Source organism: Bordetella pseudohinzii, assembly GCF_000657795.2.
Classification (GTDB): Bacteria; Pseudomonadota; Gammaproteobacteria; order Burkholderiales; family Burkholderiaceae_B; genus Bordetella; species Bordetella pseudohinzii.
In genome coordinates, this window is the sequence record NZ_JHEP02000002.1 from 113,215 (window position 1) to 228,557 (window position 115,343).

Below are 115,343 nucleotides of genomic sequence, written 5' to 3' on the forward strand. Positions count from 1 at the left end.
ACTTCATCCAATTGCCGGTGACGTCGCTGGAGCGCGAGTGGTATGAACTCGTGGCCGGCACCTATATGGACGAATTCGCCGAATGGCACACCAAGGATCTGGTGGTGCGCGAAAGCCTGTCGCGCATGGTGCCCTCGGCCGGCGTGGGCACCTGCTTTTCCCGCAAGGCCCTGGAAGAGCTGGCCGCCGAAACCCACAACCAGCCCTTCAATACGGACACGCTGACAGAGGACTACGACATCGGCGCCCGCCTGGCGCAACGCGGCATGAAACAGATCTTCGGCAAGTTTCCGGTGCAATACGTCACGCGGCGCAGGCCCTGGTTCGGCCTGGGCCATGAGCGCGTGGGTTCGGTCCGGATGCCCATGGCGGTGCGGGAGTATTTTCCGGACACGTTCAGGACGGCGTATCGCCAGAAAGCGCGCTGGACGCTGGGCATCGGCCTTCAGGGCTGGCAGCAGGTCGGCTGGACAGGCAGTCTGGCCAACCGCTATCTGCTGTTCCGCGACCGCAAAGGCCTGTTCACCTCCTTTATCGCCATCATCGCCTACGTCCTGCTGGCGCAGTTCCTGATCTTCATCGGGCTGAACAAGCTGGGTTGGTGGACGACGCTGTATCCCTCGCTATTCCGCCCGGGCAGCTGGTATACGGCGCTGCTGTGGGCCAATGGCTTTCTGCTGGCCGCGCGGCTGGGCCAGCGGGCGCTATTCGTGGGCCGGTACTATGGCTGGGAACATGCCCTGCTCTCGGCGCCGCGCATGGTCATCGGCAACTTCATCAATGCCATGGCGGCCGCCCGCGCCTGGAAGCTCTTCCTGGGCCACCTGCTCTTCGGCAAGCGCCTGGTCTGGGACAAGACCATGCATGACTTCCCCTCGACCGAACAGCTGACGCAGCAACGCCAGCGCCTGGGCGATCTCCTGCTGTCCTGGCGCGCCATCGACCAGCACACCCTGGCCCGGGCGCTGGAAAAACAGAAGAAGGAAAAAAAGCCCTTGGGACAGATCCTCACCGAGGAAGGCTGGCTGGACCGCCCCACGCTGGAAGAAGCCATTTCCTTTCAGCAGTCCGCATCGGGCGAAGCCGAGGGCAAATCATGATCCCGCGCGCGCTGATCCTGGCCCTCGCCCTGTGCGGCGGCCTGGCGCTGGCGCAGGAAGCGCCGTTGACGGGAGCCGCCTGGCAGTATGCCGACCAGGCCTATAAAAGCTATGACGCCGGCAACTACGCCGATGCGCTCACGCAGGTCAACCATGCGCTGAACGCCCGGCCCGACGTGGCGCGCCTGCAATTGCTCAAGGTCTATACGCTGCAAAAACTGGGCCGCGACCAGGAGGCGCTGGCGGCCGCGCAAGCCGCGGTCGAGCAGGGGCTGGACGACCCCGGCCTGAAGGCGGCCATCGCCAACCTGAAACCCTCCCCTCCGAAACCCGCCAGCGCGCCCGTGGCCCGCCCCGCGCCCCGCCGCGCCAGTGCCTATGAACGCGGCTATCCCATCGCCACCAAGGCCTATGCCGACTACAAGCGCGGCGACATGCCCGCGGCCGAGAAAGGCGCTGAACGCGCCTTTCGCACCGATCCCCGGCAGGGCAATTGGGCCCTGCTATGGCTGGATGCGCTCGTGGCCCAGAACAAGCTGGCCCAGGCCGAAAGCGCCGCAGGCACGGCTCTCGCGCTGGGCGCGCCCAACCAGGCCGAACTGAAGGCCCGGCGCGACGCCCTGCGGCGCCAGCTCGCGCCGCCGCCTGCGCCGCCCGCCCCGGCCGTCGACGACAGCGCGGCGGCCTTGGCCTACGCGGCCTATGCGCGCCAGGATTACCCGGAAGCCATCCGCCAGGCCAGACTGGCCCTGGATGCCGATCCGGACAATCCCGAGCGCCAGCGCCTCTACACCACCGCCCTGGCCTCGGGCGACCGCCAACAGGCCGCCGAGGCCGAGATTCGGCTGAACGATGCCCTGGCCAAGACCCCTGGCGAGGCCACGCTGCTGCTGCAACGCGCCTATCTGCGCCAGCGCCTGGGCGAGCCCGAACTGGCGCTGGCCGATTTCCGCGCCGCGCAGGCCACCGGCCAGGCGCCGCCCAGCGTCACCCTGGACCAGGCCTATGCGCTATCGGCGCTGGGCCGCAATCCCGAGGCGGTGGAACAACTCAAGCAGGGCATCGACATGGCCGATGCCGGACAGCTGCCACTGGACCCGCAACAGCGCTACAACACGCGCAGCGCCATCGCCAATTTGTCGCGCGAATGGGGCGCCTCGCTGTCGGCGGGCTATCGCGGCGCGCGCCCGGCCAATAGCAGCCTGGGCGGCGCGGCCATCAGCACCCCGGGCGATGCCGTTTTCAGCACCGCCGAGGTCTTCTGGCGCCCGCCACAGACCAACAACCGCTACGGCATGCTCGAAGCCTATGCGCGGCTGTCCAATACCCTATACGACGAGGGCAGCACCTTTGAATCCGTGAAATTCGTCGATCCCTGCACCGGCGAAGTCACCGACGATTCGCGCGCGCGCAGCGAGCGCGTACAGAACACGCGCACCGTCACCGGTTGGCCCAGCACCATAGGGGCGCTCGGCCTGCGCTATCTGCTGGCCGACACCGGCCTGACCTTCGGCCTGGAGCGGCGGTTTTTCCTGGGCTCGGCCACCCGCCAGGGCACGCTCTACCCTCAGTCGTCGCTGGTGCAATGCGGCATCCAGCGCGGCTTTGACCAGCCGCGCGGCATCAACACCGTGACCCGCTACCGGCTCGACAGCGACGCCGGCGGCTGGATGGGTTATATGACCTATGGCTACTACCATGGCCGCGACCTGCGCACCGACGTGCCAAGCTGGCTCACCGTGGAAGGCTATTCGCAGCTGGGCTATACCTGGGACAGCAACGACGCCCGCTTTGACGTCAAGAGCGTGGACCGCAAGGGCAACACCACCGGCACGGTGGCCAGCTCCGATGGCAAGCTCACGCGCGACCAGGCCTTCGCCACCGCCGAATTGCGCGTCGGGCGCAGTTTCCGCCTGGACCAGATCAGCAACAACCTGGTGATCTTTCCCCATGTGGTGGTGGGCGCGGACTGGCTATGGCAGAAAAACCGCGCAAGCGGCGTGAGCTACCCGCCCGCCACCATCGACTATGCGCTTTCGGACAACGGCCGCAGCTGGTCGCTCGGCGTTGGCCCGGGCTTGAATCTTCGCTATTGGTTTCGCGAAGACCACTACAACGCGCCGCGCTCGTATTTCGACTGGTCGGTGCAATACCGCACGCCGCTGGGCGGCGGCGCGACCGAGCGCGCCAAGGGCCTGTTCATGAGCATGACGCTCTACTACTGAGGGCTCAGAACCGCGCCTGGCGCCAGGCGCGCCGCAAGGCCCGGGCCCGCTCCTCGGCGCCTGTGAGCCAGGGCTCGACCGCGAAGGCCAGCGTATGCGCCGCGCCGGTCTGCCCGGCCCATTCCAGTTGACGGCGCACACGCTCCCAATCGGCCGGCTGGGCCCGGAACTCCGAACCGTCATTCTTGGCCGTGGGCAGCTGCTCGAAGAGCTCGACAATCACATCGAAGACGGCCTCGCGCTGGCGCAAGCCGGCCAGCAGCGGCGCTATCCTGGCGAGATTCTGCATCCCGGCCACCCCCACGCCATCCTGCACCATGGGCCGCAGCGCCGCTCGCGACAAAAGCGTCTCCCATACGGCCAGCAAGGTCGTGGCGCTAGGCAGCTGGCTGAAATAGGTCGAAATCGCCGGCACCTGGCCGGTGACGCCCTGCGCCGCCTCCGAGATCGCCCCCAGCCAGTCGGCCAGCATGGCGCGGCGCGCCGGATCGGCCCAGGAATACTGCTCGATCTCGTAAGGGATGTACCAGCCGCCGAAGCGGCGGCGCAAAGGCCAGGGCGCGCTGTTCAGATAGCCGATGGCCGCCTCCCGGCTGCGCTGGAAAAACGCCGCCAGCGCGGCAGGATCGGGGGTCTTGATGGCCTCCCACCAGCCATGATCGAAGGGCAGGCCCACGCGCACATTCAGGCCGCGCGCCGACGCGGTATCGAAGATAGTCTCCATCACCGCGTCGGGCACCTGCCAGGCGGGCGCCGTGCCGCCGGACACCCCCGTCCATTGCAGCACCACCTCGCGGCAGCCGAGCGCGCGCATCTCGCCCATCAGGCGGCGCCACCGCGTGCGCGACCACGCCAGATGGCTGTGCCAGATCTGCACGAAACTGCCATCGAGCGCGGGCGGACGCGGCGCGCATCCGGCCAAGGCCAGCGCCAGCGGCGCGGCCAGCCCCCAACGCAGCATGCGCCGGCGCAAGGGAGAATCGGCTACTATCGCATCCGGCTTCATGGCCTCTCCATCGGCCTGCCCGAATGGCCGATTTGACGATTATGCCCGCCCCGGCGCCCGCCGGCATCCCTGGCCCCCCGGTCCGCATTGTTCGATCCGGCCAACCAGTGCTGGCGGCCACGGCGTCTTTATCCTGGCATCTTTCCCCCGCACAATATCCCTAACCCCAAGGGCCCCCCGCGCTGTGCGCAGCTGCTGCGCTTCCTGGCCCACCCCCCGGTTTTCATCTCATCCATCCGTTCCGCGCCGCCTTGGCCGCGGGAATCGAGAGACTCATGCTATTACCCATCGTGCTGCTGTCGGCGGCCGGATTCACGATTCTGACCACCGAATTCCTCATCATCGGCCTGCTGCCGCCCATGGCGCGAGAGCTGCAGGTCAGCGTCTCGCAGGCGGGCCTGCTGGTGTCGCTGTTTGCCTTCACGGTGGCCAGCACCGGCCCCTTCCTGACCGCGCTGGCGGCCAATATCGAGCGCAAGCGCCTGTTCATCGGCGTGCTCATCCTGTTTGGCCTGTCCAATGTGCTTGCCGCCCTGGCGCCCAATATCTGGATCATGGCCATCGCGCGCTTCGTCCCCGCCCTGGCCTTGCCGGTGTTCTGGTCGCTGGCCAGCGCCACGGCGGTCGAACTGGTCGGTCCCGCCCATGCCGGACGCGCCATCTCCATGGTGGCCTTCGGCATCGTCGCGGCCACGGTGTTCGGCATCCCCATCGGCGTGCTGATCTCCGATGCCTTCGGCTGGCGCGCCGCCTTCGGCGCGCTGGCGGCGGTGTCCTTCGCCAAGGCCGTTCTGCTGGCCCTGTGCTTTCCGGCCATCCGCGTGGCCGGCGAAGGCCTGCGTTTCAGCTCCCAGCTGCGCATCGTGCGCGACCCCATGGTGATCGGCCACGTCCTGCTCTCGCTGCTGATCTTCACCGGCATGTTCACCGCCTACACCTATCTGGCCGACATGCTGGAGCGCCTGGGCGGCTTTGACGGGCGCATCGTGGGCTGGAGCATGATGGGCTTTGGCGCCATCGGCATCATCGGCAATAGCCTGGGCGGCCGCCTGGTCGACAAAAGCCCGCTGGGCGCGACGACCCTGTTCACCACGCTGATGGCGGCCAGTCTGTCGGTCGTCACCCTCGTCATGCAGGTCCCCCTCACGCTGGCCCTGACGCTGGGCGCCTGGGGCATCGCCCAATCCGCGCTCTTCATCGTCTGCCATGTGCGCGTCATGAAGTCCGCGCCGCAGGCCCCGGCCTTTGCGGCCTCGCTGAACATCTCGGGCGCCAACATCGGCATCGGCCTGGGCGCCGTGGTGGGCGGCGACGTCATTGACCAGCTGGGCCTGCGCGCCCTGGGCTGGTCCTCGGCGCTGATCCTGGTGGCGGCCCTGGCGCTGGCCATCGGCCTGATGGCGCGCACGCGCCGCCGCCGGCAGACGGCCGCCGTCTGCGACGGCGTGGCCGGCTAGGCGCCCCGGATCGCGGCCCTCCAGTCCCGTCCCTCCCCCCTTGAAATCCGGCACCCAGCCCCTATTTGACGTACAATACGAAGTTCCCTAGGGGCCGATCCGGATTCGACGTGGGTCATGAAACAGCTCAGGGCATGCCGAGCACCAGTAAGCTCGTAAATCCACTGGAAACAAACAAACGCCAACGACGAGCGTTTCGCTCTCGCCGCTTAAGCGGTGAGCCGTTGCACTGATCTGTCCTTGGGTCAGGTGGAGGAAGGCAACTTCCTAGGGGGGCAACCCTCGAACCACAGCAACGTTATTCACAAGGAATCGGTCTGCGCTGGGGTCACACGGCTCAGATTTAAATTACGTGAATCGCCTCGGTCCGGCCCGTTGATCGGCTAAGTCCGGGGTTAAATCCAAATAGATCGACTAAGCATGTAGAACTGACTGCGGAGGGCTTGCGGACGGGGGTTCAATTCCCCCCGGCTCCACCAAATTCTCTAGCAATATCAAGTACTTAATAATAAGCCAGCTTAAAAAGCTGGCTTTTTTTTGGCGCCCCGGAAAGTTGACCATCCCAGAGCGCCCATCAGCCGCACAGACCTTCATACCCTGCTCTCCAATTGCCAGGCAATGCCGGCGACGCCCAAACCAATGGACGCCAGCCTGCCGTCTTGTTCGATTCAAAACAATTTATTATTAAGTTATTTTGTGTTACAACAATGACTGATCAATTGGACTCAAAATGGCAACAAAGCGCTCGCTGAATAAGTGCGGAAAATGCAAGAGCACGTGGTATCCAAAGGGGAAAAATCTCTCTACACGATGTCCCACATGCGGTGATCCCGACGTCAAGTATGCTGGGATGGGTTTGCTCGGAAAAATACTGACCACAGCAGTGGTTTTATCGGCCCTAGCCGCTTTTTCCGGTGGAAAACAATCCTCGCCGCCCTCTTCGCACCTGGAGCCACAGGGGCGGCCCACGGCGCCTACCGCTGCCCCGGGCGCTCCAGCTCAATATGCTCCCAATCTTATTCCGGGCCCGGTCGAGTATCGGACACCCCAGGTAAATACCTCCGGACAAGGCGGCATGAGGCTATCTCAGACCTTAGCGCCGGTTCCCACTCCGGCCCTCAAGACAACGGAGGGAGACAGAACCTATTCTCGGGAAGAAATAGAACGACTAGAGCAGGCCAAACAATACTCTGGGGACGACCCGATTATTCGTAGACGCCTTGGCCTGCCCTCCAAGGACACGGGAAAACTTATCCCTTAAGAAGGAAAAAGGACTCGCGTCACGGAGCTATGGATTCTCATGGTTAATGCCATTTCGTGGATTTTCACCCTTTCTCTGTGCCTGATCGTAATCAGCCGTGCAGGCAATCTTCCAGGCATGCTAGTCGCAGGTTACTGCGTCTTGGCGTTGCTTCTCCGCTGGTGGATCATGCGGCGAATCACTGCGGTGAACCTACAGAACCAACATAACGCCAGAGTGTTCTCTCTCACGCAAAAATATGGTGATGCACGCATCGTCGAAGCCATCATTCAAGGAAAAATATGGAAGGGTGCTACTTCCGAGATGCTCCGGGACTCCTGGGGTCCTCCCGACGACCTTAAACGCGGGGGAGACGAGGACACATGGTGCTACGGCCGTGTCGGCACGAACCGGTATCGACACCGTGTCATCGTCAAAGCCCAAGCGGTTAAAACGTGGACAAACAAGAACTGAGCAGTTCCGAACCGGCCTTGTCTAACCGATGGACCATTACACGACACTGGGCGTCACCCAAGATGCCATCCCGGAAGTCATTAAGGCTGCGTACAGAGCAATGTCGCAGAAGTACCATCCGGATCGTAACCAAGGCGATGCCCTGGCGAAGGCCCGGATGCAAGCCATCAACGCTGCCTATGCGGTACTCAGTTGCCCCGATGAACGTGCCCGCTACGACCGGACATTGAGCGCGGCGGAGTCGCACAATAAATCGTCCCGGCAGACATATGCAGACGGCGAGCCAACGCGCGACTTCAGTAGTAATTCGTCAGAGGGCGAGGAATACGAACAGACTCCTTATAAGTCGGATAATCCCATGGGCTCCGGGCCAATGCCAGTGGCCCCTGAGCCCATTCGCTTGCTGCGCTCAGGAGAATACGCTGCACTGATCGTATTCACGCTCATCACAGTCCTCATCTTCGCCAAGGGGCAAGCAGGGCAGACCCGAGGCCAGCCCCCGGCTACGCCCGCAACGGCTGCCGCCCTTATCCCTGTGCCCCCCGCCCCTCCGCGCAGAGACAATCAGCCTGCCCCTCTCTCAATCCCGGCAGCCAAGAATTCAGCGGTTTCGTCAATTAAAGTGCTCAAAGCGCCAAATGGAGCGCCATGGCCCACAACCTCAGGATATCTCGAGGGGTACGATTCCTCCGATTACGGTGGGTCCATCATCGATCTAGTCAATACCAATACAAAAAGCGCCTTCTTTGTAAAGCTCGTCAACACCGCCCGCAACGCGAAACACGCCAGCCGCCACCTCTTCCTGGGCTCCCGCCAAGGCTTTTCTATTGTGAATATTGCACCGGGCAGCTACTTTCTGGCGTATCAGGATCTGATGAGCGGTGGTTACTATCGAACGGACGCTTTTAATTTGAGTCAGAAGCCGTCCCCCCAGGATCCGACGCGCCTGCAATTTACAACTGTGCGTTTTGAGTTCTCGGCCCGCTCAGGCGGCTATCTTGACTCCCATGCCATATCCGCCGCAGAGTTTCATGGAGCGCCATAAACTGCGGTACCGTCTGTGGGCATTGACGCGCCCAGTTCCGCCTGCTTCAGCGCGAAAGCGATTTGTTCCTCTGAGTACTTCGACCTCGTGATGACCTGCCTCCGAGGATCACGCATCGTGGGTGACCTGCCCTGGGCCGAGCGGATGGTCAGATGCTGCACAGACAGCCCTTGATGCATCTCGACGCATGGATGCCGCCGAGATTCCAAGCGCGCGTGTCTGCCGCCAACGCGAGACACCATCGCGGCCGGCTACCTCGTGCATGACCTCGGTTGAGTAGCAAAGCGGCCGCGGCGAGACAGCTCCAGTAATTTCCGCGAGCCGCGGCGCATTGCGCGGTATGCTGTAGTGCGATGCCGCACCGCGGACCCGGAGCCTCCCGCGCCCCACTTGGCATCGCAGGATGCGCGCCCTGGCTATCGGGCGGCCGCAATCAAGGCCCCCCTTTTCCCCATGAAGCGCCCACCCCTTTCCATGGAACCCTCATGAGCGACTATCCCGACACTTTGCTACTCATCGACAACGAATGGCGCGAAGCCCAGGGCGGCGCGCGCATCGACGTCGTCAATCCCGCCACCGGCCAGAAGATCGGCCAGGTCGCCCGCGCCAGCCTGCAGGACCTCGATCTTGCCCTGGCGGCCGCCCAGCGCGGCTTCGAGACCTGGCGCGACATGTCCGCCCATGAGCGCTGCGGCATCATGAGCCGCGCCGCGGCCCTGTTGCGCGAGCGCGCCGACTCGGTCGCGCGCCTGCTCACCCAGGAACAGGGCAAGCCGCTGGCCGAAGCCCGCGGCGAAGTGCTTGCCGGCGCGGAGATCATCGACTGGTTCGGCAACGAGGCCCTGCGCGTCTACGGCCGCATTGTGCCCGCGCGCAACATGGCCGCGCAGCAACTCGTCATCAAGGAACCCGTGGGGCCGGTCGCGGCCTTCACGCCCTGGAACTTTCCGGTCAACCAGATCGTGCGCAAGCTCGGCGCCGCGCTGGCCGCGGGCTGCTCCTTCCTGGTGAAGGCGCCCGAGGAAACTCCCGCCTCCCCGGCTGCCCTGCTCAACTGCTTCGTCGACGCCGGCATCCCCAAAGGCGTGCTGGGGCTGGTCTTTGGCTCTCCGGCCGAAATCTCCAGCTACCTGATTCCGCACCCGGTGATACGCAAAGTCACGTTCACCGGCTCCACGCCCGTGGGCAAGGAGCTGGCCGCGCTGGCGGGCCGCCATATGAAGCGCGTCACGATGGAACTGGGCGGCCACGCCCCCGTGATCGTGGCCGAAGACGCCGATGTCGAGCTGGCCGTGAAGGCCTCCGGCGGCGCCAAGTTCCGCAATGCCGGCCAGGTGTGCATCTCGCCGACGCGCTTTCTGGTGCACAAGAGCATCAAGGCCGAATTCGAGCGCGCCTTCGTGGCCCATGCCGAGAAACTCAAGCTGGGCGACGGCCTGGCCGAAGGCACGACGCTGGGCCCGTTGGCCAATGACCGCCGCCTGGCGGCCATGGACAAGATCATCAGGAACGCCAGCGAGAAAGGCGCTCGCCTGGCCACCGGCGGCGCGCGGGTGGGCGGCGCCGGCAATTTCTTCGCACCGACCATCCTGACCGATGTGCCGCTCGACGCCGACGTGTTCAACGAAGAGCCCTTCGGCCCGATTGCGGCGATCCGCGGCTTCGACACCCTGGACGAGGCCATCGACGAAGCCAACCGCCTGCCCTTCGGCCTGGCCGCCTATGGTTTCACGCGGTCCATCAAGACCGTGCATGCGCTGTCGCGCCGCCTTGAAGTCGGCATGCTGTGGGTCAACCAGCCCGCCACGCCCTCGGCCGAACTGCCCTTCGGCGGCGTCAAGGACTCGGGCTATGGTTCCGAAGGCGGCCCGGAGGCGCTGGAGGCCTATCTGGTGACCAAGGCAGTCTCGGTCGTCGGGGTCTGAGACAAGCCCGCACGGGGCCGCTACGCGATGCGCCAGGCAGCTAGGGCAGCCACTGGCTGCCGAGCCAGCCGGGCGCCAGCAGCGCGGCCGCCCAGAGCAGGGCCGACGACCAATTGGCCGCCTGGAAGGCGGCCGCCCGCATGCCGAAGATGCCCGCGGCCAGGGGCACGGTGGCCCTCAGGGGGCCGAAGAAGCGGCACAGCACGATGCTCAACACGCCCCAGCGCTGCACAAAGGCCGCCGCGCGCAAGACCAGCTGCGGGCGCTGCTTGAACCAATTCCAGTGCATGACGCGCGGGCCGGCCCAGATCCCCAGGGCAAAGGACACCCAATCGCCCAGCGCCGCCCCCAGCGAAATCGCCAGCCACACTTCGGCAAAACCGGCCTGGCTCAGGCGGATGGCCGCGCCGATGGACAGCAGGAGCGCCGTGCCCGGGATGAACAGGGCCACCAGCGGCAGGGATTTGACGAAAGCGAGCACAAAGGCCAGCGGCGCGAGCCAGGGCCCCAGCGCCGGCAACTTGGCGGCCAGGGCGGCATAGAGCGCGTGCAGCGATTCAAGCATCTGTGCGCACAGGCCGCGGCTCCTAGGCCAGGCCGCCGTTGGCGCGCAGCACCTGGCCATGGACCCAGCGGCCCTCCGGACCGGCCAGGAAACCGACCACATTGGCGATATCGACCGGCTCGCCCAGGCGTTCCAGCGGCGGGGCCTTGGTGAAGGCGGCGATCTGCTCGGGCGTCTTGCCGGTGAAGAACAGCTCCGTCGCCACGGGGCCCGGCGCCACGGCGTTGACGGTGATGTCGCGGCCGCGCATCTCCTTGGCCAGCACGCGGGTAAAGCCTTCGACCGCTGCCTTGGTCGCCACATAAATGCCATAACCCGGCAGATTGGTCGCCACCAGGGTGCTGGAGACATTGACGATGGCCCCGCCGGCGCGCAGCCGCTGGGCGGCCAGTCTGAGCGTATTGAATACGCCGCGCACATTGACCTCCATCATCTGGTCGAACACCGCATCGCTGGCATTGGCCAGGGGCACGGTCTGCAGCACGCCGGCATTGTTGACCAGCACATCCAGGCCGCCCCATTCCGCCTCGACGCGCTCGAACAGCGCAGCCGCGCCGGCGGCGTCGGCCACATCGCCCTGCAAGGCGATGGCGCGGCCGCCCTGCTCGCGCAGGCTGGCCGCCAGCGCCTCGGCCTCGCCGCCGCGCGTGGCGTAGTTCAGGGCGACGGCATAGCCGTCCTTGGCCAGGCGGGTGGCGATGGCGGCGCCGATGCCGCGTGAGGCGCCGGTAATGAGTGCGCTACGGAAAGTCATGATGTCAGCCTCGTATTGGGATAGGCAGATGATGAGGGGCTTGCCCAGAAAGATAATCTTGCCAGTTTTGCCATCAAAGTTCCGTTGGCGTCAACAATCCCGGGCCGGGCTTGGCTACACTGGGCCTGTCATCAAGCGCAGGAAGCCCTATGAGCTGGCATGTATATCGGATACCCCCTTTGGACGCGGGCTGGAATTTCCTGCTGACCGTGGCCGAGGCCATGGCGCTGGCCGAAACCTCGCCGGACCAGGGGCTGGCGCGCGATGATTGGCGGGCCGCTTTCAATGAGGCCCAAGCCGCGGCCGAAGACGCCGGCTGGGAAGGCGACTTCCGGGGCGAGCCGCATATCCTCATGCTGCCCCTGGCGGACGGGCTGGCGCCGGGCTTTGTCTGGAAGCAGGACAACGCCGGGCTGTGCTTCGTGGTGAGCCCCTGCGCCCTGCCCTGGCTGCAAGCCGCCCAGGGCTGATCCGGCAGGCGCCTATTTGGCGCCGGCAATGATGTCCCGCGCATCGCGCATGCCCTGCGCCGTCATGACGCGCACGCGGTCGCGCCCCATCTCCTTGGCGTCATAGAGCGCCTTGTCGGCGCCCTTGATGACCGCGTCCAGGTTGGAGCCGTGGTCCGGATAGCGCGCCACGCCGATGGACAGCGTGATGGGGCCGCATTCCTCGACTCGCGCCTGCGCCACCGTCTGGCGCAGGCGTTCGGCGAAGGCCGCCGCGCCGGCCAGCGAGGTCTGCGGCAACAGCACCAGGAATTCGTCGCCGCCCAGCCGGGCCACGACATCGCCGCTGCGCACCAAGTCCTCCATCATGTGGCTCACCTGCGTAATCGCCAGGTCGCCGATGTGATGGCCATGCTCGTCGTTGACACGCTTGAAGTAATCGATGTCAAACGCGATGACGGCCACCGGCGCGCCCTGGGCCTTCAAGCCTTCCAGGGCGACGGCGAGGCCGCGGCGGTTCAGCGTCCCGGTCAGGGGATCGCTGGAGCTTTCCTTCCGCAGCCGCCCCATGCGCAGCCCGATGGCCGAGACCCCCAGCAACAAACCGCGGCGCAACTCGGCGGCCTCCTGGTACCAGCCGCGGATAGCACGCAGATGGTCGCTGACATCGCGCTCTTCCATCCGGCTGGCGACGGCGGCCAGCTGCCGCAGCGGCCGGGCGATGAGATTGGACAGCCAGATGATGCCCGCGATCGCCAGCATAATGGCCGGCAAGGCATAGAGCAGCGTGAGCGCCAGCGCCCGGTCCACGCGCGCCAGGGCCGCCTTGGTGGGTTTTTGCACGATCACGCCCCATCCCACCGATGCCACCGGCGCATAGCCGCCCAGCATGTCCACGCCTTCCTGGTTGAGAAAGCGCATGGAGCCATGCTCGCCGCGCCGCACGGCCTGCTCGGCGGGGTTGTGCACGCTTTCGCCCTCGCGCGTGGAGACCGGGTGGTAGATCAGCATCCCCGAACTGTCCAGCACATAGGAAAAGGAGCCGTCTTCATGGCTGTGCTCGCCGAGAATGCCGCGCACGATGCTGGGCGCGTGCAGATAGATGTTGCCCGCGATATAGCCCGTGGCCTGCCCGTCGGCGCCGAAGATAGGTTGCGACAGCGACACCAGCCAGCGGCCGCTATAAGGCGAACGATAGGGCTGGCTGGTCAGCGGCCCCTGGGCCGCCATGGCGAGCTTGGCGAAGGGATGGATGAGGCGCTGGCCCACCAGTCCCTCGGTATGGGAGGAATCGGCCAGCACCACGCCCTTGGCGTCGACCACGATGATGGAATTGAACAGATCGCTCAATTGCACCAGGCGGTCAACCATGGCCTGCATGGCATCCCGGTCCAGGGTGGGCTGCCCCCGCAGCTCATCGGCCGAAACGAATAACAGGCGGCGGCAGCTGCGCAGATAGTTTTCGGTGACGCTCGCCAGTTTTTCGGCGTAGACGCGATTCGCCTGCAGGGTGTCCTGGATCAGCACGTCGCGCTTGACGCGATAGGTCGCGTAGAAACTGGCCGCCAGCGCCGCGAACAGGAAAAAAAGGCTGCACCAGAGGATCAGACTACGCAAGCGAAAGCGCGAGGGACTGTGCACCATGGGTCAGCATGAGGGCGTGGCGTTGCGCCTATCATACCGAGCCCGCGCCGCCGCCTCCTAGGCCTGCTTACCCTAGGCGGCGAGATTGGCGGCGTCGCAGACCCGGTTGCGCCCGCCTCGCTTGGCCTCGTACAGCGCCTCGTCGGCCCGCGCCAGCACCTCGGTCAGGGAGGCGCCCTCGTGCGGATAGACGGCCACCCCGACGGACACGGTGCAGGCGCCCCCGGGCACCGCCTGGAAAGACTCCACGGCGGCGCGGATGCGCTCGGCGGCCTGCAGGGCCTGGGGCCGCTCGGTATTGGGCAAAAGCACCACGAATTCCTCGCCGCCCAGGCGGCCCAGGATGTCGCTGGCGCGGGCGCGGCTGCGCAACAGCGCCGCGATGCCCCGGATCACGGCATCGCCCGCCGCATGCCCCAGCTCATCATTGATGGACTTGAAATGATCGATGTCCACGGCCAGCACGGCCATGGCCCGCCCGTATCGGGGTTCGCTTTGCAGGATTTCGTCCAGTCCCCGGCGGTTGAGCAAGCCGGTCAGGGCATCGGTCAGGCTGTCCTGGCGCAGCTGGTTGAACTTGGTGCCTATCTTGCGGCTTACGGCGGCCAGCGCGGCCTTGAGCTGTTCGGCCTCCCGATACCAGGCGCCGACCGCCGACAGCCTGTCGGCCACGCGCGGCTTGTCCAGATCGGCGGCCGCGCCGGCCAGCTGCGCCAGCGGACGGGCGATGCGATTGGCCAGCCACCACACGCACAACAGCGACAGGCACAACCAGGGCAAGGAGGTCTGCAGGGTGCGCAGCAGCAAGACCTTGCTGCGCGCGAGCACCGAATCCACCGGCCGTTGCGCCACCACGCCCCAGCCGGTCTCCCGCACCACGGCGTAGCCGCTGAGCATGTCCACCCCTTCGGTGTTGAGCAACCGCTGGGCGCCCTCTTCGCTGTTCATGATGGCGCGCACGGCGGGATTCTGCTCGACGATCTGCCCCACGCGGCGCAGATTGGGGTGAAAGAGCAACACGCCCCGGCGGTCCACGACATACTGGTAGGAGCCGTTGCGATGGATCTGTTCGCCCAGCAGCTCGCCCAGCGCATTGCGCTCATGCAGAAACAGCAGGCCCATGATGAAGCCGCCGAAACGGCCGTCCGGCAGGAACACGGGCTGGGACAGGGCGATGATCCAGCGCCCGCCCGGCGACAGAAAGGGATCGCTGATGCGCGGCAGCCGGCTGGCCAGCGCCTGCTCCATCTCGGCCGTGCTGATGCGCCGGCCTATCACGCCCGGCTCGGCGGGCATGATATCGGCGATGATCCCCTCCGCATTGACGAAGGCCGCGGCATTGAAGCGCTCGCTCTGGTGCTTGAGGCGCTCGACCTCGCGCCGCACGCCCTGCTCCGTGCCCCCGTCGCCGCCGATCAGCCGCGCCGAATACGACAACTCATTGAGGCATTCGCGTAGAAAAATATCCGCGCCGCGAGCAAGCTTTTGCGCGAAAGCACGGTTATCCTCCAGCGAACTGCTCAAGAGTATTTCCCGCTGCACCACGGTGCTGGCATACAGTGCGCCGGCCAAGGCCAGCAGCAAGGACAGTATGCTCAGTCCCAGGATCAGGCGGCGTAAATCGAGTCGACGCATCAGAACAGAGATCTAAGACGCAAGTCCGCAAGAATTAGGATCATAGCCGCCCGAACGGCGGACACAGGTAAATCCCCGCCCGTTATCGGCACCGTAATCCGGCCGATGGCCCTGGTCTTCCAACGATTGCGGATTATTTCCATACGCGGGATGACCGGCCGTCGCGATTCTACCGGCAGGAGTGTCGCTCAAACCGCCCGGCCCGCCTATTGGCCGCAAGTACCGGTCAGGAAAGGAAGTTGCGCGGGGCGGGCCGGCTTGCGCGGCGCGCGGGTTCGCGGGATAGTAAACACAGCGGGCCCGGGCGGTTTCCAGGCGCCGCTTGCCCTCGCCGCAAGCGGCGAGGCCCGCGCCCCAGGCGCGTGGTCAGGGAGAGTGCCATGAAGCAAGTCATCGCCTGCATCGCCGATTCACCGCAAGCCGCCACGGTCTGCGACTATGCCATCTGGGCCGCGCGGCGCCTGGATACCGATCTTGAGCTGCTGCACGTCCTGGAACGCGAACCCGATGTCGTACCCATCGCGGACCTGAGCGGCGGTGTCTGGATGGGCGCCCAGGACACCCTCCTGAATGAATTGGTCGAACTCGACAAGCAACGCGACGCGCTGGCCGAAGCCCATGGCAAGCAATTGGTGGACGTCGCCGTGGCGCGCGCCCGCGCCCAGGGCGCCCAGCGGGTCGATGGCAGCCAGCGCCGTGGCGCCCTGGTCGATATCCTGCTGGAGGTCGAGCCCGATACCCGGCTCTTCGTGCTGGGCCGCGATCCCGACGGCCGGCCGCCCTCGCGCCTGCTGCCCGATCCGCACCTGGAAGCCTCGGTGCGGGCCTTGCGCCGCCCCGTGCTGGTCACCCAGGGCAATTACCGGGCGCCCAAGCACTTCCTGATCGCTTTCGACGGCAGCCCGACCGCCCGCCATACCGTGGACATGGTTTGCCGCAGCCCCTTGCTGACCGGCCTGAGCTGCGACCTTGTCACCGTCGGCAAGGGCGACGGCCTGGACGAGGCCGCCGCCGCCCTGTCCCAGGCGGGCTTCTCGCCGCGCACGGCCGTACTGCCAGGCGAAGTCGTCCCGGCGCTGACGGCCTACGCGCGCGAACACCAGGCGGATCTGCTGATCATGGGGGCCTACGGGCACTCCCGCATCCGGCAATGGGTGCTGGGCAGCACCACGACCGCGCTGCTGCATCATGCGCCCGCGCCGGTGCTGATATTGCGTTAAGCGCCCTCGCCGGCTCGCGCGGGGCTGGCTAGCCCGTCTGGCCGCGCCCGCCCAGCAGGCCGGCCAGCGAACCCAGCAGCTTGCTGGCGTCCAGACCCTGGTCCGGCTCGATCGAGCCCTGCGGCGAGGCCTGGTCCACAAGCTTGGGCAGGATGGCGCTCAGGCCTTCGAGCACGGCGTTGTGATCCTGACCGGTGCGCTCGGCCAGGTCATTGACCATGCCCGGGCCCAGCGCCGAACCCAGTTGGTCGGGCGAAACCGATTGATTGGGGCCGGAACCCAGCCAGGAAGCCACGATGGCGCCCAGACCGCCTTGCTGCAGCTGCTGCAGCAGGCCGGACAGGCCGCCCGGGTATTTGCCGACCATCTCGATCAGCGCGGGGACGAGCGAGGCGGCGCCGCCGCGGTTGTTGTCGTCGCCGCCGGCCAGGGAAGACAAGGTATCCAGGAGACTCATCGCGCACTCCTTCAGGCTTGTGGGGAAGGCCAGTATAGGGGCAGGACCGGCCGGCCGCGCCGGCCGGTTTGCAACCAGTGGTTAGGGCTTGGCGCGCAAGGCGCGCAGCGTCTTCTAGCCGGCGCGGCCGTCATCCGGCAGCCCCAGCTCCCGCTGCACCGCCTGCAGGGCCTGGCGGGTGCGCGCGCCGATGACGCCGTCGGGCGTGCCGATGTCATAGCCGCGGGCCACCAGCAGCTCCTGGATTTCCTTGCGCTCGGCCCGCGAAAGGCCCGGATCCTCGGTGGGCCAGGCGCGCGCGAAAGGCAGGCCGCCGCGCAGGCGATCCGACAGGTGGGCGATCGCCAGGGCATAGCTTTCGGCGGCGTTATAGGAATAAAGCGCGTCGAAATTGCGGGTCACGAGAAAGGCCGGGCCCTGCGGCCCGGCCGGCAGCAGCAGCCCGGCCGGCATGTCGCCGGCCGGCAGCGGCTTGCCATCGGCGCGCTTGATGCCGCGGGCGGCCCAGGCCGACATGGGCTGTTTATTGCGCCGCCCGGCCGATGAGGTGTCCATGCCCTCCGGCAGGCTCACCTCGAAGCCCCAGGGCAAGGCATTGTTCCAGCCGGCGCGCTTGAGGAAATTGGCCGTCGAGGCCAGGGCGTCGGGCACGCTGTCGATCAGGTCGCGGCGGCCGTCGCCGTCAAAATCCACGGCCAAGCGCAGATAAGTCGAGGGCATGAACTGGGTCTGGCCGAAAGCCCCCGCCCAGGAACCTTTCAGGCGGTCGATGGCCACATGCTCGTCCTGGACGATGCGCAAGGTGGCCAGGAACTCCCCGCGGAAATACGCCTGCCGCCGCCCGAAGCAGCTCAGGGTCGACAAGGACGTCAGCAGCGGCCGTCCGCCCAGGTTCTTGCCAAAATTGCTTTCCACGCCCCACACGGCCACGACCGTGGCCGGATCGACGCCATACTGCTCCTGGACACGCGCCAGCTCCTGGCCCCATTGCGCCAGCCCCTGGCGCCCGTCATCGATGCGCTCGGCATCGACCAGGCCGGCCATATAGTCCCAGATCGGCGTCTTGAACTCCGGCTGGGCATCGAGCAGGCCGATCACATCCATATCGGGCTGCAGGCCCTCGGTGCAGAGGTCGTAGTTCTTGGAGGCCACGCCCGCTTCCGGCGCCTTGGCGCGCAGATCGGCCAGGCATTGGCGATAGGCCGCCAGCTCGGCGGCGGTGGGCTCGGCATGGGCGGGGCCGGCGGCCAGCACGGCGGCCGCGGCAAGCAGGATGGGAAGCGTCTTCATGCGGGCATTCTAAACGCCGCCGCTACCGCCGGCTATGCATCCGGGGCTTGCCGCTGCAGGGCGTCGAGCTCGGCCTCGTCAAAGCCGGCCTCGCGCCGCGCCTGGAGATTGAAGGGCCCGCGCAGCCTGGGCGCGCCATAGTGGCGCGCCAGCTCGGCATAGGTGCTTAGCGGATCGCGCCCCTGCAGGGCGCAAAAATGGCGATACCAGCGGTTGCCAATCGCCACATGGCCGATCTCGTCGCGCAGAATGATGTCCAGAATGGCCGCGCCTTCGGCGTCCCCCGCCTGGGCCAGCTTGTCGCGGATCAGCGGCGAGGCGTCCAGGCCGCGCGCCTCCAGGGTGCGCGGCACCAGGGCCAGCCGCGCCAGCAGGTCGTCACGGGTCTTCTCGGCCATTTCCCAGAGCCCGTTATGGGCCGGGAAATCGCCATAGCCATGCCCCAGCCGCCCCAGATGGCGGTTGAGCAAGTCGAAATGATAGGCCTCTTCGCGGGCCACCTTGAGCCAGTCGCGGTAAAAAAGGTCCGGCAGCCCGGAAAAGCGCCAGATCGCATCCAAGGCGAGGTTGATGGCATTGAATTCGATGTGGGCCAGCGCGTGCAGCAGCGCCGCCCGCCCCGCTTCGGTCTGCACGGAGCGCTGGCGGACCCGCGCGGGCGGCACCAGCTCGGGCCGTGCCGGACGCCCCGGCAGGCCGTCCGGCGGCGCGAGCGCGCAATCCGCGCCCACGGTCGCGTGATCGTCCAGCGCCGCCACCGCCGCCAGTTTGTCCTGCCAGGACGGGACGGCCAATGCCGCCATCGCCTGGGCCCTGAGGCTGTCCGCCTGTTCTCGCATGCTGCTCCCGTCATCAATGTCCGCGCGCCCGCCGGGACTTTATCATTGCGCCATGGACGACGCTTACCGCCTGCAGGTCGACACGCCCCTGGCCAGCCTGGATCCCCGCCAATGGGACCGGCTGGCCGGCGGCCGCCCGACGCTGTCGCATGCCTATTTTTCGGCCTTGCACGAGACCGGCTGCGCCAGCCCCCGCACGGGCTGGACACCGTTCTTCCTGACCCTGCACCGGGGCGAACAGCTTGCCGGCGCGGTGCCGCTCTATCTCAAGACGCACTCGCGCGGCGAATACGTCTTTGACCACGCCTGGGCCGACGCCTTCGAGCGCCATGGCCTGCGCTACTACCCCAAGCTGCTGGCCGCCGTGCCCTTCACGCCGGTCGGCGGTCCGCGCCTGCTGGCCGCCGACGGCGAGGCCCGCAACCATCTTGCCCGCGGGCTGGTCGAACTGGCTTCGGCGCTCAAGCTGTCTTCGCTGCACATCCTGTTTGCCTCCATGGCGGACATCGACACCCTGCGCCGGGCCGGCTGTCTGGTGCGCGAAGGCGTGCAATTCCATTGGCGCAATGCCGGCTACGCCGACTTCGAGTCCTTTCTGGCGGGCTTCAATCATGACAAGCGCAAGAAGCTGCGCCAAGACCGCAAAAAGGTCCAGGCCCAGGAGGTGCGCTTCCGGCATTTGCGCGGGCGCGAAATCGGCGCGGCCGAACTGGCGTTTTTCTATGCCTGCTATGAGCGCACCTATCTGGAACATGGAAACCCGCCCTATCTGACGCGGGGATTCTTCGAGCGCCTGCTGGCCACCCAGCCCGACAGCCTGGTGCTGGTGCTGGCCGAACGCCGCGGGCAGCCGCTGGCCTGCGCGCTGAATCTGCGCGGCGGCGACACGTTGTACGGTCGCTATTGGGGCACCCTGGAGTTTCTGCCCGGCCTGCATTTCGAAACCTGCTATATGCAGGCCATCGAGTACTGCATCGCGCAAGGGCTGGCCAACTTCGAGGGCGGCGCCCAGGGCGAGCACAAGATGGCGCGCGGCCTGATGCCCACCCCTACCTGGTCGGCCCACTGGATTGCCGACCCGCGCTTTGCCGCGGCCATCGACGACTTCCTGGGCCGCGAAACCCAGGCCGTGAACGAATATCTCGACGAGCTGGCGCGCCATACGCCCTTGCGGCGCGGCGCCTAGAGAAAGCGGTCGAGGATCTTGCGGCTATGGCGATCCAGCGCCAGCGCGTCGCGGATCAGGTAGTGGATGCCATGGCTGTCGGAGATCAGCAAGGTCTGGCCGGCCAGGCGGCGGATATCTTCTTCGCCCCGCAGCACAAAGTGCGTATCGCCCCGGTCGGTCTCGACCTGCCAGGTCGACGGCGTGGCATAGGTCGACACCGAGGCAATGCGCCGTATCTCGGGCATGAACTCGCGCCCGGCCAGATCCTCTTCGATAAGGGCGCGCGCGGCGGCCGGCGCGCTGTCCAGGCTGTCCAGCCAGAGCACCTCGCGTCCGTCGCCGGTGACCAGCGACAGGCCGCCGGCCGGGGCGCTGATCGGGAAGGCCCGCACGGGCATCACCCCCTCGTGCGTCTGCCCATTGAAAGTCAGCACCAGCTTGCCCATGGCGTTGCGCCGCAGCTGGAAGTCCACACCCAAGGCGCGCCCCGTCATGCCACCGCGGCGATGTCGCCATCGCCGGCCTCGTTCTCGTTGTTGCGGGCCTGGGCCTGGTAGAGCTTGTAATAAGCCCCTTCGGCGGCCATCAGGACTTCATGCGTGCCTTCCTCGACGATGCGGCCCCGGTCCAGCACGACCAGGCGATCGGCGCGGCGCAGCGTGCTCAGGCGGTGCGCGATGGCCAGCGTGGTGCGGCCACGCACGAGATTGTCCAGGGCTTTCTGGATTTCTTTCTCGGTGGTGGTGTCCACCGACGAGGTGGCTTCGTCGAGGATGAGGATGCGCGGATCGATCAGCAAGGCGCGGGCGATCGAGATGCGCTGGCGCTCGCCGCCGGACAGGGCCTGCCCGCGCTCGCCGACCAGCGAGTCGTAGCCGTGCGGCAGGCGCAGGATGAACTCATGCGCATGGGCCGCGCGCGCCGCGGCGATGATTTCCTCGCGGCTGGCGTCCGGCTTGCCGTAGGCGATGTTCTCGGCAATGGTGCCGAAAAAGAGGAAGGGCTCCTGCAGCACCAGCCCGATGTTGCGCCGGTAGTCGGCCACGCGCAGCGACCGGATATCGATGCCGTCGACAAGAATGGCGCCTTCGGAGACATCATAAAAGCGGCAGATCAGGTTGATGAGGGTGCTCTTGCCCGAGCCGCTGTGGCCGACCAGGCCTATCATCTCCCCCGGCGCGATGGCCAGGTTCATGCCGCGGATGACCGAGCGGTTGCCGTAGCGGAAACCGACATCGCGCAGCTCGATGCGCCCCTGCACCTGGGGCAGCGCCACCGGCTTCTGGGGCTCCGGCACGCTGGAGACATGGTCGAGGATGTCGAAGATGCGCTTGGCGCCGGCGGCCGCCTTCTGCGTCACCGAGACGATGCGGCTCATGGAATCCAGGCGAGTATAGAAGCGCCCGATATAGGCCAGGAAGGCCGCCAGCACGCCCACCGTGATCTGTTTCTGCGATACCTGCCAGATGCCGAAGATCCAGACGACCAGCAAGCCGATTTCGGTCAGCAGCGTGACGGTGGGCGAGAACAGCGACCAGACGGTATTGACCCGGTCGTTGACCTCCAGGTTGCGGTTGTTGGCCTCGCGAAAACGCTGCACCTCGCGCTTTTCCTGGGCAAAGGCCTTGACCACCCGGATGCCCGGAATGGTGTCGGCCAGCACGTTGGTGATCTCGCCCCAGATGCGGTCGACTTTCTCGAAGCCATGGCGCAGCCGGTCGCGCACCACATGGATCATCCACATGATGAAGGGCAAGGGCAGCAGCGTGACCAGGGCCAGCCAGGGATTGATCGAGAACAGGATGACCGCCGTCATGGCGATCATCAGCACGTCGGTGGCGAAATCCAGCAGATGCAGCGACATAAAGACGCAGATGCGGTCGCTCTCGCTGCCGATGCGCGCCATCAGGTCGCCGGTGCGCTTGCCGCCGAAATACTCCAGCGACAGGGTCTGCAGATGCGCATAGGTGGTGGTGCGCAAGTCGGCGCCGATGCGCTCGCTCACCCAGGCCAGGATATAGGTGCGCGCCCAGCCCAGGCCCCAGGCCACCAGGGCGGACGCCAGCAGCCCGCCCAGGTAGAGGCGGACCTTGCTGTAGTCGATGACCTCGCCGTTCTGGAAGGGTATGAGCACCTCGTCCATGAGGGGCATGGTCAGATACGGCGGCACCAGCGTGGCGGCCGTGGCCAGCAGCGTCAGGACAAAGCCGCTGATCAGGGCGAATTGATAGGGCCGCGCGAAACGCCACAGGCGCAGCAGCGCCCAAGTCGAGGAAGGCTGCACCTCCTCGTCGCAGACCGGGCAATCGTCCTGCCCTTCGGGGATGGGGTTCTGGCAGGTCGGGCAGACCGCCGCCTGTTTTTGCTGCACCGCAGCACCGGACAGCCGCAAGGCCTGCTGGCCCTCGAAGGCCGTCAGCAGCTTGAGCGCGGCGGGGTTGCGGCCCAGCGTGAAGCGCCATTGCGCCAGGCGCTCCTGGCCGTTGTCCAGTTCCAGGCATACCGCGCCAGCGTGGTCCTGCAGGGCGAGGCGCTGGCCCGGCGCATAAGGAAAATCGCGCCATTGGCCGTCTTCCGGCGCATGGGCGAGCAAACGACGGTCCGTCACCAGCACCAGGCCTGGACGAAAGCACAGACGTGCGTCAAGATCGGTCTCAAGCCAGCCCAACAGGGTCTCGCCGGCGGCCAACTGAGCGTCGACGTCGGTTTGCCACCTGGCGGGTAACTCGCGCCCCAGAGCGCCGGATTTAGGATCGTGTTTTTTCATCAGAACGCGCTTCGAGCCACGCTTCGACCCGCCTTGGCGGCATCCCGCCCTTTCCCGGGCGGAACACCTGTCCGTTCCTTACAACAGCGCGAGTTTATATGGCCCAAAAGGCGGCGTATAGTAGCAGCCGGTTTTCATATTTTCCACCGTAGGAAATCCCCCCGCCCAATCCCGCTTGGCCCTTCGTCTTCTCCGTGCGCCCCCCGGACCTGCTCGCGATCCGGGCCCCCTGCGCCAGCCAAGCGCTATAACCTAAGAACGAATCATGAAAAAGAAGGACATTGAATTTCTCGATGTCGTGGCTTTGCGCGGCCCGAATATTTGGACCTACCGCCCGGTTCTGGAGGCTTGGGTCGACATCGGCGCGCTGGAGGAGTGCCCGTCCAATGTCATTCCGGGTTTCTACGAACGCCTGACCGCCTGGCTGCCCTCCCTGATCGAGCATCGCTGCAGCCCGGGCGTGCGCGGCGGCTTCCTGCAGCGTTTGCGCGAAGGCACCTGGCCGGCGCATATCCTGGAGCATGTGACGCTGGAACTGCAAAACCTGGCCGGCCTGCCCGGCGGTTTTGGCAAGGCGCGCGAGACTTCCACGGTGGGTGTCTACAAGGTCGTCGTGCGCGCCTGGCATGAGGTCGTCACCCGGGCCGCCCTGTCGACGGCCCGCGATCTGGTCATGGCCGCCATCGAAGACCGGCCCTTCGACGTGGACGAAGCCGTGTCCGACCTGCGCCGGCTGGTGGACCGCCACTGCCTGGGCCCCAGCACGGCCTGCATCGTGGACGCCGCCGACGACCGCGACATCGCCTATACCCGGCTGTTCGAAGGCAATCTGGTCCAGTTCGGCTATGGCGCCCGCCAGCGGCGCATCTGGACGGCCGAGACCGACCGCACCAGCGCCATCGCCGAAGGCATTTCGCGCGACAAAGACCTGACCAAGACCATCCTGGAGACCTGCGGCGTGCCCGTGCCCGAGGGGCATCTGGTCGACAGCATCGAGCAGGCCTGGGAGGCCGCCGAACGCATCGGCCTGCCCGTGGTGGTCAAGCCCTATGACGGCAACCACGGCCGGGGGGTCTTCACCAATCTGTCCACCCGCCAGGAGGTCGAGTCGGCCTATGCCGTGGCGGTCGACGAGGGCAGCGGCGTCATCGTCGAGCGCTTCGTGCCCGGCAACGAGCACCGCCTGCTGGTGGTCGGCGATCGCCTGGTGGCCGCCGCCGCCGGCGAACCCGCCTGGATTACCGGCGACGGGGTCTCCACCGTGGAGGATCTCATCGACAGCCAGATCAACACCGACCCGCGCCGCGGCCGCACCGAAGACCACCCGCTGAACCCGGTGCGCCTGGATTCGGCCGCGCGCCTGGAAATCGCCCGCCAGGGGCTGTCGGCCGAGGCCGTGCCGGCCGCCGGCCGCCGCGTGCTGATCCAGCGCAGCGGCAACGTCGCCTTTGACGTGACCGACCGCGTCCACCCGGAGACCGCCGAACTGGTCGCCCTGGCCGCCCGCGCCGTGGGCCTGGACATCGCCGGCGTGGACCTCGTGGCCGAAGACATCTCGCGTCCCCTGGAAGAACAGCGCGGCGCCATCGTCGAGGTCAATGCCGGCCCCGGCCTGCTGATGCACCTGAAGCCGGCCGACGGCACGCCGCGTCCGGTCGGACGCGCCATCGTCGATCATCTCTTCCCGGAAGGCGAGGACGGCCGCATCCCCATCGTCGGCGTGACCGGCACCAATGGCAAGACCGTGGTCGCCCGCCTCATCAGCCGCCTGCTGCATCTGTCGGGCAAGCAGACCGGCCTGGCCTGCAGCGAAGGCCTCTACCTGAACAAGCGCCTGGTGCAAAAAGGCGATTGCGCCAACTGGACCGCCGGCCGCCGCGTGCTGATGAACCGCAATGTCGAAGCCGCGGTCATCGAGAATGACAGCGGCGTGATCCTGGGCCAGGGCCTGGCCTACGATCGCTGCCAGGTGGGCGTGGTGACCAATATCGACGACGGCGACCACCTGGGTGACTTCGACATCAACGAGACCGAGCGCCTGTTTACCGTCTTCCGCACCCAGGTCGATGTCGTGCTGCCCACGGGCGCGGCCGTGCTCAACGCGCGCGATCCGCGCGTGGTCGAAATGGCCGAACTCTGCGATGGCGAAGTGCTCTTCTTCGGCATTGATCCGCAGCTGCCGCCCCTGGTCCGGCATCGCGCCGAGGGCAAGCGCGCGGTCTTCATCCGCGACGGCCAGATCGTGCTGGCGCGCGGCGACCACGAGGAAAAGCTCGCCGACATCGCCGCCGTGCCGCTCACCCATGGCGCGCGCGTGGACTTCCAGACCGAAAACGTGCTGGCCGCCGTGGCGGCCGCCTGGGCCCTGGACATTCCGGTCGAGCTCATCCGCGCGGGCATCGAGACCTTTGACATCGACCAGGCCGACGCCCCTTGGCAATTCACGCTGTTCCAGCGCGACGCCGTCACCGTCGTGGTCGACGATGTGCACAACGTGCCGGGTCTGCGCGCTCTGTCGGCGGCGGTGCGCCGCTTCCCCGCCAAGCGCCGCGTGGCCGTGTACTCGGCCGGCGCCGACCGGCGCGACGCCGACCTGGTCGAACAAGGCCGGCTGCTGGGCCAGCTCTTCGATCTCGTGGTGCTTTATGACGACGCCACCGTGAAAAGCCGCCGTCCGGCGGGCCAGGCGCGCGCGCTGCTGCGCCAGGGCCTGGAGGACAGCGGGCGGCCGGTGCAAATCCTGGACGAGCCCGACCACGCGCGGGCCATCCAGCATGTGCTCGACGGCCGCGCCAGCGACGATTTCATCCTGCTGCAATCCGATGAAGCTTTCTCCGGCCCCACCATCGACCTGGTGCGCCGCTGGATTCAACAATAACAACGACCGACAAACACACTGCTGGCGCCGCCCCCGGGCGGCGCGCTTGGACGACAGGAAAGCCTGCCATGGAAGTCTCCCGAATCCGCGCTCTGCGAGGCCCCAATCTCTGGAGCCGCAATACCGCCATCGAGGCCATCGCGGCCTGCGCCGACACCGAATGCTCGATCGACGACATGCCTGACTTCGAAGCCAGGCTGCGCGCGCGCTTTCCCCAGATCGGGCTGCTGCGGCCGGAAGGCCATAGCGATGCCGTATCGATGGCGCATGTGCTGCAGGTCACCGCGCTGGCCTTGCAGGCGCATGCCGGCTGTCCCGTCACCTTCGGCCGCACCTCGCCCACCGTCGAGCCCGGCGTCTTCCAGGTCGTGGTCGAGTACAGCGAAGAAGAAGTGGGCCGGCTGGCCATGGAACTGGCCCAGGCCCTGATCGATGCCGCGCTGCAAGACCAGCCCTTTGACCTGCCCCAGGCGCTGGCGCGTCTGCGCGAGCTCGACGAAGACCTGCGCCTCGGGCCGTCCACGGGCTCCATCGTCAACGCCGCGGTCGCGCGCGGCATTCCTTTCCATCGGCTGACGCAAGGCAGCATGGTGCAGTTCGGCTGGGGCAGCCGCCAGCGCCGCATCCAGGCCGCCGAAACCGACCACACCAGCGCCATCGCCGAATCGATCGCCCAGGACAAAGACCTGACCAAGATGCTGCTGGACGCCGCGGGCGTGCCGGTGCCGCTGGGCCGCTCGGTGGACGACGCCGAAGCCGCCTGGGAGGCCGCCCAGGAACTGGGCGGCCCAGTGGTGGTCAAGCCGCGCGATGGCAGCCAGGGGCGCGGCGTGGCGGTCAATATCGAGACCCGCGAGCGCGTGCTGGCCGCCTACGAGGCGGCCTCCCAGATCAGTTCCGAAGTCATTGTCGAACGCTACATCCCCGGCCATGATTTCCGCCTGCTGGTCGTGGGCAACACCCTGGTGGCGGCCTCGCGCCGCGACCCGCCGCAAGTCACCGGCGACGGCGTGCACACGATCCGCGAGCTGGTGACCCAGGTCAACGCCGACCCGCTGCGCGGCGACGGCCATGCCACCGCCCTGACCAAGATCCGCCTGGACGACATCGCCCAGGGCGTGCTGCACAAGCAAGGCTATACGCCGGACTCCGTCCCGCCGGCCGGCACGCTGGTGGTGTTGCGCAACAACGCCAACCTGAGCACCGGCGGCTCGGCCACCGACGTCACCGACGAAGTGCATCCCGAGCTGGCCGCGCGCGCCGTCACGGCCGCGCGCATGATAGGCCTGGACATCTGCGGCGTGGACGTCGTGGCCGAGACGGTCCACCTGCCGCTCGAAGACCAGCACGGCGGCGTGGTCGAAGTCAACGCCGCGCCCGGCCTGCGCATGCACCTGAACCCATCGTTCGGCAAAGGCCGCGCCGTCGGCGAAGCCATCATCAACCAGATGTTCGCCGAGGGCGATGACGCGCGCATTCCGGTCATCGCGGTGGCCGGCACCAACGGCAAGACCACTACCGTGCGCCTGTCGGCCCACATACTGGCCTGCGGCGGCAAGCGCGTGGGCATGACCAATTCCGACGGCGTCTATGTCGGCAAGCGCCGCATCGACACCGGCGATTGCAGCGGCCCGCGCAGCGCGCGCCGCATTCTGCTGCATCCCGATGTGGACGCCGCCGTCTTCGAAACCGCCCGTGGCGGCATCCTGCGCGAAGGCCTGGCTTTTGACCGCTGCGACGTGGCCATCGTCACCAATATCGGCATGGGCGACCACCTCGGCCTGGGCTATATCAGCACCGTCGAAGACCTGGCCGTGGTCAAGCGCGTGATCGTGCAGTACGTGCGCAGCAAGGGCATGGCCGTCCTGAACGCGGCCGACACCCATGTGGCCGAGATGGCCAGCGCCTGCCCGGGCGAGGTCACCTACTTCGCCCAGGACCGCAACCACCCCGTCATGGCCACGCACCGCGCCCAGGGCAAGCGCGTGGTCTACCGCGACGGCGACAGCATCGTGGCCGCCGAAGGCAGCACGGAAGTGAGCATCCCGCTGGCCCAGATCCCGCTCACGCGCAACGGCGTCATCACCTTCCAGGTCGAGAACGCCATGGCCTGCGTGGGCGCCGCCTGGGCGCTGGGCATGGACTGGCAGGTCATCCGCCAGGCGCTGGCTTCCTTCGTCAACGACGCGCAGACCGCCCCCGGCCGCTTCAATGTGTTCGACTACGGCGGCGCCACCCTGATCGCCGACTACGGCCACAACCCGGACGCCATCCTGGCCCTGGTCCAGGCCGTGGACGCGCTGCCCGCAAAGCGGCGCAGCGTCGTCATCAGCGGCGCGGGCGACCGGCGCGACGAAGATCTGCGCCAGCAGACCGAAATCCTCGGCGACCACTTCGACGACGTGCTGCTCTACGAAGACCAATGCCAGCGCGGACGCGAAGACGGCGAAGTCATCGCCTTGCTGCGCCAGGGCCTGGTCCAGGCCAAGCGGGCCTCCCACATCGAAGAGATCCGGGGCGAGTTCATTGCCATCGATCGCGCGCTGGCCCGTCTGGCGCCCGGAGACCTCTGCCTGATCCTGGTGGACCAGGTCGAGGAAGCCCTGGCGCATATCGCCCAGCGCGTGGCCGAGAAACGCTGAACCACGCGGGCGCGGGCCTGGCCCGCGCCCGGGCCGCCTGAACGGCAATTCCCCGGCAAAACCAGGGAATTGACTCGCATCAAGCAAATAGACAGCTGACATCCCCTACGATAGGGGCTCTATCAGCCATGGAACCCTGCCGATGTCCGAGTCAATCGCCGTCCAACGCTATACACGGGGCGCCGTCGCCCTGCATTGGATTACCGCCGTGCTGGTCGCCCTGGCCTATCTGGCGATCGAGATCCGGGGCCCCAAGGGCGACCCCGGCCGGCCCTTCTGGACCGGCATACACGAATGGGCCGGCGCCCTGGTGCTCCTGGTGGCGCTGGTGCGCGTGGGCTGGCGGGCCCGCCACGAGCCGCCCGCCGACCTGAACGAATCCGTGCTGCTGTCCATCCTGGCGCGGCTGGCTCACCTGGCGCTCTACATCTTCATCCTGGCGCAGCCCCTGCTGGGCATGCTGACGCTGAACCTGGCCGATCGCCCCGTGACCCTGATCGGCCTGGACTGGAGCTTCCGCATCGCCGGACCCAATCCCGAATGGCGGCCGCTGGTCAAAGAAGCCCACGAGCTCATCGGCAACCTGTTCTACTTCGTGATCGGCCTGCACGCCCTGGCCGCGCTGTGGCATCACTATGTGAAGCGGGACGACACCCTGCGGCGCATGCTCTGAAACCACATCTCGTTACCACGCCGGCTCAAAGCGGCTCAAAACTTGTCCGCAATGTAACAAGCCCGCGCCCTCCCCGCCCCCGGGGCGCGAGCGCCGGCTTCTCCGCCCGCAGCCTCGCCCCTCCCTCTGAAAACCGCCCCGTGGACACCGCCGACCACGAGCTTTGGGTGTCCGTTACATTCGCCCACAGCCAAGTTTGACACCCTCCGCGCCCGGCTCTTAGGGTAGACCCATGCCGATCGGCCACCCGGAAGCATCGCCCGGCCAGGCGATCTTCCCAACAGCAACGCAAGGAGGCGAGATGAACAACGACATCATTGCGGGCAAGTGGAAGCAACTCAGCGGCAAGGCCAAGGCGGCCTGGGGCGAACTCACCGACGACGAGCTCACCCGCAGCGAAGGCAACGCCGAACGCCTGGCGGGCCTGATCCAGGAACGCTATGGCAAGACGCGCGAAGAAGCGCAAAAGGAAGTTCGCGAGTTCTTCGACAAAAACCGCTGAACTGACCGCGGCCCAGCGTCAACCCTGCGAGGAGAATCATCATGCTGTACTACGCGGCTGTTTTCTTCGTGATCGCCATCATCGCCGCGGTACTGGGCTTCGGCGGCATCGCCGCCGGCGCCGCCGGTATCGCCAAGATCCTGTTCTTTGTCTTCCTGGTGCTCGCGCTGCTGTCCATCCTCAGCGGCACACTAAGAAAGAAATAGCACCCGGATATGCGGCCTCCCGCCGCGGCGCTAAAGATCGAGCGTCCCCGAGCCACACAACCATAGGGAGAACGACCATGAAAACTCGTCAACTGTTCGCAGCCATCGCCCTGGGCACGACCGCGGCATTCGCCACCCTGGCCCATGCCGCCGACGGCAAGCCCAAGCAATCGGTGGGTGAGTACGCCAGCGACGCCGCCATCACGGGCAAGGTCAAGGCCGCCCTGGTCGCCGACAAGGACCTGAGCGCGCTGGATGTCGCGGTGGAAACCAATAATGGCGTGGTCACCCTGACCGGCACCGTGGGCACGGCCGCCCAGGCCGACAAGGCCGCCGTCGTGACCCGAGGCGTCGAAGGCGTCAAGCAGGTCAACAACAATGTGAAGGTCGACCCCGCCAAGGCCAAGTAAGCGCCGCGCATCAGTCGCATGATTGATCGCCGGATTTCCCGGGCTCCACGCAGCCCGGGTTTTTTATGGCGCGGACCTCAAGGCAGGCGGACCACGCCCTCGCCCACGGTGATCACCCGCCCGCCGACCCGGATCTGCTGGTCCGGGCCCACATCAAGGAAAAGACGGCAAGGCCGGCGCACCAGGTCGCCCTGCTCCACCAGCACGCCGCCCGGGACATCGCGCCCCTGCGTCAGCAGCCAGCCGCCCAGATTGGCGCAGGCCGAGCCGGTGCCGGGATCCTCGACCACCCCGGCGCCGCGGGCGCTGAAATACCGCGCACACACCACCTCGCGGCCCTCGCGCCGCTGCCCCTCGAAGGCGAAGACATAGAGCACCCGCCGCCCGTCGCGGCTTTGGCCCCAGCGCTGGGCATCGTGGGGCGCGGCGCGCTTGACGGCGTCGGGCGAGGCCAGCGGCACGACACATTGCTCGATGCCCGTATCCACCCAGACCGGATCGCCGGCCAGGTCCTCGGGCGACAATCCCAGGAATGCCGCCACCTCGGCCCGGCTGGCCTCGGCGGGCCGCAGGCGCGGCGCTTGCGCCGCAGGCGCCACCAGGGTCCAGACATCGCCCCGGGCGCGAACCGGCACGCGCCCGGCGGCCAGCGACAAGGTGACCGTATCCTCGATCGCCAGGCCCAGTTCGCGCAGCACATGGGCCGTGCCCAGGGAGGGATGGCCGGCGAAGGCCATTTCGTGCGTGGGCGTCATGATGCGCACATCGGCCACGCCGGGCTCGGGGCGCTCCAGCACAAACGTCGTCTCGGAGAGATTGAACTGCAAGGCCAGATCGCGCATGACGTCCACGGGCATGCCGCGGGCGTCTTCAAAGACGCAGAGAGGATTGCCGCCGAAGAAGGATTCGGCGAACACATTGACGAGACGATAACGAAAGTCAGGCATGGCGGCGGCGCTGCAAGGAAAACCCCAACACGGGGAAAGCCTCAATATAGCGGCTGGCCGCCGCCGCGCGACAGATACAGCCGCGCGTGATTTTCACCAGGCGGCGAAAAACAGCCACCAGGCCAGACAGAACGGCGCCAGGCCCGCGGCCAGCAGCAGCCACGACAGGACGCGGCGCGCCAGGCCCGCGGGGCGCTGGCCCAGCACGCGCCAGGCCAGGCGCAGCGTCCAGAGCACCGCCAGGGTCAGCAGGGTGAACCGCAGAGGCGCCACCCAGCCGGTGCGCACGCCCTCATGCTGCAGCAGCGTCACCGTCGTGGCCGACAGGCCCAGGAAGACGCCGATGCCGGCCGAAGGAATGAGGGCCTGCGCCAGCTTGTGCACGCCCGCCAGCCCGGCGGCCTGGGCCAGGGGGCTGACGCGATCGGCCAGCCAGAGGCCGACAAAGGTCGCCCCGCCCACGCAGACCGTGGCCCCGGCCACGAAGGCCAGGATGCCGGCGCCGTCCAGCCAGGAGAAGCTGTCATTGACTTCGGGATAATGCGTCAGGATGAACCAGGGCGCGCTGTCGATCAGCGGCCAGGTGATATCGCGCTCGACCAGCCAGGTCGCCGCCCATTGCTTGAAGCTCACGAACCAGGGGCTCGCGCTCCAGAGAAAGGCGCCGATGGCCACGCCCATGAGGCCGAAACAGATGAGGGCCGTCTGCCAGCCATCGCCCCGGGCGACGTTGACGATTTCCTGCTCGGGCGAGCGCGGCGTAAGCGCGATCGCGCCGCGGTAGCCGCTGCAACGGCCGCACATATGGCAGTCGCCGGCGCCCTTCATGTGGCGCAAGGGCACCAGCGGCGCACAGTTGACCGGCTCGATGCGGATCACGGGATGGCGCCAGGCCTGTTCGTCGACTTTGTAATGCCAGGGAGCCAGCTTGGCGAGCAGGTTGAACACCCCGTTGACCGGACAGAGGTATTTGCACCAGACCCGCTTGCTGTGGCCGTAGCGATAGCCGACGATCATGGCCGCGGCGGTGGAGCCGCCCAGCACCGCCAGCACCGCCAGCGGATATTGGTAGACGCTGACCAACTGGCCATAGACGGTGGTCAGCGCGAAAGCCACGAAGGGCCAGCCGCCCCAGCGCATCCATTTCGGGATGGCGCGCCCCTGGCCGCGTTCGCTGGCCCATTCGGTGAGCATGCCTTCCGGACAGAACCAGCCGCACCAGGCGCGCCCCATGATGGGCATGGACACCAGCACGAAGGGCCACCAGATACCCCAGAAGGCGAATTGCGCCAGTACGGTCAGGTTATTGAAGACCGATGCCGTATTGCCCGGCAAGGGCAGGAAGACCGGCACGATCAAAAGAAAGGCGTAAATCGCGACGATGCCCCACTGCAGCTTGCGCAACAGCGGGGCATGATCACGAAGAAAATCGGCAAAGCGGGCGGTTGCCCGCCCGAGCGCAGAACCCATTGTTAAACCTCGTCGGCTGCCTTTGTCTCAGCGCGCCGTCACGTGCGCGGCCTGGGCCTGCGCATCGGTGCGGCGCAGAAGCAGCCACACCACCAACCAGTAGACCAGCCAGGCCAGCACCGAAATCAATGCCGGATAGGCCCGGTAACCCGCGAAGTCCGCCAGGATCTTGCCCAGCCCGCTGCTGTCGTCGAGCAGCCAGGCGCTATCCCACACGGGATCGACGATCGTGGGCAGCGCGTCCAGCGAGATCAGGTGATCCAGGCCGCCGATCAGGAGCGAGCCGGCCAAGAGCAGCAGGAGGACTTCGGTGATGCGGAAAAACCGCCGCCACGTGATCAGCTTGCCGCCCAATTGCAGCAGCCAGAAGGTCAGCAGCGCCACCAGGAAGCCGCCTACCCCGGCCAGGGCCAGCATGACGGGGCTGCCGCCGTCCTGGGCCGCCGAAACCGTGCCATACAGAAACACCACGGTCTCGCTGCCTTCGCGCGCCACCGCGATCATCACCAGGACCAGCAGGCCCCACCAATTGTCATTGGCGACGGACTGCCGAGCCCCGCCTTCAAGCTCGCGCTTGAGCGTGCGGCCGTGGCGCTTCATCCAGACCACCATTTGCACGACCAGCACGCAGGCCAGCAGCGACATGCCGGCCTGAAACCACTCCTGGCCGGTGTCGCTCAGCCACTCGGACACGCCCAGCAGCACCAGGGCCAGCATCAGCGCCAGGCCCAGGCCCGCGGCGACGCCGCCCCACAGATAGGGCAGACCGCGCCGGCCCTCGGGCGTCGCGCGCAGCCATGAATAAAGAATGCCCACCACGAGGAGGGCTTCGACGCTTTCGCGCCAGACGATGAATGCGACCTGTTCCATAAGGGCCCGGTTATTCCTTGGGCTTGACCACCAGCGTGCCTTTCACGTTCTGGTGGAAATCGTCGAAAAAGGGATACTCGCCGGGCCGCGAAATCGTGATGACGACAAACGATTTCACGCCTGGGCCCAGCACCTTTTCCTTGCGCAGCGGAATCGACTCGAACTCCACCGGCTCATTGCTCTCGTTGATCAGCTCGATCTTGAAACGGCCGGCCGGCACCTCCAGCCGGGCAGGCTCGAAGGTGCCGTCAGGCTTGAAGGTGAGCGTAAATGTCGGCATCTCGCCCGCATGCGCGGGCGCCCACAACACCAAGGCCAGCAAGAACGCCCACAAGCCGCGCACGATCAGTACCCGCCCTTCTTGCCGGTGCCGGCATAGACGAATTCATATTCGAGTTCGAAGGGCTCGAACCACGGGCCCACGCCGGTTTCCTTGTCGACGTGGCGGCCGAAGTGCGACATTTTGTCGGCCGTCGGCGGCTGGATGGTGTACTTGAGCTTGTACTTGCCCGGGCCTTCCAGCTTGACGTTGTCGCCGTAGTGCGGGCCGTCATTGGCCACCATGGGCATCAGATGGCCTTTTTGCACGTTCTGGCTGCCGACCTTCTGGAGTTCGAAATTCACGACCAGGTAGGGCATCCACTCGCCTTCCGGGAAACCGGTGGGATTGTTGGCCAAGGCATGGATATCGGCCTCGAGGTGGATGTCGGAATCCTTGGCCGGACGCATCACGCCCGGGGGATCCATTTCGATGGGCTGCAGGTAAACCGCGCCGATCTCCATGCCGCCCTTTTCCACCGGCTTGCCGATCGGATACTCGGCGGCCATCGCGGCGCCGGAAACAGTCATCGCGGCCGCGGCCAGCCAGAAGGCTTTTTTCAACATCGGGTTTATCCTCGGGTAAGTATCAGCTTGCACAAAACAAAAACAAGAACTGTTTTCATTAATGTAGCGGCAACAAGCTGACAGCGACCTTAATAAACCCCGTATCAGACCGGCAAAAAAGCAAGACGGCGCCCAATAGGACGCCGTCTTTCAGACTGCTTTCAGAGGCGCTTATTTGCGCCCGCCGCCCTGCCCTGGCGGGAAGGGAAAGTTGGCGAACATGGCCCGCGTCTGGTCCTGCATCTGGTCCTGCATCTGCACGAACAGATTCTTGCTCTGGTCGATGTAGTTGTTCATCATTTTTTGCAGCATGGGCGTCTGCACATTCATGAACTGCGTCCAGGCTTCCGGGCCGAACTGGCTGCCATACAGGCCCTTGGACTGCTCCGCCATACGCTGCTGGATCTCCATGAAGGCCTGGATGTTCTTTTCCAGGTAGGAGCCCATGATGCCCTGCATGGCATGCCCATAGAAGCGGATGATCTGCGACAGCATGGTCGAGGAGAACATCGGCATGCCGCCGCTTTCTTCTTCGAGGATGATTTGCAGCAGGATGCTGCGCGTGAGGTCCTCGCCGCTCTTGGCGTCGACCACCTGGAAGTCTTCGTTGGCGAGCACCAGCTGCTTGACGTCGGCCAGCGTGATGTAGGTGCTGGTCTGCGTGTCGTACAAGCGGCGGTTCGGATACTTCTTGATCAGACGCTGGGGAGCGTCGGATTGAGCTTGCGTCATGGCTGTCCCCGAGATCGGGAGATCTCTTTAATTCTCAACGATTTTACGTGCTTTGCCGGGTTGGCGTCAGCCCGCCCGGCCCCTTCAACGGGTTATCAACCCATGTGCAAGCCGCCATTGAGCGAGAAATCCGCGCCCGTGGCGAAGCCTGATTCATCCGAAGCCAGCCACGAGCACATCGAAGCGATCTCCTCGGGCGTGCCCAGACGGCGCACCGGAATGGTGGCGACGATCTTCTCCAGCACGTCGGGGCGGATGGCGCGCACCATGTCCGTGCCGATATAGCCCGGAGAAATGGTGTTGACGGTGACCCCCTTGCTGGCGACCTCCTGGGCCAGCGCCATGGAGAAACCATGGATGCCCGCCTTGGCGGTGGAGTAGTTGGTCTGGCCGAACTGCCCCTTCTGGCCGTTGACCGAACTGATATTGATGATGCGCCCCCACTGGCGGTCGACCATGGCGTCGAGGACCTGCTTGGTGACGTTGAACAGGCTGTTCAAGTTGGTGTCGATCACGGCGCGCCAATCATCGACCGTCATCTTGCGGAACAAGCCGTCGCGGGTGATGCCGGCGTTGTTGACGAGCACGTCCACTTCGCCCAGCTCGGCCTTGATCTTGTTGAACGCCTGGACCGTGGACTCCCAATCCGAGACATTGCCGACCGAGGCATGAAAGGTGAACCCCTGGGCGGCTTGTTCATCCAGCCATTGCTGGTAATTGCGGCTGGGCCCACAGCCCGCCACCACACGGAAGCCATCCTTGGCCAGGCGCTGGCAGATGGCGGTTCCGATGCCGCCCATGCCGCCGGTCACGTATGCCAGTTTTCCGCTCATATTGACTTCCTCCTGATTCGACGCAAGCTTTGAATGAAATAGGTTGTCTTTCAGACTGCCCTGACTTTGACGTACCTGCCGGGCGCCGGTTCTATGGGCGCGTACTTTTTGCTGCCCAGTCTGCGGCGCGCGGCGACTTGCTTGCCTGCGCGTCCGGCCAGCCACTGTGACCAATCGGGCCACCAGCTGCCGGGGTGCTCCACGGCGCGCGCCAGCCAGGCATTGGGATCGCCTGGCAGGGCCGCGCCTGATTCGTCCGCCCAGAAGCTGCGGCGCTTCTTGGCGGGCGGATTGACGACCCCGGCAATATGGCCCGAGGCGCCCAGCACGAAGCGCATGGGACCGCGCAGCAACTGGGTGCTCGCATAGGCCGATTGCCAGGGCACGATGTGATCTTCGCGCGAACCGTAGATATAGGCCGGCATGGTCAGGCGGCTCAGGTCGAGCGGCGTGCCGGCCGCCTGGGCCACGCCCGGCACCTTGAGGTTGTTCTCGAGATAGGTATTGCGGAAATACCAGGAGAAAAACGGGCCGGGCAGGTTGGTGCTGTCCGCGTTCCAGAACAACAGGTCGAAGGCCGGCGGTGTCTGGCCCTTGAGATAGTTGGCGACAACGTAGTTCCAGACCAGCTCGTTGGGGCGCAGAAAGGAAAAAGTGGTGGCCAGGTCGCGCGCGGGCATCAGCCCGCCCTGCCCGAGCTGCTGGTCGCGCAGCAGCGCGTGGCCCTCGTCGACGAAGACCTTGAGCACGCCCGTGTCATGGAAATCCAGCAGCGAGGTCAGCAGCGTCAGCGCGGCCACGGGCTTGTCGCCGCGCGCATCGGCCAGCGCCAGCGCCGCGGCCAGCATGGTGCCGCCCACGCAGAAGCCCAGGCCATTGACCTGCTCCTGGCCCGTGATGTCCGCGGCCACCGACAGCGCCTTGAGCACGGCCTCGTCGAGATATTCGCTCCAGCCGGCGGTGTCCACGCCATCACGGTCGGAGGCCAGCGGATTGCGCCAGGAAATGATGAACACCGTGTGCCCCGCCTGCACCGCGTGGCGCACGAAGGAGTTCTCGGGCTGCAGGTCGAGGATGTAGTACTTGTTGATATTGGGCGGCACCACCACCAGCGGCCGTTCATAGACCTGGTCGGTCTGCGGCGCATACTGGATCAGCTGCATGAGACGGTTTTCGTAGACCACCTCGCCGGGCGTGATCGCCACATTGCGGCCGATCTCGAACTGGCTCTCGTCGGTCTGGGTAATGCGGCCTTTGCGCAGGTCGGCCATCAGATTGGCCAGGCCCGCGTTCAAGGCGCGGCCGGCCGTCTCGACGATGGACTGCTGGGCGTCGGGATTGAAGGCCAGGAAATTGGCCGGCGACAGCGCATCGACCCATTGCATGATGGAAAAGCGCAGCCGGCTGCGCAGCTGCTCGCTCACCTGGGCGGCCTCGACCATGCGATGCAGCACCCGGGCGGACAGCAGGTAGGCATGGGCCATCAGCAGATGACGCTTGTCGGCCAGCCAGGCCGGACTCGCAAAGCGCTTGTCGGCCGGCGCGGGCAATATGCCGCGCTGGGCCTCATCGCAAATGCGCAGCCACTCTCGGGAAAACTCGGCCTGTATCTCTGCCAGAGCATCCGGCGCCACGCTCACCGGGACAGGCCATGCGGCGGAAAGATGGGCGGTCACTTCGACACCTTGTTATCGGAACTGCGCGATTCGATGTTGCATGTCAGCAAAATGGCTGTCAATGCGGGTAATCCAAGGCTGAATCCGGCCAGCATAACCCGGCTTCCCAGGCTGCCCGCTCGCGCGGCTTGACGCGGATCAAATCAGACGGCGGACAACCAGGCCAGCATGGCCATGCGGCCGGTTTCGCGATCGCGGCGATAGGAGAAAAAGCGCGCCCTGTCGCCATAGGTGCAAAGACCGCTCAGTTCGACCCGGGCCACTCCGGCCCGTTCCAGGCGCAGGCGGGCCAGCGCCGGCAGGTCGGCCATCCATTTGCCGGGCGCATGCGGGCGGAAACAGGCGGCCGCCTCGGCATCGCCCGGCGCGCCGAAAGCTTCGAGCACGTCGGCGCCCACCTCGAAGAAGGCGGGCCCTATCCCCGGGCCCACCCAGGCCCGCCAGCCGCCGGCGGCCGGTTTTTTGCGGCGCATCAATTCCAGCGTGTTCTCCAGCACGCCGGAGGACAGGCCACGCCAGCCGGCATGCGCGGCGCCCAGCACCTGGCCGGCCTCGTCGGCCATGAGCACGGGCAGGCAATCCGCCACCAGGACGGCCAATACCTGGCCCGGCCGGGTGGTGACGCTCGCGTCGGCGGCGATCTCGCCGGACGGCGGCGGCAGATCGGCATCGTGCACGGCATTGGCGTGCACCTGCCGCAGCCAGCGCGGCTCGCCCGGCAGCGCGGCCGCCAGCCGGCGGCGGTTCTCGGCCACCGCCTCGGGGCGGTCGCCGGCGCGGATGCCGAGGTTGAAGGTGTCAAACGGCGCCACGCCCGCCCCGCCCTCGCGGGTGGTGCAGAAATAGGCCACGCCAGGCCAGTCCTGGCCGCTGACCACGGGCAGGCCGGCAATCACGCGATCCATGTCACAGCTCCCTGTACGTCTTGCATGTCCGACGGCACGGCCGCCGCGAAAGCCAGTTCGCCGCGCCCGCCCGGGTCATCGAAGTGCAGCGCCCGGGCGTGCAGCATCTGGCGCGTGGCGCCCGCCAGCGCCCGCCCGCCATAAAGCGTGTCGGCCAGCAGCGGATGCCCCAGGCTGGCCAGATGCACCCGGATCTGGTGGGTGCGCCCGGTTTCCAGGCGGCAGATCACTTCGGTTACATTTTCTTCGCCGGCCTGGCCCTGGCGCGCGGGCCGGTAATGGGTGACGGCCGGCTTGGGCGCGATGGGGCGCTCGACGCTCATGCGCACGGGCACGCGGGCATCGCGGCCGATGGGCCGGTCCACCGTGCCGGGCGCGCGCAGCCATCCATGCGCCAGGGCGATGTACTCTCGCCCCATGCTGCGCGCCTGCAATTGGCGCACCAGATGGGTCTGCGCCAGCTCGTTGCGGGCCACGACCATGAGACCCGAGGTATCCTTGTCCAACCGGTGAACAATGCCGGCGCGCGCCACCCGGGCCAGTTCGGGGTAGCGGTACAGCAGCCCATTGAGCAGGGTGCCGCTCCAGTTGCCGGCTCCGGGATGGGTCACCAGCCCGGCCGGCTTGTTGACGACGATCCAGTCCGAACTGGCGTCCACCACCTCAAAATCGACCGGTTCCGGTGAAAATGCCAGACTTTCGGGCGCGGGCTGCTCCCATACCGTCAGCTGGTCGCCCGGCCCCACCGGCTGGCGCACCTTGGCCGGCGCGCCGTTGACCAGCACGTGGCCGGCTTCGATCCAGCCCTGCAGGCGGCTGCGCGAATGCCCGGGCATCAGGCCGGCCAGCACCTTGTCCAGGCGGTCGGCGGGGATGTCCGGAGGGATGAAAATCGCCAAAGGCTCGTCGTCGGAGAGCGGCTCGGCGCTGGCGGCTGTATCGGACATGGCACAAATCATATAATCAGCCCAGCATGCTAACACCAAGGAAACGACTCTCGTGATTCTCCGCAACGCTGCTCCCATGAATCCCGCCTCCCGCCGCGGGAAGGCCCTGAGCGCTGCATTGGCGCTCGCCGCCGTGCTCCTGGTCTCCGGTTGCGGCTCATCCGACAACAAGTACGACAAGACCGCCGGCTGGAGCGCCGAGCAGCTCTATGCCGACGCCAAGCAGGAAGTCGCGGCCGGCAACTGGAAAGAAGCCCGCGATCGCCTGACCGCCATCGAGAGCCGCTATCCCTTTGGCACCTATGCCCAGCAGGCCTTGATCGAGCTGGCCTATGTCAACTGGAAAGACGGCGAGAACGAACAGGCCCTGGCCGCCATCGATCGTTTCCAGCAGCTCTATCCCAACCATCCCGGCACGGATTACGTGCTCTACCTGAAGGGGCTGATCAATTTCACGCCGGCCAGCGCCTTCATGACCAATGTCACCGGCCAGGACCCGGCCGAACGCGATCCCAAGGGGCTGCGCGCCTCCTATGACGCCTTCAATGACCTGATCAAGCGCTATCCGCAAAGCAAGTACACGCCGGATGCCGAAAAGCGCATGACCTGGCTGGTCAACGCCATCGCCATGAACGAAGTCCACGTCGCGCGCTATTACTACACGCGCGGCGCCTATATCGCGGCCATCAACCGCGCCCAGACCGTCATCACCGACTTCGAAGGCGCGCCCGCCACCGAAGAGGCGCTCTACATCATGATGCTGTCCTACGACAAGCTGGAGATGAAGCAGCTCAAGGAAGACACCGAGCGCGTGCTGGACAAGAACTTCCCCAACAGCAAGTTCAAGACCGAAGGCTTCAAGGACGACAAGAGCTGGTGGAATCCCTTCCAATTCCGCTGACCGTCTCCGCAATGAACAACGGCTCCCAAAGGGAGCCGTTGTTTTTTCAAGCGAAGAAACATCAGAGCAGCGGCGCGGGCATCGACGGATAGGGCTCGGCGGCCGGATGGGCGGCGCGCCAGGCCGCGGCCAGCGCATCGGCGCGATAAAAGGCCACGCCGGGGCGCGCGCCCAGCTCGCGCAAGAACTCGCCCACGCGGCGCGCGCGCGGCAACCGCCCCGAACCGCTGTCGCCGCGGGTATGCAGCGTCAGGTTGACATAGCCTCCGGCGCAATACTGGGCATCGGCCTCCTCGCGCCAAGCCTGGGCGGCGCGGGCGTCGCTGTGGCGCTGGGCAAAGAAATTGCTGTCGTTCAGATAATCGAACACCGGCAGCTCCACCAGGGTGGGGCCATCGCCCTGGCCCATGACGTAGGGCTTGTCATCGTCCTGGGCGCTGCTGTCGTAGGCATAGCCCGCCTGGGCCAGCGCCGGCAGCGTGGCCTGCGTCACCAGGCCGTTGAGCGAGCGCCACCCCTGGCTGCGCACGCCGGTCACCCGGGCCAGGGCCTCGCGGTCGCGCGCCAGCTGATCGAGCTGCTCGGCGGCGCCGGCGCGCTCGCGCACCCAGCCCCGCACCGCCACTTCGTGTCCGCCGTCGAGAATGGCGGCCAGCACCCGCGGATGCCGCTCCATGTCTTGCGGAATGACGAAGAAACTGGCCTTCACCCCGTTGTCCTCCAGCGCCTCGAACAGGTTCCAGATACCTTCGCGCGCGCCGTAGCGGCCATAGGAATAGCGGCCGAACAAACCGGCCTGGCCGGCGTTGGCCGCGTCCACCGCGTCGATGTCGACATTGATGCCCACCATCACCGGGCAGGCGGCAAGCCCTTGCTTCGCGCTCATACTCGCACCTCATCGAATTGCTCGCTGGCGCTGGCGACCCAGCGCCGGATCTCGCTCAGCGTGGCGAATTTCACGTCCTCGTGACGCTGGATATGGCGCAAGGTCTCCTCGACCGCGCGCACACGTCTCGGCGTGCCCGAGCCCCAGCCGGCGCGCGGATGCACGGTCAGCATGAAAAAACCGCCGCGCGCATAACGCTCGTCGAACTCGTCGCGCCACTGCGCCTGCACTTCGGACACCGGCGTCATGGAAAAGTGGAAGAACGGGAAATCGTCCAGGCTGTAGGTATTGTTGGGGATCTCGACCATGCTGCGCCCCTGCCCCAGGTCCAGCAGATAGGGACGGTCCGCGTCCTTGTCGCTGCTGTCATACTCATAGCCCAGTTCGTGCAGCACCGGCAGCGTCACGCCGGTCTTCTGCCCGGACGGCGAGCGCCAGCCGCGCGGCGCCGTCCCAAGCAGGTCCGACAAGATGCGATGCGTCAGCCGCAGGCGCTGGGTTTCTTCGGCCGGCTCATACAGCGTGCCTTCATGCACATAGCCGTGGGCGGCGACTTCATGGCCATCGGCATGAATGGCGCGCACCGCCTCCGGCGAGCACTGGGCGTCGTAGCCGGGCACGAAGAAGGTCGCCGGGATGTCCAGGCGCTCAAGCATGTCCAGATGGCGCGGCACGCCGCGGCGCGCCGAATAGCAGCCGGCCGAATACATGCCGAAGGGCTCCAGGCCTTTGCCGACCTCATTGCCGGTGCCGTCGAAATCCACGGTATAGGCCACCACGCAGCGCGCGCCGGCCAAGGTGGCCAGGGCCTCGGGCCGGGCCGCCAGGCGGGTCAATTGGGGATATGACATCGTTGCTCCTTGCCGGCTCAGTCGGCAAAACCGTAAGCGGTGAACTCGGCGGATACGGCGGGCAGCGCCGCGACCTCCATGAGGCGCGCGGCCGGCTGTATCACGACGGTGGCGACCGTGGCGCTCAGATTGCTGGCCAGGTTCAGCCTCGGCGGGCGGCAGACCGACCAGGGCGAGGCAAAATCGTCCAGCAAGGCGGCCTTGACGTGCGCCACCTCGATGGCGCCGTGATGCGGCTCGAGCAGCTCGCGCACGCGCGTATCCCGATACAGGGTATCGGGCGTGGAGGCAATGCCGGTGTCGCGCAACTTGCCCAGCGCGACGGGGCTGAGCCAATGGTTGGCGTGCACCAGCAGGCCGCCGCTGGGATGCAGCAGAAAGGTCTCTTCGGGTGCGCACTCGAAATTGACCGCCACGCCGCCCGCGTGGCTGACCATCATATTGTTGGAGCCGGACTTGCGCGTCACATAGGCCGCGCGCATGGCCAGCGCCAGGTGCTCCTGTTCGAGGATCTTGCGCCGGATGAGCGGCAGCGGCACGCCGACCTTGCGGTAGTCCAGGTTGGACTCCAGGAAGTTGGCGGTCAGCGCGATGCCGGCTGCGTTCAGGCCCGACCGGGCCAGGCCGCCGGCCTCGGTGAACGTCAGGATGTCCGGCCCGTCCTCGCGGCGCACGCGCAGCACCACCGCGGTCTCCGCGCACTCGTGCTTCCAGTCCCAATTCTGCGCGTGCAGCAGCTGGCCGCGCGCGGTGGCGCCCGGCATGACGACCACGCCGGTGCAGCCGTCATCGACTTCGCCGGCGGCCTGCAGGCGCTCGCGCAGCGCCGGGCTGGCCGCCAGCTTGAGGACTTCGCTGCGCGCGTTAAGCAGCACCACATCCTCGAACGGGATGCCGGCGCCCTCGGCGATGCCGCGCATCTCCTCGACGTGCGCGGCGTCGAAGCCCTCCATCACCGGCAGATAGTCGCGGATCACCGCGGCCAGCTTGGGCTGGTCCAGGCCGAGCTTCTGTATCTGCGCCGAATAGTGGCTGACGCCCTTGACGATGCGCTCGGCGGCCTGGCGCCCGTATTGCCGGCCCCGCTCCCGCGGCGCGCCCGATATCTCGATCAATGGAAATGCCTGGGTCATAGTCTTCCTTGCATGAGGCGCGCTGCGCCCTGGTTCAGATCAGTTTGGCGCGACGCAACTGCTCGCCGCTGCTTTCATAGGCCTCGCGGGCGTAAGCCGCGAAACCCTGGGGGTCGCGATACCAGGCGGGCTGGTTGAGCACGGCCAGCGCCTCGGCGACCGCCGGCGCCTGCATGGCGCGCCTGAATCCCTGGTGCAGCGACGCCACGATATCGGGCGCCATGCCCTTGGGGCCCACCAGGCCCATGGGCGCGCTCAGCACGACCTCGAAGCCCTGCTCGCGCGCCGTGGGCACCTGCGGCCAGGCCGCGAAACGGTTCTCGCCCAAGGCCGCCAGCAGCCGCAGTTTGCCGCTCTTGATCTGCGGCACATAGGTGCCCACCGAATCGATCACGACCGCCACATGCCCGCCCATCACGGCCGTCACCATGTCGGAGCCGCTTTTGAACGGAATATGCTGGAACTTCGCGCCATAGCGGGCTTCGATGTCGACCATGGACACCGGCACCAGCGTGGTGGGATCGCCCGCGGCGTACTGGACCTGGCCCGGACGCTGCTGGCCGGCCCGCATGAAATCGGCGAAGGTCTTGAACGGCGAGTCGGCGCGCACCACCGCGCAGAACTCCAGGCTGGTCATGCCGATGACATAGCTGAAGTCGGTCAGGGGGGAAAACCCGATCTGCGGTTCCAGCCAGGGGGCGCGGAAGGTCGAGCCCGTGGTCATGGCCAAGGTGTAGCCATCGGGGCGCGCCCGGGCCACGACGGCGGCCGACAGCGTGCCGCCCGCGCCAGGTTTGTTTTCGACCAGGACGTTCTGGCCGAAGACCGGCATGGCGGCCATGCTCAAGGCGCGCATGTACTGATCCACCGAGCCGCCCGCGCCAAAGGGGCACAGCAGGGTGATGGGACGGCTGGGGAAGTCGGCCGCGCGCGCCTGGCGGCCCAACAGGGAGGCGGCCAGCGGCGCGCCCAATGCGGCCAGCGCGCGGCGGCGCCCGGCGGAAAATCGGCTCGGCATATGCATAGCTCCTGACGGATGCGGCTTCAGCCCGCGGTCACTTTGCCGGCCTTCACCAGGCTGCCCCACTTCTCCGACTCCCGAGCGATGAACTCGCCCATCTCCCGCGGCGTGGTGTACTGGGTTTCCAGGCCGGCCGCCTTCAAGGCGTCGAAGGCATTGCCATCTATGGTCTTGCGTATGGCTTCGTTCAAGGCCCGGATGGCGGCATCGGGCGTGCCCGCCGGCGCCATCACCCCGCCCCAGCCTATGGCCACGATGGAAGGGAAATCGCTCTCTGCGATCGTGGGCACATCGGGCAGCACGGGCGAGCGCTGCGCGCCCGTGGTCGCCAGCGCCAGCACCTTGCCGGCGCGGATATGGGGCAATTGATTGATGACCGTGTCCATGAGGACCGGGAACTGGCCGCCCAGGAAGTCACTCACCGCGGCCGAGGCGGAACGGTACGGCACGCCGGGCAGGTCCAGCCCGGCCTCGCTCTTGAGCAATTCCATGGCGAGGTGGCTGGAACTGCCATTGGCCGTGATGCCATAGAAAAACTTGCCCGGGTGCTTGCGCAGCAGCGCGACCAGGTCCTTGAGCGTCTTGGCCTCGAAGTCGGGGCGCACGACCAGCACATTGTTGTATTTGCAGACCAATGAGACCGGCGCGAAATCCTTGACCGGGTCATACGGCAGGTCGGGATAGAGAAACTGGTTGACCGTATGCGTGCCGGTGATGGCAAACAGCAGACTGTGCCCGTCGGGCGTGGCGCGGGCGACGGCCTGGGCGCCGATGATGCCCGCGGCGCCGGGCATGTTCTTGACCACCACCGCCTGGCTGATGCCCTCGCTCAAGCCCTTGGCCGTCACGCGGGCCACCACATCGGTGCCCGCGCCCGGACCGCCGGGCACGACCATTTCCACCGGTCCCTGGCCGGCCAGCCCTTGCGCCAGCGCCTGGCGCAGCGGCAAGGCCAGCGCCGTGGCCGCGGCCAGGCCCAGCGCCTGGCGACGCGACATGGAAATACCGCTCAACAATGATTTGTCCAACATGGCTTCCCCTGCGCGATCGATCGCGTTTCTTTGGAGGCGCCACTGTGAGTCAATTCTTATAGAAAGTAAAACTAGAATATATTTTCATTATCAAAAGAAAATCTTGTGTAGGTGGGGCATGAGCAGCATCCGCGTTTTCCGCAGTTTCGTGGCCGTGGCCACGCATGGTTCTTTCGCCGCCGCATCCGAGCATGTCAGCCTCACCCCGGCCGCCGTGGGCCTGCAGATACAGACGCTGGAAAAAGACCTGGGCTACACCGTCTTTGACCGCGTGGGCAAGACCGTGGTGCTCAATCAGCGCGGCCACCGCCTGCTGCCGCGGGCGCGGCAATTGCTCGTGATGTACGAAGACATGCAGCATATGCAGCTTGACCAGCGGGAGCTGGCCGGCACGGTCAAGGTGGCCTGCATCGCCACGGCCATGAGCATGGTGGTGCGCGCGGTGCTGCGTATCCGCGAACACTATCCGCGCCTGAGCATCGAACCCGGCATCAGTTACTCGGGCGCGCTGGTTTCACGCATCAAGGAGGGCGAGATCGACGCGGCGGTATCGGTGCGAAGCCCGCACAAGTTGCCGGCCGGCGTGCTCTACACCCAGCTCTACCGCGAGCCGCTGGTCTTTGTCGCCAATGCCCGCACGCCCCGCGCTGATCCGCGCGAGGTCCTGGCCACGCGCATGTTTCTGCGGGTGTCGCGCAGCTCCAATACGGGCACGCTGATCGACGAGTTCATGCGCCGCCTGCACCTGCGCACCCGCGATGTGCTGGAGATGAATGCCATGCGCACCATCATCGACATGGTCAAGGAGGACCTGGGCGTCACCTTGCTGCCCCTGCCCCGCGGCACCGATTGGGACCGCGATCCGGACCTGCGCCTGGAATACTTCGACGATCCGCAGGCGCACCGCAACATCGGTCTGTTCGAGAGCGAGAGCCGCAGTTTTCTCACCAGCATCCTGCGCGAGCATCTGCAGGACCTGGCCGCGCCGGCCGGCGCGGCTTAGTCCTCGCCCGTGTGCCGCCGATAGAAGGCCAGCGCCTCGCCCATGTCCCGGGTGCGCGCAAACGGCGGCAGGCCGCGCCACAGGCGCTTGCCATAGGGTTTTTCGACCAGCCGGGGGTCGCCCACCATCAGCACGCCCCAATCCGTCTCGGTGCGGATCAGCCGGCCGGCGCCCTGCTTGAGCGCAAGGGCCGCTTCGGGCAATTGGTATTCGGCAAAGGGATTGCCGCCCTGGGCCCGGCAGGCCCGCAGGCGCGCTTCGATGACGGGATCATCGGGCGGCGCGAAGGGCAGTTTGTCGATGGCGACCAAGGTCAGCATATCGCCGGGCAGGTCTATCCCTTCCCAGAAACTCGCGCTGCCGACCAGCACCGGATGCTCAAGACGGGCAAACTTGTCCAGCAGATCGCGCCGCGTGGACTGGCCTTGCTTGAGCAAGGGCCATTCGTGGCCGGCATCCTCGAAGGCCTCGGCCAGCAACTCGGCGGTCCGGTCCACGGCCCGCAAGGTGGTGCACAGCACCAGCGCTCCGCCGGGATTGGCCTCCAGCAGCGGCAGCAGGCTGTCGACAAAGCGTTGCGGGAATTGCGGCGCCTGCGGCTCGGGCATGTCGCGCGGCACGAACAGCAGGCCCTGCTCGGCATAATCAAAAGGGGACTCCCAACGGCCCGTGCGGGCGTCGGACAGGCCCAGCTGTCGCGTAAAGTGGCCGAAATCGCCCTGCACCGACAGCGTCGCGGACGTCAGCACCCAGGCCTGGCTGGGCTTGCGATAGCGCGAAAACGCCTGGGCGACCGACAGCGGCGCGGCGTGCAGGCGCACATGGTGCTGGCCTTGCTCGACCCAGCGCACCGCCGGGCCGCTCCAGGACGGCGCGCTCTGCGCCAGCTGCGCCATGTCCTCGGCCACCGGCGCATTGGCATCCTCGCCCCAGCCTTCATCGCCGCCCTGGCGCGGCGGCGTGGCCCAGCGCGCGAGTTTCACACAAAGGTCGGCGCCTTGCCGCGCCGCGACCGCGAGATCGGGGTGTTTTTCCGCCACCTGGGCCAGGGCCCGCGTGGCCGCGTCCAGCACGGTGCGCAGTTGCGCCAGCGCCGCGTCGAAGGCCTCGGGTTCGGGCATGGCTTCGAAGGTGGCCTTGCGCCCCGGCATGCGCTCAAGCGGCGCGCACACCAGACGCAACTCGCGCGCGGCCGTCTCGACCTGGCGGCTGACATCGCTCCACTTGGCGGCCTCGCGCGCATAGGCCAGGCCGGCGGCCTCCAGCGCGCGCGAAAAATCCAGCAATTGATGCGTCGACACACTGCTGCCCAGAAAGCGCGTGGCCGTGTCGGGCAATTGATGCGCCTCATCGAAGATCACGGTGTCGACTTCGGGCAGCAGATCGGTCACGCCCTCCTCGCGCAAAACCAGGTCGGCCATGAACAAGGCGTGGTTGACGACCACGATGTCGGCCTCCTGGGCCTGGCGCCGCGCCTTGACCACAAAACAGTCGCGGATGCGCGGGCAGTCCTGGCCCAGGCAGTTTTCGCGCGTGGATGTCACGCGGTGCCAGATATCGGCGTCCTCGGGGATCTGCGCCAGATCGGCGCGGTCGCCGGTCTTGGAAATGCCGGCAAAGACCTGGATCTGGCGCAACTGGGCGATTTCGCTGCGCGACTTCAGCGCCCGCTCGTCGCCTTGCATGCGGTCCAGGTGATAGTGGCAGACGTAATTGCCCCGGCCTTTGAGCAGCGCCGCCGTCACCGGCGCGGCCAGCGCGGCGCGCACCTTGGGCAGATCGCGGGCAAACAGCTGGTCCTGCAGGGTGCGCGTACCGGTGGATATCAGGACCTTGCCGCCCTGCACGATGGCCGGCACCAGATAGGCCCAGGTCTTGCCCGTGCCCGTGCCCGCCTCCGCGACCAGGGTGGCGCGGTCGGCCATGGCGCGCTCGATGGCCTGGGCCAGCTCGACCTGGGCGTGGCGGGGCCGATAGCCGGGCATGGCCTGGGCCAGCGGGCCGTCGGCATCGAAAAATTCTGAAATATCCAGGTCCAGCATCGGGAATGACATGCGCTAAATTGGATGCCATATTAACGCGCCGCCGCAGCCCCGTCCCCGACCGGAGGCGGACCATATTGCGTCGGTCGCCCTGCTTGGCACGGATGGCTTATGGCACAATCCGGCCCTTGCTTACCCCTCTTTTTCCCTTGTCGACGTATCGAGATGTCTGAAACTTCCGCCCTCACGAACGCCGCGCCGGGCGTCGATCATGCCCGGATCATCGAGCAGCTCGCCACCGAACTGACGGTGCGCGCCAGCCAGGTGGCCGCGGCCGTGGAACTGCTGGACGACGGCGCCACCGTGCCCTTCATCGCGCGCTACCGCAAGGAAGCCACCGGCGGCCTGGATGACGGCGCCCTGCGCACGCTTGAAGTCCGCCTGTCCTATCTGCGCGAGCTCGAAGAGCGCCGCCTGGCCATCCTGGACTCCATCAACCAGCAGGGCAAGCTGACCCCCGAGCTGCAACAGGAAATTGCCAGCGCCGACACCAAGCAGCGCCTGGAAGACCTCTACGCCCCCTACAAGCCCAAGCGCCGCACGCGCGCCCAGATCGCCCGCGAGGCGGGCCTGGAGCCGCTGGCCGACGCCATCCTGGCCGACACGGCCTGCGATCCGGCCGCGCTGGCCGCGCAGTATGTCAACGCCGAGGCCGGCGTCAACGACGCCAAGGGCGCGCTGGACGGCGCGCGCGACATCCTGGCCGAACGTTTCGCCGAGAACGCCGACCTGCTGGCCAATATGCGCGAATACATCTGGTCCACCGGCCTCTTGTACTCCAAGATGGTCGACGGCAAGGAAGCCGAAGGGGCCAATTTCCGCGACTGGTTCGATTTCAACGAACCCCTGCGCACCCTGCCCTCCCACCGCGTGCTGGCGCTCATGCGCGGCCGCCAGCAGGGCGTGCTCGAACTGCGCGTGGGCCTGCAGGAAGAACTCGAAGCCCAGACGCCCCACCCCTGCGTGGCGCGCATCGCCGGCTTCCTGAAGCTGGGCAACGATCTCTTCGCGCTGGACGCCGCGCCGCGCGCGCGCTGGCTGGGCGAGGTCTGCCGCTGGACCTGGCGCGTCAAGCTGCTCACGGCCTTCGAGAGCGAATTCTTCGGGCGCCTGCGCGAAGACGCCGAAGCCGAGGCCATCCGGGTCTTCGCCGCCAATCTCAAGGATCTGCTGCTGGCCGCCCCGGCCGGTCCCAAGACCGTGCTGGGCCTGGACCCGGGCATCCGCACAGGCTGCAAGATCGCCGTCATCGACCGCACCGGCAAGGTGGTGGACACCGCCACCGTCTACCCCTTCGAGCCGCGCATGGACCGCAAGGGCACCATCCACACGCTGGCCGCGCTGTGCGCCAAGCACAAGGTCGAGCTCATCGCCATCGGCAACGGCACGGCCTCGCGCGAAAGCGAAAAGCTGGTGGGCGACATGATGAGCCAGTTCCCCGAACTCTCGCTCACCCGCGTGGTGGTCTCCGAGGCGGGCGCCTCGGTCTATTCCGCCTCCGAAGTGGCCGCGCTCGAATTCCCCGACCTGGACGTGACCTTGCGCGGCGCGGTGTCCATCGCCCGCCGCCTGCAGGACCCGCTGGCCGAGCTGGTCAAGATCGATCCCAAGGCCATCGGCGTGGGCCAATACCAGCATGACGTCAACCAGCGCGAGCTGGCCCGCTCGCTGGACGCCGTGGTCGAGGACTGCGTCAACGCCGTGGGCGTGGACGTCAACACCGCCTCGGCCGCCCTCCTGGCCCGTGTCTCGGGCCTGAACAGCTCGCTGGCCAAGAACATCGTCAGCTGGCGCGACGAAAACGGCGCCTTCCCCACGCGCGAGACCCTGCGCAAGGTGCCGCGTTTCGGCGAAAAGGCTTTCGAGCAGGCTGCCGGCTTTCTGCGCATCCCCGACGGCGAAAACCCGCTGGACGCCTCGGCCGTCCACCCCGAAGCCTATCCCGTGGTCGAGCGCATCGTGGCCCGCATCAAGGCCGATGTGCGGCAGATCATCGGGCAGCGCGAGGCCCTCAAGGGCGTCTCGCCGGCCGACTTCACCGATGAGCGCTTCGGCCTGCCCACGGTGCGCGACATCTTCGCCGAGCTGGAAAAACCCGGCCGCGATCCGCGCCCCGAGTTCAAGACCGCCCAGTTCAAGGAAGGCGTGGAGACCCTCAACGACCTGCATCCCGGCATGCTGCTCGAAGGCGTGGTGACCAACGTGGCCAATTTCGGCGCCTTTGTCGATATCGGCGTGCATCAGGACGGCCTGGTGCACATCTCCGCGCTGGCCGAGAAGTTCGTCAAGGATCCGCGCGACGTGGTGCGCGTGGGCCAGACCGTGACGGTCAAGGTGCTGGAGGTCGATGTGCAGCGCAAGCGCGTGGCGCTCACCATGCGCCTTAACGACGCCGCCGAACCGCGCCGCGCCGCGGCCCCGCGCCCGGAACGCAGCAACGCGGGCGCCCAGCGCGGCGGGCCGCGCCGCAACGACGGCGGCGGCGCGCGCAGCGCCCCGCCGGCCAATAGCGCCATGGCCGACGCCTTCGCCAAGCTCAAGCGTTAAGCGCAAAAAAACCGCCCCCCAACGGGGCGGTTTTTTTTGCCGCTTTCTTTATTCCTGGCGCAGGCTGTCCAATGCCTGCCGCACCTTGTCGGCCTGGCCCGGCCCGCGGGCCACCACGGCGCCCTCCAACAGGATTTCCACGCCGTCCGCCTGCTCGCGCAGTTGGACATCGGCCTGCTGCAGGCGCCGCATGAGCGCGCCGGCCGCCTTGGGATCGGCATGGCTGTCCGACAGCAGCAACTCTTCGCCGTCGGCGGCCAGCAGGCGGAAACGGAAGCTGCCGTCGGTATCGCGGAAACTGACAAAACGCGCGTCCTTGGCGGCCTTTTTGCCCGCGCCCTTGCCGGCCGCCGGACCCGCGCTCAGGGTGCGCAAGCCCACGGCATCGCGCAAGCGCGCCATGAGCGGGCTGGCCAGCTTGCGCGCCTTGCTCGCGCCAGCCTGCAGGATGTCCTCGATGCGGGCCGGATTGGCCATCAATTCGTTGTACTTCTCGCGCATGGGCGCAATATCGCGCTCCAGGCGGTCGCCCAGAATCTGCTTGGCATCGCCCCAGCCCAAGCCGGTCTCGAGCTCGCGGCGGAAGGCGGCGACTTCGTCGGGCTGGGCAAAGGCGCGATACAGCGTGAACAGATGCGAGGCCTCGGCGTCCTTGGGCTCGCCGGGCTGGCGCGAATCGGTCACGATGCGCGAAATCGCCCCGCGCAAGGCCTTGGCGCCGCCTTCGAACAGGGGAATGGTGTTGTTGTAGCTCTTGGACATCTTGCGGCCATCCAGGCCGGGCAGCGTCGCGACTTCTTCTTCGACCTGCACCTCCGGCAGCACGAAGAAATCGCCCTGGTACAGGTGGTTGAAGCGCTGGGCGATGTCGCGGGCCATCTCCAGGTGCTGCACCTGGTCGCGTCCGACCGGCACTTTATGCGCATTGAACAGAAGGATGTCCGCGGCCATGAGCACGGGGTAGGAGAACAGCCCCATGGTCACGCCATCATCGGGCTCCACCCCCTTGGCCTCGTTCTGGTCCACGGCGGCCTTGTAGGCATGCGCGCGGTTCATCAGGCCCTTGGCCGTCACACAGGTCAGAAACCAGCAAAGCTCGGTCGTCTCCGGAATATCGGACTGGCGATAGAAGGTCACGCGCTCCGGGTCCAGGCCGACGGCCAGCCAGGTCGCGGCGATCTCCAGGCGCGAACGCGCCACGCGGGCCGGATCATCGCACTTGATCAGAGCGTGATAGTCCGCCAGGAAGAAGAAAGCGTCCACGCCAGGCTGTTCGCTGGCGCGCACCGCGGGACGGATGGCGCCCGCGTAATTGCCCAGGTGGGGGGTGCCGGTGGTGGTGATGCCCGTAAGAACGCGAATAGTCATGAGACGAAAAAGTAAGCGGCCGAAGACAGAACAAGCCCTCAGTTTACCGTGCCAGGCCTGCCAGGGCGGCAAACAGGGGCGCCGCGGCCAGGCAGGCCGCGCCGCCGCCCCAGGCCAGGCGCGGACGGTAGGTCATGACCCAGATGAGCAACAGGCCCGCCAGCGTGAGCATGCCGGTCCAGAGCACGATGCCATAAGACCAGCCATCCATCCGCGCGCACAGAAACAGCGACAATCCCAGGGCCAGGGCCCCGGCCGCTCTCAGAGCGCGGCGCAGGCCGGTTCGCAGCCCACGGCCAAAGACCGCCTCGAAATGGCGCGCCATGGCCATGGAAAGCGCGCAGAAGCCGGCGTAGGCGAGGCAAAAAGCGGCAGCGCTCATCCCCGCCCCTCCAGCGCGCGCGGCTCGATCGCGGCCCGCGAGGGGCGCGGCGCGACGGCCTTGCCGCGGGCGCAGCGGCGCGCGACCCAGGCCAGCAGCAGCCCCGCGGCCAGGCAGCTGAGGTCAAAGCCGGCCATGACCCAGTCTCCGGCGGGCAAGGACAAGCCCAGGTGGCGCGTGGTCGTCATGGCATTGACCACGGGCACCAGCACGAAGGCCAGCGCGGCCAGCGCCATCAGATCGCGCCATTTGCTGCGATAGCGGATAAAGGCGTAGACCAGGCTCGCGCCCCAGGCGATGAAAAAGCTGCGCGATTCCCATAGCTCATGCCTGGGCAGGTCCAGGGGCAGAAGGCGGTTGGCGAGGAAAAAGGCCGCCACGCCCAGGCATACCCCGGCCACCGTGCCGGCGTTCAGGGCATCGACCACGCGCAAGGATAGTGTGTCGCCCCGCCCCGCCGGCAGCTTCTGGCGGCGCTTGGCGACCCAGAGCACCAAGCCGCTGCCCACCATGGCCGTGCCGGCCAGGCTCACCAGAAAGTACAGCCAGCGCAACACCGGCTGGGCGAACACCCCCAGGTGCAGCCCCACGATAGTCCCTGCCGTGGCGGCCACGGCGCTTTCAGCCTCGCGATTGGCGAGCAGCCGGCCCGTGACGCCATCAAAGGACACCGTGGGCGCCAGGCGCCCATAGGAGACGCGGTCGGCGGTCGAGCGCGACACCGTCACCAGCGCCCCGGCATCGCCCGGGTGGTTGACGACCACACGGCCAGCCTGCCCGCCCGGCCAGAGATCCTGGGCCGCCCGCAGCAGCGGCGCCAGCGGCGTCAAGGGCGCGGCCGCGTTCTGTGCCGGTGTCAGGGCGAAAGCCGGAAAAAGCTCATCGAAATAGGCCCGCTCATTGTCGTAGGCGGCGACGATGCCGGCCGGCATCAGCATGGCCATGAAAAGCACCAGGCCGCTGAAGGTGATCATCAGATGAAAGGGCAGGCCCAGCACCGACAAGACGTTGTGGCCGTCCATCCAGGCGCGCTGCCCGCCCTTGCGCGGCCGGAAGGTAAAGAAATCCGCGAAGATCTTCTTGTGGGTGATGACGCCGCTGATGATGGCCACCAGCATGAACATGCCGGCGATGCTCGCCAGCCAGCGCCCCCACGGAAACCCCATTTCGAGCTCGAAATGGAAGCGGTAGAAGAACTCGCCTCCCCTCGTGGCGCGGGCGGTGATTTCCTGGCCCGTGGCCGGATCGAGCTTTACGCGCTTGAAAGCGCGTTCGCCCGGCGGCGGCTTGGGGCGCTGGTAAGAGACGGAGATAAAAGGCTCGCGCGGCGTGGGGATGCTGATGAACCAGCGCGTGGCGTCGGCGGCATGCTCGCGCAGATAGCGCTCGGCGGTCTGGACCGACTCTAGCGGCGAGGCCATCCGCGAGGTGATTTCGGGCTGCATCCAGCGGCTGATCTCGGGCCGGAAGAAGGCCAGCGAGCCCGTCAGGAACATGGCGAACAGCACCCAGCCGAAAATCAGCCCCGACCAGGTATGCAGCCAGGACATGGCCTGGCGCAGGCCCTCGGCCTGCGGATGCCGGCGGGCGGCCTTGGCGGCCCTCATCGCGCGCCCAGACAGTAGAGCCCGGCCAAGAGCAGCGCCGGCGCCATCACGCCGGCCCAGGCGCGCCAGGCGCTATAGGTCGCAAAGACCCAGATCACCGCGCAGGCATAGACCACGAAAGACAGCATTTGCGCCGCGACCACGGCGTCGACGCGCGGCAGGGGCAGCCAGACGGCCAGGCAGGCCGCCGCGGCCGACGCCAGCGCATAGCCGCCGCCGATGGCGGCCACGGCGCGGGAGGCCACGGCAAGACGGTAGCGCAGCAGGCCCGCGCCGGTATTGGGAGCTTTCACATTGATGCCAGGGAAGGAACGGCCTCGGTGCAGGCAGGCCAAAATAGATTTTGCAAATTATAATCATTCCTAATTGCAATAATCCAGACATCCCCTATCCTGGCTGCCCGGCCGCCTGGCAAAAAAACACCCCGCGCAAAGGCGGGGTGCGTGGCGGACTAGAGCGTGCCGATCTGCCGGCGCTCGGATTCCAGGTATTCGCGCGATTGCATCTCCAGGATGCGCGACACCGTGCGATGGAACTCGTTGGCCAGCGCGCCTTGCGTGTAAAGCTCCTCGGGCGGGCATTCGGCCGACATGATGAGCTTGACCTTGTGATCATAGAAAACGTCGATCAGCCAGGTAAAGCGGCGCGCTTCGGAGGCCTGGCGCGGCCCCATGCGCGGCACATCCGAAAGAATGACGGCATGAAAGCGGTTGGCCAGCTCCAGATAGTCGTTCTGCGAGCGCGGGCCGCCGCAAAGCGTGGCGAAATCGAACCACACCACGGAGCCGGCCAGCGCCTGGGCGCGGATCTCCCTATGCTCGATATGCAGCACCGGATCCTGGGGCGCCGTATCGGCCAGCTTGCCAAAGGCTGCGTCCAGCGCCTGGCGCGAGGCCGCATCCAGCGGATAGTGATACGACTGCACCTGCTCCAGCGAACGGCGCCGGTAATCGATGCCCGAATCCACGTTGAGCACGTCCATGCGGTGTTGGATCAGGTCGATGGCCGGCAGGATGCGATCGCGATGCAGCCCATCGGGATAGAGCGTGGCAGGCTCGTAGTTCGAGGTCATGACAAAGGACGTGCCGTACTCGAACAGCTTGAGCAGCAGCCGGTACAAAATCATCGCATCGGCCACATCGGAGACGTGGAACTCATCGAAGCAGATGAGGCGATAGCGCCTGGCCACCCGCCGCGCGACTTCATCGAGCGGGTCCTGCATGCCCTTGACGTTCTCGAGCTCGCGGTGAACGCCGCGCATGAACTCATGGAAGTGCAGGCGCGTCTTGCGGACCACCGGCACGGTGGCGTAGAAGGCATCCATGAGGAAGCTCTTGCCGCGTCCCACGCCGCCCCACAGATAGACGCCGCGCGGGACGTCCGGGCGGTTCAGGAGCTTTTTCAGGGCATTGGAGCGCATCGCCTTGAAGCGCACCCAATCGTCGTAGTACTTCTGCAGGCGGTCGATGGCGCGCAACTGCGCCTCATCCGGCTTGTAGCCCCGTTCAGCCAGGGCATTCTCGTAGTATTCGCGGGCGTTCATGTCGGAAATCTAAGAGCGCAAACGCCGCCAACCCTTGCGGATTGACGGCGTCGCGATGGATCAGGACGCGAGCGGAATCAGAAATTCAGCGTGCGCTTGTCCACCGCCAGGGCGGCTTCCTTGACGGCTTCGGACAGCGTCGGGTGCGCATGGCAGATGCGCGCGATGTCTTCGGCGGCGCCGCGGAATTCCATGATGGTCACGGCTTCGGAGATCAGCTCGGACGCCATGGGGCCGATGATGTGCACGCCCAGGACCTCATCGGTCTTGGCATCGGCGATCACCTTGGCAAAGCCGGTGGTGTCGCCCATGGCGCGCGCGCGGCCGTTGGCCATGAAGGGGAAGGAGCCGGCCTTGTACTCGCGGCCTTCGGCCTTGAGCTGCTGCTCGGTCTTGCCCACCCAGGCGATTTCCGGCGAGGTGTAGATGACCCAGGGCACGGTGGCGAAGTTGACATGGCCATGCTGGCCGGCGATGCGCTCGGCCACGGCAACGCCCTCTTCCTCGGCCTTGTGCGCCAGCATGGGGCCGCGCACCACGTCGCCCACCGCCCAGACGTTGGGCAGATTGGTCTTGCAGTCGCCGTCCACGGCGATGAAGCCGCGCTCGTCCAGCTTCAGGCCGACCGCTTCGGCGTTCAGGCCGCCGGTATAGGGCACGCGGCCGATCGAGACGATCAGCTTGTCGACCACCAGTTTCTGCTCGCCGCCCTTGGCGTCGGTGTAGGGGATGGTGATGGACTTGGCGCTCGCCTTGATCTCGCCGATCTTCACGCCGGTCTGGATGTCCAGGCCCTGCTTGGTGAAGGCCTTCAGGGCCTCCTTGGCGACCTGCTGGTCAGCGGCGGCCAGGAACTCCGGCATGGCTTCCAGGATGGTGACTTCGGCGCCCAGGCGGCGCCACACGCTGCCCATTTCGAGGCCGATCACGCCGGCGCCGATCACGCCCAGCTTCTTGGGCACGGCCGAGAGGTTCAGCGCGCCGTCGTTGGACAGCACGTTCTTTTCGTCGAAGGGCAGGCCCGGCAGCTCGCGCGCCGACGAACCGGTGGCCACGACGACATGCTTGGCCACGAGATCTTCTTCGGTGGTGCCGCTGACCTTGATCGCCCAGCCGCCCTCGACCTGGCCGGCGAACGCGCCCTTGCCATGGAAGAAGGTGACCTTGTTCTTCTTGAAGAGGAACAGGATGCCGTCGTTGTTCTGCTTGACGACCTTGTTCTTGCGGCCGATCAGCGTATCCAGGTTCAGCTTGACATCCTTGACCTCGATGCCGTGCTCGGCGAAGTGGTGGTTGACCTCTTCGTAGTTTTCCGAGGATTGCAGGAGGGCCTTGGACGGGATGCAGCCGACGTTGGTGCAAGTGCCGCCGGGAGCGGCGCCGCCGTCGCCATTCTGCCAGGCGTCGATGCAGGCCACCGACATGCCGAGTTGGGCGGCGCGGATGGCGGCGATATAGCCGCCGGGGCCGGCGCCGATGACGACGACGTCGAATTGTTTGGACATAGTGTTCTCGCGGGGGAAATAGGAAGAAAGACGGGCCGGACGCTCGCGCCCGGCCCCGCCCGAGGCTGGATTACAGGTCCAGCAGCAGGCGTTGCGGGTCTTCCAGCGCTTCCTTCATGGCGACCAGGCCCAGCACGGCTTCGCGGCCGTCGATGATGCGGTGGTCATAGGACATGGCCAGGTAGTTCATCGGGCGGATGACGATCTGGCCGTTCTCGACAACCGGACGCTCCTTGGTGGCGTGCACGCCCAGGATGGCCGATTGCGGCGGGTTGATGATCGGGGTCGAGAGCATCGAGCCGAACACGCCGCCGTTGGAGATGGAGAAGGTGCCGCCGGTCATTTCTTCGATGCCCAGCTTGCCGTCGGCGGCGCGCTTGCCAAAGTCGGCGATGGTCTTCTCGATTTCAGCGATGGTCAGCTGGTCGGCGTTGCGCAGGATGGGCACCACCAGGCCACGCGGGCTGCCGACAGCGATACCGATGTCGAAATAGCCGTGGTAGATGATGTCCTTGCCGTCGACCGAGGCGTTGATCACCGGGTACTTCTTCAAGGCGGCGACGGCGGCCTTCACGAAGAAGGACATGAAGCCCAGCTTGACGCCGTGTTCCTTCTCGAACTTGTCCTTGTACTTGTTGCGCAGGTCGATGACGGCCTGCATGTTGACCTCGTTGAAGGTCGTCAGGATGGCGTTTTCCTGTTGCGATTGCAGCAGGCGCTCGGCCACGCGGGCACGCAGGCGGCTCATGGGCACGCGCTGCTCCGGACGGCCGTCCAGCGACAGGGTCGGGGGAGCGACCGGGGCGGCCGGGGCCTTGGCGGGCGCGGCGCCGGCGGCCAGGGCATCGGCCTTGGTCACACGGCCGTCGCGGCCGCTGCCGGCCACGTTGGCGGCGTCCACGCCCTTCTCGGCGAGGATCTTGGCGGCGGCGGGCGAAGCCACGCCGGCGGCCGAGGTGCTGGCGGCGGCGGGCGCGGCGGCAGCGGCGGCCGGCGCGGCGGCAGCCGGAGCAGCGGCGGCGGCGGGCGCGGCGGCGGCCTTGGCGGCGGTGTCGATGCGGGCGATCAGCTCGCCCGAGGTCACGGTGCTGCCGTCACCCTTGACGATCTCGGCCAGCACGCCAGCCGAGGGCGCCGGCACTTCCAGCACGACCTTGTCGGTCTCGATTTCGATCAGGATCTCGTCGGCCTCGACAGCGGCGCCGGGCTGCTTCTTCCAGGTCAGCAGGGTGGCTTCCGAAACCGATTCGGACAGCTGGGGGACAACAACGTCAGTAATAGCCATGATGATGAATTCCGTTAGATAAGTATTCTGTGGTCCGCGACCGCGCTCACTTGGTCAGCATAAAGCCCTTGAACTTGGGCGCGAAAGCCTGTTCGATCAGCGCCTTCTGCTGCTCCTGGTGCTTGGCCAGGTAGCCCACGGCCGGCGAGGCCGAGGCGGCGCGCCCGGCGTAGCCCAGCTTCTGGCCTTCGGCCATGTTCTCGTACAGGTGGTGCTGGATGTAGAACCACGAACCCTGGTTCTGCGGCTCGTCCTGGACCCAGATCACTTCGGTAGCCTTCGGGTACTTGCGCAGTTCGGTTTCGAAGGCCTTGTGCGCGAAGGGGTAGAGCTGCTCGACGCGGACGATGGCGATGTTGTCGGCCTCACGTTCGCGGCGCGCGTTGACCAGGTCGTAATAGACCTTGCCCGAGCAAGCCAGCACGCGCTTGACCGAGCCGGCCTTGATGCTGTCGTCCAGTTCGCCGATGACCGGGCGGAAGCTGCCGCCGGCCAGTTCGGTGAGGGGCGAGCCCGCATCCTTGTTACGCAGCAGCGACTTGGGCGTGAAGATCACCAGCGGCTTGCGGAACGGACGGATCATCTGGCGGCGCAGCAGATGGAAGATCTGCGAGGCCGTGGTCGGCTGAACGACCTGGATGTTGTTGTCCGCGCACAGCTGCAGGAAGCGCTCGATACGGCCCGAGGAGTGCTCCGGACCCTGGCCTTCGTAGCCGTGCGGCAGCATCATGGTCAGGCCGGACTGGCGGCCCCACTTGGCTTCGCCGGCGGTGATGAACTGGTCGATCACGACCTGGGCGCCGTTGACGAAGTCGCCGAACTGGGCTTCCCAGATGGTGAGCGTATTGGGCTCGGCCGACGAATAGCCGTATTCGAAGGCCAGCACGGCCTCTTCGGACAGCACGGAATCGATCACGGTGAACGGGGCCTGGCCTTCCGAGACATTCTGCAGCGGAATATAGGTGCCGTCGTTCCAGCGCTCGCGGTTCTGGTCATGCAGCACGGCGTGGCGGTGGGTGAAGGTGCCCCGGCCCGAATCCTGGCCGGTGATGCGCACGGCATAGCCCGAGGCCACCAGGGTGGCGAAGGCCAGATGCTCGCCCATGCCCCAGTCGAGGTTCTGCTCGCCCTTGGCCATGTTGCGGCGGTCGTTCAGCAGCTTGGCCACCAGCGGGTGCACGGTGAAGCCTTCCGGAACGGTCGTGATGCGTTCGCCGATGCGCTTGAGTTCGGCCAGCGGCACCGCGGTGTCGGCCTGGTCGGTCCACTTGGCGCTCAGGAAGGGCGACCAGTCGATGGCGTACTTGCTCTTGTAGTCGGTCAGCACCGGCTCGATGGTGCGCTGGCCGTCTTCCATGAGCTGGCGGTAATCCTTGACCATCTGGTCGGCGTCGCCCTCGGCCAGCACGCCCTGCGTGGTCAGCTTGTCGGCGTACAGCTTGCGGGTGCCCGGATGGTGGCCGATGCGCTTGTACATCAGCGGCTGCGTCAGCGACGGGGTGTCCTGCTCGTTGTGGCCCAGCTTGCGGAAGCACACGATGTCCAGCACCACGTCGTGGCGGAACTGCATGCGGTAGTCCAGCGCCAGGCGCGTGGCGAACACCACGGCTTCGGGATCGTCGCCGTTGACGTGGAACACCGGGGCCTCGATCATCTTGACCACGTCGGTGCAATACAGCGTCGAACGCGAGTCACGCGGATCCGAGGTGGTGAAGCCGATCTGGTTGTTGATGACGATGTGCAGCGTGCCGCCCGTGCCGTAACCGCGCGTCTGGGCGAGGTTCAGGGTTTCCATCACGACGCCCTGGCCGGCGAAGGCCGCGTCGCCGTGCACCAGCACCGGCAGGACCTGCTTGCCTTCCTGGTCGCCGCGGCGCTCCTGGCGGGCGCGGACGCTGCCCTCGACCACCGGGTTGACGATTTCCAGGTGGGAGGGGTTGAACGCCAGCGACAGGTGCACCGGACCGCCACGGGTCGAGACATCGCTGGAAAAACCGTTGTGGTACTTCACGTCGCCGTCGGTCAGGCCTTCGGCGTGCTTGCCTTCGAATTCGGCAAACAGGTCGCCGGGCATCTTGCCCATGATGTTGACCAGCAGGTTCAGGCGGCCGCGGTGGGCCATGCCGACCACGATCTCCTGGACGCCCGAGTCACCGGCGTGGTTGACCACTTCGTCCATCGAGGCAATGAAGCTCTCGCCGCCTTCGAGCGAGAAGCGCTTCTGGCCGACGTACTTGGTGTGCAGGAAGCGCTCCAGGCCCTCGGATTCGGTCAGCTGCTGCAGGATGTGGCGCTTTTCTTCGGTCGAGAAGGCGGGCGCGGCCAGCGTCGATTCCAGGCGCTGCTGGATCCAGCGCTTGGCGGTCGGATCGGAGACATGCATGAACTCCGCGCCGATCGAGCGGCAATAGGTGTCGCGCAGCGCCTTCAGGATGTCGCGCAGCGTCATCGTGCTGGCGGTCGTGAAGTAGGTGTTGGTCGCGGAGTAGGTTTGATCGAGATCGGCTTCGGTCAGGCCGTAGAAGGCCGGATCGAGCTCGGGGATCGGGGGACGTTCCTGGCGCTTGAGCGGGTCCAGATCGGCCCAGCGCGAGCCCAGCGAACGGTAGGCGGCGATCAGCGACTGCACCGAGACCTGCTTCGAGGCCACCGACAGGTCGGGCTCGGCGGCGCGCTGCAGGAAGGCATTGGCGCGGGCGCGTTGCGCGAAGGATTCGACGATGGGAGCGTGCGCCTGATCGCGCGTGGATTCTTGCCCGTCGGTGGCCGGCGTATGCTGCAGCTGGTCAAAGTACTCGCGCCACTGATCGGGCACCGAGCCGGGGTTGTCGAGATAGGCTTCGTAAAGCTCTTCGACGTATGGGGCATTACCCCCAAACAGATAGGAGGTAGATAGGGATTCTGATTCCGTAGACATAATGTCGCTTCACCTTGACGAGTGCTTCACTCGCATACGATGCAGGAAAACCTTCCGCGACACGGGCTTCCCGGTTAGCGGATAGCAGGGGCAGAAGGCACGTACAAGCCTCGAAAGCCGTGCGATGAGTATACTCCTTCGAGTTTGCCCCCGTCTCGCTGCAATCGCATGACAGGACAGGAAAGTCGGGCATGCCGATATTCCTGGGCAGAATGCCTGCGCCAAGCTGCGGGTTACAGGCGTCTACGCGGCCCTTACGGGCGGCTTCATGGCCGCATCTCGCGGCGCGCATCCTGGCGCGCCGCCCGGCCCTGACGTGACGAGGATACGACGCCGGCCCTAGGCCGCCAAGTCCCCCCGCCCCAGCACCCGGCGGCCAAAGCCGGCCACCACCAGGGCGAAAGCCGCCAGGCCCAGCCATTGCGCCGTCCGGGCAAAATCGGGCCCGACCAGGGCCAGGGGGGCGTCCTGCTGGGTGGCCCCGATCACGGCGGCCATGAGCACGCCGACCAGGCTTTCGCCCACGATCAGTCCCGAGGCCAGCAGCACCCCGCGCCGCCGCGCCGGCGCCGCGTACTCGGCCAGGGGCCGGCCCTGCGCCCGGGCCCGTCGGCGCAGCAGCCGGTCCAGCACCCAGGCGAGGACCGCGCCGACCACGATGGGCGCGCTCACCGAGGGCGGCAGATAGATGCCTATGCCCACCGCCAGCACCGGCATGCGGGCGAGCCGGCAAGAGCGCTTGAGGAGCTGATCAAGGAGGATCAGCGCCACCCCCACCCCCATGCCGATCACTATCATGGTCCAGTTCAGGTCGCGCAGAAAGATGCCGCGCGCAATGGCCAGCATGAGTGTCGCCTGGGGCGCGGACAAGGCCCGGTCCGGATCCATGTCCGGCCTGGGCAGGGCGCCGCTGAAACCATAGGCGTTGTAGAGCAGATCCAGGACCGGGGAGATGACCGCCGCCCCGACCAGGCAGCCTATCAGCAAGGCCACCTGCTGGCGCCAGGGCGTGGCGCCCACCAGCCAGCCGGTTTTCAGGTCCTGCAGGTTGTCATTGGCGATGGAGGCCACGGCGATCACCGCGGCCGTGGTGAAAATGGCCAGCGCCGTGGCCAGGCGCAAGCCTTCGGGGCTGGCCAGCAAGCCGTCCTGGCGATGCGTGGCCACCATGAGCAGGGACACCAGCACGATGGCGACAATGCCCACCCCGGAAATCGGGCTGGTCGAGGACCCCACCAGCCCGGCCATATAGCCGCAGGCCGCCGCCACCAGGAAACCAAAGACAAAGGCGAACAGCACGGCATAGGCCACCAGCGGCCAGAGGCGGCCCTGGGCGGCGGGGGCCTGGCCCAGGAAGCTGGCGAACACCGCCACCAGGACGGCCGCCAGGCCCAGCGTGAGCAGCGCGATCCAGATACCGGGCAGATCGCGTTCGGTGCGCGGCAGCTCGCCGCGAGGCCGCCCGCCCCCGGCCAGGGAACCGAACATGGCGGCCATGCCCCGCATCATGGGCAGGAACAGCAGGGCCAAGGTCCAGATCGCGCCCACGCCGATCACCCCCGCGCCGATGAAGCGGACCTGCGAACTCCAGACCTCGGTGCCGAACGCGGCCAGGCTCTGGCCGGCGGCCGGCGCCGCCTGCAGGGTCAGCAGCGGCACGGCCACGCCCCAGGCGATGAACAGCCCGGTCAGCATGGCCAGGCCGGCGACGATGCCGATCAGATAGCCCGCGCCCAGCAGCGCCAGGGAAAAACCCATGGGCAGGCGCAGCACGGCGCCGCCCAGCGACCACCAGCCGTTGACGGCGTCGCCCAGCACGCGCAGCCCGCCGGAGGCAAAGCTGAACAGGGCGGCCACGCCGCCGCCGGCCAGGATATGGCTCATGCCGGTGGACGCCGCCGCGCCCGAGGCCGCCCGGGCGCTGCTGCCCACGCGCAGGATTTCGGCGGCCGCCACCCCTTCCGGATAGGGCAGCGGACTCTTGACCACCATCAGGTGGCGCAGGGGAATGGAAAACATCACCCCCAGCATCCCGCCGGCCGCGCAGATGGCCAGCGTCTGCCAGAACGGGAAATGCTGCCAATGCCCCAGCATCACCAGCGAAGGCAGGATGAAGATGATGGACGACAAGGTGCCGGCCGCCGAAGCCTGGGTCTGCACCATATTGTTTTCCAGGATGTTGGCCCCCGGAAACATGCGCAAGACCGACATCGAGATCACCGCGGCCGGAATGGCCGAGGAAAACGTCAGCCCGACCTTCAAGCCCAGAAAGACATTGGACGCCGTGAAAATCACCGTAATGACCGCGCCCAGCAAAACCCCGCGCACGGTCAGCTCCGGCAAGGACATCGCATCCGGAACCCGCAAACCCTCGGCCATAGCTGCTCTCCCTGTCAGCCCGGCGGGACGGCGCCGGCTGCCCACCATGGTAGCGCCGGCGGCGGCGGCGCGGTTTCAGGGGAAAGGAAAACCCGGATGGCAGCATATTCGTCCGCCAAACCGGGCTTGCGCGGCAGGCCGTGCCGCAGCGGCCCGCGCCGCCGCGCCGTTTTCGGTCACTCATGCTGGGGACTCGGATCTAGGATTACAAGAAAAAGCCCTATCGGAGACAGCCATGCCCGCCCGCCCAGCCGCCCTCGACAGCGACGCCATCGAAACCGCCGAATGGCGCGACGCCCTGAGTTCGCTGCTGCATGCCGATGGCGGCGAACGCGCCGCCTATGTGCTGCATTGCCTGCTGGAGCACGCGGACAAACTGGGCCTGCGGCTGCCGCGCCGCGTCAACACCCCCTACCTGAACACCATCGCCCCCGCCGATGAGCCGGTTTTCCCGGGCGATCTGGCGCTGGAGTCGCGCCTGGCCTGCATCAACCGCTGGAATGCCCTGGCCATGGTGGTGCGCGCCAACCAGGCGCATGGCGAACTGGGCGGCCATATCGCCAGCTATGCCTCGGCGGCCGATCTCTTCGAGGTGGGCTTCAACCATTTCTTCCGCGCGGGCTCCGCCCAGCAGGGCGGCGACCTGGTCTATATGCAGCCGCATTCGGCGCCCGGCATCTACGCCCGCGCCTTTCTGGAAGGTTTTCTCGACGAAGCGGACCTGGCGCTGTTCCGCCAGGAAATCACCGCCCGCGCCCAAGGGCGGCGCGGCCTGTCATCCTACCCCCACCCCTGGCTGATGCCGGACTTCTGGCAATTTCCCACCGGCTCCATGGGGATAGGCCCGATCAATGCCATCTACCAGGCGCGCTTCATGCGCTACCTGGAGCACCGGGGCCTGGCCGCTCCCTCCGAACGCCGCGTCTGGGGGATTTTCGGCGACGGCGAGATGGACGAGCCCGAATCCATCGCCGCCCTGACCCTGGCCGCCCGTGAAAAGCTCGACAACCTGGTGTTTGTCATCAACTGCAATCTGCAGCGCCTGGACGGCCCGGTGCGCGGCAATGGCCGCATCATCGATGAGCTGGAAACGCTGTATGCCGGCGCGGGCTGGAACGTCATCAAGCTGCTGTGGGGCGGCGACTGGGATCCGCTGCTGGCGGCCGACCGCGACGCCGCGCTGGCCCGCGCGTTCTCGCACACAGTGGATGGGCAGTTCCAGACCTTCGCCGCCAAGGACGGCGCCTACAACCGCGAACACTTCTTCGGCCAGGACCCGGCGCTGGCCGCCCTGGTCGCCGATCTGGACGACGCGGCCATCGACCGCCTGCGCCGGGGCGGCCACGACATGGTGAAGATCCATGCCGCCTATCACCGGGCCGTGCGCCATCGCGGCCAGCCCACCGTGATCCTGGCCCAGACCAAGAAGGGCTTCGGCATGGGAGAAGCCGGCCAGGGACGCATGACCACCCACCAGCAGAAAAAACTGGACGACCAGGCCCTGCTGGCATTTCGCGACCGGTTTGCCCTGCCGCTGTCCGATGAGGACTGCCTGGGCCTGCGCTTTTACCGGCCGGCCCAAGACAGCCCGGAACTGCGCCATCTGCACGCGCGGCGCCAGGCTCTGGGCGGATATATCCCGCGCCGCCCGCGCGGCGGGCAACCGCTGGCCACGCCCACGGCGGCGCAGTTCGCTCCCTTTGCCCTGCGGGCCCAGGGCAAGGAGATGTCCTCGACCATGGCGGTGGTGCGCATGCTCACCCAGCTGCTCAAACATGCCGAGCTGGGCCCGCGCATCGTACCCATCGTGGCTGACGAAGCGCGCACCTTCGGCATGGCCAATCTCTTCCGCCAGATCGGCATTTATTCCGCTCAGGGCCAGCTCTACGAACCCGAGGACATCGGTTCGGTGTTGTCATACCGCGAGGCCCGCGACGGCCAGATTCTCGAAGAAGGCATCACCGAGGCCGGGGCGATCTCCTCCTGGACGGCCGCCGGCAGCAGCTATTCCACGCATGGCCTGCCCACCCTGCCCTTCTATATCTACTACTCGATGTTCGGCTTCCAGCGCATCGGCGACCTGATCTGGGCCGCGGCCGACCAGCGTTGCCGCGGTTTTCTGGTCGGCGCGACCTCGGGGCGCAGCACCCTGGGCGGCGAAGGCCTGCAGCACCAGGACGGCGCCAGCCACCTGATCGCCTCGACCGTGCCCAATTGCCGCGCCTACGACCCTGCCTACGCCTATGAGGCGGCGGTGATCATCGAGGCGGGCATGCGCCGCATGCTGACCGAACAATGCGATGAGTTCTACTACCTGACCGTCACCAACGAAAACCTGCCCCAGCCCGATATGCCCCAGGACGCGGCGGATGGCATCCTGCGCGGCATGCACCGCGTGCGGGCGCCGTCGGCGCCGCGGCTGCGCCTGCTGGGCGCCGGCCCCATGCTGCCCGAAGCCGAGGCCGCCGCCGCGCTGCTGCAGGCGCGCCATGGCATCGAGGCCGAGGTCTGGAGCGTGACCAGCTTCAGCGAACTGGCCCGCGACGGCCGGCGCGCCGAACGCGAGGCCGCCCTCGGCCTGAACGGCCAAGCCTCATGGCTAGGGCAATGCCTGGACACCGCCCTGCCCACCGTGGCGGTCTCGGACTATGTGCGCGCCGTGCCCGAGCAGATCCGCGCCTGGGTGCCCGGCCCTTACCGCTGCCTGGGCACCGACGGTTTCGGACGCAGCGACAGCCGCCAGCGCCTGCGCGATTTCTTCGAAATCGGCGCCGAATGGGTCGTGCTGCATGCCCTGGACCTGCTGGCCGGCCAGGACGGCGCCTGGCAGGCGGCCCGGGATGCCCAGCGGCAGCGCCTGGACATCCGGAACGACGCTCCCTGGCAGTGCTGAGGCCATCACCGCGTCCGAGCCGCGCTGCATTGCAACAGCGCGGGCCCAAGCACGATTGCGCGCTTTCTGTTGAAATACGTAGTTATTCCGCAGATTTGGGACGGGTCTAGGCGCCCGTTCAACGTTTTTTCATAGTTGGCGCACGCGCGCGCACAAAGGCAGTACCTCATGGACGAAACCCTCACCAAGCTGGCGTTGGACTACCACGCCTATCCCACCCCCGGCAAAATCTCCGTCACCCCGACCAAGACGCTGGCCAACCAGGACGATCTGTCGCTGGCCTACTCGCCCGGCGTGGCCGCGGCCTGCATGGCGATCTACGACCAGGGCAACGAGGCTGCCTCGATGTACACCTCGCGCGCCAACCTGGTCGGCGTGATCACCAACGGCACGGCCGTGCTGGGCCTGGGCAATATCGGCCCGCTGGCCGCCAAGCCGGTCATGGAAGGCAAGGGCTGCCTGTTCAAGAAATTCGCCGGCATCGATGTGTTCGACATCGAACTGGCCGAAAACGACCCGGACAAACTGGTCGACATCATCGCGGCGCTGGAACCCACCCTGGGCGGCGTCAACCTCGAGGACATCAAGGCCCCCGAGTGCTTCTATATCGAGAAGAAGCTGCGCGAGCGCATGAAGATCCCCGTCTTCCATGACGATCAGCACGGCACCGCCATCATCTCGGCCGCCGCCATCCTCAACGGCCTCAAGGTGGTCGGCAAGGACATGGACAAGGTCAAGCTGGCCTGCTCGGGCGCCGGCGCCGCCGCCATTGCCTGCCTGGACCTGCTGGTGCACCTGGGCATCAAGCGCGAGAACATCTATGTGGTCGATTCGCGCGGCGTGATCTGGGAAGGCCGCGAAGAAAACATGGAGCCCAACAAGCGCCGCTACGCGCAGAAGACCGATGCGCGCACCCTGGCCGATGTGGTCAAGGACGCCGACGTCTTCCTGGGCTGCTCGACCGCGGGCGTGATGACCGGCGACATGGTCAAGACCATGGCCGCCCGGCCGCTGATCCTGGCGCTGGCCAATCCCGAGCCGGAAATCCGCCCGGAAATCGCCCGCGCCGCGCGCCCGGACTGCATCATCGCCACCGGCCGCTCGGACTATCCCAACCAGGTCAACAACGTCCTGTGCTTCCCCTTCATCTTCCGCGGCGCCTTGGACGCCGGCGCCACGCGCATCACCGAAGAGATGAAGCTGGCCTGCGTCAAGGCCATCGCCGAACTCGCCCAGGCCGAACAAAACGATGAAGTGGCCCGCGCCTACGCCGGCCAGGAACTGTCGTTCGGCCCCGAATACATCATCCCCAAGCCCTTCGATCCGCGCCTGATCGTGCAGATCGCGCCGGCCGTGGCCCAGGCGGCCGCCGATTCGGGCGTGGCCAGCCGTCCGATCGAGGACATCGAGGCCTACCGCCAGAAGCTGATGGGCTTTGTCTATCACTCGGGCCAATTGATGCGCCCGCTGTTCAAGCAGGCCAAGGCCGCGCCCAAGCGCGTGGTCTACGCCGACGGCGAAGACGAGCGCGTCCTGCGCGCCGTGCAGGTGGTGGTCGACGAGAAGCTGGCCCGTCCCATCCTGATCGGCCGTCCCGCCGTCATCGAGATGCGCATCAAGAAGTTCGGCCTGCGCCTGACCGCCGGCCAGGACATCGAGATCGTCGATCCCGAGGACGACAGCCGCTTCAATGACACCTGGCAGGCCTACTACCAGCTGCAAGGCCGCAATGGCGTCACGCCGACCGTGGCCAAGGCCATGATCCGCAAGCACAACACGCTGATCGGCGCGATGCTGCTGCGGCGCGGCGACGCCGACGCCCTGCTGTGCGGCGTGGCCAGCAAGTACGACAACCAGCTCAAGTACATCGACGAAGTCATCGGCACCAAGCCGGGCCAGACCTTCGCCGCCCTGAACGTGCTGATGCTGCCCGACCAGACGCTGTTCGTGGCCGATACCCACGTCAACGAGAACCCCTCGGCAGAAGAAGTCGCCAACATCACCATCCAGGCCGGCGAAGAAATGATGCGCTTTGGCGTGGTCCCCAAGATCGCGCTGCTGTCGCACTCCAACTTCGGCAGCCGCCCGACCGAGTCCTCGCGCAAGATGGCGCACGCCCGCCGCCTGGTGGCCGAGCGCGCGCCGCACCTGGAGGTCGACGGTGAAATGCATGCCGACGCCGCGCTGTCCGAAAAGATACGTGTGCAGGCCTATCCCGACAGCTCGCTCAAGGGTCCGGCCAATCTGCTGGTGATGCCCAATCTGGATACCGGCAACATCACCTACAACATGCTCAAGATGACCGGCAGCAACGGTGTGGCCATGGGCCCCATCCTGCTGGGCGCCGCCCGTCCGGTACACATCCTGACCACCAGCGCCACGGTGCGCCGCATCGTCAACATGACGGCGCTGGCCGTGGTGGATGCGCAGCAGGAAGCCGAAACCCGCTAACACCAGGTATCAGCAAGAAAAACCGGGGCCGCCGCCCCGGTTTTTTTTGTCCCTGGGCAATCGGACCAACGCCCAACACCAAGGAAATTTCTCTCATAAATAAAAGAATCAACTGATACCTCAGCAATCTGGCCGACCACATCATCGTGTCTCCCCGGTTCTTGAATACAAATGCGTATCAGTTGCATATGTCTACTCCTGCTATCCGTGCCACTGCCCTGCCGCCGTCCTGCCGCCTGGGCAGCGCCTTTGTCGCCCTGAGCCTGTCGGCCGCCACCAGCCATGCCGCCGCCAATCCGCCGCCAGTCGAGCTCGCTCCGGTCGAGGTCAACGCGACAGCGGGTCCCAAGGTGGATCATTCGGCCTCCCCCAAGTACACCCAACCCCTGCTCGACATCCCGCAAACCATCAACATCATCCCGGACAGCCTGATGGAGGAGCAGAACGCCCATGGCCTGCGCCAGGTGCTGTCCAATGTGTCCGGCGTGACCTTCAACGCCGGCGAAGGCGGCGGCGGTTCGGGCGACAACATCAATATCCGCGGCTTCAACGCCAGCGCCAATATCCAGTTCGACGGCCTGCGCGACAGCGCCCAGGCCTATCGCAACGACCTCTTCAACATGGAGTCGGTCGAGGTCATCAAAGGCCCCAATTCGGTCTTCGGCGGCGCGGGCACCACGGGCGGCAGCATCAACCTCATCAGCAAACGTCCCCGGCAAGAGGACTTCATCCGTGCCGAGACCGGGCTGGGCACCGACCACTATCGCCGGCTGACCCTGGACGCCAACCAGACACTGCCGGCGGCCGGCGCCGCCTGGCGCCTGAACGTCATGGCCCACGGCAATGATGTCCCCGGGCGCGGGCCGGTGGACCGCAAGCGCTGGGGTTTCGCGCCTTCGCTGAAACTGGGCCTGGACGGCCCCACGCAATGGACGCTGAGCTACTTCTACCAGACCGACCGCAACCTGCCCGACTACGGCGTGCCGGCGCGCGACGGCCGGCCTCTGGCGGGCCGCCATGCCTATTTCGGCTGGCGCAACCTGGACCGGGAGCGCGTCCATTCGCATATCGCCACCTCGGAAATCCAGCATCGTTTCGATTCCGGGCTCACCCTGCAAAACCTGACCCGCTATTCGCATCTGGACCGCGACACCGTGGTCTCGGCTTCGCACATCAACGTGGCCGGCCTGCCGGCCGGCCGCTACAAACCCGCCGGGCCGCAAGGCTATGGGCGCAACACCGCCACCACGCTGTTCGCCAACCAGACCCATCTGAACATGAAGGGCGAGCTGCTGGGGATGGCGCACGAGCTGGGCGCCGGTCTCGAACTCTCGCGGGAAACCTATCGCCTGCAGAACTCCAGCTACAACCTGGGCAGCCACTTCCCCGCCAACGGTTATCCGCTGGCCGACCCGCCCGGCTATTGGTCCGGCCCGCGCGTGCGCACGAATTCGTCGTGGCTGCGCTCCACCCTGCTCACCCGGGCGCTCTACCTCACGGACAGCATCGCCCTGGCGCCCGCCTGGGACCTGTCCCTGGGCCTGCGGCATGACTGGATCGAAGGCCGGGCGCGCGCGCCCGGCCGTTCCGCCGGCACGGAAAACCGCCATACCTCCAAGACCCGCGCCTTCAGCGGCCGCGCGGCGCTGAGCTACAAGCCCGCCGACAATGGCCGCGTCTATCTGGCCTATGGCAGCTCCTTCAACCCCTCCTCCGAAAACCTGGTCACCAATGGACGCGGCCTGAGCGCGGCCACCAGCGACCTGGCGCCCGAGCGCAACCACAGCTGGGAACTCGGCACGAAATGGGATGTGCTGGAGCGTCAGCTCGCCCTGAACGCCGCCCTCTTCCAGGTCACCAAGCAGAATGCCCGCGAACGGCAGGTCGACGGCAGCAACACCCTGAGCGGCAAGCAAAGAGTGCGCGGCCTGGAACTCGGCGCCACCGGCAAGCTGACGCCGCAATGGGAAATCTACGCCGGCTATACCTATCTGCACAGCCGCACCGTGAAGTTCGCCACCCGGCCGGCCCAGGAAGGCAAGGCGCTGGCCAATACGCCCAGCCACAGCCTGAGCCTGTGGACCAGCTATGCCTGGCCCTCCGGCTGGAAGGCCGGCTATGGCATACGCGCCGTCGGCAAGCGCGCCGTCAGCTCATCGGGCGGAGGAGACATCCCCGGCTATGCCGTGCATAGCCTGATGGTGGGCTATACCGTCAACGCCAATCTCAGCCTGCAGCTCAATGTCGACAACCTGACCAACAAGGCCTATATCGAAAGGGCGCGCCTGACCACGGGCAGCGATACGCGCTCCTCGGCGGTCGAGTTCGGCGATGGGCGATCGGCCATGTTGAGCGCTTTCTGGCGCTATTGAGACCGGCCCATGCTGCTCCACATACCGGGTGTGCTGGAGCCGGCCGTCGCGCGCCAATACCTGGCCGACCTGGAAGGCGCCGAGTGGGAGGACGGCGCCCGCACGGCGGGCTTCCAGTCCACCCTGGTCAAGCACAATCGGCAATTGCCGGCCGGCAGCGCGGTCGGCCAGCGCATCGCCGCCCATATCGAGCAGCAGTTGCTGCGCCATCCGCTGTTCATCTCGGCGGCCCTGCCCGCGCGTATCTTCCCGATGCTATTCAACCGCTACAGCGCCGGCGACGCCTTCGGCATGCATGTGGACAACGCGATCCGCTATCCGCCGGGCGAGACGCGCGGGCTGCGCACCGACCTGTCGGCCACGCTCTTTCTGTGCGAGCCGGGGCAATACGATGGCGGCGAACTGGTGATCCGCGACACCTATGGCGAGCATAGCGTCAAACTGCCGGCTGGCGACATGGTGCTCTACCCGGCCACCAGCCTGCACCGCGTGACCGAAGTCACCCGCGGCGCGCGCGTCGCGGCCTTCTTCTGGGTGCAAAGCCTGGTGCGCGACGATGGCCAGCGCACCCTGCTCTTCGAGCTGGACGGCGCCATCCAGCAAACCGCAGGCGCATTGGGCGCGGGCAGCGCGCAGGCCGTCGCCCTCACCGGCGTCTACCATAACCTGCTGCGCAGATGGGCCGACCCCTGAGCGCCAGATTCCGAGTCCCGCTGTTTTAAGGTACAAACAGCGCATGGCCGGCGCCCGCCGGCCACCAAGGACAAGGAAGTTCCCATGTTGCAAGACGCTTTGCTGGCCTGGCTGCACTATCTGGCCATCTTTCTCGTCGTGGTGCTGATCACCGCCGAATCCGTGCTGCTGCGCCCCTCATTGAGCCGCGAATCCATCGGCCGCCTGGTCAAATACGACCGGATCTACCTGCTGGCGGCCCTGCTGGCGCTGGGCACCGGCGTGCTGCGCTTTGCCTTCGGAGCCAAGGGCGGGCTCTTCTACATGGTCAATCCCTGGTTCCACGCCAAGCTCACGGTGTTCATCATCATCGGCCTCTGTTCGATCAAGCCGACGCTGACCTATCTGCGTTGGCGCGACGCGGCCGCCAAGGATGCGGGCTTCCTGCCTTCGGCCGAGGCCATACGCGGCGCGCGCCGCTGGGTGCTGATCGAGGCGCACCTGCTTATCCTGCTGCCGCTGTTCGCGGCGCTGATGGCCCGCGGCATCGGCATCTGAGGTCACGCCCCGCCCCCGACCGGCCGCCCACGAAAAAGCCCGGCCAAGGCCGGGCTTTTGCGCCGGCCGCCTGCAACAGGCGGCCAGGGACTGCGATCAGCGCTTCGGAACGTTGCGCACGACCGAGCCGGTGTAGAGCTGGCGCGGACGGCCGATCTTGTAGTCGGGATCGGACAGCATTTCGTTCCACTGGGCGATCCAGCCCACCGTGCGGGCCAGCGCGAAGATGGCCGTGAACAGCGAGGTCGGGATGCCGATGGCGCGCTGCACGATGCCCGAGTAGAAGTCCACGTTGGGGTAGAGCTTGCGCTGCACGAAGTAGTCGTCTTCGAGGGCGATGCGCTCCAGTTCCATGGCCAGCTTGAACAGCGGGTCGTTTTCCAGGCCCAGGGCGCCGAGCACTTCCTTGCAGGTTTCCTGCATGAGCTTGGCGCGCGGATCGTAGTTCTTGTAGACACGGTGGCCAAAGCCCATCAGGCGCACGCCCGAGTTCTTGTCCTTGACCTTTTCCATGAACTCGCCGACCTTGGCCACGCCGCCGTTGGCCTGAAGGTCTTCGAGCATCTGCAGGCAGGCTTCGTTGGCGCCGCCGTGGGCCGGACCCCACAGGCAGGCCACGCCGGCGGCGATGGCGGCGAAGGGGTTGGTGCCCGACGAACCGCACAGACGCACGGTCGAGGTCGAGGCGTTCTGCTCGTGATCGGCATGCAGGATGAAGATGCGGTCCAGCGCGCGCTCGACCACTTCGTTGACCTTGTACTCTTCGCAAGGCGTGGCGAACATCATGCGCAGGAAGTTGCCGGTGTACGACAGGTCGTTCTGCGGATAGATGAAGGGCTGGCCTTGCGAATACTTGTACGCCATGGCGACCAGCGTCGGCATCTTGGCGATCAGGCGGATCGCGGAGACGTGGCGATGCTGGGCGTTGGTGATGTCGGTGGAGTCGTGATAGAAGGCCGACAGCGCGCCCACCAGGCCGGTCAGCACGGCCATGGGGTGAGCATCGCGGCGGAAGCCGCGCAGGAAGAAATGCAGCTGCTCGTTGACCATCGTGTGATGGGTCACTTGCGAGTCGAAATCGGTCTTCTGTTCGCCGTTGGGCAGCTCGCCATTCAGGATCAGGTAGCAGATGTCGAGGAAGTCGCAATTGACGGCCAGCTGTTCGATCGGATAGCCGCGATACAGCAGTTCGCCCTTGTCGCCGTCGATATAGGTAATGCCCGAGGAAGTCGCAGCGGTCGACATGAAGCCGGGGTCATAGGTGAACATGCCCGTCTGGCCATACAGCTTGCGGATGTCGATGACATCCGGGCCGAGGGTGCCCTTGTACACCGGGAGTTCGATAGGTGCGCTGCCATCCGATAGGGATAGAGTGGCTTTTTTGTCAGACAGGTTCATCGCTGTTTCCTCGTAATGAATCAGAGCTCTCGCATCCGGGCAATGATGGCGCGCAGCCTGGGGGTGTCCAATGCGCCCTCCAGCTCCTTGCGCGCCAGCAGCAGGTCGAGCAGATCGTTGTCTGCAAGCTCGAAGAGCTGCGTTAGCGCCGATACGTCTTCGTCGGTAAGCTGGAGTTCATTGGCATCCAGGTACCGGGTGATGATGAGGTCGTTCTCGAGCAAGCCACGGCGCGCGCGCCAGCGTAGCCGAGCCCTTTGCAATTCCGTGAGCTTGCTCATTGAAGGCCTTCGATACTAATAACCACTAGACCGTGCGCCGGACCATCAGTTCCTTGATCTTGCCGATCGCCTTGGTCGGGTTCAGCCCCTTGGGACAGACGTCGACACAGTTCATGATCGTGTGGCAGCGGAACAGGCGGTACGGGTCTTCCAGGTTGTCCAGACGGCGGCCAGTGGCCTCATCGCGGCTGTCGGCGATGAAGCGATAGGCTTGCAGCAGGCCGGCGGGGCCGACGAACTTGTCCGGATTCCACCAGAACGACGGGCAGGACGTCGAGCAGCAGGCGCACAGAATGCACTCGTACAGGCCGTCCAGCTCTTCGCGCGCTTCCGGCGACTGCAGGCGCTCGCGCTCGGGCGGCGGCGTGTCGTTGATCAGGAAGGGGCTGACCGAGTGGTATTGGTTGAAAAAGTGCGTCATGTCCACGATCAGGTCGCGGATCACGGGCAGACCGGGCAGCGGCTTCAGGACGATGGGTTCCTTCAGCTCGCGCAGGTTGGTCGTGCAGGCCAGGCCGTTCTTGCCATTGATGTTCATGGCGTCGGAGCCGCAGACGCCCTCGCGGCAGGACCGGCGCAGGGCCAGGCTGTCGTCGACGTCATTCTTGATGCGCACCAGCGCATCGAGCAGCATCTTGTCGGTCGGCTGGAGCTCGACTTCCAGCTTCTGCATATAGGGACGCTCGTCCTTGTCCGGATCGTAGCGGTAGATTTCGAATTTAACGATTCGTTTGGTGCTCATACCGGCATCCTGCTTAGAAAGTACGGGCCTTGGGCGGGAAGGATTCGACCGTCAGAGGCTTCATCTGAACCGGCTTGTAATCCAGGCGGCTGCCTTCGGAATACCAGAGCGTGTGCTTGAGCCAGTTTTCGTCGTCGCGGTTCGGGAAGTCGTTCAGGGCGTGCGCGCCACGGCTTTCGGTGCGGTTGGCGGCCGACTTGATGGTGGCGCGAGCCACTTCGGTCATGTTGGCCAGCTCCAGCGCCTCGACGCGGGCGGTGTTGAACACCTTGGACTTGTCCTTGAAGTAGATGCTGCCGGCCACCTTGGCCAGGTCTTCGATCTGCTCGACGCCTTCGTTGAGCAGATCCAGCGTGCGGAACACGCCGCAGTGACGCTGCATCGACATGCGGATGGCGTTGGCCACGTCCTGGGTCTTTTCCCCGGAGGTGCGCGCTTCCAGCTTGCTGACGCGGTCCATCGAGAAGTCGACGGCTTCCTTGGGCACGGGCTTGTGGGCGTGCTGGCGCTCGGGATGCGAGTTGACGATGTGGTTGCCCGTGGCGCGGCCGAAGACGATCAGGTCCAGCAGCGAGTTGGTGCCCAGGCGGTTGGCGCCGTGCACCGACACCGCCGCGCATTCGCCGATAGCGTACAGGCCGTTGACGATCTTGTTTTCGCCGTTGACGCGCTCGAGCACCTGGCCGTGATAGTTGGCCGGAATGCCGCCCATCTGGTAGTGGATGGTCGGCACGACAGGGATCGGTTCCTTGATGGGATCGACGTTGCCGAACTTGATGGCGATTTCACGGATGGAGGGCAGGCGCTTGTTGATCACGTCGGCGCCGAGGTGATCGAGCTTGAGCACCACATAGCTGCCGTCCGGACCGCAACCGCGGCCTTCCTTGATTTCCTGGTCCATCGAGCGCGACACGAAGTCGCGCGGCGCCAAGTCCTTGAGCGTGGGCGCATAGCGCTCCATGAAGCGCTCGCCGTCCTTGTTCAGCAGGATGCCGCCTTCGCCGCGCACGCCTTCGGTGATCAGCACGCCCGCGCCGGCCACGCCGGTGGGGTGGAATTGCCAGAACTCCATGTCCTGCAGGGGGATGCCCGCGCGCGCCGCCATGCCCAGGCCGTCACCGGTGTTGATGAAGGCGTTGGTCGAGGCCGCCCAGATGCGGCCGGCGCCGCCGGTGGCCAGCACCGTAGTCTTGGCTTCGAGGATGTAGATGTCGCCGGTTTCCATTTCGAGGGCGGTCACGCCCACGACATCGCCGTCTTCGTTGCGCAGCAGATCCAGGGCCATCCACTCGACGAAGAACTTCGTGCGGGCGGCGACGTTGCGCTGGTACAGCGTGTGCAGCAGGGCGTGGCCGGTGCGGTCGGCCGCGGCACAGGCGCGCTGCACGGGCTTCTCGCCGAAGTTGGCGGTGTGGCCGCCGAAGGGGCGCTGGTAGATGGTGCCGTCCGGATTGCGGTCAAACGGCATGCCGAAGTGCTCAAGCTCGTAGACGGCATTGGGCGCTTCGCGGCACATGAACTCGATGGCATCCTGGTCGCCCAGCCAGTCCGACCCCTTGACGGTGTCGTACATGTGCCAGTACCAGTTGTCTTCGCTCATGTTGCCCAGCGAGGCGCTCACGCCGCCCTGCGCGGCAACGGTGTGCGAGCGCGTGGGGAACACTTTGGACAGGACCGCCACCGACAGTCCCGCCTGGGACAGTTGCAGCGAACAGCGCATGCCGGCTCCGCCGGCGCCCACGACCACCACGTCAAATTGGCGGCGCGGCAATGAATTCATGACAGCGACCACGGCTTAGATTCTCCAGATGATTTGCGCGAAGTACACGACCGTGCCAACGAGCCAGAGGATGGTCAGCACTTGCAGCAGCAGGCGAACGCCCACCGGCCGTACATAGTCCATCCAGATGTCGCGCACGCCGATCCAGGCATGCCAGGCCAGCGCAAAGAAAGCGAGCGAGGCCAGGATCTGGCCCAGGGGAAGCGCGAAGACATGGAAGGTGAACAGGGCCTTCCAGTTTTCATAGGTGTAGGCCGGCATGACCAGCAGGCCGATGATCAGCACCAGGGTGTAGACAGCCATGATGATGGCCGTCAGGCGCTGGGCGATGAAATCCACCGTGCCGTAATGCGCGCCGACGACGAGGCGCTTGGGGCCGAAGTTCTTGGTGTCTTGCATTACAGGACTCCGAACAATTTGAGAGCGAACACCAGGGTCAGGACCAGGCTGACCGCGAACACGGCTGCGGCGCTCTTGCGGCTCGAAGCCTTGTCGATGCCGATGTGCAGGTCAAGGACCAGGTAGCGGATACCGGCACAGAAGTGGTGCAGATAGCCCCAGATCAGCACGAGGAGCACGAGCTTGACCAAGGGATTGGCCGCATATTGGGCCACTTGCGCGAAGCTTTCCGGCGAGGTCACGCTGGCCGCGAACAGCGGCACGATGACCAAGGGCAGACAGAGAAAGAGCAAGGCGCCGCTGACGCGATGCAGGATGGACAGTTTGCCGGCCAGGGGCAGGCGATAACTGAGGATTTGCGGAACGCTGATATTGCGAAACTGTGGACGCGGCTTGGCAGCTGAGTCGGACATGACGGCCTCGGTGTTTCGGAACTAGGGAATCGTGACGGCGGAAACGCCATTGCCCAAATGGGCAAACAAGCTATTTTCGCTCAGAGAGCGGGTTCGTATCAAATCGTAGGGAAAAAGCTCATCAATTCAAACTATTGCGGTAGTGATAGTGATCGGTAAGGTACAAACCGCGGCGCACTTCCATAGGCCGGTCGCCATAGGTGTACGAAATGCGGTCCACCTGCAAGAGCGGCGTACCCGGCGTAACGTGCAGCAACGCGGCAATCTCCTCGGAGGCCGCCACGGCACGGATTTTTTCGTCGGCACGGACCATGCTGACGCCGAACTCGGACTCGAACAAGCCGTAGAGCGGCACCCGCTTGGCCTTGAGCAAATCCAGCGTCAGGCCGCGGAAGGCCGCGCCAGGCACCCAGATGTCGTCGATGATGACCGGCGCCTGGTTCATGGCCAGCTGCCGGCGGATGGAAACCACGGTTTCACCGGCCCGCAGCTCCAGCGCGCGGGCGATCTCGGCCGGGGCCCTGATCCGCCGGCATTCCAGGATGCGGTTTTCGGCGCGGCCGCCCTCGCCGGCCTCGTCGGGGGCCAGGCGCAGAAAGCGATAGCGCACGCGGGCCTCGTGATGCGTGGCCACGAAGGTGCCCTTGCCCTGGCGGCGCAGCAGCATGTGCTCGGCGGCCAATTCGTCGACAGCCTTGCGCACCGTGCCCTGGCTTACCTGGAAGCGGGCGGCGAGATCGATTTCGGAGGGGATGAGTTCGCCGGGTTTCCATTCGCCTCGTTCGAGGCTCTGGACCAGCAGATCCTTGATCTGGCGATACAGCGGACTGAAAGCCGCGCCCTCGCCCGCCTGCCGGGCAGTGCGGGTGCGTAGCGGAGAGTCGGGCCGGGGATCTGCCATGGATCGTCTTGAATTCTTCATATTTGCCCGGCCTGCCGGGGACGGACCCGAAGCGTTACGCTAGGACCTGCCTGCGTGGAGGCCAACAGCGCCGATGCGGGCTGGCCCGGTGTCGGGCAAACGCACTATTGTGGCACAAGCCCACCCATTATGTCCAACGTCTTATGTCTTATATAAGATATAAGATAAATTGACGCTTGGGTAAATTCGATCTAGGATTTCGGGCTGTCGGAGCGCCGTGTCAGACCGAGTTCGGCGGGCTCCAAGGATTACACTGTCAGGCGCGATTCATCTCGCCCGTCCATATTTGGAGAACATACATGTCTAAGCCCGCCATGCGAGTCGCCGTCACCGGCGCCGCCGGCCAAATTGGTTACGCCCTGCTGTTCCGCATCGCTTCCGGCGAAATGCTCGGCAAGGACCAGCCGGTCATCCTGCAACTGCTCGAAATCCCCGACGAGAAGGCCCAGAAGGCGCTCAAGGGCGTGATCATGGAGCTGGAAGACTGCGCCTTCCCGCTGCTGCAGGAAGTCACCGCCCACAGCGATCCGAAGACCGCCTTCAAGGATGCCGACGTGGCCCTGCTGGTCGGCGCCCGTCCGCGCGGCCCCGGCATGGAGCGCAAGGACCTGCTGACCGTCAACGCCCAGATCTTCACCGCCCAGGGCCGCGCCCTGAACGAAGTGGCCAGCCGCAACGTCAAGGTGCTGGTGGTCGGCAATCCGGCCAACACCAATGCCTACATCGCCATGAAGTCGGCGCCGGACCTGCCCGCCAAGAACTTCACCGCCATGCTGCGCCTGGACCATAACCGCGCCCTGTCGCAACTGGCCGCCAAGTCGGGCAAGGCCGTGGCCGGCATCGAGAAGCTGATCGTCTGGGGCAACCACTCGCCCACGATGTACCCCGACTACCGCTTCGCCACCGTTGACGGCCAGCCGCTGGCCAAGCTGATCAACGACGAAGCCTGGAACCGCGACGTGTTCATCCCCACCGTGGGCAAGCGCGGCGCCGCCATCATCGAAGCCCGCGGCCTGTCCTCGGCCGCTTCGGCCGCCAACGCCGCCATCGACCACGTCCGCGACTGGGTCCTGGGCAGCAATGGCAAGTGGGTCACCATGGGCATCCCCTCGGATGGCTCCTACGGCATCCCCGAAGGCATCATCTACGGTTTCCCGGTCACCACGGTCAATGGCGAATACACCATGATCAAGGACCTGGAAGTCGACGCCTTCTCCCGCGAGCGCATGGACTTCACGCTCAAGGAACTGCTCGAAGAGCGTGACGGCATCAAAGACCTGCTGAAGTAATTCAGCCTGCTCCGGATTGGGCCCGCTTGCGCGGGCCCAATTTCCAGGGGCCTGTGCCGGAGCATCGGTGTGTCCCTTTCGATTGTCGCCAAGGGGACAGATTTATTTTCCGGACGCCGCTAGGGTGTGGCCAAAGACGCCCCCCTCGCCCAAAAAAACCGCCTGCCCGCGCGAGGCCGGCCACAACACCACTCGGAGACCCGAAACATGTCCAGACCCGACTCTCCCGGCGCCCTCTTTCGCCGCGCGCTGGCGCAAGAGCAGCCGCTGCAGATTATCGGCGCCATCAACGCCAATCATGCCCTGCTGGCCAAGCGCGCCGGCTACCGCGCGATCTATCTTTCCGGCGGCGGCGTGGCGGCCGGGTCCCTGGGCCTGCCCGACCTGGGCATCAACACCCTCGATGACGTGCTCACCGATGTGCGCCGCATCACGGATGTCTGCGACCTGCCCCTCTTGGTCGACATCGATACCGGTTTCGGCCCCTCGGCCTTCAATATCGCCCGCACGGTCAAGAGCCTGATCAAGTTCGGCGCCGCCGCCTGCCATATCGAAGACCAGGTCGGCGCCAAGCGCTGCGGCCACCGCCCCGGCAAGGAAATCGTCAGCACCGAGGAAATGGCCGACCGCGTCAAGGCGGCCGCCGATGCGCGCACCGACAGCGACTTCTACCTGATCGCGCGCACCGACGCCATCGCCTCGCATGGCGTGGACGCCGCCATCGAGCGCGCCCTGGCCTGCGTCGAAGCCGGCGCCGACGCCATCTTCGCCGAAGCCGCCTACGATCTGCCCACCTACCGCCGCTTCGTCGACGCCGTGAAAGTGCCGGTGCTGGCCAACATCACCGAATTCGGCAAGACGCCGCTGTTCACGGTCGAGGAACTCAAGAGCGCGGGCGTGGGCATGGTCCTCTACCCGCTGTCGGCCTTCCGCGCCATGAACAAGGCCGCCGAAGCCGTCTATGAAGCCATCCGCCGCGACGGCCACCAAAAGAACGTGCTGGACCTGATGCAGACCCGCGACGAACTCTACGACCGCATCGGCTACCACGCTTTCGAGTCGCAGCTGGACTCGCTGTTTGCCAAGGACAAGTCGAAGTAATGCGCGCCGGCCCGGCCATCCAGCCGGGCCGGCTGCGTCCAAATCTATTCCCATCGGAAGGAGAACGAGAGACATGAGCACCTCGCAGAAAAAGGCTGCCCCCGCCCCGGCGCAAACCGAAGAGAAGGCCGGCTTCAAACCCAAGAAATCGGTGGCCCTGTCGGGCGTGGTCGCGGGCAATACCGCGCTGTGCACGGTGGGCCGCACGGGCAACGACCTGCACTACCGCGGCTATGACATCCTGGACTTCGCCGATGCGGCCGAGTTCGAAGAGATCGCCCACCTGCTGGTGCATGGCAAGCTGCCCACCAAGGCCGAACTGAAGGCCTACAAGGAAAAGCTGCGCTCGCTGCGCGGCCTGCCGGCGCAGCTGCAGACCGCGCTGGAGTCGCTGCCGGCGGCCAGCCACCCCATGGACGTGATGCGCACCGCTGTCTCCGTGCTGGGCTGCGTGCTGCCCGAGAAGGATGACCACAACACGCCGGGCGCGCGCGATATCGCCGACCGCCTGATGGCCAACCTGGGCTCGGCCCTGCTCTACTGGTACCACTACAGCCACAACGGCCGCATCATCGACGTGCAGACCGACGACGACAGCATCGGCGGCCACTTCCTGCACCTGCTGCATGGACACAAGCCCAGCGATGAATGGGTGCGCGCCATGCACACCTCGCTCATTCTGTACGCCGAGCACGAGTTCAACGCCTCGACCTTCACCAGCCGCGTGATCGCCGGCACGGGTTCCGACATGTATTCGGCCATCACCGGCGCCATCGGCGCGCTGCGCGGCCCCAAGCACGGCGGCGCCAACGAAGTGGCCTTCGAAGTCCAGAAGCGCTACGACTCGCCCGACGAAGCCGAGGCCGACATCCGCCGCCGCGTCGAGAACAAGGAAGTGATCATCGGCTTCGGCCACCCGGTCTACACCATCTCCGACCCGCGCAACAAGGTCATCAAGGAAGTCGCCCGCAAGCTGTCCAAAAAGGCGGGCAGCACCAAGATGTTCGACATCGCCGAGCGCCTGGAGACCGTCATGTGGGACATCAAGAAGATGTTCCCCAACCTTGACTGGTTCTCGGCCGTGAGCTATCACATGATGGGCGTGCCCACCGCCATGTTCACGCCGCTGTTCGTGATCGCGCGCACGGCGGGCTGGTCGGCCCACATCATCGAGCAGCGCATCGACAACAAGATCATCCGGCCCACCGCCAACTACACCGGTCCGGAGAACCTGAAGTTCGTCCCGCTCGAAAAGCGCAAGTAAGTCCTTGATCCGGCGGGGCCGTCCGGCCCCGCCCACGCATAGGGGGTTACGCTTCTATGTCCGCTTCCCCGCCGCCGGCCCGCCCCGACCCGGTCCTGGCCGATATCGCCGACTATGTCATCGGCTATGAGATCGACAGCCCGCTGGCCTTCGAAACCGCCCGCAACTGCCTGATCGACACCCTGGGCTGCGGCCTGGAGGCGCTCGAATACCCCGCCTGCAAGAAACTGCTCGGCCCCGTCGTGCCGGGCACGGTCGTGCCCAATGGCGCCAAGGTGCCCGGCACCTCCTTTCAGCTCGACCCCGTCCAGGCGGCCTTCAACATCGGCGCCATGATCCGCTGGCTGGATTTCAACGACACCTGGCTGGCCGCCGAATGGGGCCACCCCTCGGACAACCTGGGCGGCATCCTGGCCACCGCCGACTGGCTCTCGCGCGGCGCCGTGGCGGCCGGCAAGCCGCCCCTGACCATGCGCGACGTGCTCGCCGCCATGATCAAGGCCCATGAAATCCAGGGCTGCCTGGCGCTGGAAAACGCTTTCAATAAAGTGGGGCTGGATCACGTCGTGCTGGTCAAGGTTGCCTCCACGGCGGTGGTGGCCCGGATGCTGGGCCTGTCGCGCGACGAGATCATCAATGCCGTCTCCCTGGCCTGGGTGGATGGCCAGAGCCTGCGGACCTACCGCCATAGCCCCAATACGGGCAGCCGCAAGAGCTGGGCGGCGGGCGACGCGACCAGCCGCGCCGTCCGCCTGGCGCTTATCGCCAGAACGGGCGAAATGGGCTATCCCACCGTGCTGACGGCCAAGACCTGGGGCTTTTACGACGTGCTGTTCAAGGGGCAGCCCTTCCGCTTCCAGCGGCCCTATGGCAGCTACGTGATGGAAAACATCCTGTTCAAGATCTCGTATCCGGCCGAGTTCCATGCGCAGACCGCGGTGGAATGCGCCATGCAGATCCACCAGCGGCTCAAGGCCACGGGCCGCTCGGCCCAGGATATCCGGCGCGTCACGATACGCACCCACGAGGCCTGCCTGCGCATCATCGACAAGAAAGGGCCGCTCACCAATCCCGCCGACCGCGACCACTGCATCCAGTACATGGTGGCCGTGCCCCTGCTCTTCGGCCGGCTGACGGCGGCCGACTACGAAGACGCGGCCGCCGCCGATCCCCGCATCGACGCGCTGCGGGCGCGCATCCTGTGCATCGAGGACCCGGCCTTCACCCGCGACTATCACGACCCCGACAAACGCTCGATCGCCAATGCCCTGACGGTGGAGTTCAACGACGGCAGCCGGCTCGATGAGGTCGTCTGCGAATATCCCGTCGGCCATAAGCGCCGCCGGGCCGAGGGCCAGCCCCTGCTGGAGGCGAAATTCCGCCGCAACCTGGCGCGCATGCTGCCCGCGCGCCAGCAGCAGCGCATCCTCGACGTTTCGCTCGACCCGCCACGGCTGCAAGCCATGCCGGTGCATGAATATGTCGACCTTTACGTGATCTGACGCCGCTTTTCTGTCGCCTACAATGGCGTGTTTTCGAATAAGGACGCGCCATGGGCATGCTTTGGGTCAAGACGTTTCATATTGTCTTCGTCGCTTCGTGGTTCGCGGGGCTGTTCTACCTGCCGCGCATCTTCGTGAATCTTGCGCAGCAGTCCGACCCCGCCGTCCAAGGCTGTCTGCTGGGCATGGCCCGCCGTCTGTACCGCTTCATGACCATCCTGGCCGTGCCGGCCATTCTGCTGGGCCTGTGGCTCTATGTCGGCTATCGCATCGGCGTGGGCCCCGGCAACGGCTGGATGCATGCCAAACTCTTCCTGGTGTTTTTGCTCATCGGCTACCATCACGCCTGCGGTGTGATGCTGCGCAAATTCGAGCAGGGGCGCAACACGCGCTCGCACAAGTTTTATCGCTGGTTCAACGAGGTTCCCGTCTTGCTGCTCGTGGTGGTGGTGGCGCTCGTCGTCCTCAAACCATTTTGATTGCCTAGCCGGCCAAGGCCCTCCCGTATGTCCCAAGATAACAACGACCGACCGCGCAAGACGCTGACGATCAAAGCCAAGCCCGCTGCCGCCCAGGACGAACAGAACGAACGTTCCTCCCGCAAGCGCAGCGGCGCCCGGGCACGCCAGGCCGCCCAGATCGAACGCGCCCAGCAGGCCCATAAGCGCGCTGGCGACCCGCCGCCGCCGCGGCCCGAGGCCGAGGCCGGCTATGCCGAACGCCCGGCCCAGCGGCGCAAGCCCCAGCCCTATGCCTCGGCCGAGCGCGGCACGCGCTCGCGCGGCGACGACCAGGCCGGCGAAAACCGCCGCCGCAGCGGCATGGGCGTGGTGCGCGCCGAGCCCGCGCCGGCGCCTGACTGGGACGACGTTTTTGCCGAACAGGACGCCCCCGCCCTGGACACTCCCCAGGAGCGGCGGCGCCCGCGCCATCCGGGGCGCCAGGCCGAGACCTTCCGCTGCTACGCGCCCTGCCCCCAGGGACTGGAAGAGGCGCTGACCGCGGAAATGCAGGCGCTGGGCTTTGACGACGCCCAGGCGGGCCGCGCCGGCTGCGCCTTCAGCAGCGACTGGTCCGGCATCCAGCGCGCCAACCTCTATTCGCGGCTGGCCACCCGCATCCTGGTGCAAGTGGGCCAGGGCGACCTCAACCACGAGGACGACCTGCTCGACCTGGCCTACAGCGTGCCCTGGGAACGCTGGTTCGGCCCCGAGGACACGCTGCGGGTGGACACCTCGGCCATCAAGAGCCCGGTCCACAGCCTGCAGTACTGCAATCTGCGCGTCAAAGACGGCATCTGCGACCGCCTGCGCGATCGCGAAGGCGCGCGCCCCAGCATCGACACGGTGCGCCCCGATGCCCGCGTGCAGCTCTTCATGGAAGGCACGCACGCCACGCTCTACCTGGACACCTCGGGCGAATCCCTGTTCAAGCGCGGCTGGCGCCTGGACAAGGGCGAAGCCCCCCTGCGCGAGAACCTGGCCGCCGGCATGCTGGCGCTGGCCGGCTGGGACCCGGCCGCGGCGCTGGTCGACCCCTTCTGCGGCAGCGGCACCATCCTGATCGAAGCGGCCTGGATCGCGCTGGGCGTGCCGCCCGGCATCTCCCGCCCTTTCGGCTTCGAGCGCATGCGCCAGCACGATGCGCGCCGCTGGCGCGACCTCAAGGACGATGCCCGCTCGCGCATCCGCACCCAGCTGGATACGCCCATCGTGGGCTATGACATCGACGAGCGCGCCATCGAGTTCGCGCGCGCCAACGCCGAACGGGCCTGGCTGACCGACGAGACCATCCGCTTCGAGGTCGGCGATGCGCGCCATATCCAGGCCCCGGCCAGCCAGGGCTGGATCGTCACCAATCCGCCCTATGGCGAGCGCATGGAGATCGCCGACGAGTTCTGGCGTGAGTGGTCGGCCTGCCTGAAACGCCAGTTCGCCGGCTGGCAGGCCCACGTGATCTCCAGCGACATGAAGCTGCCGCAGCGCATGCGCCTCAAGCCGGTGCGCCGCATCCCGCTGCACAACGGTTCGCTGGACTGCCGCCTGTTTGCCTTCGAGCTGGTGCCGGCGGGCTACCGCGATGGCGGCGGCGAGGCTTAGACGAATTTGCCGGGGTGCCAGCGGCGCGGCGGGGCCCGCGAGTTGTAAAACTGCTGCAACGCCGCAACATTAAGCTGTCTGGGTGGGCCACGGGGCGCCGAATTGGGGCATCATCAGCACCAGTAAGGCGCATGTTGCACAGAAGCACGGCAAGGTTTGCATTGGTCTAGGGTAAACCCTATAATCCGGGTTAACCCCTAGCGAATAACAAGTCAGCCCATTGGAGGCTACCGTGATCAACCTGAACAACACCACCCGCCTGACCGACGAACTTGAACGCCAACTGATGCTGCAAGCGATGGAAGAACAATTCCGTCCGCATCCCCTGCGCGCCCTGGCCCATGGCCTGCGCAAGCTGGGCCAAGGCATCAAGGCGCTGTTTGGCAAGAGCGACTCGGCCGCGCACACCGCCGCCTGAGCCGCGGCCCCGCGAGAGGCCGCGCTGTAGCACCAAAAGCTGTACCGAATTCTGTAGTTGTTGTCAGTTTTCCCCTTGGGGGCTGCAAAGCCCCTTTTAAGACCCGCCCTAACCGGCGGGTTTTTTTTATCCTGCGAGGCCCGGCCCGACGGAAAAAAGCGCGGCAGGGCCGAAGGCTTGCATAATACGCAGCCATGACCGCTACCCTCGCTTCCCATTCCGCCGTGCCGGACACGCCCAGCCGCCTGCGCCGCTTCGCCTGCATGATGTACGAAGGCGTTCTGTTGTTCGGCGTCGTCTTCCTGGCAGGCTATCTCTTCGATACCCTGACCCAGAGCCGCCATGCCCTGGCCTTGCGGCATGCCCGCCAGGCCTGGCTGTTTCTGGTCATCGGCGTCTATTTCGTGTTGTGCTGGCGCTACCGCGGGCAGACCCTGCCCATGAAGACCTGGCATATACAGCTGGTGGACCGCGAGGGCCGCGTGCCTGGCCTGGCGACCCTGGCGCTGCGCTATCTGCTGTTGTGGCCCCTGCCGCTGGCGGGCGCGGGCCTGGTGGCGCTGGCCTCGCATCTGACCGGCTGGCCGTCGATGGACCTGTTCATCGTGGCCGCGCCCTTTGCCATCTTCCTCCCCAGCTGGTTCGATCCCGAAGGCCAGTTCCTGCACGATCGCCTGCTCGGCACGCGCCTGCGCAACCTGGCCCCGGCAGCGGCGTAATAGCCTCGTCACTGTTTTTTCATCCAGGCGTCATCTGTACCTGTTTTCATCTCCTGGCCGTCTGGTCAGGAGGAAAACGCCGTGAACGAGATCCGCCCCAAGCATTGGCGCACCCTGTGGATATCCGACATCCACCTGGGCACCGCGGGCTGCAAAGCCGACTTCCTGCTCGATTTTCTTGAGCACAACGACTGTGACACGCTGTACCTGGTCGGCGACATCATCGACGGCTGGCAGTTGCGCAAGCACTGGCACTGGCCGCGGGCCCACAACGACGTCGTCCAGCGCATCCTGCGCAAGGCGCGCAACGGCACCCGGGTCATTTTCGTGCCCGGCAACCATGACGAGTTCGCCCGGGAGTTCGCCGGCTTTGCCTTCGGCGACATCGAGATCCTGGACGAAGACATCCATGTCACGGCCCAGGGCCAGCGCTTTCTGGTCCTGCACGGCGATCAATTCGACGGGGTGATCCAGCACAGCAAATGGCTGGCCCACCTCGGCGACAACCTCTATCAGCTCGCCCTGTGGCTGAATCACCACTTCAACCGCCTGCGCCATCGCCTGGGCCTGCACTATTGGTCGCTGTCGCAATACCTCAAGCACAAGGTCAAGAACGCCGTGGCCTTTATTGACGACTTCGAGCACACCCTCGCCGCCGAGGCGCGGCGCCGCGGCCTGGACGGGGTGATCTGCGGCCACATCCACAAACCCGCCATGCGCGAGGTCGACGGCGTGCTTTATTGCAACGATGGCGACTGGGTCGAAAGCCTTTCCGCCCTGGCCGAAGACCATGAGGGCCATCTGCGCCTGCTGGACTGGGCCGGCCAGTTGGCCGAGCGGCCCGCCGCGGCCGCGCCGCGCCGTTCATTGGCGCTGCCCGCCCTGCCCTCGGCCCTGCGCCGCCAGGGCCGGCACCCGTAAATACCCTTATACGTCCCCCTTACGGATACGGGAATGTTGCAGTTCCCGCCCCTCTCGTTCATGCTTGTAGCCGCGGTCACAGGAAGGCCGCTGCCGGGCCGGCCCGAGGCAAGACGGATTGCCAGCGCTCCGGCTTAGGGGCATTCCTGCCACTCGTTGCCACCGAGCTCAAAACAAAGGGCCATGAACGACCAATATCAGGCGCTCTACCAATCTTTCCGCTGGCTGGTTCCGACACAATTCAATATTGCGGAAGTCTGTTGCCACCGCTGGGCCGCCAGCAGTGCCGACGCACGCCGCATTGCCATCTTCTATGAAGACGAGGCCGGCAACCGCGAAGTCTGGACCTATGCCCGGCTTGCCGAGGCGGCAAACCAGCTGGCCCATGGGCTCACCAAAATGGGCGTGGAACGCGGCGATCGCGTCGGTGTCGTATTAGGGCAACGCCCCGAGACCGTCGTGGCCCATATGGCGATCTACAGCGTGGGCGCCGTGGTGCTGCCGCTGTCGTCCCTGTTCGGCCCCGAGGCCCTGGAATCCCGCCTGCGCGACTCCGAGGCCCGGGTCGCCATCGTGGACGCGGCGTCCAGCGCCAACCTCATGGCGGTCAGCGACCACTGCCCGCATCTGCAGCAGATCATCGGCATCGGTTTCGCCGACGAGCGCGTCCTGCCCTGGCGCAGCCTGCTGGCGCGCCAGCCGGGCGAGTTCAAGCCCGTTGCCACCCGCGCCAGCGATCCGGCCATCCTGCTCTATACCTCGGGCACCACCGGCGCGCCCAAGGGCGCCCTGCTGCCGCACAGCGTGCTGATCGGCAACCTGCCCGGCTTTGTCGCCTCGCAGGATTGGTTCCCCCGCCAGGGCGATGTGTTCTGGTCGCCCGCCGACTGGGCCTGGACGGGCGGCATGATGGACGCCCTGCTGCCCACGCTCTACTTCGGCCACCCCATCGTGGGCACGCGCGGCCGCTTCTCGCCCGAGCGCGCCTTCGAGCTGATGGAACGCTATCAGGTCACCAATACCTTCCTCTTCCCGACCGCGCTGAAGATGATGATGAAATCGGTGCCCGACCCTCGTAGCCGCTACCGGCTGGCGCTGCGGGCCATCATGAGCGCGGGCGAGAGCGTCGGAGAAACGGTCTTCGCCTGGTGCGAAAACGCCCTGGGCATCAAGCCCAACGAAATGTTCGGCCAGACCGAGATGAACTACATCGTCGGCAACAGCAACAAGCGCTGGCCGGCGCGCCCCGGCAGCATGGGCAAGCCCTACCCCGGCCATCAAGTGGCGGTGATCGACGAACAGGGCCGACCGGTCCCGCCCGGCCAGGTCGGCGAGGTGGCGCTCAACCGGCTGGATATCCATGGCTATCCCGATCCGGTGCTGTTCATCGGTTATTGGCGCAACGACGCCGCCACCGCCGGCAAATACACCGGCGACTGGTGCCGCACGGGCGATCTGGCCACGGTCGATGCCGACGGCTATCTCTGGTACGCGGGCCGCGCCGACGATGTGTTCAAATCGGCGGGCTACCGCATCGGGCCGGGCGAGATCGAAAACTGCCTCTTGTCCCACCCCGCCGTGGCCAATGCGGCCGTGGTGCCCAAGCCCGACCCGGAGCGCGGCGCCCTGGTCAAGGCCTTTGTGGTGCTCACCGAGGATTACCTGGGCCGCGACAGCGACAGCATCACCCAGGCGCTGCAGGAACATGTGCGCGACCGCCTCGCGCCTTACGAATACCCCAAGGAAATCGAATACGTCACGCATCTGCCCATGACCACCACGGGCAAGATCCAGCGCGCCGTCCTCAGGCGCCTCGAACAGGAGCGCGCCGCCAACGGCAACCCCTGACCCCAGCTTCTCCGCCTGACTTCATGCCTATCTACCAACTCGACGACTACATCCCCCGCATCGATCCCAGCGCCTATGTGGCCGACAGCGCCGACCTGATCGGCCAGGTCGTGCTCGCCGCCGGCGTGAGCATCTGGTCGCATGTCGCCATCCGCGCCGACAACGAGCCCATCGTCATCGGCGAGGGCAGCAATGTCCAGGAAGGCAGCGTGCTGCATGTGGACCGGGGCTGTCCCATGCATATCGGTCCCCATGTCACCGTCGGGCACCAGGCCATGCTGCATGGCTGCACCATCGAAAGCGGCGCCCTGATCGGCATGCAGGCCATCGTGCTGAACAATGCCGTGATCGGCAAGAACTGCCTCATCGGCGCGGGCGCGATCGTCCCCGAGGGCCGCCGAATCCCCGACAACTCGCTGGTGATCGGCATCGGCAAGATCGTCCGTGAACTGTCCCCCGAAGAAATCGCGGACATGCATGCCGGGACCCGGCACTATGTCGAGCGCGGCCAGCACTACAAGACGGCCTTGAAGCGCATAGGGTGAAACCGCCTGCCGGGCCGCCGATCAGCTAACATTCCGGCATGAGCGATTTACTCAAGAAATACCTCTTCGAGGCGCGCACTGTGCGCGTGCAATCCGTGCGCCTGCAAGACACCTGGAAACAGGCGCAATCCCATCAGCAATATCCCGAGGCCATCACCCGGCTGCTGGGCGAAATGGTCGCCGCCTCCACCCTGCTGGCGGCCAACATCAAGTTCGACGGCGCATTGGTCCTGCAGATCCAGGGCGATGGCCCCATCGCCCTCCTGGTGGTCGAATGCCGCTCGGATCTCAGCCTGCGCGCCACCGTCAAGGTGCGCGAAGGCCATGACGTCCCGGCGGACGGCACCATGCAGTCCCTGCTCAATGCCCAGGGCGGCGGGCGCTTCATCGTGGTGCTCGATCCCGAGCGCAAGGTGCCCGGCCAGCAGCCCTACCAGGGCATCGTCCCGCTGGAGGGCGAGACCGTGGCCGAGGCCCTGCAGCACTACATGAAGGCTTCCGAGCAGCTCGACACCCGCCTGTGGCTGGCGGCCGATGACAAGGTCGCGGCTGGCCTGCTGATCCAGCGCCTGCCCGAGCACGGCGGAAACGAAGCCGGCGAACAAACGCCGGGCGAAGCCTGGAACCGCGCCCTGCACCTGGCCGGCACGGTCAGCGCGCAAGAGCTGCTGGCCACCGATACGGACACGCTGATCCACCGCCTGTTCTGGGAAGAAACGCTGATCGCCTTCGAGCCCATGCCGGTGCGCTGGTTCTGTCCCTGCACGCGCGAGCGCGTGGCGGGCATGTTGCGCACCCTGGGCCAGGCCGAGGTGCAGGACATCCTGGCCGAGCAAGGCAAGGTCGAAGTGCATTGCGACTTTTGCGGCAAGCCCTATCTGTTCGACAGCGTCGACTGCGCGGGCCTGTTCGCCGCGGCGTCCCCCCATCGCGAACAGGATCCGCCCACGGTCCACTGAGGCGCGTAGCTTCCACAATCGACGGCCTGGCCCGACGCACCGCATACTGCGGTCCATGTCGCCAGGCCTTTTTTCCAGCCGCTCGGGCGGGCAAGCCGCCGTCGAGTTCACCGTGGCCCTGCTGGCCCTGCTGCTGGCCGCCAGCGCGCTCTACGAGACCATGCAATGGCATCGCCAGCGGCAGCTGCTCTACCTCGCCCTCATCGAGGCGGCGCGCGCCGGCAGCGTGACGCACCTGCGTCCCGAGGCCATGGCGCGCGCCTTCGAGGCCGGTCTGGCGCCGCTGCGCCATGCCGCCCAGCATCGGGCGGCCCGCGCGGCCGGCCTGCCGCCCTGGCGCCTGGAGGTCCTGCAACCCGCCGAGGCGCACTATCGCCGCCACGGCCAGCGCCTGCCCGGCCTGCCCGCCCCCGCCATCAACAATGACTACCAGGCCGAACAGGCCCGCGCCCGTCCGGGCCCGCCCACCATCCACGAGGCCAATACCCTGCGCCTGCGGCTGACCTATGCCAGCGCGCCGGCCACCAGCCTGCTGGCGGCCCTGCTGCCCGGCCTGGCGCCGCTGGCCGGCGATGCCTGCCGGCGCGCGCTGCTGGCCGGCGGCTGGCTGGCCCTGAGGCTGGAGTTGTCGATCGAAATGCACAGCCATCCCGTGCGCTGGCCCGAAATCACGGGCGTGCACACGCGCAGCCGCCCTTGCGGCTGAGGAGGCAAAACAGGGATCAGCGCCGCTGCGAAGGCGCGGCGGCGGCAGCCGCGCCCGGCTTGGGCGGCGGCTTGGGCGCCGTGGCCTGCGGGACGGCGTTGGCCGAGGGCAGCGGCGTGCCCGGGGGCAGCACATGCACGAAGACCTCGCCTTCGCGCATCATGCCCAGATCGCCGCGGGCGCGCTCTTCGAGCGCGCCCTGGCCGCTCTCCAGATCCCGCACCTCGGCCTCGAGGGCCGCGTTGCGAGCGCGCAGGCCTTCGTTGACCTCGCGCTGGGCCGCCACATCCCGCTGGTAGTCCCAAACCTTGAACCACCCGCCTTTGCCTAGCCAAAGCGGATACTGGATCAGACCGACCAGCACGAGAAGCACCAGGAACAACAGGCGCATAAAACGGGCACCCAGGTTTAGCGGAGACGGACGCTGGATAACATGAACCGGGGCTCGCGGCCCCGGCATGGACCTCAGCGCAGGTTGTAGAACGCTTCGATGCCGGGATACGAGGCGACTTCGGCCAGTTCTTCCTCGATGCGCAGCAGCTGGTTGTACTTGGCCATGCGATCCGAACGCGACAGCGAGCCGGTCTTGATCTGCATGGCATTGGTCGCCACGGCGATGTCGGCGATGGTCGAATCCTCGGTTTCGCCCGAACGGTGCGACACGACGGCGGTGTAGCCGGCGCGCTTGGCCATTTCGATGGCGGCGAAGGTTTCGGTCAGGGTGCCGATCTGGTTGATCTTGATGAGGATGGAGTTGGCCACGCCCTTCTGGATGCCCTCGCGCAGGATGCGCGTGTTGGTGACGAAAAGGTCGTCGCCCACCAGCTGGACTTTCTTGCCCAGCTGTTCGGTCAGCAGCTTCCAGCCATCCCAGTCGTTTTCGGCCATGCCGTCTTCGATGGAGATGATGGGGTATTTGTCGCACCAGGTCGCCAGCAGATTGGCGAACTCCTGCGAGGACAGCGACACGCCGCCTTCGCCGGCCAGGGTGTACTTGCCGTCACGGAAGAATTCCGAGCTGGCGCAATCCAGGCCCAGGGCGATCTGCGTGCCCGGCTCGTAGCCGGCTTCGGTGATGGCCTTGAGGATCAGCTGGATGGCCGCTTCGTGGTTGGCGACGTTGGGGGCGAAACCGCCCTCATCGCCCACGGCGGTCGACATGCCCTGGGCATGGATCAGCTTCTTGAGCATGTGGAAGACTTCGGCGCCCCAGCGCAGGGCTTCGCGGAAGCTGGCCGCGCCCACCGGCAGGATCATGAATTCCTGCAGGTCGAGCGTGTTGTTGGCGTGCGCGCCGCCATTGATGACGTTCATCATCGGCACGGGCATGCTCATGGGGCCGCTGCCGCCGAAATAGCGGTAGAGCGACAGGCCGGACTCGTCGGCGGCCGCGCGCGCCACGGCCATGCTGGCGGCCAGGATGGCGTTGGCGCCCAGGCGCTCCTTGCTGTCGGTGCCGTCCAGCTCGATCAGCGTGCGGTCCACGAAGGTCTGTTCCTGGGCGTCCAGGCCCATCAGGGCTTCGGAGATTTCGGTATTCAGGTTCTCGACGGCGCGCAGCACGCCCTTGCCGAGGTAGCGGTTCTTGTCGCCGTCGCGCAGCTCGATGGCTTCGCGCGCGCCCGTGGAGGCGCCCGAAGGCACGGCGGCGCGGCCCATGGCGCCGGACTCCAGCAGCACGTCACACTCGACGGTGGGGTTGCCGCGCGAATCCAGAATCTCGCGGCCGATGATATCGACGATTGCACTCATTATTTACATTCCCTGAACGATGAACATATTCATGACGGCCGCGCCTTCGCGGGCATTGCGGGCGCGGCGATACTGCCAGGAGTCATAGAAGGCCCGGGCGCCGTCCATGGTCGGAAATTCCAGGACCACGGTGCGGCCGGGCTGGCGGCCTTCAAGGTGCTCGGATTCGCCGCCGCGCACGAGGATCTTGGCGTCGTAGGCCCGGATGGCGAGCGTGGACAGACGCTTGTAGTCCTCATACTGCGCGGGTTGGGTCACCAGGACGTCGGCGATCAGATAAGCACTCATGCACTTCCTTCCAGACAATTTTGGGACGGAGCGGCCGGAAAGCGCCCGCCCTGCTCCGCATGATAGCCAGGGAAACCGCCCGGGACACCTCTTGGTTGTATCCGAAAGATGCATCCCGGCGGTAACACGGCTGGCGCGCAAGGGGGCCCGAAGGCCCCCCGGCTTCAGGCCTTCTGGCCGCGACGAGTCTTGTTCTCGAGCGCCGCGCGGATATAGCTCGAAAAGAGCGGATGGCCGTCGCGGGGCGTGGAAGTGAACTCGGGGTGGAACTGCACGCCCACGAACCACGGGTGGTTGGGCAGCTCCATCATCTCGGGCAGGTTTTCCGTCGGCGTGCGGGCGCTGATCACCAGGCCGGCCTCTTCGAGGCGGGGCACGTAGACGTTGTTGACCTCGTAGCGGTGGCGGTGGCGCTCATTGACCTCATCGCCATAAATGGCCTGGGCCAGCGTGCCGGGCTTGATGGGGCAGCGCTGGGCGCCCTTGCGCATGGTGCCGCCCAGGTCGGAGGTGTTGTCACGCTTCTCGACCTTGCCTTCGCGGTCCATCCACTCGGTGATGAGCGCCACCACGGGGTGCGGAGCCGAAGGATCGAACTCGGTGCTGTTGGCCCCGCCCAGGCCGGCGACATGGCGCGCGAACTCGATCACAGCCAGTTGCATACCCAGGCAGATGCCCAGATAGGGCACGCCGTTTTCCCGGGCGTAGCGGATGGCCGCGATCTTGCCTTCGGTGCCGCGCTTGCCGAAGCCGCCCGGCACCAGGATGGCGTCCAGGTGCTGCAGCTGCTCGGTGCCGCGGGTCTCGATGTCCTCGGAATCGATGTACTCGATCTTGACCTTGGAGCGCGTATGGATGCCGGCGTGGACCAGGGCCTCGCTCAGCGACTTGTACGACTCCGTCAGGTCGACATACTTGCCGACCATGCCGATGGTGACTTCGTGCTGCGGGTGCTCCAGCGCGTCGACCAGGTTGTCCCACATGGACAGGTCGGCCGGCGGCGGGGTCAGGCCCAGGGCTTCGCAGACAATGTTGTCCACGCCTTGCTTGTGCAGCATGGCGGGGATCTTGTAGATCGAATCCACGTCCCACACCGAGATGACGGCATCCAGCGGCACGTTGGAGAACATGGAAATCTTGGCGCGCTCGTCGTCGGGGATGCGGCGGTCGGCGCGGCACAGCAGCACATTGGGGTAGATGCCGATTTCGCGCAGCTTCTGCACCGAATGCTGGGTGGGCTTGGTCTTGAGCTCGCCAGCCGAGGCAATATAGGGCACCAGCGTCAGGTGCACGAAGGCGGCATTGTTGCGCCCCAGGCGCAGGCTCATCTGGCGCGCGGCCTCCAGGAAGGGCAGCGACTCGATATCGCCCACGGTGCCGCCGATCTCGACGATGGCGACATCGGTGTGGCCCTGCCAGGCGGCGTCGGCGCCGCGAGCCACGAAATCCTGGATTTCATTGGTGATGTGCGGGATCACCTGGACGGTCTTGCCCAGATAGTCGCCGCGCCGTTCCTTGCGCAGCACCGATTCGTAGATCTGGCCGGTGGTGAAGTTGTTCACCTTGCGCATCTTGGCCGAGATGAAACGCTCGTAGTGGCCCAGATCCAGGTCGGTCTCGGCGCCGTCTTCGGTCACGAACACCTCTCCGTGCTGGAAGGGGCTCATGGTGCCGGGATCGACGTTGATGTAGGGGTCCAGCTTCAGCAGGGTGACTTGCAGACCGCGCGATTCGAGGATCGCGGCGAGAGACGCGGCGGCGATACCCTTGCCCAGGGAGGACACCACACCGCCGGTGACAAATACGTATTTGGTCATCGTTAGTGGCGCCCGGGATGAGCGGGCGCTAGCGGGAAATTTGGATTATACCTGTGTGGCGCCCGAAACTTGGGTTTTCCCTTACATCGGGGAAGGGCGGGGGCCGGCGCGCGGGAAACGGCGCGCCGCGCCTGCCTGGACTTTACCGCGTAAAGACGATACTTGGGACGATACTTGGCGCGCCGCCTGGCTGCCGCCAGGGGCGCGCGGGGCGATGCCGGGTGTGGCTTGCGGCCAACACCCCCCCGCCTCAGGCCGCCAGCGCTTCCGTGCGCGCCATGAGCCAGTCCAGGGCGGCGCCCTGCACCAGCGGCGCCAGGCGTTCGCGGACCTGGCGGTGGTAGTCGTTCAGCCAGGCGATTTCGTCGGCCCGCATCAGCGACACCTCGATGCAGCGCGTATCGATGGGGCACAGCGTCAAGGTCTCGAAGCACAGGAACTCGCCCAGCTCGCCCTCCAGCCAGCTGCGGTTGACCACGAGGTTCTCGATGCGCACTCCCCAGCGGCCGGGTCGGTAGATGCCGGGCTCGTTGGAGGTGATCATGCCCGGCTCCATGGCCGTGTGCGCCCCCGGCGCGGCGCGATAGGAAATGACCTGCGGCCCCTCGTGCACATTGAGGAAATAGCCCACGCCGTGGCCGGTGCCATGGCCGTACTCCGCCCCGCCGGCCCAGATGGGCGCGCGCGCCAGCGCGTCCAGCATGGGCGAGGCGATCCCCCGCGGAAAGGCGGCCCGCGACAGCGCGATCATGCCCTTGAGCACCAGGGTGAAATCCGCCTTCTGGTCGGCCGAGGGCCTGCCCACCGCCACCACCCGGGTGATGTCGGTCGTGCCGCCCAGGTACTGGCCGCCCGAGTCGATCAGCAACAGGCCGTCGCCCTCGATCACGGCATGGGATGCCTCGGTGGCGCGGTAATGCGGCATGGCGCCATTGGCGTTGTAACCGGCGATGGTGGCAAAGCTGGGGCACACATAGCCCGGGCGGCGCGCGCGCGCCTGGGTGATCTGCTCGTCGATGGTCAGTTCGGTGACGGTTTCGCGCCCCTGGGCCGCCTCGAACCAGGCAAAGAACTCGCACAGGGCGGCGCCGTCCTGGGCCATGGCCTCGCGCACATGGGCCAGCTCGGCCTCGCTCTTGCGCGACTTCATGAGGGTGGACGGATTGATGGCCTCGACGCGGGCGATCTGCGGATCCATGGCATGGAAGACCCCGCAGGTGACGCGGGCCGGATCGATGAGCAGGGTCTGGTCGCGTTCGAGCGAACCCAAGGCCTCGGCCACCTGGGCATAGGGGGCCACATCCACGCCATCGGCGGCCAGCCTGGCGGCCAGGGCGGCGTCTATCTTGCCCTCGGCCACGAACAGGGTGGCGTAATCGGCGCCGATCAGCGCGTGGGCCAGGAAAACGGGGTTGTAGCTGACATCGGCGCCGCGCAAATTGAAGATCCAGGCGATGTCGTCCAGGGTGCTGACCAGATGGGTGTCCGCGCCCTTGGCGGCCATGGCCTGGCGCACCAGGGCCAGGCGCTCGGCGCGCGACTGGCAGGCGTAGGGCGCCAGGTGCTCATAGACCGGCGCCGTGGGCAGGCCGGGACGGTCCGCCCAGACTTCGTCGATCAGGTCCGGGCCGATGGACAGCGACACGCCGGCCGGCGCCAGCGCGCCCGACAAGGCGCGGAAGGCCGACAGGCCCAGCACATTGCCGTCCACCCCTACCCTGCCGCCCGCCGGCACATGGGCCGCCAGCCAGTCCACATGGCCCGGCGTGGTCGCCAGCGCGATCTTCATGAGCTGCACGCCGGTGCCGGCCAGTTGCGCCTCGGCCTGCACCCAATAACGGCTGTCGACCCACAGGCCGGCGAAATCCCGGGTCACGACCAGGGTGCCCACCGATCCGGTAAAGCCGCTGAGCCAGCGCCGCGCCTGCCAACGCTCGGGCAGGTACTCCGACAGATGCGGATCGGCCGACGGCACGACATAGGCATCCAGCTTATGGCGGCGCATGGCCTGGCGCAGCGCGCCAATACGTTGATCGGTGCTTGACATGGTTTCCTCGATACTTAGCGCAACATGAATGACATCGCGGCCAGGCTGTTGAGCATACGGATGGCGGCCCGCATGGTGGGAGCCGTGAAATCCAGGGTGACGCCGTCGACGCGCTTCAGCGCCGGCCACATGCAGAACAGGTCAGCCAGCGCTGAGGACTGCGTCTGCAGACGGCATTCTATCGGCCCCGGGATGCGGAAAGGAACCGCCTGGGCCAGATTGCGCGCCGCCGCCTCGGCGCCCTGGGCGATCGCGCGCCGCGCCGCCGGCGGCGAGAGCGTCACGCCGCTGCCCTGGCCGTGGGCGACCTTGGTCTGCACCCATTGCGCCGACGGAAACAGCGGACGGGTTTCCTCGATGAAGGCGTCATCGCCCGAGGCGAAAATCACCGGCACGCCCAGCTCGCCGGCCAGCGCGCCATACAGCCCCGCCTCGCCCAGCTCCATGCCGTTGATGCACACGCGCGCGAAGGCAAAGCTGTTGATGGTGTGGGCCAGCACGCCCCGGCCTTGCGAGCGGCTGTGGTAGCCCACCATCATGACGCCGTCGCAGCCCTCTTCCAGCCCGCCCATCATGCCCAGGTAGCGCGGCTTGCCCAGCACCAGGCGGGCGCGCTCGTCGATCTGGTCCGGCAGGAGGTTGCGGAAGCCGCCGTGCGAATCGTTGACCAGCACTTCGGTCGCGCCGCCCGCGAAGGCGCCGGACACGGCGGCATTGGCCTCGCCCGTCATCCAGGCGCGGGCGCGCTCGTACTCGCCATTGCCCGGGCGCGCCTGCTCGGCATGGAATACGCCCGCCACCCCTTCGATGTCGGTGGAAATCAGGATCTTCATACAGTTCTTCCTTAGAAATCCCGGTCGGCCAGCCATTGCCGCCAATCGGGAATCACTTCAGTCAGGGCCCGGCGCACATGGCCATCGCGGCCCTGCACGGTCTGGGCGCGCCACAGCGCGCTGACGATGGCCTGCTCGCAGGCCTCGGCGGCCGCCTCGAAAAGCCGGTCGATGCGCGCCTCGTGCAGCATGGGCTGCGCCGGCATGGCGCGCTCGGCCTGGTGCGGCACGGTGTAAGCGGTGGAAAAAGCCAGGGAGATATCGCCGCTGCCATGGCCGAACACCGAACCGGTGCGCGCCAGCCCCGCGCCCGCGCGCAAGGACAGCCGGCCCAGCTGGCGCGCGTCCAGCGGCGCATCGGTGGCCAGGATCAGGATGATGGAGCCCTTCTCCGGGCCATGGTCCTGCTGCCGCGCCAGCCTCTGGCCGAAAGGCCGGCCGGCAATGGTCATGAGCGGCAGCCGCCCGAAATTGGACAGCACCAGCGTGCCGACCGTGTAGCGCAGGCCCGGCTGGATCTCGGCGATGCGCGAGGCCGAGCCGATGCCGCCTTTGAGCGAAAAGCTGGACATGCCGCGTCCGGCGCCGACCGAGCCCTGGGCGAAATCGGCCGCCGCGGCGTCATAGGCCTGACGGTAGTCGTCTTCGGTGATGGACAGGGCCTGGATATCGTTCAGATAACCATCGTTGCACTCGAAGACCAGCGGATTGACCGTGGCCCACTCGCGCCCGATGGCCGGGTTGGCCGCGATGGCCTGACGGATCTGCGCGTTGGCGACCGTGCCCACGCCAAAGGTATTGGTCAGCGCGATAGGCGTCTCCAGCACGCCCAGCTCCCGCACCTGAACCAGGCCCACGCTCTTGCCGAAACCGTTGATGACGCTGGCCGCCGCCGGCACCTTGTCCAGATAGGGATCGCCGGCATGGGGCCGCAGCACGGTCACGCCCGTCTGACAGGCGCCGTCGGCGCGGGTCGCGTGGCCCACGCTGACACCGGCCACATCGGTGATAGCGTCGCGCGGCCCGGCTTGCAGATGGCCGATGCGCGGCAGCCCGGCCTGGGAATCGATCGTCGTCATGGTCTTGCCGCTGGCGCGGCCTCCTTCAAAGCCTTCAGGAAAAAAGGGCACGGCTTGCGCCGCGCCCTCTTCGCGTTCCGTCCGCCGCGGGCTCAGCGACGGTCGATCTTGGGATCGAGGGCGTCGCGCAGGCCATCGCCCAGCAGGTTGAAAGCCAGCACCGTCAGGAAGATGGCCAGGGCGGGGAAAATCGCCACGTGCGGGGCCAGCACCATGTCGGCGCGCGCTTCGTTGAGCATGGCGCCCCACTCCGGGGTGGGCGGCTGCGCGCCCATGCCCAGGAAGGACAGGCTGGCCGCCGTGATGATGGAGGTGCCGATGCGCATCGTGCCATAGACGACGATGGGCGAGATCGTGCCCGGCAGGATGTGCCGCATGATGATGGTCCAGTCGGAGGCGCCGACGCTGCGCACGGCCTCGACATAGGTCATCTGCTTGATCGCCAGGGTGTTGCCGCGCACCAGCCGCGCGAAGGCCGGCACGCTGAACACGGCCACGGCCACGATCACATTGACCATGCTCGAGCCCAGGATGGCCACCACGCCGATGGCCAGCAGCATGCCGGGGAAAGCCAGCAGCACATCCGAGATGCGCATGGTGATGCGCTCCCACCAGCCCTGGTAGTAACCCGCCATCAGGCCCATGAAGGTGCCGACGACGGCGCCCATGGCGACCGACAGAAAGCCGGCGGCCAGCGAAATCCGCGCGCCCATCAGGATGCGGCTGAAGATGTCGCGGCCCAGCGAATCCACGCCCAGCCAGTGCGTCAGCGACGGCCCGGCGTTCAGGGCGTCATAGTCGAAGAAGTTTTCCGGATCGAAGGGAACAATCCAGGGCGCCAGAATCGCCACGGCGACCAGGAAGAGCACGAAGATGCCCGCGCCCACGGCCAGCTTCTGCTTCTTGAACTTGCGCCAGAACTCGGTGAGCGGGGTGCGCACTTCGTTCTGCTTGGACGCGGCAGCGGCGGTAGTCGTATTGCTCATGGCCGCCTCACTTGTAACGGATACTGGGATTGATGACGCCGTAGAGCACGTCGACAATCAGGTTGATCAGAATGAATTCCAGCGAGAACAGCAGCACCAGCCCCTGGATGACCGGGTAGTCGCGCTGCGTCACCGCGTCGACCAGCAAGCGGCCCAGGCCAGGCCAGTTGAATACCGTCTCGACCACGATGGAGCCGCCCAGCAGGAAGCCGAACTGCAGGCCCATCATGGTGACCACGGGGATCAGCGCATTGCGCAGCGCATGCTTGATCACCACGCGGCGTTCGGTCAGGCCCTTGGCGCGGGCCGTGCGCACGAAATCTTCCTGGATCACCTCGACGAAGGAGGCGCGCGTGAAGCGGGCCATCACCGCGGCCACGGCCGCGCCCAGGGTGATCGAGGGCAATATATAGTGTTTCCAGCTGGCCGCGCCCACGGTGGGCAGCCAACCCAGGCCGACCGAGAAGACCTGCATCAGCATCATGCCCAGGGCGAAGGCCGGAAAGGAAATCCCCGAGACCGCCAGCGTCATGAGCAGGCGATCGGGCCAGCGGTTACGCCAGACGGCCGAGACGATGCCGAAGATCATCCCGAAGGTGACCGACCAGATCATGCTGGTGATCGTCAACCACAGCGTGGGCATGAAGCGCTCGGCGATCTCGGTGGACACGGGGCGCTTGGTGCGCAGCGACATGCCCAGGTCGCCCTGCAGCATATGGCTGAAGTAGCGCACGAACTGCTGCGGCAGGGGCAGGTCCAGCCCGAGTTCTTTGCGCACCAGCTCGACGGTCGCCTGGTCCGCTTCCTGGCCGGCGGCCAGGCGCGCCGGATCCCCGGGCAGCATGTGCACAAACAAGAACACGACCACCGAAACCAGCAACAGCGTCGGGATCATGCCCAAAAGTCGTTTGACGATATAGGTCAGCATTGAAATTCCTGAGACTCCGGCGGGAGCACCATGCTCCCGCCGAGCCGCGTTTACTGCTTGATTTACTGCTTGAGATCGATGTCGCCGAACCAGAACGAGGTATCGGGCTCGACGTAGACGCCGGAGAGATTCTTCGACTTCACGTAGACGTTGTTCTGGGTCACCAGGAAGGCCCACGGAGCGTCATTCCAGATGGTCTCCTGGACCTTGTTGTAGATCTCCGTCTTCTTGGCGCGGTCGGTCGTGGCCAGGGCCTGCTGGATGCCGTCGTCCACCGACTTGTTCGAGTAGTAGGAGACGTTGTTGAGCACCGGAGGGAAGGCCGCGGTCGACAGCAGGGGACGCAGGCCCCAATCGGCCTCGCCCGTGGAGGACGACCAGCCCGCGTAGTAGAGGCGGACCTTGGCGTCTTCGGGTTTCTGCACCTGCTGCACGCGCTGCACGCGCTGGCCCGACTCCAGCACTTCGACCGAGGTCTTGATGCCGACCTGGGCCAGCTGCTGCTGCAGGAACTGCACCACCTTGACCGAGGTGCCATCGTTATAGGCCGACCACAGCGTCGTCTCGAAGCCCTTCTCGTAACCGGCTTCCTTCAGCAGCTGGCGGGCCTTGGCCGGGTCATAGGCCCAGGGGCCGGTCTTGTGCGCATAGTCCACGCCCTTGGGCACCACGCCGTCGACGACGGTGGCGTAGCCATTGAAGGCGACCTTGGCCAGCGCTTCCTTGTTGATGGCGTAGTTGATGGCCTGACGGACCTTGATGTTATCGAAGGGCTTGACCTGGGTGTTCATGGACAGGTAGCGGGCCATGATCGAGTTCTTGTGATCGACCACGTCCAGCTTGTCGTTCTTGGCCAGGATGGCGGCCTGCTCGAACGGCACCGGGAAGGCGAAATGCGCCTCGCCGGTCTGCACCACGGCCGCGCGCGTGTTGTTGTCGGTCACGGTGCGGAAGGTGATGCTGTCGACCTTGGGCTTGCCCTGGTTCCAGTAGCCGGCGAACTTCTTGACCTTGAGGTATTCGGCGGGCTTCCACTCGACGAATTCGAAAGGACCGGTGCCCACGGGATGGAAGCCGATTTCCTTGCCATACTTTGCCAGGGCGGCCGGCGAGATCATCATCGCGGCGGGGTGGGCCAGGGCATTCAGGAAGGCCGAGAACGGCTTCTTCAGGGTGATCTTGACGGTCAGCGGGTCCACGACCTCGACCTTGTCGACCACGCTGAACTGGATGTAGCGCGACAAACGGTTGTCCGGGTTGGCGGGACGGTCGAAGTTGATCTTGACGGCTTCGGCATTGAAGTCGGTGCCGTCATGGAATTTCACGCCGGGGCGCAGCTTGAAGGTGTAGACCAGGCCGTCTTCGCTGACGCTGTAATCGGTCGCCAGCACCTTCTGGATCTTCAGGTCCTTGTCGAACTCCAGCAGGCCTTCGTAGTAGGCCTTGCCGACCGCCTGGTTCAGGGTGCTGTTGGTGTTGTAGGGATCGAGCGTTTCCAGGGCGATCGACACCGCGAAGGTCACGTCCTTGCTGGCCTGGGCCAGCGGCGAGGCGAGCACGCCGAAAGCCAGGGCGGCGGCGGCCATCAGTTTGGTGGGGCGCAGTACTTTGTTCATTGCAACTCCTGGATCAGAAAGGAGATACGGTTTGGTGGACAAAACAGGCCGGCGGCTGGCCGCCGGCCGCGACATCAATAGGCGCCACCGACAGCATGGCGCGCGACAAAGTGCCCCGGGGCGACTTGCACCAGGGGCTGGACGACAGGTTCGTCACCCACCTTGCGGATCGGGCTCGGAATTTCATCGGACAGCAAGGCACGCTTGAGATGGCGGCGTGCCGGGTCGGCGATCGGAACCGCCGACATAAGCTTCTTGGTGTAAGGATGCTGCGGATTCTCGAAAATCGCGCGGCGCGGGCCGATCTCGACGATCTGGCCCAGGTACATCACGGCCACGCGGTGGCTGACGCGCTCGACCACGGCCATGTCGTGCGAGATGAACAGGAAGGACACGCCCAGGTCGCGCTGCAGATCGATCAGCAGGTTGACGATCTGCGCCTGGATGGACACGTCCAGCGCCGAGACGGATTCATCGGCGATGACCACCTTGGGATTCAAGGCCAGGGCGCGCGCGATGCAGATGCGCTGGCGCTGGCCGCCCGAGAACTCATGCGGATAGCGCTGCGCCATCTCCGGCGCCAGGCCCACGCGCTCGAGCAGCTCGGCCACGCGCGCCTCGGCCTCGCGGCCCGAGGCCACGCCATGCACCAGCAGCGGCTCCATGATGGAAAAGCCCACCGTCACCCGGGGGTCCAGCGAGGCGAAGGGGTCCTGGAACACGAACTGGATATCGCGGCGCAGCGATTGCAGCTCGGCATTCTTGAGCTTGACGATGTCGCGCCCGCCGAACAGGATCTGCCCGCTCTGGCTGTCGACCAGGCGCAGCAGGGAGCGGCCGGTGGTGGACTTGCCGCAGCCGGATTCGCCGACCAGCGACAGCGTCTCGCCCGGATAGAGATCGAAGCTGACTTTCTCGACGGCGTGGACGCGGCGCTGCACCCGGCTCAGGATGCCGCCACGCAGGTCAAAGCGCGTGACCAGGTCGCGCACGCTGAGGATGGGCGCCTGCTCGGCGCGCGGCACTTCCTGGGTGCTGGCGCTGCCCGGCTCGGCCACCGGCTGCGCGCGGCCGTCGACCTGCAGCAAGGGGAAACGCGCCGGCAGGTCGGTGCCCTGCATGGCGCCCAGCCGCGGCACGGCCGACAGCAGGGCGCGGGTGTATTGATGTTCGGGCGCGGCGAAAATACGGTCCGACGGCCCCTCCTCGACCTTGTCGCCGCGATACATCACCAGGACGCGATCGGCGACTTCGGCCACCACGCCCATGTCGTGGGTGATGAACACCACGCCCATATGCATCTCATCCTGCAGCTGGCGGATCAGCTGCAGGATCTGCGCCTGGATGGTGACGTCCAGCGCCGTGGTCGGCTCGTCGGCGATCAGCAGCGCCGGCTTGCAGGCCAGGGCCATGGCGATCATCACGCGCTGGCGCATGCCGCCCGACAACTGATGCGGGTAGCGGTCCAGCACCGACTTGGCCTCGGGGATGCGCACCTGCTCCAGCATGCGCAGGGCCTCGGCGCGCGCCGCCCCCGCGTCCTTGCCCTGGTGCAGGCGGATGGTCTCGGCAATCTGGTCGCCCGCCGTGAACACCGGGTTCAGCGAGGTCATGGGCTCCTGGAAAATCATCGCCATGTCGGCGCCGCGCACGCTGCGCATGGTGCGCGAAGACGCGCTGGTCAGGTCGACCACCGAGCCATTGCGCCGGCGCAGGGCCATGCGGCCCTGGGCGATGCGTCCGCCGCCATGCTCGACCAGGCGCATCAGCGACAGCGAGGTCACCGATTTGCCGGACCCCGACTCTCCGACGATGGCCAGGGTTTCGCCGCGGTCAACGTGGAAAGACAGGTTGCGTACCGCCTCCACCGTCCGTTCGGAGGTCGCGAAGCGCACCGTCAGGTCATCGACCTGGACCACGCGGTTATCCGGCAGCGCCAGCGTCTGAGCGCGATCAACCATATTGAATTCCGTTCCTAAATGCTCGATGACGCGGACATCATCGGTAAATGGCGACGACAGCGTCCTCGCCAACTCGGCCGTAGCCGCGATACATGCCTTCGGTATTGAAGGGCAGCGCCACATTGCCCTGCCCGTCCACGGCGATCAGGCCGCCCTTGCCGTCTATGGTGGGCAGCTTTTCCTGGACCACGCGATCGGCCGCTTCCTGGAGCGAGGCGCCGAGATATTCCATCTGCGCCGAGACGTCGTAGGCGGCCACCATGCGGATGAACATTTCGCCGGTGCCCGTCGTCGAGACCGCGCAGCTGCGGTTATTGGCGTAGCAGCCAGCCCCGATCAAGGGCGCATCGCCCACGCGGCCGACCTGTTTATTGGTGATCCCGCCGGTCGAGGTGGCGGCGGCCAGATTGCCCTGGGCATCCACGGCCACGGCGCCCACGGTGCCGAACTTGCGGTCCGAATCCAGGGGATCGGCCGGCGCGGGCTGGCCGCGCGCGACCATGGCCTGGCCGTCATGATCCAGCACCGCCGCCTCGGGGGTTTCACGCTGCACGCGCAGCAGCTGCTCGCGGCGCGCCTCGGTCGAGAAATAGGAAGGATCGACCAGTTCCAGCCCCTCGGCGCGGGCGAAGTCGACCGCCCCCTGGCCGACGAAGAACACATGCTTGCTGTGCTCCATCACGCGGCGCGCGGCCAGCACGGGATTGCGCACGCAATCGACATTGGCGATGGCGCCCGAACGCAGCGTGGCGCCGTCCATGATGGAGGCATCCAGCTCGTGCGTGCCGGCGCTGGTGAACACCGCGCCATGGCCGGCGTTAAACAAGGGGCAATCCTCCAGCAGCCGCACGGCCTCGGTGACCGCATCCAGCGCGCTGCCGCCGCCGGCCAGCACGGCCTGGCCGGCCTGCACGATGGCGCGCAGCGCCTGCAGGTATTCCTGTTCTTTCTCGGGCGACATGGCCGCGCGCGACATCGCGCCAGCACCGCCATGAATCGCGATAACGGGGGTAATCATCGTTTTCCAGTTCCAGCTACACCATGGATCAGCCAGGGCATGACGGATTGGGTCACGCCCACGGCGGCTTCGATCGAATCTTTGGCGCGATGCGCCACGGCGGCCGACAGGGCTTCGATCAGGCCCAGGGCCGCGGTTTCCGCGTTGGAGGAGAATTGCCGCGCGCTGGGCGCATACAGGGCCACGGTGGCGCAGGGCGCCAGCGGCGAAGTGGGCCGGTCGGTCAGGACCAGCACCGGCACGCCGGCCTGCTTGGCCGCATTGGCCAGCGTCACCGTATCGGCCAGATAGCGCGGAAAGGCAATCGCGATGACCAGGTCGCGCGGCGTCATGCGCGCCATCTGGCGCGCCGCGTGCGACACCCCGCCCGGTCCGGCCAGCGACTCCACGGAATGCAGATGCATGCACAGGCCGCGCTGCAGCAGGCCGGCCAGATAGCCGCTGGCGCCAAAGCCGATGATGAAGACCCGCTCGGCCTGCAGGACCGAAGCGACGGCGCGCTCGCAAGCGCCCTCGTCCAGGCTTTGCAGCGTGCGCTGGGCGTTCTGGATGTCTTCTTGCAGCGTGGCCGCGAAAATCTGCACGGCGCTGGCCGAATGGGCCAGTTCCACGCGCAGTTTCTCGACCGGCTCCAGCGCCGCCTCGAAGCCGCGCGCCAGTTCGGCGCGGAACTGCGGATAGCCCGGCAGCTCCAGGGCGCGGGCAAAACGGTTGGCCGTGGCCACCGACACGCCCGCCGCGGCGGCGAACTCGTCGATGGTCATGGTCGCCACCCGGAAAGGATGCGCCAACACATAATCGGCCATGCGGTGCTGGGTGCGGCTGAAACCCGGCTGGGCCCGGGCGATCCGGTCAGCAATGGAAGCGGCGGCCTTGGACATCGAGGGGAGTCTTAAAGAGGAAATGCCGCGGAATCGCGGCATGTAAATTTGTTTACCTGGGCATTTTAGAAAAGAAAATATATTTTCATATCTAGGGATTACCCTGGCGCCTGGCGCCCAAAAACCATTTCGATAACATGGTTTTAAAGGCAAACAAAAACCCCGCCCGCCGAAGCGGACAGGGTCGCCAGGTTCAACGGACGGCGGAGACGTCCAGCTTGGCCTGCGTCTTGGATTGGACTTCCTCGACCGTGGCGCCTGGAGCCACTTCCAGCAGCTTCAGTCCCGCCGGCGTGACTTCCATGACGCCCAGGTCGGTGATGATCAGGTTGACCACGCCGACACCGGTCAAGGGCAGCGTGCATTCGGGCAGCAGCTTGATGTCCTCGCTGCCGTCTTTCTTCTTGGCGACGTGCTCCATCAGGACCACCACGCGGCCGACGCCGGCCACCAGGTCCATGGCGCCGCCCATGCCCTTGACCATCTTGCCCGGGATCATCCAATTGGCCAGGTCGCCCTTTTCGGACACCTGCATCGCGCCCAGGATGGCCAGGTTGATCTTGCCGCCGCGGATCATCGCGAAGGAATCGGCGGAAGAAAAGATCGAGGAGCCGGGCAAGGTGGTGACGGTCTGCTTGCCGGCATTGATCAGGTCGGGGTCGACCTCGTCGTCGGTCGGGAAGGGACCGATGCCCAGCAGGCCGTTCTCGGATTGCAGCCAAACCTCCACGCCCTTGGGCACGTGATTGGCGACCAGGGTCGGCAGGCCGATACCCAGGTTTACGTAAAAGCCGTCTTGCAGCTCGCGCGCGGCGCGGGCGGCCATTTCATCGCGGGACCATGCCATGTCGTCGTCTCCTTAGGCCGGGCGGGTGGTGCGTTGTTCGATGCGCTTTTCGGGATTGGCGTTAAGCACGATCCGGTGCACATAGATGCCGGGCAGGTGGATCTGGTCGGGATCCAGGCTGCCGGTGTCGACGATCTTCTCGACCTCGACCACGGTGATCTTGCCGGCCATGGCCACATTGGGATTGAAGTTGCGCGCCGTCTTGCGGAACACCAGGTTGCCGCTGCGATCGGCGATATACGCCTTGACCAGCGAGACGTCGGGCGCCAGCGAACGCTCCATCACATACTGCTGGCCGTCGAATTCGCGGATTTCCTTGCCGTCGGCAACAATAGTGCCGACCCCGGTGCGGGTGAAAAAGGCCGGGATGCCCGCGCCGCCGGCGCGCAGCTTCTCGGCCAGCGTGCCCTGGGGCGTGAATTCAAGCTCCAGCTCGCCGGACAGGTATTGGCGCTCGAACTCCTTGTTCTCGCCCACATACGACGCGATCATCTTGCGCACCTGGCGGGTGTTGAGCAGCTGCCCGAGGCCGAAGCCGTCCACGCCCGCGTTATTGCTCACGCAGGTCAGGTCCTTCACGCCCGAATCACGCAGCGCGGCAATCAGCGCCTCGGGGATGCCGCAAAGGCCGAAGCCGCCCACCGCTATCATCTGCCCGTCTTTGACGATGCCTGCCAGCGCCTCATTGGCGCTTGCATATACCTTGTCCATCGCTCCAGCTCCTTGTTGAGATCCTGAGATCGGTTATCCGCCGGGAAGAGCGCTCCCCCCGGCCATCGTTTTTGTGCTTTGCCGCAGATTTTAGCGGCAGCCGGCCGCCTTGTTGCCGGGCGGCTTGAACTGGGCCCCCAGCCGGGCCAGCACCTCGGCCGGCCAGGCCTTGGAACGATTGGCCACGTAGTCCATCCAGACCAGCACATTGCGGCCCCGGGCATAAGGGCCGCTGTCATCGCCCACCTTCTCCAGGGTCAGCTCCAGCTCCATGCTGGAGCGGCCCAGGCGCAGCAGGCGGTGCGTCACGCGCACGGTCGCCGGATAGCCCAGGGGCTTGATGAAGTCGCAGGCGGCATGCGCCAGGATGGGGCCCTCGTCGTCCGGCAGCTTCATGCCGGCCTGGCGCAGGATGCACACCCGCGCCTCTTCCATGAGGCGGAAATAAATGGTGTTGTTCAGGTGGTTCAAGGCATCCATATCGCCCCAGCGCAAAGGCAGGTCGATCTGGTGCCAGGCGCCTTCTGCAAGCGGCGCCGGCTCTGGTGTTACGCGGTCCAAACCGTACTCCTGGAATTCATTTTCCGCCGCTCCCTGTTTGCGGCGGCGGCCTGGCGCCAGCTGCAATACAATCGACGGATCTTTGATGATACTTCCCGCGGGAGTGGGACTGAAATAGGGGGAGCTTTACAAATGTCCGAACGCGAGTCGATGGAGTATGACGTGGTCGTGGTGGGGGGTGGCCCCGCCGGCCTCGCCAGCGCCATCCGCCTGAAACAACTGGCAGCCGAAAAAAACCATGAAATCAGCGTCTGCGTGCTGGAGAAAGGTTCGGAGATCGGCGCCCACATCCTGTCGGGCGCGGTCATGGACCCGATCGCCCTGACCGAGTTGATTCCCGACTGGAAAGAAAAAGGCGCGCCGCTGAACGTGCCGGTGACCCAGGATAAATTTCTTTTCCTGTCCGACAAGGGCGCCCGCTCCACCCCGGAATGGCTGCTGCCGGCCTGTTTCCACAACAAGGGCAATTACATTGTCCGCCTGGGCGAAGTCGCCAAATGGCTGGGCGAGCAGGCCGAGGCCCTGGGCGTGGATATCTTCCCGGGCTTTGCCGCGGTCGAAGTGCTCTACGACGAAAACGGCGCCGTGCGCGGCGTGGCCACCGGCGACATGGGCGTGGCCCGCGACGGCTCGCACACCGACCACTACCAGCCCGGCATGGAGCTGCTGGCGCGCTACACCCTGTTCGCCGAGGGCGCCCGCGGCCAGCTGGGCCGCCAGCTGACCGAGCGCTTCAAGCTGGACGAAGGCCGCAATGCCCAATCCTATGGCATCGGCATCAAGGAAATGTGGGAAGTCGATCCGGCCCAATCGCGCCCGGGCCTGGTCGTGCACACCGCCGGCTGGCCGCTGGACTCCGACACCTATGGCGGCTCTTTCCTCTACCACCTGGACAACAACCTCGTGGTGGTCGGCCTCATCGTGGGCCTGGACTACGCCAACCCCTGGCTGTCGCCCTTCGAAGAATTCCAGCGCTACAAGACCCACCCCGCCATCCGCGGCACCTTCGAGGGCGGCAAGCGCATCGCCTACGGCGCGCGCGCCATTACCGCCGGCGGCCTGCTGTCGCTGCCCAAGCTGGTCTTCCCGGGCGGCGCGCTCATCGGCTGCGACGCCGGCTTCCTGAACGCCTCGCGCATCAAGGGCAGCCATGCCGCGATCAAGTCCGGCAAGCTGGCCGCCGAGGCCGCCTTCGACGCCATCGTGGCCGACCGCCGCGCCGACGAACTCGCCGCCTATCCGCAGGCCTTCGAATCCTCCTGGCTGCACGAAGAACTGAACAAGGCGCGCAACTTCAAGCAATGGTTCAAGAAGGGGCGCAGCGTCGGTGTCGTCATGACCGGTATCGAACAATGGCTGCTCAAGGGCAAGATGCCCTGGACGCTGCGCAACAACAAGCCCGACCACGCCAGCCTGCAGCCGGCGGCGCAATGCGCCCGCATCGACTATCCCAAGCCCGACGGCAAGCTGACCTTCGACCGTCTCAGTTCGGTGTTCATCTCCAACACCAACCACGAAGAAAACCAGCCCATCCACCTGACGCTGAAAAATCCGGACATCCCGGTGGAGGTCAACCTGGCCACCTATGGCGGCCCCGAGGCGCGCTACTGTCCGGCCGGGGTGTACGAGTTCGTCAAGGATGACCACGGCGCGGACCGCCTGCAGATCAACGCGCAGAACTGCGTGCACTGCAAGACCTGCGACATCAAGGACCCGAAGCAGAACATCGTCTGGGTCGCCCCGCAGGGCGGCGAAGGGCCGGTCTACAACGGGATGTAAGGCAAGCAGCGGGGCCACGGCCCCCTCTTCGGGAGCTGTCATGGCGCAAGCGGTATTGCTGGCCGGCTGCGGCGATCTGGGCCTGCGCGTGGCCGAGCGCCTGCTGGCGCGGGGCCTCGAAGTCTGGGCCTTGCGCCGCCATCCTCCCTCGGCGGCGCCAGCGGCGATCCGCTGGATCGCCGCCGACCTGGCGGACCCGGCCAGCCTGGCCGGCCTGCCCCGGCACATCGACCGCGTGGCCTATCTGCCGGCCCCGGGCGGCCGCGACCCCGACCGCTACCGGGCCGTCTTCGTGGACGGCCCGCGCCATTTGCTGGCGGCGCTTGGCCCACAGCCCCGGCGCTGGGTTTTTGTATCGTCGTCGGCGGTCTATGGCGAGCATGGCGGCCAATGGATAGACGAAGACACGCCGACCGCCCCCCAGGGGTTCAATGGACGCCTGTTGCTGCAAGCCGAACAATGGCTGCAGGCCAACCTGCCCGGCGCGGTGGTGCTGCGCCTGGCAGGTCTTTATGGGCCGGGACGCAGCCAGCTGCTGCAGCGTCTGCGCGAAGGCCAGGCGCGCGCCGCGGCCGGCCACTGGGCCAACCGCATCCATATCGACGATGCCGCCGCCGCGGTCGATCATCTGCTGCATCTGCCGGCGCCCCTGCCCTGCTATCTTGGCGCCGACGACACGCCCATGCCGCTGGACCAGCTATACGGCGCCCTGGCCCGCCTCTTGCAGGCTCCGCCTCCGGCTCCGGGCCCCGCGCCGGCCCAGGTCGGCAGCAAGCGCATGAGCAACCGGCGGCTCAAGGCCAGCGGGCTGGCCCTGCGCTGGCCCGATTCGCTGGCCGGCTACCGCGACCTGATCGAGCGCGGCATGGTTTGAGCGCGATCGAAGCAAGCGCCGGCCAGGCGCGCCACACTGTGACGCTCATATCGAGGAGCCCGCATGATCGCCGTCATTTTCGAAGTCCTTCCGCATGACCGCCAGGCCTACCTGGATATCGCCGCGCAGCTGAAACCGGCGCTGCAGACCATGGATGGCTTTATCTCGGTCGAGCGCTTCCAGAGCCTGTCGGATCCGGACAAGCTGCTGTCGCTGTCGTTCTGGCGCGATGAGGCCAGCGTGCGGGCCTGGCGCGAGCATGGCCCGCACCGGCAAGCCCAGGCGGCCGGCCGTGGCGGCGTCTTTGCCGACTACCGCCTGCGCGTGGCGGCCGTGGTGCGCGATTACGGCCTGAACGACCGGGACCAGGTGCCCTGAATTCAGGCGCCCAGCAGGCGGGCGAAAACCCGCAGCGCCTGCTCGATATCCTGGCGCGAGATATCCAGATGCGTCACCAGGCGCACGGGGCCGTCATAAACGGCGCTCATCAGGATGCCCTCTTCTTTCAGGCCCTGGTTCAGGGCGGCCCGGTGCTCGGCCGCGAAACTCACAAAGGTCATATTGGTGTCCTGGGCATGCACGTGCACGCCAGGCAGGGCCGCCAGCCCCTGGGCCAGCCGGCGCGCGTTTTCATGATCTTCGGCCAGGCGCGCCACATTGTGTTCGAGCGCATAGTGCGCGGCCGCGGCCAGCACCCCGGCCTGCCGCATGCCGCCGCCCAGCACCTTGCGCCAGCGCCGGGCCTGATCGATCAAGGCCTGGCTGCCCGCCAGCACCGATCCCACCGGCGCGCCCAGTCCCTTGGAAAAGCAGATCGACACGGTGTCGAAGGGCTGGCATAGCTCGGCCAAGGCCAGTCCGCTGGCCACGCTGGCATTGAAGACGCGCGCGCCGTCCAGGTGGGTGCCCAGGCCCTTGCTCCGCGCAAAGGCGGTGGCCTCCAGAATATAGGCCTGCGGAATCACCTTGCCCTGGAAGGTGTTCTCCAGCGCCAGCAGGCGGGTGCGCGCATAGTGCGGATCGCCCAGGGGCTTGACGGCCGCCGCCAGCTTGGCCAGCGGCAGCGAGCCATCCGCATCGTGCTCGATGGGCTGGGGCTGGATACTGGCCAGCACGGCCGCGCCGCCGCCTTCGTATTTATAGGTGTGGGCCAGCTGCCCCACCAGGTACTCATCGCCGCGCCCGCAATGCGCCATCAGGCCGGCCAGATTGCTTTGCGTGCCCGTGGGAAAGAACAGTCCCGCCTCCTTGCCGGCACGCTCGGCCACGGCGCGCTGCAGGCTGATGACGCTGGGGTCGTCGCCCATCACGTCATCGCCCAGCGGCGCCTGCGTCATGGCCTGCAACATGGCCGCCGAAGGACGGGTTACGGTATCGCTGCGAAAATCTATCATCGTGGTTTCCATTTCGTGTTCAGGGTTTACGCGGCCGGGCCCGGCTGACCACCCAGATGCCGGCCATGATAAACAGCATGCTCGCCAGGTCCATCGGCGTCGGGCGCTCATGCAGGATCAACCAGGCCAGCAGGACGGCAACCACCGGCACGCCCAGGGCCGACAGGCCGGCGATCGAGGCCGGCACGCGCCGGACCACCAGCAGCCACATCACCCAGGCCAAGGCGGTGGCCACCAGGATGATGTAGGTCATCCCCGTCCACAGTTGCCAGCCCCAGACGGCGTCGATCTGCGGCACCAGCAGCGCCACCGGCGTCATCGCCAGCGCGCCGACCAGCATCTGCCAGGCCGTGAAAGTCAGGATATCGGGCGCGTGCCTGTCGAACATGAGCTTGGACAGCACGGTGCCCAGGCCCCAGCACAGGCCGCTGCCCACGCCCAGGGCCATGGGCAGGAAGTCATCGCCCAAGCCGTCCCAGGGCCGCGCGAAACATATGAGGCCGCAGGCCGCCAGCGCGATGCCGGCCCAATGCATGCGAGTGGGCCGCTCCTTGAGAATCAGCCAGGCCAGCAGGATGACCCAGAAAGGCATGGTGTAGGCCATGAGCGAGACCTTGCCCACGCCGCCGGTGACCAGCGCCGTCTGCACAAAGCCCTGAAAGCCCGCCGTCTGCGTCAGCCCCACCAGCACCGTCAGGCGCCAGGGCGGCATGGCCAGCGGCCGGCCGCTCAGCAGCACGCCGACGAACAGCACCAGTGCGCCGCACAGATAGCGCACCACCACGAAATCATAAGGACCGATATAGGGAACGATGAGCTTCATCGCAATCCAGGCGCCCGACCAGACCAGGATGGTGGCCAGCATCAGGCCCAGCCCCGAACGGTCGAAACGACTGCGATTCACTGCAAACCCCCGAAAAACAAGATGATCGACCCGAAAAAAAGGCCTGCGCATCCGCGCAGGCCCACATTATGCTCTCTTGATTTTGTCCGCCGGCTTACAGGGGTTTGGACAACTGCTCCAGGATGGCCGGGTTTTCAAGCGTGGAGACGTCCTGGGTGATTTCTTCGCCCTTGGCGACCACGCGCAGCAGACGGCGCATGATCTTGCCGGAACGGGTCTTGGGCAGGTTGTCGCCGAAACGGATGTCCTTGGGTTTGGCGATGGGGCCGATTTCCTTGGCCACCCAGTCGCGCAGCTGCTTGGCGATGACCTGGGCCTCCTCGCCCTCCGGGCGCACGCGCTTGAGGACCACGAAGGCCACCACGGCTTCGCCCGTGGTGTCGTCGGGACGCCCCACCACGGCGGCTTCGGCCACCAGTTCATGCGCGACCAGCGCCGACTCGACCTCCATGGTGCCCAGGCGATGGCCCGAGACGTTGAGCACGTCGTCGATGCGGCCCATGATCCAGAAATAGCCGTCGGCATCGCGCTGCGCCCCGTCGCCCGCCAGATAATAGCCGCGCAGTTCAGGCGGGAAA

Annotated in this window: 101 protein-coding genes and 1 other RNA gene (2 of these 102 only partly in view); 40 read left to right on the forward strand and 62 right to left on the reverse strand. The window is 66.4% G+C overall.

Translation table 11 applies throughout. The annotated features are described in order from the left end of the window. Together L540_RS02740 and L540_RS02745 are read left to right on the forward strand one after the other, a co-directional pair. Positions 1-1,100: the 3' portion of a glycosyl transferase family protein gene (locus L540_RS02740; protein ID WP_043212846.1), read on the forward strand. The gene continues 586 nt to the left of window position 1, outside the view; the window shows 1,100 of its 1,686 coding nt (coding positions 587-1,686); its start codon lies off the left edge, out of view; the stop codon is at positions 1,098-1,100. After that, positions 1,097-3,325 (forward strand): NfrA family protein, encoded by a 2,229-nt coding sequence (locus L540_RS02745; protein WP_043212844.1) that lies wholly within the window; start codon positions 1,097-1,099, stop codon positions 3,323-3,325. Before L540_RS02740 ends, L540_RS02745 begins: the two co-directional genes overlap by 4 nt. A gap of 4 nt (positions 3,326-3,329) precedes the next feature. On the opposite strand, the gene L540_RS02750 is transcribed toward L540_RS02745, so the two are convergent. Then, the gene (locus L540_RS02750) at positions 3,330-4,331 is read right to left on the reverse strand and encodes a DUF4434 domain-containing protein (protein WP_043212842.1); all 1,002 of its coding nucleotides are present in this window, start codon (positions 4,329-4,331) and stop codon (positions 3,330-3,332) included. A 275-nt stretch (positions 4,332-4,606) separates the two neighbouring features. Between L540_RS02750 and L540_RS02755 the strand changes: the two genes are divergently transcribed. The 5 genes from L540_RS02755 to L540_RS02765 all read left to right on the forward strand — a co-directional run bounded on the left by L540_RS02755 (position 4,607) and on the right by L540_RS02765 (position 10,472). Continuing rightward, complete coding sequence (locus tag L540_RS02755; protein ID WP_043212839.1) at positions 4,607-5,788, forward strand: MFS transporter; 1,182 nt, start codon at positions 4,607-4,609, stop codon at positions 5,786-5,788. Positions 5,789-5,878: 90 nt separating this feature from the next. Beyond that, positions 5,879-6,267, forward strand: a transfer-messenger RNA (tmRNA) gene (gene ssrA / locus L540_RS21415). A gap of 821 nt (positions 6,268-7,088) precedes the next feature. Beyond that, positions 7,089-7,502, forward strand: a complete 414-nt coding sequence (locus L540_RS21705; protein WP_131726024.1) for a hypothetical protein — start codon at positions 7,089-7,091, stop codon at positions 7,500-7,502. A 28-nt stretch (positions 7,503-7,530) separates the two neighbouring features. After that, positions 7,531-8,547, forward strand: a complete 1,017-nt coding sequence (locus tag L540_RS21420; protein ID WP_082149527.1) for a J domain-containing protein — start codon at positions 7,531-7,533, stop codon at positions 8,545-8,547. A 485-nt stretch (positions 8,548-9,032) separates the two neighbouring features. After that, positions 9,033-10,472: an NAD-dependent succinate-semialdehyde dehydrogenase gene (locus L540_RS02765; protein WP_043212838.1), complete on the forward strand. Its 1,440-nt coding sequence runs from the start codon at positions 9,033-9,035 to the stop codon at positions 10,470-10,472. Between the two features lie 40 nt (positions 10,473-10,512). On the opposite strand, the gene L540_RS02770 is transcribed toward L540_RS02765, so the two are convergent. Together L540_RS02770 and L540_RS02775 are read right to left on the reverse strand one after the other, a co-directional pair. Continuing rightward, the gene (locus L540_RS02770) at positions 10,513-11,037 is read right to left on the reverse strand and encodes a DedA family protein (protein WP_043212836.1); all 525 of its coding nucleotides are present in this window, start codon (positions 11,035-11,037) and stop codon (positions 10,513-10,515) included. Positions 11,038-11,059: 22 nt separating this feature from the next. Then, complete coding sequence (locus L540_RS02775) at positions 11,060-11,791, reverse strand: SDR family oxidoreductase (RefSeq protein WP_043212834.1); 732 nt, start codon at positions 11,789-11,791, stop codon at positions 11,060-11,062. A gap of 149 nt (positions 11,792-11,940) precedes the next feature. On the opposite strand from L540_RS02775, the gene L540_RS02780 reads away from it, so the two are divergent. Next, the gene (locus L540_RS02780; protein ID WP_043212832.1) at positions 11,941-12,261 is read left to right on the forward strand and encodes a hypothetical protein; all 321 of its coding nucleotides are present in this window, start codon (positions 11,941-11,943) and stop codon (positions 12,259-12,261) included. Positions 12,262-12,273: 12 nt separating this feature from the next. Here L540_RS02780 and L540_RS02785 read toward each other — a convergent pair whose 3' ends face one another. Continuing rightward, entirely contained in the window at positions 12,274-13,857 is a 1,584-nt protein-coding gene (locus L540_RS02785) for a sensor domain-containing diguanylate cyclase (protein WP_165590408.1), read from the reverse strand. 99 nt (positions 13,858-13,956) lie between these two features. Next, positions 13,957-15,519, reverse strand: a complete 1,563-nt coding sequence (locus tag L540_RS02790) for a sensor domain-containing diguanylate cyclase (protein WP_043212830.1) — start codon at positions 15,517-15,519, stop codon at positions 13,957-13,959. A gap of 380 nt (positions 15,520-15,899) precedes the next feature. On the opposite strand from L540_RS02790, the gene L540_RS02795 reads away from it, so the two are divergent. Further along, positions 15,900-16,739, forward strand: coding sequence for a universal stress protein (locus L540_RS02795; RefSeq protein WP_043212829.1), 840 nt, complete (start codon positions 15,900-15,902; stop codon positions 16,737-16,739). A 28-nt stretch (positions 16,740-16,767) separates the two neighbouring features. On the opposite strand, the gene L540_RS02800 is transcribed toward L540_RS02795, so the two are convergent. The 3 genes from L540_RS02800 to L540_RS02810 form a co-directional block, all read right to left on the reverse strand. Further along, entirely contained in the window at positions 16,768-17,229 is a 462-nt protein-coding gene (locus L540_RS02800; protein ID WP_372432991.1) for a YidB family protein, read from the reverse strand. Between the two features lie 81 nt (positions 17,230-17,310). Further along, on the reverse strand, positions 17,311-18,486 hold the full coding sequence (locus L540_RS02805) for a lytic murein transglycosylase (protein WP_043212824.1): 1,176 nt from the start codon (positions 18,484-18,486) through the stop codon (positions 17,311-17,313). Between the two features lie 32 nt (positions 18,487-18,518). Continuing rightward, entirely contained in the window at positions 18,519-19,325 is an 807-nt protein-coding gene (locus L540_RS02810; protein WP_043212821.1) for a ferritin-like domain-containing protein, read from the reverse strand. A 52-nt stretch (positions 19,326-19,377) separates the two neighbouring features. On the opposite strand from L540_RS02810, the gene L540_RS02815 reads away from it, so the two are divergent. Beyond that, positions 19,378-20,511, forward strand: a complete 1,134-nt coding sequence (locus tag L540_RS02815) for a GNAT family N-acetyltransferase (RefSeq protein WP_043212819.1) — start codon at positions 19,378-19,380, stop codon at positions 20,509-20,511. On the opposite strand, the gene L540_RS02820 is transcribed toward L540_RS02815, so the two are convergent. Beyond that, positions 20,508-20,987 carry a cyanophycin metabolism-associated DUF1854 family protein gene (locus L540_RS02820; RefSeq protein WP_043212816.1) on the reverse strand — a complete coding sequence of 160 codons (480 nt, stop codon included), beginning with the start codon at positions 20,985-20,987 and terminating at the stop codon, positions 20,508-20,510. The two genes, L540_RS02815 and L540_RS02820, sit on opposite strands and share 4 nt — an antisense overlap. Then, positions 20,984-23,260 (reverse strand): cyanophycin metabolism-associated ABC transporter, encoded by a 2,277-nt coding sequence (locus L540_RS02825; RefSeq protein WP_043212814.1) that lies wholly within the window; start codon positions 23,258-23,260, stop codon positions 20,984-20,986. Before L540_RS02825 ends, L540_RS02820 begins: the two co-directional genes overlap by 4 nt. A gap of 265 nt (positions 23,261-23,525) precedes the next feature. On the opposite strand from L540_RS02825, the gene cphA (L540_RS02830) reads away from it, so the two are divergent. From cphA (L540_RS02830) to L540_RS02855, 6 genes are all read left to right on the forward strand, one after another. Continuing rightward, complete coding sequence (gene cphA, locus L540_RS02830; RefSeq protein WP_043212812.1) at positions 23,526-26,138, forward strand: cyanophycin synthetase; 2,613 nt, start codon at positions 23,526-23,528, stop codon at positions 26,136-26,138. Positions 26,139-26,206: 68 nt separating this feature from the next. Then, positions 26,207-28,780, forward strand: coding sequence for a cyanophycin synthetase (cphA, locus tag L540_RS02835; RefSeq protein WP_043212809.1), 2,574 nt, complete (start codon positions 26,207-26,209; stop codon positions 28,778-28,780). Between the two features lie 142 nt (positions 28,781-28,922). After that, on the forward strand, positions 28,923-29,453 hold the full coding sequence (locus L540_RS02840; protein ID WP_043212806.1) for a cytochrome b: 531 nt from the start codon (positions 28,923-28,925) through the stop codon (positions 29,451-29,453). 301 nt (positions 29,454-29,754) lie between these two features. Next, a complete protein-coding gene (locus L540_RS02845; protein WP_043212804.1) occupies positions 29,755-29,955 on the forward strand; it encodes a CsbD family protein in 201 nt (66 codons plus the stop codon). A 41-nt stretch (positions 29,956-29,996) separates the two neighbouring features. Next, a complete protein-coding gene (locus tag L540_RS21425; RefSeq protein ID WP_029578597.1) occupies positions 29,997-30,161 on the forward strand; it encodes a DUF1328 domain-containing protein in 165 nt (54 codons plus the stop codon). 77 nt (positions 30,162-30,238) lie between these two features. Next, on the forward strand, positions 30,239-30,571 hold the full coding sequence (locus L540_RS02855; RefSeq protein WP_043212802.1) for a BON domain-containing protein: 333 nt from the start codon (positions 30,239-30,241) through the stop codon (positions 30,569-30,571). Positions 30,572-30,648: 77 nt separating this feature from the next. On the opposite strand, the gene L540_RS02860 is transcribed toward L540_RS02855, so the two are convergent. The 10 genes from L540_RS02860 to L540_RS02905 all read right to left on the reverse strand — a co-directional run bounded on the left by L540_RS02860 (position 30,649) and on the right by L540_RS02905 (position 39,836). Next, positions 30,649-31,518 carry a PhzF family phenazine biosynthesis protein gene (locus tag L540_RS02860; RefSeq protein WP_048025810.1) on the reverse strand — a complete coding sequence of 290 codons (870 nt, stop codon included), beginning with the start codon at positions 31,516-31,518 and terminating at the stop codon, positions 30,649-30,651. A 93-nt stretch (positions 31,519-31,611) separates the two neighbouring features. Beyond that, complete coding sequence (locus tag L540_RS02865; RefSeq protein WP_043212798.1) at positions 31,612-32,988, reverse strand: 4Fe-4S binding protein; 1,377 nt, start codon at positions 32,986-32,988, stop codon at positions 31,612-31,614. Positions 32,989-33,015: 27 nt separating this feature from the next. Beyond that, entirely contained in the window at positions 33,016-33,858 is an 843-nt protein-coding gene (locus L540_RS02870; protein ID WP_043212795.1) for an FTR1 family iron permease, read from the reverse strand. A 10-nt stretch (positions 33,859-33,868) separates the two neighbouring features. Further along, positions 33,869-34,201, reverse strand: a complete 333-nt coding sequence (locus L540_RS02875; RefSeq protein ID WP_043212793.1) for a cupredoxin domain-containing protein — start codon at positions 34,199-34,201, stop codon at positions 33,869-33,871. Between the two features lie 2 nt (positions 34,202-34,203). Then, complete coding sequence (locus L540_RS02880; protein WP_043212791.1) at positions 34,204-34,743, reverse strand: iron transporter; 540 nt, start codon at positions 34,741-34,743, stop codon at positions 34,204-34,206. Between the two features lie 171 nt (positions 34,744-34,914). After that, positions 34,915-35,475 carry a polyhydroxyalkanoate synthesis repressor PhaR gene (gene phaR / locus L540_RS02885; protein ID WP_029578604.1) on the reverse strand — a complete coding sequence of 187 codons (561 nt, stop codon included), beginning with the start codon at positions 35,473-35,475 and terminating at the stop codon, positions 34,915-34,917. Positions 35,476-35,570: 95 nt separating this feature from the next. After that, positions 35,571-36,308, reverse strand: a complete 738-nt coding sequence (locus L540_RS02890) for a 3-ketoacyl-ACP reductase (protein ID WP_043212787.1) — start codon at positions 36,306-36,308, stop codon at positions 35,571-35,573. A gap of 50 nt (positions 36,309-36,358) precedes the next feature. After that, a complete protein-coding gene (gene phaC, locus L540_RS02895) occupies positions 36,359-37,984 on the reverse strand; it encodes a class I poly(R)-hydroxyalkanoic acid synthase (protein ID WP_043212785.1) in 1,626 nt (541 codons plus the stop codon). Between the two features lie 143 nt (positions 37,985-38,127). Next, positions 38,128-38,889, reverse strand: a complete 762-nt coding sequence (gene pgeF, locus L540_RS02900) for a peptidoglycan editing factor PgeF (protein ID WP_043212782.1) — start codon at positions 38,887-38,889, stop codon at positions 38,128-38,130. Then, complete coding sequence (locus L540_RS02905) at positions 38,877-39,836, reverse strand: RluA family pseudouridine synthase (protein ID WP_043212780.1); 960 nt, start codon at positions 39,834-39,836, stop codon at positions 38,877-38,879. The genes pgeF and L540_RS02905 overlap by 13 nt, the downstream gene beginning before the upstream one ends. A 76-nt stretch (positions 39,837-39,912) precedes the next feature. Here L540_RS02905 and L540_RS02910 point away from each other — a divergent pair, with 76 nt between their 5' ends. Then, on the forward strand, positions 39,913-40,737 hold the full coding sequence (locus tag L540_RS02910) for an outer membrane protein assembly factor BamD (RefSeq protein ID WP_048025814.1): 825 nt from the start codon (positions 39,913-39,915) through the stop codon (positions 40,735-40,737). 61 nt (positions 40,738-40,798) lie between these two features. Here L540_RS02910 and L540_RS21190 read toward each other — a convergent pair whose 3' ends face one another. Genes L540_RS21190 through L540_RS02935 form a run of 5 tightly spaced genes read right to left on the reverse strand, consistent with a single transcriptional unit; the run spans position 40,799 to position 45,659 of the window. After that, entirely contained in the window at positions 40,799-41,623 is an 825-nt protein-coding gene (locus L540_RS21190) for a polysaccharide deacetylase family protein (protein ID WP_053073156.1), read from the reverse strand. Further along, positions 41,620-42,474, reverse strand: a complete 855-nt coding sequence (locus tag L540_RS02920) for a polysaccharide deacetylase family protein (RefSeq protein ID WP_048025816.1) — start codon at positions 42,472-42,474, stop codon at positions 41,620-41,622. Before L540_RS02920 ends, L540_RS21190 begins: the two co-directional genes overlap by 4 nt. 17 nt (positions 42,475-42,491) lie before the next feature. Beyond that, complete coding sequence (locus L540_RS02925; protein WP_043212779.1) at positions 42,492-43,607, reverse strand: C45 family autoproteolytic acyltransferase/hydolase; 1,116 nt, start codon at positions 43,605-43,607, stop codon at positions 42,492-42,494. 34 nt (positions 43,608-43,641) lie between these two features. Then, positions 43,642-44,625 carry a Bug family tripartite tricarboxylate transporter substrate binding protein gene (locus L540_RS02930; RefSeq protein WP_043213074.1) on the reverse strand — a complete coding sequence of 328 codons (984 nt, stop codon included), beginning with the start codon at positions 44,623-44,625 and terminating at the stop codon, positions 43,642-43,644. A 26-nt stretch (positions 44,626-44,651) separates the two neighbouring features. Next, the gene (locus tag L540_RS02935) at positions 44,652-45,659 is read right to left on the reverse strand and encodes a Bug family tripartite tricarboxylate transporter substrate binding protein (RefSeq protein WP_197085630.1); all 1,008 of its coding nucleotides are present in this window, start codon (positions 45,657-45,659) and stop codon (positions 44,652-44,654) included. Between the two features lie 118 nt (positions 45,660-45,777). Here L540_RS02935 and L540_RS21710 point away from each other — a divergent pair, with 118 nt between their 5' ends. After that, the gene (locus L540_RS21710) at positions 45,778-46,662 is read left to right on the forward strand and encodes a LysR substrate-binding domain-containing protein (RefSeq protein ID WP_053073157.1); all 885 of its coding nucleotides are present in this window, start codon (positions 45,778-45,780) and stop codon (positions 46,660-46,662) included. On the opposite strand, the gene L540_RS02945 is transcribed toward L540_RS21710, so the two are convergent. Then, a complete protein-coding gene (locus tag L540_RS02945; protein WP_043212775.1) occupies positions 46,659-48,704 on the reverse strand; it encodes an ATP-dependent DNA helicase in 2,046 nt (681 codons plus the stop codon). The two genes, L540_RS21710 and L540_RS02945, sit on opposite strands and share 4 nt — an antisense overlap. Before the next feature lie 165 nt (positions 48,705-48,869). On the opposite strand from L540_RS02945, the gene tex reads away from it, so the two are divergent. Continuing rightward, the gene (tex, locus tag L540_RS02950; RefSeq protein WP_043212773.1) at positions 48,870-51,251 is read left to right on the forward strand and encodes an RNA-binding transcriptional accessory protein Tex; all 2,382 of its coding nucleotides are present in this window, start codon (positions 48,870-48,872) and stop codon (positions 51,249-51,251) included. A gap of 48 nt (positions 51,252-51,299) precedes the next feature. Here tex and L540_RS02955 read toward each other — a convergent pair whose 3' ends face one another. The 9 genes from L540_RS02955 to L540_RS02995 form a co-directional block, all read right to left on the reverse strand. Continuing rightward, positions 51,300-52,619 carry a tryptophan--tRNA ligase gene (locus tag L540_RS02955; RefSeq protein WP_043212771.1) on the reverse strand — a complete coding sequence of 440 codons (1,320 nt, stop codon included), beginning with the start codon at positions 52,617-52,619 and terminating at the stop codon, positions 51,300-51,302. 43 nt (positions 52,620-52,662) lie between these two features. Then, positions 52,663-53,001, reverse strand: coding sequence for a DUF3325 domain-containing protein (locus L540_RS02960; protein WP_043212770.1), 339 nt, complete (start codon positions 52,999-53,001; stop codon positions 52,663-52,665). Further along, a complete protein-coding gene (locus tag L540_RS02965) occupies positions 52,998-54,608 on the reverse strand; it encodes a PepSY-associated TM helix domain-containing protein (protein ID WP_043212768.1) in 1,611 nt (536 codons plus the stop codon). Before L540_RS02965 ends, L540_RS02960 begins: the two co-directional genes overlap by 4 nt. Beyond that, positions 54,605-54,901 carry a DUF3649 domain-containing protein gene (locus tag L540_RS02970; protein WP_109842456.1) on the reverse strand — a complete coding sequence of 99 codons (297 nt, stop codon included), beginning with the start codon at positions 54,899-54,901 and terminating at the stop codon, positions 54,605-54,607. The genes L540_RS02965 and L540_RS02970 overlap by 4 nt, the downstream gene beginning before the upstream one ends. A 158-nt stretch (positions 54,902-55,059) precedes the next feature. Then, complete coding sequence (gene zapE, locus L540_RS02975; RefSeq protein ID WP_043212765.1) at positions 55,060-56,151, reverse strand: cell division protein ZapE; 1,092 nt, start codon at positions 56,149-56,151, stop codon at positions 55,060-55,062. A gap of 77 nt (positions 56,152-56,228) precedes the next feature. Next, positions 56,229-57,656, reverse strand: coding sequence for a dihydrolipoyl dehydrogenase (lpdA, locus tag L540_RS02980; RefSeq protein ID WP_043212763.1), 1,428 nt, complete (start codon positions 57,654-57,656; stop codon positions 56,229-56,231). A 70-nt stretch (positions 57,657-57,726) separates the two neighbouring features. Next, complete coding sequence (odhB, locus tag L540_RS02985; RefSeq protein WP_043212762.1) at positions 57,727-58,941, reverse strand: 2-oxoglutarate dehydrogenase complex dihydrolipoyllysine-residue succinyltransferase; 1,215 nt, start codon at positions 58,939-58,941, stop codon at positions 57,727-57,729. A 46-nt stretch (positions 58,942-58,987) separates the two neighbouring features. Continuing rightward, positions 58,988-61,858 carry a 2-oxoglutarate dehydrogenase E1 component gene (locus tag L540_RS02990; protein WP_043212761.1) on the reverse strand — a complete coding sequence of 957 codons (2,871 nt, stop codon included), beginning with the start codon at positions 61,856-61,858 and terminating at the stop codon, positions 58,988-58,990. Positions 61,859-62,197: 339 nt separating this feature from the next. Beyond that, a complete protein-coding gene (locus L540_RS02995) occupies positions 62,198-64,237 on the reverse strand; it encodes an OPT family oligopeptide transporter (protein ID WP_043212759.1) in 2,040 nt (679 codons plus the stop codon). Positions 64,238-64,472: 235 nt separating this feature from the next. Between L540_RS02995 and mdeB the strand changes: the two genes are divergently transcribed. Beyond that, complete coding sequence (mdeB, locus tag L540_RS03000; protein WP_043212756.1) at positions 64,473-67,130, forward strand: alpha-ketoglutarate dehydrogenase; 2,658 nt, start codon at positions 64,473-64,475, stop codon at positions 67,128-67,130. 168 nt (positions 67,131-67,298) lie between these two features. Next, on the forward strand, positions 67,299-69,581 hold the full coding sequence (locus tag L540_RS03005) for an NADP-dependent malic enzyme (protein WP_043212754.1): 2,283 nt from the start codon (positions 67,299-67,301) through the stop codon (positions 69,579-69,581). Here the strand turns inward: L540_RS03005 and L540_RS21715 are convergent. Then, positions 69,578-69,769 (reverse strand): hypothetical protein, encoded by a 192-nt coding sequence (locus tag L540_RS21715; RefSeq protein WP_131726037.1) that lies wholly within the window; start codon positions 69,767-69,769, stop codon positions 69,578-69,580. The genes L540_RS03005 and L540_RS21715 overlap by 4 nt on opposite strands. Between L540_RS21715 and L540_RS03010 the strand changes: the two genes are divergently transcribed. The 3 genes from L540_RS03010 to L540_RS03020 all read left to right on the forward strand — a co-directional run bounded on the left by L540_RS03010 (position 69,770) and on the right by L540_RS03020 (position 73,183). Beyond that, on the forward strand, positions 69,770-71,953 hold the full coding sequence (locus L540_RS03010; RefSeq protein WP_043212752.1) for a TonB-dependent receptor: 2,184 nt from the start codon (positions 69,770-69,772) through the stop codon (positions 71,951-71,953). 9 nt (positions 71,954-71,962) lie between these two features. Next, positions 71,963-72,646, forward strand: coding sequence for a Fe2+-dependent dioxygenase (locus L540_RS03015; RefSeq protein ID WP_043212751.1), 684 nt, complete (start codon positions 71,963-71,965; stop codon positions 72,644-72,646). A gap of 84 nt (positions 72,647-72,730) precedes the next feature. Further along, positions 72,731-73,183, forward strand: a complete 453-nt coding sequence (locus tag L540_RS03020; RefSeq protein ID WP_043212749.1) for a DUF2214 family protein — start codon at positions 72,731-72,733, stop codon at positions 73,181-73,183. Between the two features lie 96 nt (positions 73,184-73,279). On the opposite strand, the gene L540_RS03025 is transcribed toward L540_RS03020, so the two are convergent. The 7 genes from L540_RS03025 to L540_RS03055 all read right to left on the reverse strand — a co-directional run bounded on the left by L540_RS03025 (position 73,280) and on the right by L540_RS03055 (position 79,097). Continuing rightward, entirely contained in the window at positions 73,280-74,581 is a 1,302-nt protein-coding gene (locus L540_RS03025; protein WP_043212746.1) for a citrate synthase, read from the reverse strand. A 20-nt stretch (positions 74,582-74,601) separates the two neighbouring features. Further along, a complete protein-coding gene (locus tag L540_RS03030) occupies positions 74,602-74,862 on the reverse strand; it encodes a succinate dehydrogenase assembly factor 2 (protein ID WP_043212744.1) in 261 nt (86 codons plus the stop codon). 25 nt (positions 74,863-74,887) lie between these two features. Beyond that, the gene (locus L540_RS03035; protein WP_029578642.1) at positions 74,888-75,604 is read right to left on the reverse strand and encodes a succinate dehydrogenase iron-sulfur subunit; all 717 of its coding nucleotides are present in this window, start codon (positions 75,602-75,604) and stop codon (positions 74,888-74,890) included. A 13-nt stretch (positions 75,605-75,617) separates the two neighbouring features. Continuing rightward, positions 75,618-77,396, reverse strand: a complete 1,779-nt coding sequence (gene sdhA / locus L540_RS03040; RefSeq protein ID WP_043212742.1) for a succinate dehydrogenase flavoprotein subunit — start codon at positions 77,394-77,396, stop codon at positions 75,618-75,620. 3 nt (positions 77,397-77,399) lie between these two features. After that, positions 77,400-77,783 (reverse strand): succinate dehydrogenase, hydrophobic membrane anchor protein, encoded by a 384-nt coding sequence (gene sdhD / locus L540_RS03045; RefSeq protein ID WP_029578644.1) that lies wholly within the window; start codon positions 77,781-77,783, stop codon positions 77,400-77,402. Further along, a complete protein-coding gene (gene sdhC, locus L540_RS03050; protein ID WP_029578645.1) occupies positions 77,783-78,196 on the reverse strand; it encodes a succinate dehydrogenase, cytochrome b556 subunit in 414 nt (137 codons plus the stop codon). The genes sdhD and sdhC overlap by 1 nt, the downstream gene beginning before the upstream one ends. Before the next feature lie 121 nt (positions 78,197-78,317). Further along, complete coding sequence (locus L540_RS03055; RefSeq protein ID WP_043212737.1) at positions 78,318-79,097, reverse strand: GntR family transcriptional regulator; 780 nt, start codon at positions 79,095-79,097, stop codon at positions 78,318-78,320. A gap of 320 nt (positions 79,098-79,417) precedes the next feature. Between L540_RS03055 and L540_RS03060 the strand changes: the two genes are divergently transcribed. From L540_RS03060 to L540_RS03120, 13 genes are all read left to right on the forward strand, one after another. Next, entirely contained in the window at positions 79,418-80,407 is a 990-nt protein-coding gene (locus L540_RS03060) for a malate dehydrogenase (protein WP_043212736.1), read from the forward strand. Between the two features lie 207 nt (positions 80,408-80,614). Next, on the forward strand, positions 80,615-81,508 hold the full coding sequence (prpB, locus tag L540_RS03065) for a methylisocitrate lyase (RefSeq protein ID WP_043212734.1): 894 nt from the start codon (positions 80,615-80,617) through the stop codon (positions 81,506-81,508). A gap of 73 nt (positions 81,509-81,581) precedes the next feature. Then, complete coding sequence (gene prpC, locus L540_RS03070; RefSeq protein WP_043212732.1) at positions 81,582-82,772, forward strand: bifunctional 2-methylcitrate synthase/citrate synthase; 1,191 nt, start codon at positions 81,582-81,584, stop codon at positions 82,770-82,772. A 56-nt stretch (positions 82,773-82,828) separates the two neighbouring features. Next, on the forward strand, positions 82,829-84,274 hold the full coding sequence (locus L540_RS03075; protein ID WP_043212730.1) for a bifunctional 2-methylcitrate dehydratase/aconitate hydratase: 1,446 nt from the start codon (positions 82,829-82,831) through the stop codon (positions 84,272-84,274). A gap of 56 nt (positions 84,275-84,330) precedes the next feature. Further along, positions 84,331-84,753 (forward strand): CopD family protein, encoded by a 423-nt coding sequence (locus L540_RS03080; protein WP_043213067.1) that lies wholly within the window; start codon positions 84,331-84,333, stop codon positions 84,751-84,753. Positions 84,754-84,780: 27 nt separating this feature from the next. Continuing rightward, positions 84,781-86,373, forward strand: coding sequence for a THUMP domain-containing class I SAM-dependent RNA methyltransferase (locus L540_RS03085; protein ID WP_043212728.1), 1,593 nt, complete (start codon positions 84,781-84,783; stop codon positions 86,371-86,373). Positions 86,374-86,605: 232 nt separating this feature from the next. Continuing rightward, a complete protein-coding gene (locus L540_RS03090; protein WP_043212725.1) occupies positions 86,606-86,791 on the forward strand; it encodes a hypothetical protein in 186 nt (61 codons plus the stop codon). Between the two features lie 194 nt (positions 86,792-86,985). Next, positions 86,986-87,510, forward strand: a complete 525-nt coding sequence (locus L540_RS03095; protein WP_043212723.1) for an RDD family protein — start codon at positions 86,986-86,988, stop codon at positions 87,508-87,510. An 81-nt stretch (positions 87,511-87,591) separates the two neighbouring features. Further along, positions 87,592-88,431, forward strand: coding sequence for a UDP-2,3-diacylglucosamine diphosphatase (locus L540_RS03100; RefSeq protein ID WP_043212721.1), 840 nt, complete (start codon positions 87,592-87,594; stop codon positions 88,429-88,431). Positions 88,432-88,614: 183 nt separating this feature from the next. Further along, on the forward strand, positions 88,615-90,279 hold the full coding sequence (locus tag L540_RS03105; RefSeq protein WP_043212719.1) for an acyl-CoA synthetase: 1,665 nt from the start codon (positions 88,615-88,617) through the stop codon (positions 90,277-90,279). Positions 90,280-90,302: 23 nt separating this feature from the next. Next, a complete protein-coding gene (locus L540_RS03110; RefSeq protein WP_043212717.1) occupies positions 90,303-90,824 on the forward strand; it encodes a gamma carbonic anhydrase family protein in 522 nt (173 codons plus the stop codon). A gap of 38 nt (positions 90,825-90,862) precedes the next feature. After that, on the forward strand, positions 90,863-91,783 hold the full coding sequence (gene hslO, locus L540_RS03115) for an Hsp33 family molecular chaperone HslO (RefSeq protein WP_043212715.1): 921 nt from the start codon (positions 90,863-90,865) through the stop codon (positions 91,781-91,783). A gap of 55 nt (positions 91,784-91,838) precedes the next feature. After that, entirely contained in the window at positions 91,839-92,489 is a 651-nt protein-coding gene (locus L540_RS03120) for a hypothetical protein (RefSeq protein WP_043212714.1), read from the forward strand. Positions 92,490-92,505: 16 nt separating this feature from the next. On the opposite strand, the gene ftsB is transcribed toward L540_RS03120, so the two are convergent. The 16 genes from ftsB to L540_RS03200 form a co-directional block, all read right to left on the reverse strand. Beyond that, positions 92,506-92,880: a cell division protein FtsB gene (gene ftsB / locus L540_RS03125; RefSeq protein WP_043212711.1), complete on the reverse strand. Its 375-nt coding sequence runs from the start codon at positions 92,878-92,880 to the stop codon at positions 92,506-92,508. Positions 92,881-92,954: 74 nt separating this feature from the next. Beyond that, positions 92,955-94,241, reverse strand: coding sequence for a phosphopyruvate hydratase (eno, locus tag L540_RS03130; protein WP_043212709.1), 1,287 nt, complete (start codon positions 94,239-94,241; stop codon positions 92,955-92,957). Between the two features lie 3 nt (positions 94,242-94,244). After that, entirely contained in the window at positions 94,245-94,529 is a 285-nt protein-coding gene (locus L540_RS03135) for a DUF1330 domain-containing protein (protein ID WP_043212707.1), read from the reverse strand. Between the two features lie 164 nt (positions 94,530-94,693). Further along, positions 94,694-96,346 carry a CTP synthase gene (locus L540_RS03140; protein WP_043212705.1) on the reverse strand — a complete coding sequence of 551 codons (1,653 nt, stop codon included), beginning with the start codon at positions 96,344-96,346 and terminating at the stop codon, positions 94,694-94,696. A 250-nt stretch (positions 96,347-96,596) separates the two neighbouring features. After that, positions 96,597-98,393 (reverse strand): aminopeptidase P family protein, encoded by a 1,797-nt coding sequence (locus L540_RS03145; protein WP_043212703.1) that lies wholly within the window; start codon positions 98,391-98,393, stop codon positions 96,597-96,599. A 14-nt stretch (positions 98,394-98,407) separates the two neighbouring features. Then, positions 98,408-99,226, reverse strand: coding sequence for a M55 family metallopeptidase (locus tag L540_RS03150; RefSeq protein WP_043212701.1), 819 nt, complete (start codon positions 99,224-99,226; stop codon positions 98,408-98,410). 11 nt (positions 99,227-99,237) lie between these two features. Further along, positions 99,238-100,305: a DmpA family aminopeptidase gene (locus tag L540_RS03155; RefSeq protein ID WP_043213065.1), complete on the reverse strand. Its 1,068-nt coding sequence runs from the start codon at positions 100,303-100,305 to the stop codon at positions 99,238-99,240. Positions 100,306-100,397: 92 nt separating this feature from the next. Next, positions 100,398-101,291 (reverse strand): glutathione ABC transporter permease GsiD, encoded by an 894-nt coding sequence (gene gsiD / locus L540_RS03160; RefSeq protein WP_043212699.1) that lies wholly within the window; start codon positions 101,289-101,291, stop codon positions 100,398-100,400. Positions 101,292-101,298: 7 nt separating this feature from the next. Next, positions 101,299-102,219, reverse strand: coding sequence for a glutathione ABC transporter permease GsiC (gene gsiC, locus L540_RS03165; RefSeq protein ID WP_043212698.1), 921 nt, complete (start codon positions 102,217-102,219; stop codon positions 101,299-101,301). A 62-nt stretch (positions 102,220-102,281) separates the two neighbouring features. Then, entirely contained in the window at positions 102,282-103,835 is a 1,554-nt protein-coding gene (gene gsiB, locus L540_RS03170; protein WP_043212696.1) for a glutathione ABC transporter substrate-binding protein GsiB, read from the reverse strand. A 74-nt stretch (positions 103,836-103,909) separates the two neighbouring features. Further along, positions 103,910-105,796 (reverse strand): dipeptide ABC transporter ATP-binding protein, encoded by a 1,887-nt coding sequence (locus tag L540_RS03175; protein ID WP_043212694.1) that lies wholly within the window; start codon positions 105,794-105,796, stop codon positions 103,910-103,912. 37 nt (positions 105,797-105,833) lie between these two features. After that, positions 105,834-106,814: an isoaspartyl peptidase/L-asparaginase family protein gene (locus L540_RS03180; RefSeq protein ID WP_043212692.1), complete on the reverse strand. Its 981-nt coding sequence runs from the start codon at positions 106,812-106,814 to the stop codon at positions 105,834-105,836. Next, entirely contained in the window at positions 106,811-107,695 is an 885-nt protein-coding gene (locus L540_RS03185) for a MurR/RpiR family transcriptional regulator (protein ID WP_043212690.1), read from the reverse strand. Before L540_RS03185 ends, L540_RS03180 begins: the two co-directional genes overlap by 4 nt. 193 nt (positions 107,696-107,888) lie before the next feature. Further along, complete coding sequence (locus L540_RS03190; protein ID WP_043212688.1) at positions 107,889-108,542, reverse strand: CoA transferase subunit B; 654 nt, start codon at positions 108,540-108,542, stop codon at positions 107,889-107,891. Positions 108,543-108,554: 12 nt separating this feature from the next. Further along, positions 108,555-109,253, reverse strand: a complete 699-nt coding sequence (locus L540_RS03195) for a CoA transferase subunit A (RefSeq protein WP_043212686.1) — start codon at positions 109,251-109,253, stop codon at positions 108,555-108,557. A gap of 90 nt (positions 109,254-109,343) precedes the next feature. Further along, positions 109,344-109,814: an acyl-CoA thioesterase gene (locus L540_RS03200; RefSeq protein WP_043213063.1), complete on the reverse strand. Its 471-nt coding sequence runs from the start codon at positions 109,812-109,814 to the stop codon at positions 109,344-109,346. Positions 109,815-109,946: 132 nt separating this feature from the next. On the opposite strand from L540_RS03200, the gene L540_RS03205 reads away from it, so the two are divergent. The 3 genes from L540_RS03205 to L540_RS03215 all read left to right on the forward strand — a co-directional run bounded on the left by L540_RS03205 (position 109,947) and on the right by L540_RS03215 (position 112,845). Next, positions 109,947-111,593, forward strand: a complete 1,647-nt coding sequence (locus L540_RS03205) for an electron transfer flavoprotein-ubiquinone oxidoreductase (RefSeq protein WP_043212683.1) — start codon at positions 109,947-109,949, stop codon at positions 111,591-111,593. A gap of 40 nt (positions 111,594-111,633) precedes the next feature. Then, complete coding sequence (locus L540_RS03210; protein ID WP_043212681.1) at positions 111,634-112,467, forward strand: SDR family oxidoreductase; 834 nt, start codon at positions 111,634-111,636, stop codon at positions 112,465-112,467. A gap of 63 nt (positions 112,468-112,530) precedes the next feature. Continuing rightward, positions 112,531-112,845: an antibiotic biosynthesis monooxygenase family protein gene (locus L540_RS03215; protein WP_043212679.1), complete on the forward strand. Its 315-nt coding sequence runs from the start codon at positions 112,531-112,533 to the stop codon at positions 112,843-112,845. A 2-nt stretch (positions 112,846-112,847) separates the two neighbouring features. Here the strand turns inward: L540_RS03215 and ltaE are convergent, their stop codons facing one another. From ltaE to acs, 3 genes are all read right to left on the reverse strand, one after another. Next, positions 112,848-113,861, reverse strand: coding sequence for a low-specificity L-threonine aldolase (ltaE, locus tag L540_RS03220; RefSeq protein WP_043213062.1), 1,014 nt, complete (start codon positions 113,859-113,861; stop codon positions 112,848-112,850). Positions 113,862-113,880: 19 nt separating this feature from the next. Beyond that, positions 113,881-114,765 carry a DMT family transporter gene (locus tag L540_RS03225; protein ID WP_043212677.1) on the reverse strand — a complete coding sequence of 295 codons (885 nt, stop codon included), beginning with the start codon at positions 114,763-114,765 and terminating at the stop codon, positions 113,881-113,883. A gap of 94 nt (positions 114,766-114,859) precedes the next feature. Further along, positions 114,860-115,343, reverse strand: partial view of an acetate--CoA ligase gene (acs, locus tag L540_RS03230; RefSeq protein ID WP_043212676.1) — the 3' portion only. Its footprint extends 1,496 nt past the window's final position; only the last 484 of its 1,980 coding nucleotides appear in the window; its start codon lies off the right edge, out of view; its stop codon occupies positions 114,860-114,862.

What these genes read in the sequence shown, in the direction of transcription:
- L540_RS02745 (WP_043212844.1), top strand. Translation starts at nt 1,097, where the DNA reads ATGATCCCGCGCGCGCTGATCCTGGCCCTCGCCCTGTGCGGCGGCCTG.
- L540_RS02750 (WP_043212842.1), bottom strand. Translation starts at nt 4,331, where the DNA reads ATGAAGCCGGATGCGATAGTAGCCGATTCTCCCTTGCGCCGGCGCATG.
- L540_RS02755 (WP_043212839.1), top strand. Translation starts at nt 4,607, where the DNA reads ATGCTATTACCCATCGTGCTGCTGTCGGCGGCCGGATTCACGATTCTG.
- L540_RS21705 (WP_131726024.1), top strand. Translation starts at nt 7,089, where the DNA reads ATGGTTAATGCCATTTCGTGGATTTTCACCCTTTCTCTGTGCCTGATC.
- L540_RS21420 (WP_082149527.1), top strand. Translation starts at nt 7,531, where the DNA reads ATGGACCATTACACGACACTGGGCGTCACCCAAGATGCCATCCCGGAA.
- L540_RS02765 (WP_043212838.1), top strand. Translation starts at nt 9,033, where the DNA reads ATGAGCGACTATCCCGACACTTTGCTACTCATCGACAACGAATGGCGC.
- L540_RS02770 (WP_043212836.1), bottom strand. Translation starts at nt 11,037, where the DNA reads ATGCTTGAATCGCTGCACGCGCTCTATGCCGCCCTGGCCGCCAAGTTG.
- L540_RS02775 (WP_043212834.1), bottom strand. Translation starts at nt 11,791, where the DNA reads ATGACTTTCCGTAGCGCACTCATTACCGGCGCCTCACGCGGCATCGGC.
- L540_RS02780 (WP_043212832.1), top strand. Translation starts at nt 11,941, where the DNA reads ATGAGCTGGCATGTATATCGGATACCCCCTTTGGACGCGGGCTGGAAT.
- L540_RS02790 (WP_043212830.1), bottom strand. Translation starts at nt 15,519, where the DNA reads ATGCGTCGACTCGATTTACGCCGCCTGATCCTGGGACTGAGCATACTG.
- L540_RS02795 (WP_043212829.1), top strand. Translation starts at nt 15,900, where the DNA reads ATGAAGCAAGTCATCGCCTGCATCGCCGATTCACCGCAAGCCGCCACG.
- L540_RS02805 (WP_043212824.1), bottom strand. Translation starts at nt 18,486, where the DNA reads ATGAAGACGCTTCCCATCCTGCTTGCCGCGGCCGCCGTGCTGGCCGCC.
- L540_RS02810 (WP_043212821.1), bottom strand. Translation starts at nt 19,325, where the DNA reads ATGCGAGAACAGGCGGACAGCCTCAGGGCCCAGGCGATGGCGGCATTG.
- L540_RS02815 (WP_043212819.1), top strand. Translation starts at nt 19,378, where the DNA reads ATGGACGACGCTTACCGCCTGCAGGTCGACACGCCCCTGGCCAGCCTG.
- L540_RS02820 (WP_043212816.1), bottom strand. Translation starts at nt 20,987, where the DNA reads ATGACGGGGCGCGCCTTGGGTGTGGACTTCCAGCTGCGGCGCAACGCC.
- L540_RS02825 (WP_043212814.1), bottom strand. Translation starts at nt 23,260, where the DNA reads ATGAAAAAACACGATCCTAAATCCGGCGCTCTGGGGCGCGAGTTACCC.
- cphA (WP_043212812.1), top strand. Translation starts at nt 23,526, where the DNA reads ATGAAAAAGAAGGACATTGAATTTCTCGATGTCGTGGCTTTGCGCGGC.
- cphA (WP_043212809.1), top strand. Translation starts at nt 26,207, where the DNA reads ATGGAAGTCTCCCGAATCCGCGCTCTGCGAGGCCCCAATCTCTGGAGC.
- L540_RS02840 (WP_043212806.1), top strand. Translation starts at nt 28,923, where the DNA reads ATGTCCGAGTCAATCGCCGTCCAACGCTATACACGGGGCGCCGTCGCC.
- L540_RS02845 (WP_043212804.1), top strand. Translation starts at nt 29,755, where the DNA reads ATGAACAACGACATCATTGCGGGCAAGTGGAAGCAACTCAGCGGCAAG.
- L540_RS21425 (WP_029578597.1), top strand. Translation starts at nt 29,997, where the DNA reads ATGCTGTACTACGCGGCTGTTTTCTTCGTGATCGCCATCATCGCCGCG.
- L540_RS02855 (WP_043212802.1), top strand. Translation starts at nt 30,239, where the DNA reads ATGAAAACTCGTCAACTGTTCGCAGCCATCGCCCTGGGCACGACCGCG.
- L540_RS02860 (WP_048025810.1), bottom strand. Translation starts at nt 31,518, where the DNA reads ATGCCTGACTTTCGTTATCGTCTCGTCAATGTGTTCGCCGAATCCTTC.
- L540_RS02865 (WP_043212798.1), bottom strand. Translation starts at nt 32,988, where the DNA reads ATGGGTTCTGCGCTCGGGCGGGCAACCGCCCGCTTTGCCGATTTTCTT.
- L540_RS02870 (WP_043212795.1), bottom strand. Translation starts at nt 33,858, where the DNA reads ATGGAACAGGTCGCATTCATCGTCTGGCGCGAAAGCGTCGAAGCCCTC.
- L540_RS02880 (WP_043212791.1), bottom strand. Translation starts at nt 34,743, where the DNA reads ATGTTGAAAAAAGCCTTCTGGCTGGCCGCGGCCGCGATGACTGTTTCC.
- phaR (WP_029578604.1), bottom strand. Translation starts at nt 35,475, where the DNA reads ATGACGCAAGCTCAATCCGACGCTCCCCAGCGTCTGATCAAGAAGTAT.
- L540_RS02890 (WP_043212787.1), bottom strand. Translation starts at nt 36,308, where the DNA reads ATGAGCGGAAAACTGGCATACGTGACCGGCGGCATGGGCGGCATCGGA.
- pgeF (WP_043212782.1), bottom strand. Translation starts at nt 38,889, where the DNA reads ATGGATCGCGTGATTGCCGGCCTGCCCGTGGTCAGCGGCCAGGACTGG.
- L540_RS02905 (WP_043212780.1), bottom strand. Translation starts at nt 39,836, where the DNA reads ATGTCCGATACAGCCGCCAGCGCCGAGCCGCTCTCCGACGACGAGCCT.
- L540_RS02910 (WP_048025814.1), top strand. Translation starts at nt 39,913, where the DNA reads ATGAATCCCGCCTCCCGCCGCGGGAAGGCCCTGAGCGCTGCATTGGCG.
- L540_RS21190 (WP_053073156.1), bottom strand. Translation starts at nt 41,623, where the DNA reads ATGAGCGCGAAGCAAGGGCTTGCCGCCTGCCCGGTGATGGTGGGCATC.
- L540_RS02920 (WP_048025816.1), bottom strand. Translation starts at nt 42,474, where the DNA reads ATGTCATATCCCCAATTGACCCGCCTGGCGGCCCGGCCCGAGGCCCTG.
- L540_RS02925 (WP_043212779.1), bottom strand. Translation starts at nt 43,607, where the DNA reads ATGACCCAGGCATTTCCATTGATCGAGATATCGGGCGCGCCGCGGGAG.
- L540_RS02930 (WP_043213074.1), bottom strand. Translation starts at nt 44,625, where the DNA reads ATGCCGAGCCGATTTTCCGCCGGGCGCCGCCGCGCGCTGGCCGCATTG.
- L540_RS02935 (WP_197085630.1), bottom strand. Translation starts at nt 45,659, where the DNA reads ATGTTGGACAAATCATTGTTGAGCGGTATTTCCATGTCGCGTCGCCAG.
- L540_RS21710 (WP_053073157.1), top strand. Translation starts at nt 45,778, where the DNA reads ATGAGCAGCATCCGCGTTTTCCGCAGTTTCGTGGCCGTGGCCACGCAT.
- L540_RS02945 (WP_043212775.1), bottom strand. Translation starts at nt 48,704, where the DNA reads ATGCTGGACCTGGATATTTCAGAATTTTTCGATGCCGACGGCCCGCTG.
- tex (WP_043212773.1), top strand. Translation starts at nt 48,870, where the DNA reads ATGTCTGAAACTTCCGCCCTCACGAACGCCGCGCCGGGCGTCGATCAT.
- L540_RS02955 (WP_043212771.1), bottom strand. Translation starts at nt 52,619, where the DNA reads ATGACTATTCGCGTTCTTACGGGCATCACCACCACCGGCACCCCCCAC.
- L540_RS02960 (WP_043212770.1), bottom strand. Translation starts at nt 53,001, where the DNA reads ATGAGCGCTGCCGCTTTTTGCCTCGCCTACGCCGGCTTCTGCGCGCTT.
- L540_RS02965 (WP_043212768.1), bottom strand. Translation starts at nt 54,608, where the DNA reads ATGAGGGCCGCCAAGGCCGCCCGCCGGCATCCGCAGGCCGAGGGCCTG.
- zapE (WP_043212765.1), bottom strand. Translation starts at nt 56,151, where the DNA reads ATGAACGCCCGCGAATACTACGAGAATGCCCTGGCTGAACGGGGCTAC.
- lpdA (WP_043212763.1), bottom strand. Translation starts at nt 57,656, where the DNA reads ATGTCCAAACAATTCGACGTCGTCGTCATCGGCGCCGGCCCCGGCGGC.
- odhB (WP_043212762.1), bottom strand. Translation starts at nt 58,941, where the DNA reads ATGGCTATTACTGACGTTGTTGTCCCCCAGCTGTCCGAATCGGTTTCG.
- L540_RS02990 (WP_043212761.1), bottom strand. Translation starts at nt 61,858, where the DNA reads ATGTCTACGGAATCAGAATCCCTATCTACCTCCTATCTGTTTGGGGGT.
- L540_RS02995 (WP_043212759.1), bottom strand. Translation starts at nt 64,237, where the DNA reads ATGGCCGAGGGTTTGCGGGTTCCGGATGCGATGTCCTTGCCGGAGCTG.
- mdeB (WP_043212756.1), top strand. Translation starts at nt 64,473, where the DNA reads ATGCCCGCCCGCCCAGCCGCCCTCGACAGCGACGCCATCGAAACCGCC.
- L540_RS03005 (WP_043212754.1), top strand. Translation starts at nt 67,299, where the DNA reads ATGGACGAAACCCTCACCAAGCTGGCGTTGGACTACCACGCCTATCCC.
- L540_RS21715 (WP_131726037.1), bottom strand. Translation starts at nt 69,769, where the DNA reads ATGCAACTGATACGCATTTGTATTCAAGAACCGGGGAGACACGATGAT.
- L540_RS03010 (WP_043212752.1), top strand. Translation starts at nt 69,770, where the DNA reads ATGTCTACTCCTGCTATCCGTGCCACTGCCCTGCCGCCGTCCTGCCGC.
- L540_RS03015 (WP_043212751.1), top strand. Translation starts at nt 71,963, where the DNA reads ATGCTGCTCCACATACCGGGTGTGCTGGAGCCGGCCGTCGCGCGCCAA.
- L540_RS03020 (WP_043212749.1), top strand. Translation starts at nt 72,731, where the DNA reads ATGTTGCAAGACGCTTTGCTGGCCTGGCTGCACTATCTGGCCATCTTT.
- L540_RS03025 (WP_043212746.1), bottom strand. Translation starts at nt 74,581, where the DNA reads ATGAACCTGTCTGACAAAAAAGCCACTCTATCCCTATCGGATGGCAGC.
- L540_RS03030 (WP_043212744.1), bottom strand. Translation starts at nt 74,862, where the DNA reads ATGAGCAAGCTCACGGAATTGCAAAGGGCTCGGCTACGCTGGCGCGCG.
- L540_RS03035 (WP_029578642.1), bottom strand. Translation starts at nt 75,604, where the DNA reads ATGAGCACCAAACGAATCGTTAAATTCGAAATCTACCGCTACGATCCG.
- sdhD (WP_029578644.1), bottom strand. Translation starts at nt 77,783, where the DNA reads ATGCAAGACACCAAGAACTTCGGCCCCAAGCGCCTCGTCGTCGGCGCG.
- sdhC (WP_029578645.1), bottom strand. Translation starts at nt 78,196, where the DNA reads ATGTCCGACTCAGCTGCCAAGCCGCGTCCACAGTTTCGCAATATCAGC.
- L540_RS03055 (WP_043212737.1), bottom strand. Translation starts at nt 79,097, where the DNA reads ATGGCAGATCCCCGGCCCGACTCTCCGCTACGCACCCGCACTGCCCGG.
- L540_RS03060 (WP_043212736.1), top strand. Translation starts at nt 79,418, where the DNA reads ATGTCTAAGCCCGCCATGCGAGTCGCCGTCACCGGCGCCGCCGGCCAA.
- prpB (WP_043212734.1), top strand. Translation starts at nt 80,615, where the DNA reads ATGTCCAGACCCGACTCTCCCGGCGCCCTCTTTCGCCGCGCGCTGGCG.
- prpC (WP_043212732.1), top strand. Translation starts at nt 81,582, where the DNA reads ATGAGCACCTCGCAGAAAAAGGCTGCCCCCGCCCCGGCGCAAACCGAA.
- L540_RS03075 (WP_043212730.1), top strand. Translation starts at nt 82,829, where the DNA reads ATGTCCGCTTCCCCGCCGCCGGCCCGCCCCGACCCGGTCCTGGCCGAT.
- L540_RS03080 (WP_043213067.1), top strand. Translation starts at nt 84,331, where the DNA reads ATGCTTTGGGTCAAGACGTTTCATATTGTCTTCGTCGCTTCGTGGTTC.
- L540_RS03085 (WP_043212728.1), top strand. Translation starts at nt 84,781, where the DNA reads ATGTCCCAAGATAACAACGACCGACCGCGCAAGACGCTGACGATCAAA.
- L540_RS03095 (WP_043212723.1), top strand. Translation starts at nt 86,986, where the DNA reads ATGACCGCTACCCTCGCTTCCCATTCCGCCGTGCCGGACACGCCCAGC.
- L540_RS03105 (WP_043212719.1), top strand. Translation starts at nt 88,615, where the DNA reads ATGAACGACCAATATCAGGCGCTCTACCAATCTTTCCGCTGGCTGGTT.
- L540_RS03110 (WP_043212717.1), top strand. Translation starts at nt 90,303, where the DNA reads ATGCCTATCTACCAACTCGACGACTACATCCCCCGCATCGATCCCAGC.
- hslO (WP_043212715.1), top strand. Translation starts at nt 90,863, where the DNA reads ATGAGCGATTTACTCAAGAAATACCTCTTCGAGGCGCGCACTGTGCGC.
- L540_RS03120 (WP_043212714.1), top strand. Translation starts at nt 91,839, where the DNA reads ATGTCGCCAGGCCTTTTTTCCAGCCGCTCGGGCGGGCAAGCCGCCGTC.
- ftsB (WP_043212711.1), bottom strand. Translation starts at nt 92,880, where the DNA reads ATGCGCCTGTTGTTCCTGGTGCTTCTCGTGCTGGTCGGTCTGATCCAG.
- eno (WP_043212709.1), bottom strand. Translation starts at nt 94,241, where the DNA reads ATGAGTGCAATCGTCGATATCATCGGCCGCGAGATTCTGGATTCGCGC.
- L540_RS03135 (WP_043212707.1), bottom strand. Translation starts at nt 94,529, where the DNA reads ATGAGTGCTTATCTGATCGCCGACGTCCTGGTGACCCAACCCGCGCAG.
- L540_RS03140 (WP_043212705.1), bottom strand. Translation starts at nt 96,346, where the DNA reads ATGACCAAATACGTATTTGTCACCGGCGGTGTGGTGTCCTCCCTGGGC.
- L540_RS03145 (WP_043212703.1), bottom strand. Translation starts at nt 98,393, where the DNA reads ATGTCAAGCACCGATCAACGTATTGGCGCGCTGCGCCAGGCCATGCGC.
- L540_RS03150 (WP_043212701.1), bottom strand. Translation starts at nt 99,226, where the DNA reads ATGAAGATCCTGATTTCCACCGACATCGAAGGGGTGGCGGGCGTATTC.
- L540_RS03155 (WP_043213065.1), bottom strand. Translation starts at nt 100,305, where the DNA reads ATGACGACGATCGATTCCCAGGCCGGGCTGCCGCGCATCGGCCATCTG.
- gsiD (WP_043212699.1), bottom strand. Translation starts at nt 101,291, where the DNA reads ATGAGCAATACGACTACCGCCGCTGCCGCGTCCAAGCAGAACGAAGTG.
- gsiC (WP_043212698.1), bottom strand. Translation starts at nt 102,219, where the DNA reads ATGCTGACCTATATCGTCAAACGACTTTTGGGCATGATCCCGACGCTG.
- gsiB (WP_043212696.1), bottom strand. Translation starts at nt 103,835, where the DNA reads ATGAACAAAGTACTGCGCCCCACCAAACTGATGGCCGCCGCCGCCCTG.
- L540_RS03175 (WP_043212694.1), bottom strand. Translation starts at nt 105,796, where the DNA reads ATGGTTGATCGCGCTCAGACGCTGGCGCTGCCGGATAACCGCGTGGTC.
- L540_RS03180 (WP_043212692.1), bottom strand. Translation starts at nt 106,814, where the DNA reads ATGATTACCCCCGTTATCGCGATTCATGGCGGTGCTGGCGCGATGTCG.
- L540_RS03185 (WP_043212690.1), bottom strand. Translation starts at nt 107,695, where the DNA reads ATGTCCAAGGCCGCCGCTTCCATTGCTGACCGGATCGCCCGGGCCCAG.
- L540_RS03190 (WP_043212688.1), bottom strand. Translation starts at nt 108,542, where the DNA reads ATGGCATGGTCCCGCGATGAAATGGCCGCCCGCGCCGCGCGCGAGCTG.
- L540_RS03195 (WP_043212686.1), bottom strand. Translation starts at nt 109,253, where the DNA reads ATGGACAAGGTATATGCAAGCGCCAATGAGGCGCTGGCAGGCATCGTC.
- L540_RS03205 (WP_043212683.1), top strand. Translation starts at nt 109,947, where the DNA reads ATGTCCGAACGCGAGTCGATGGAGTATGACGTGGTCGTGGTGGGGGGT.
- L540_RS03210 (WP_043212681.1), top strand. Translation starts at nt 111,634, where the DNA reads ATGGCGCAAGCGGTATTGCTGGCCGGCTGCGGCGATCTGGGCCTGCGC.
- L540_RS03215 (WP_043212679.1), top strand. Translation starts at nt 112,531, where the DNA reads ATGATCGCCGTCATTTTCGAAGTCCTTCCGCATGACCGCCAGGCCTAC.
- ltaE (WP_043213062.1), bottom strand. Translation starts at nt 113,861, where the DNA reads ATGATAGATTTTCGCAGCGATACCGTAACCCGTCCTTCGGCGGCCATG.